Consider the following 108,929-nt stretch of genomic DNA (forward strand, 5'->3'; position numbering starts at 1 on the left):
CGGCTCTGTCAGAAAATAATGTCATCCTTACATGACTTCTCCAATTATCGACCTGTCAATGGCTGAAAATCGAAGAATGAGTGAGTAAACAAGAGAAAATATTAATTTATAGTGGGAGTGATTAACAAATGAGAGAGATACTTGTATTAGGTGGAACGCGCTTTTTTGGAAAAAGGCTGGTGGAACGTCTGGTGGAGGATTCCGAGAATAACGTTACGATCCTCACTAGAGGTCAAACAAGCGATTCGTTCGGTGAGCGCGTTCAACGGATTATTGCAGATCGTAACGATGCGGAAGCGTTGGCTGAGGCGGTAGGTGAGCAGGTTTGGGATGTTGTCTACGATAATATTTGCTTTTCTCCAGATGAAGCCAGAGAAGCGTGCCGCATTTTTGATGCTAAAGCCAAACGGTATATTCTGACCTCCAGCTTATCCGTCTACGATCCAAGTCCGGAAGTGCTGACCGAGAGTGTCTTCGACCCCCAGGCTTACCTGGTTCGCAAAGGCGGCAAGGACGATTTTACATATCAGGAGGCTAAACGGCAGGCAGAAGCGGTTTTCATGCAACAAGCTACGTTCCCGGTTGCCGCTGTTCGTTTTCCGATTGTATTAGGAACAGATGATTATACGAGAAGACTTCATTTTCATATTGAGCATGTTCGTGATGGAATAGAAATCGGCATACCGAATCCGGCAGCGCACATCTCGTTTATCCGTTCTGACGAAGCCGCAAATTTTCTGCTTTGGCTTGGTCACTCTCATTTGACAGGACCCGTAAATGCTTGCTCTGACGGTACTGTGAAGATTGGAGAACTCGTTTCCGCCATTGAACAGGTAACTGGAAAACAAGCCATGATTCAAGAAAAAACAGCCGACGAGCATATGTCTCCATTCGGTATTACACAATCCTGGTATATGGATACGACCAAAGCCCAGTCAAATGGGTACTCGTTCCTTAGCCTGACCGAATGGCTTCCCGACCTGATCACCAACCTGAACCGTTCCTATGAATCATAAAAGTAACTTGTAAATCACAAGTAACTGCCATAGAAACAAGGCAAAAAAAAGAGGACCCGAATCATCGGGTCCCAGCAACATATATTATTCAAAAGGGGGTCATGTCTGTATTGTACCCGTCCTGTGTTAGAGTTAGTTTGCAGTTATATTTCATCTCTGTAACAAAATATTCCACTGTCGTTTCTATGCATAATCCCCTTGGGTAATCGAGAACACCAATACACTCGGCACTTCTCCTGAATGATCATAGGCACTGATTGTGCGCAGTAGGCGCATCTTATTTTTGATCAGCACACGCACGGAAGCCTGATTATCCTCTTGGCAACGACCTTCGATCCGCTTGAGCTTTAAAGCACCAAAACCAAATCTCAGCATTTCTTCCACGACCTCTGTAGCCAGCCCTTGTCCCCAGAAAGGACGGTCCAAAATATAGCCTAGCTGCGCCTCACCCGCTTTTTCATTCCATTGCTGGAAAGAAGCAATACCGAGCAGCGGCGAGTGGCTGGATTCATTATGTTCATGGAGTTCGTTGAGTTGGCCGGGTTCGTTGTTTGCTGCTGTATTTTCCCCATGCCATTCCACCGCAAAATGCAGGGAATCCAGGGAATCCGCAGCTACTCTGATTTGCGCTACCAGACGCTTCATCCGCGCATCGACTGGCTTGCGAATCCGGTTCACATACCGGATAACCAATGGATCGGACAGCATCCGTTCCAGCGCGGGGTAATCCCTTGCTTGTAGCTGGCGCAACCGGACACGGTCGGTATAAAGCTCCGGTAGCCCTGACCCTGAACGAAGCATTTCTCTGGTCAGCACAATGATCCCTCCTGCGGATGGATTGGCTTTTTGCAGCGAATAGGTTGTACACTCAATCCAGGTCCTGAATTCCCCGGTAAATGCCTGTGCGCAACTCACGGATATAATATGGCAAAGAAGGTACGTCTGCTTCCTCAGCCTGTCTCACCGCCAGCTCAATATCATAAGGCACACGTACAAACTGGATGGAAAAAGGTGCAGGACTCTCTTCTCCCATGTTCCCCTCCAAAATGCAGTAGGAAGCCTGAGTTACATCCAGCGGATTGCCAACACTGCCGACATTAAAAAGCGTTTTGCCCTGAAAATGCTGTATAAAGGCATTATGCACATCTCCATACCCCAAGACATCCGGGGCAAAAACGACTTCTCCACTTTCCTCGGCCAACGGGTCGAACATGGCGAGTCTTTTCTCCGGCTCATCCCATGGCTGCACGCGATGATATACACTTTGCGGCGAAGCATGCACCAGACGGATACGACGTCCACTCATCCTGAAATCATGATGAAACGGTAGGTCTGCCAAATACTGTAGCCGTTCTGTGCCCAGGCGCTCGGCTTGCCAGCTAAAATTGAGATCATCCGTAATGCTAACCAGCTCATCCCAATTGCCACGCACGACCACCTCGCAATGTTGACGGACAGCCTCCAGAACCTCGCACGGGCTAGGCCCTTTGCCGATCAGATCGCCCAAACAAAACACACGACTAATCCCTCGGGAAGCAATATCCTCCAGCACCGCCTCGCAGGCAGGCCAATTGCCATGTATATCTGAAATGACAGCAATACGATCCATCTGAATATCACTCCTTTGTCCGAAACAGCTACATACTACACTAAACCCTTTTTTATGATTGAGGTGAACTTATAATAGCCTATTGGCCGGATTTCAGTGTAATGACACTCAGCTCCGGCCTGCACAGCACTCGAATCGGCAGCTTGGTCATACCAATGCCTCTGCTGACATACAGCGGCATTCTGTCGGTCCCTACATGAAATAATCCCTGAATGTACTTGCGTCCACCCGGAGGCGGCATCGGCGCTCCCATGACAGGCAAGCGCACCTGTCCTCCATGCGTATGCCCCGACAGCTGAAGATCAAAGGACATTCTCGCCGCCACATCCGCATAATCCGGCTCATGCATAAGCAGCAGCTTGCACATCTCATCAGGTAGTCCGTGGATGGCACGCCGTGGATTGGGTTTGCCCATAATGTCATCCTCTAAACCGACAATCGCCAGTCGCTGTCCTGCTCGCTCCACTATCACATGTTCATTTCTCAGCAACGTAAACCCGGTTTTCGGATATAGCTCCTGTACCCCGGCTGGTAAACCTCTATAATCGTGATTGCCGAGAATGGCGAATTTGCCGAGTGTGGCGTGCATAGAGGCCATGACCGGAACAGCAGCTTTCATAGATACGGCATAATCATCCACAATATCACCTGTAAAACAAAGCAAATCCGGCTCCAGTCCTGCAATCCGGTCCGCAAGCTCCCGCAGGTCACGCTCATCCATGTGAAAGCCCAAATGTACATCACTAAAATGCACCACCCTGATGCCGTCAAAAGCCAACGGCAGACGGGGCAAAGCTAGTGTGAAGCGTGTAATCTCCAAATGATTAGGCTCCCATAAGGAAGCGTATCCTCCAGTCAAAAGCGCGGTTCCGGCTGTCGCTAAAGCGGCTTTTTTCAAAAAACGGCGGCGCGAAGGATTGGTTGGCTCATTTGAAATAGAACGCCGCGAAGAACCGGGAGGGATCGCGGCCTCATCGTGTGAGCCATCCTGACTCTCGCGGCGGGTTTGCGGCGTCTTTTCCATATGCGTGCCCCCTTGCTATCTATTCAACTATTGTACAGTTCAGATATCTCATGATTCAAATGTTCAAATAGCTCACGCTTTTAGCCCTCTAGCGGTTGGTAGCTAACCATCGTTCTGCATAGTCTACCAAATCGCGCTGCCTCGCTAAAAAACAGGAGGCATCTCCAATGTTGACCCGTGTAAAGCACGCAGGGCAATCCCGTTCAAAATCAAGCCCAAGCTTATCAAAATCATCCGAGAATATATTAAAATCCTGAAAAGTGACCCAAGCCTTCTCCCCGTTCACCATCATCGGGGCCTGATGCTTGATTTTTTCACGTCCGCGATACGACGTTCGATATTCTGCCAAATGCAAAGACGTATTGCTGTCATGTCCACAGCCCAGCAGCAGCACGTAGGCATCTGCCTCGTACAGCTTCGCTAGTGGCGAAGGTTCACCCAGCCCGAAATCAAGCTCATGCCCCTCCAGCAAGCATGCAGCGGCAGGTCCACGGGCTGCAAACGAAACGTGCGGGTGTCCGCTGCGCAGTGTTCCCGGCAGGCCACGGAACGTTTCTACAATGACACCCATACCCCCAGTCAGCGTCCAGACCGGATCATAAGCGGGTATTTCCTGGCGTACAAGCTCCCACCATGCCTCATCCAGAGGCGGGTTCATCCATGTGGACGGATCGGTCAGATCATGGGATTGCGTCGGCGTGACCAGCGTACCTTCCGGGCCAATGGCTTCGGTTAATGCTGCAAGAATGGCAGAGGCACCGCCCGGAACAAAACTGCCGAAGCTGCGCATCGACGAGTGCACAAGCAGCGTCATGCCTTTTTGAACTCCCAGCTTCTTTAATCCCTTCAACACATCCGACCCAGTAACAGGCCGTCGCGTCATCGGTTGTACAGTCACCTGTCCAGCCTCCTTTTCTCCAAAAACGTATACACAATACCATAATTATACCATAACTGCTGCCCAACTCTCCTCCCTACACGATAACTCCGATCTGTCCTGAGCATACAAAACAGGCTTTCTCCCGTTCAGGGAAAAAGCCTGTTTTGTATAAAGCATTCACTGACGAGTGCTATACGGTCAACCAGCGCTTGAACATATGCTTGGTCGTTTGCTTGTTCATTTCCGCAATGGAGGTTGTCAACGGAATGCCCTTCGGGCAGGAACGTACGCAGTTTTGCGAGTTACCGCAGCCCTCCAGCCCGTCGTCCGTCATCAACGCATCCAGCCGCTCCTCCTGATTCATTTCCCCAGTCGGATGACTATTGAACAGACGAACCTGAGATATCGCCGCAGGTCCAATGAATGTCGTTTTCTCGTTCACATTCGGGCAAGCCTCCAGGCAGACACCGCAAGTCATGCACTTGGACAGCTCATACGCCCATTGACGCTTCTTCTCTGCCATTCTGGGGCCGGGGCCCAGATCGTAGGTACCGTCAATCGGAATCCATGCTTTGACCTTCTTGAGCGCGTTAAACATCCGGCTGCGGTCGATGACCAAATCCCGCACAACCGGAAACGTGCTCATCGGCGCGATGGTAATCGGCTGCTCCAGCTTATCCACAAGGGCGGCACAAGCCTGACGCGGCTTGCCGTTAATCACCATGGAGCAGGCTCCGCACACTTCCTCCAGGCAGTTCGACTCCCAGCATACCGGGGCTGTCTCTTTACCATGGCTATCCACCGGGTTACGCTGAATCTCCATCAACGCACTGATCACATTCATCCCCGGTCGATAAGCCAACTCAAATTCTTCCGTATATGGATTCGCATTAGGTTCATCCTGACGGGTCACAACGAACTTCACGGTTTTATCCGATTTCACTGCTTGCTCCGACATCTAATACACTCCCTTCTGTATCTTCCTTTTACTTGTTCTTGGAGTAATCCCGAATACGCGGCTTGATCAACGAAACATCTACCGCTTCATACGAGATTTGCGGTCCTTCCGGTGTCCAGTCCGCAATGGTCGTTTTCAGATAATCCTCATCGTTACGATCCGGGAAGTCAGGTTTGTAGTGGGCTCCACGACTTTCGTTACGCAGCAGCGCCCCTTTAGTCATCGCTTCGGCCAGCTCCATCATATTCCACAGCTGACGTGTGAACGCCGCACCCGCATTGTTCCAGCGCGAAGCATCATTGATGTTAATGTTGGAATAACGCTCCTTCAGCTCCTTGATCTTGTCGATCGTAGCTTCCAGCTTGTCATTATAACGAACCACAGTCATGTTGTTCGTCATCCACTCGCCCAGCTCTTTATGAAGGACATAGGCATTTTCTTTCCCATCCATATGCAAAATACGCTCATACTTCTCTGTCTGCTGGTTGACTGCCGCATCGAACACGGAGGAAGCTACATCCTGCGCGGATTTTTTCAAGCCTTTAATATATTCCACAGCCTTTGGTCCAGCCACCATTCCGCCGTATATAGCTGACAGCAGCGAGTTGGCACCCAAGCGGTTCGCTCCGTGATACTGGAATTCACATTCTCCGGCGGCAAACAGCCCCGGAATATTCGTCATCTGATTGTAATCGACCCACATGCCGCCCATCGAATAATGCACAGCCGGGAAGATTTTCATCGGTATTTTACGTGGATCGTCACCGACGAATTTTTCATAAATTTCAATAATACCGCCCAGCTTCACGTCCAGCTCTTTCGGGTCCTTATGGGACAGATCGAGATACACCATGTTCTCGCCATTAATGCCGAGCCCATCATCGACGCATACACTGAATATTTCACGTGTCGCAATATCACGAGGGACCAGATTTCCATAAGCCGGATATTTTTCTTCGAGGAAATACCACGGCTTGCCGTCCTTATACGTCCAAATACGGCCGCCCTCTCCCCGTGCCGACTCGGACATCAGACGAAGCTTGTCATCCCCCGGAATAGCCGTCGGATGAATCTGGATAAACTCGCCGTTGGCATAGCGTACGCCCTGCTGATATACCGCTCCGGCAGCTGTGCCGGTATTAATCACGGAATTCGTGGTTTTGCCGAAAATAATGCCAGGACCGCCCGATGCCAAAATAACCGCATCTGCTGCAAAGGTCTTCACTTCCATCGTCCGCAAATCCTGCGCACAGATGCCGCGACAGATACTCTCATCATCCAGTACAGCCTGTAAAAACTCCCAGTTTTCATACTTGGTCACCAAGCCCTCGGATTCCCAGCGCCGTACCTGCTCATCAAGTGCATACAGAAGCTGCTGCCCTGTCGTCGCTCCGGCAAAGGCGGTCCGATGATGCTGAGTGCCCCCGAAGCGGCGGAAATCCAGCAGTCCTTCCGGTGTCCGGTTAAACATGACACCCATACGGTCCATGAGATGGATAATCCCCGGAGCCGCTTCGCACATCGCTTTTACCGGAGGCTGGTTGGCGAGAAAGTCCCCGCCATAGACTGAATCGTCAAAGTGAATCCAGGGTGAGTCGCCTTCACCCTTCGTATTCACCGCGCCGTTGATGCCGCCTTGAGCACAAACGGAGTGGGACCTTTTGACCGGAACCAAAGAAAATAAATGAACGTGAACTCCTGCCTCTGCCGCCTTGATCGTAGCCATTAGACCCGCAAGACCGCCGCCCACGACAATAATGTTGGATGCTGCCATTTCTGCTCACTCCTCTTTTTCAGGATTTTAGCCAAATCCCCTTTTTACCATAAGAAATAGAATCTGCAAACGATGTATTGCAAACACGCATAGTGTACATTCATTTTTTACAGTAGCTGTTGAATAGCACTGCTTTGTATCCAGGCGGTTGCGGTTGCGGTTGCGGTTGCGGTTTCCTGAAATTCCGCGCTGCGGAATGCCAGCAAGGAAACGATGAAGCCGATGGATACAACTACGAACAAGGTCATGCAGATATAGGAGGACACTTTTTGTGCACGCGGTCCCACCGTAATCCCCCAACTGACCATAAAAGTCCATAGTCCGTTAGCAAAGTGAAAGGATGCCGAAACGACGCTGATTAAATAAAGAATAAAATAAACCGGATTCGTTACAATGCCATGCATCACGCCGCCTAGCTGCTCATGTGTTACATGACCCAGAGCCACCTGTAAACGTGTATCATATACGTGCCAGATAATGAATACGAACGTAATTACACCGGAAATGCGCTGAAACAGAAAGCGCCAGTTACGCGAATAGCCAAAATTTTTGACATTCGGATCAGCCTGATAAGCGATATACAAGCCATAGATTCCATGGAACAGCAATGGCAAGTAGATAAATAACGTTTCAAGCACAATAACAAGTGGCAGACCATTCAGGAAGGCCACGCTGCGATTGAATCCTTCCTTGCCGCCCTCCACCGCTGTGAAGTTGGTCACCAAATGCTCTACAAAAAATAGAGCCAGCGGAATGACACCAAGAAGCGAGTGCAGCTTTCTGGAATAAAATCCTCTCATCTAGGTAATGCTCCCTTCTCCTAATAATAGCGTTTTCAATAGTAATATAACATATAAAATGACAGTTTCCGACAGGAAATGTCCAACAAGGTGTTCCTTAAAGGGAAAATAAAAGTGTGAACATCTTGTGTCGCTTTCATGTTACTCCTTTTCGGCTTATAATGGAATTGCAATATACGTATTAATTGTTATGTCTTTTTTGCATATAGAGAGGAAGTGGATGATTTGTTTGAGGATTTGAACGCTTTTGCTGTCATAGTCGAGCAATCCAGCCTGAATAAAGCCTCCAAGCTGCTTAATCTGTCCCAGCCGGCCCTGTCCCGCAAAATCGCCAAGCTGGAGGAAGAGATGGGTGTGAACCTCTTTGATCGAAAGGGCAAACGACTCGAAATTACGTCAACAGGCCGATTTGTATACACCTTCGCGCTGGAGCAACGACAACGACAGCTCCGATTTTTGCAAAAGCTGTCCCAGCACAAAAACGAAGCCCAGAGCATGCTCACACTGGGCGCGAGTTTGACGACACTCCAAACGACGCTGCCTACCCTCGTTGAAGCTTTCATGAGCAAGCATCCCCAAACGGAGCTGAAACTACTCACAGGAAAAACCCATGAAATCGTCGCTTTTGTACGCGACAAAAAAGCAGACGCCGGTATTGTCGGGTCTGCCATTCATGAGGCCGGACTGCGTTGCATTCCGCTGTTTGATGATCATTTGGAGCTAGTCGTTCCGATCGGACATGAATTAACGATAAAGACGGGAACGGCCTCGATGAAAGACCTGCAAGGACTGCCAATGATTATTTTTTCCAAGGGAACCTGGTATCGCAGTCTTACAGATGACCTGTTCCAGCGCAGTGGCATCATGCCAGATATCCGTATGGAAATCGACTCGTTCGAGGCGATTGTGCGCCTGCTGCCGACCTGTAAGGCTTCCGCATTGCTGCCCAAATCCTACTTGCGTAGCGAGCTGCTGCGGGATAATGGGCTAACCGCGCTGTACTTGCCCGATCTGAAGGAGACACGACGCACCACCTCCCTTATCTACTCGGAGACGACCGATCTGGGGCCGACAGCACGACGCTGGATCAGCGAGACACGTGCATCGTTTGCAGGCTATCGTATGGTGTAGCGGAGATCAGCTTTCTAGTTAACGTTAACGACCTCGTCCTCGAAGCGACCGATATTATCATTGGAGCCGATGATGACCATAATATCGTCCGCTTTTAGCCGATCCATCGCTGTGGGTGCAATCAGGATACCGTTCGCCGTATGAAGCGCCACGATGCTGCAACCAAAGCGGGTGCGGGTATTCAGCTCAGATAGCGTTTTGCCATGCAGACATACAGGAACGTTGAGTTCTACAATACTGTATTCCTTGGACAGCTCCAAATAATCAAGCAAATTAGGCGTGACCAGTTGATGCGCGACCCGTATCCCCATATCCCGCTCGGGATAAATGACCCGGTCCACACCGAGCTTTTCCAACGCCCGTCCGTGCAGAACAGAAATCGCTTTGGCAACGACTTTGCTCACACCCAGCTCCTTTAGCAAAATGGCAGCCAGAATGCTGACCTGAATATCAGCACCAATCGCAACAATGCCACAATCGAAATTGCGGATGCCCAGTGATCGTAGTGAATCCTCATCTGTAGCGTCCGCCACGACGGTATGCGTCAACAGCTCACTCATACTGTCTACAACATCCTCATTCCGGTCGATGCCAAGCACCTCGCACCCCATATCTACCAATTGCAAAGCCAGGCTTGAGCCAAATCGTCCCAAACCAATAACTACAAACTGCTGCGTTTTCATATCTACTCGAAAACTCCCTTATCTGAATCAATTTCATAAATGATTGATTCATCCTATAATCATTTTTCCTTCCGGATGACGATATAATTCCTTACCCTTTTTGGGTCCTAGTGCGTACGCCAGTGTAAGTGGGCCGAGTCTACCTGCAAACATCGTCAGGGTAATGACCAGCTTGCCTATAACTGTCAGGTCAGGTGTAAGCCCCATGGACAATCCCACCGTCCCAAATGCAGACACCGTCTCGAACAATATCATCAGAAAATGATGATCCTCGGTTGCCGACAAAATCATCGTCACGCCAATCACAAACAGCAGCCCCAGCAGTGTAATGGTCAAAGCCTTGTAAATTCGCCCCTGCGCAAGCCGGTATTTGAACAGTACAATATCCTCCCGACCCCGCAGCATCGAAATCACGGCTCCAATGAGCAGCGCAAACGTTGTCGTCTTAATCCCGCCTCCAGTAGAGCCAGGAGAAGCACCAATAAACATCAATATAACGATAAAAAACTGCGTGGCCTGTCGCAAGCCAGCGATATCTAACGTATTGGCACCTGCGGTACGTGGTGTTATGGACTGAAATAAAGATCCCAGCAGCTTTCCACCCCAATCCAGCGAGCCCAATGTCTTCGGATTGGTAAACTCGAATACAAAGATGACAAGCGTGCCGACTACGATCAGGGCAGCCGTCATACTGAGTACCACCTTGGTATGCAAGGAAAGTCTCCCGCGCTTGCGGTATTCTACCAGGTCCGACATAACCACAAAGCCGATGCCACCCGAAATAATCAGAAACATAGCTGTAAAATTAACAATAGGATCATACACATAACCTGTCAGGCTGCGAAATTGACCGAACAAATCAAAGCCTGCATTGTTAAACATGGAAATCGCATGCCAGATTCCAAAATAAATCGCCCTGCCTACGGGCATATCAAAGGACCAGCGAATCGCGAATATCGTGGCGCACACGCCCTCAATAATTAGCGAGTACAGCAACACCCTACGAATCAATCCGACAATTCCCTCAACAGAAGTCTGATTCATCGCTTCCTGCAAAATCAGGCGCTCCCGCAAGGAAATGCGGCGCTTGAACACCAGCGCAATCAAGGTAGCCATCGTCATAAAGCCAAGACCACCAATCTGGATCAGCGCAGCGATAACCACCTGACCAAAGGTGGTAAAGAAGGTGCCCGTATCCTTAACGACAAGACCTGTTACACAGGTTGCGGAGGCAGCTGTAAACAAAGCATCTATAAATGCAAGCGGCTTTCCCGTTGTAATGGAAATCGGCAGCATTAACAACAAGCTGCCTATAAGAATGATAATGGCAAAGCCCACAACGAATATCTGCGGTGGAGAAAGCCGAAGCCATCTTGCATTGGGATTCATCTATTTATCACGGCTCCTACTTGGTGAATGATGAGCACGGAGATCGCTACGGGTGCAGATTGTTCTGTTCTTCCGATTGCTGTTACCCCCGGATTTTTTTCTGATTTTATAAGCCCTTTAATGGTTAAAATCCGGTGGTAGCTTATGCTTACGATGCGAGCTTTCCTATGGAAAGCTTTCAGGCAAACGCTGTCGCTTCTTCAGAACAATTCTGCCCCCTCCGCTACTGCCAGCTCATAAAATCACCAATCTCTTTTCAGTTTCTTTAGTCCGTTTTTTTTAGAGAAAACAGAAAAGTATCCGCGAAGCGGGATACTTTTGCCTTTCATTACTCACTACACTCATACCTCACTACCTCATGAAACGTTGGATGACTTTAAGGCGGGCAGCAGCGCAGCGGTCCATTTGAATCTGGAGAAGCGCTAGCGCTCGCCTTTGTCTCTGAATTTTAACCTTATCAGGGTTTATCTAATCCAATAAAATTCAGAGACAACAGCGATCGGAAGATCAAATGGAGCGCGAAGCGGACTTAACTCAGCTACGTTTTAATTGCACAAAAAAAAGACACCGGAAAACCGAGTGCCTGACTTGGTTCCTGCTCACAGCCTACGAGGTTAGCTGACGGATTCGGGCAGCACAGTATGCCCTATTCACACTTCCGGTCCGGGACCGGCTGTGAAATTCACCCCAGTAACATGGTTCCCCCGTTTTCTTATGGAAATTCGGCTCAAAATGTATAACGTTACCTAATGTATTTCATATCCATTGCCTCAAAATTATAATCTTTATGTATGCAGAGTACAAAACCGATTTCGTCGAAATAACGTTAAATTAGCGGTAATTGGAGAATAGGCCACCTTTAATCGCAGCTTATCTTATTTTATTGAAACTTTAAAGTGCTTTCACTCCATTTTCATGAATATCGTAGGTCTGTTGGCGGGAACCTGTGCAGTATGATATCTTTAATGGATGTTCTTATTTACAGATTAAGGAGGAAACTCATGAATCCTATCGGGAAACCGGTCGTGCTCACGGCCAACTTCAAAAGATTAGGCTTGCTGGGCGCGATTGGCCTGATTTGCTTTTTTGTCTTTCAATTGCTTATTCCCTCGTTAAGTAATCCGAATCCGGAGGCACTGGCGGATGCCAAGGTCATCAGCAAGCAGGAAGCAGTCATACACGCGCTGGACTTCGCCCGCTCCGAGCTGAGCTATACCGAATTACGGTCTAAGGAGCCTCTGGTGACCTATCAGGCCGAAACGGACCTGTACGGTTATTTATCCAGAGAAAAGCTGCTTCAACAGTATGACCGTACTTGGAAAAAAAGTTATCCCTACGAAACCTTCCGGGTCGATTTACCGGAACCTTCTTCGAAGAGCAAGTTGCAAATTCATGTGGATTTGTCCACTGGCAAAGTCGTTAGCTTTAAACGAAAGACCTCTAGCACCAGTTACACACAAGCAGATATTTCTACGGATGAGCAAGCACGTAGCAGGCTTATACGTGCAGCCGAGGGAGACATGACGCTGGAAGCGAAGGAGCAGGCAGCGGCAGCTTGGGTGAAACGCTTTGGCTTTAAGCCGTCGGACTTGAAGCTCGCGACAACCGAAGGCGAGGGTGGATTAAAGTATACCGTGAACGATAAGAAAATCGGTTCCTCGGTGCTTACACTGGCCTTTACTTTTGAAGACGGGGATGTTCGCTCGTTTACACAAAGCTTTTCGGCCCCATCGTCCTATACGGATTATGTCAAAAAACAAACGTACTGGGCAAACTGGATGACCTACGCGGGTTATGCCTTATTAAGCATGGTCTTGGGCATACTTGCTATCGTATACGCCTCACTCACACGACGCCACACTTCCTTTGTACGCGGCATTGTTCTGTCCATTGTATATTTTGCTGCCAGTATGGCAGGGACATTTAACATGCTACCTATACTGCAAGCAGAAGCAGGCGGTCGGGGAGCGCTTATATTTCTTATGATTTTGCAAGTTGTGGTTTCCTTCATAATGGCTGTAGCGATCTACTTCTCCTTGGTCGGCGGTGACGGGCTGATGCGCAAGGCTGGACTGAATGCATGGCCACGCGCCAAAGAGCCAGCCTATGGGCTGTATGTGCTTCGCAGTATGTATGTTGGCTACTTGTGGGCCTTTATTTTACTTGGGGTGCAATCCATTTTGTTCTTTGTACTGGAGCGCACGCTTCATACGTTCTCCACAACAGATGCCACACAGTCTCCTTACAACATGGCTTATCCATGGCTACTGCCGATTATGGCTTGGATGGCAGGTATTGGAGAGGAAGCCGTATACCGTCTGTTTGGTATTCCAATGGTGAAAAAATTAGTGAGAAGTACTTTTGTTGCCTGTCTGATCACCACATTGATTTGGGCACTGGGGCACACACTGTATCCGATCTATCCGGTCATTTCCAGACCGATTGAGCTGACCTTCCTTGGATTGCTGTTCAGTTTTGTGTTCCTGCGCTACGGCTTTATTGCCGCCATGTTCAGCCACGTTATTTTTGACAGTATTCTGATGGGACTGAGTGTGATGACGCTGGGAGACAGTGTGAACCTGTTCGCAGGTATATTCTGGATCGTGCTTCCTGCCATTGTGGCCTATATCATGTACTGGTTTAGTCCAAAGAAACCAAATCGAGTCATGTTTGAGCCCATAAAAAAAGAAGAGCCGTATTCTACGACTCCTCCTGAAGGGCAGCTATAATCTGACCCGCAAGCTTATCACCAATAGAGAGAGGCCGGAAGTCTTCGACGCTGGCCTCTCTTATTTTTTTAAGTGAGCCAAAATGCTTAAGCAGCAGCTTACGCCGCTTCTCTCCAATTCCCGGAATCGAGTCCAAACGAGAGGTTACCATGGATTTGCCCCGTTGCTCACGATGGAATGTAATGGCGAATCGGTGAACCTCGTCCTGAATGCGTTGCAGCAGGTAAAATTCTTCACTGTTGCGGGCCAGTGTCACGGCCTCTGGAGAATCCCCCACCAGTAGTTGAGAGGTTCTATGCTTGGCATCCTTCACCAGACCACACACAGGAATGAACAAACCCAGTTCATTCTCCAGCACATCCACAGCGGCCTTAATCTGTCCGCGTCCACCATCGACGACGATCAAATTCGGACGCTCCAGATTTTCCTTGAGCACACGTTCATATCGACGCCGAATAACCTCACGCATCGTTTCATAATCATCTGGCCCCTGCACTGAACGGATTTTATATTTACGGTACTCCTTCTTGGCAGGCTTCCCATCAATGAACACAATCATGGCCGAGACTGGATCGGACCCCTGTATGTTGGAGTTATCAAACGCCTCGACGCGGTGCAGGCTATCCAGCCCAATCGCACGCCCCAAATTGCTTGCAGCCTTGGATGTCCGTTCCTCGTCCCGTTCAATCAGCTTAAACTTCTCATCCAAAGCGACCCGTGCATTTTCCGTAGCCATCCCTGTCATTTGCTTTTTCAGTCCACGCTGAGGCACCAGTACCTTTACATCCAGCCATTCAGCCAGAGCGAGTGCCGCCGTAGCTGGTTCCTCCAGCCCGCCGGACAGTTGGGCTTCTGTCTGGTCCTGCTCCGTTGCTTCTCCATAAGAAGCACGCTCTTCGGCCACCAGCAGTGCATCCGCGGAACGCTCGAACGGCTGCTCTTCATTTGGCACATCCGATACTGTTCCTGCTTCTTGTGCAGCATCGTTACTGGTCTGTGCGGTTCCCTCGGTTGTTGCAGTGTGAGGAACAACTTCCGCCTGCTTCATCAGCTTCGGTGTATCTGGCAGCAATATTTCCTGCGGCACCGCCGGGTTATCACTATAATATTGCGTTACATAGGACATGAAATCGCTGTAAGCCTCTCCGTAAAAAGGAAACGTAGACACATGCCTTTCGATCATTTTACCTTTGCGAACATATAGGATCTGTACACACATCCAGCCCTTATCCACCGAAAATCCGAATACATCGCGATCCTTCGCGTCGGCTGTCGTGATTTTCTGCTTTTCCATCATCGCGTCAATGCTGATAATCTGGTCGCGCAGCTCCTTGGCACGCTCAAAGTACAGTTCCTCTGCGGCCTCCTGCATTTTACGTTGAAGATCCTTTTTAATTTCCTCATGTCCACCGCTCAAAAAAGAACTTATCTCCTGACCAATCTGGTCATACGTTTCCTGCTCAACCTCTTTCACACAAGGCCCCAGACATTGATGCATATGATAATAAAGGCACACTTCCTTCGGCATCACACCGCACTTGCGTAACGGGTACATCCGGTCCAGCAGCTTCTTCGTCTGATGTGCAGCATAAGAATTAGGATAAGGGCCAAAATATTTTGCTTTATCTTTCAGAACGCGCCGGGTCACCTCCAGCTTGGGGTGCTTCTCGTTCGTAATTTTCAAATACGGAAAGGTTTTGTCATCCTTCAACAGCACGTTATAGCGCGGCTGATGCTTTTTAATCAGGTTGCACTCCAGAATGAGCGCCTCCATATTACTGCCCGTAACGATATATTCAAAATCTCGGATATCGGAAACCAGTCGCTGCGTCTTGCCGTTATGGCTGCCTGTAAAATAGGAACGGACCCGGTTTTTCAGCACTTTGGCCTTGCCGACATAAATGATGGTGCCCTCGCTGTTCTTCATCAAGTAACAGCCCGATGCATCCGGCAGCAATGCTAATTTGTGCCGGATGTTCTCCAGCGCCTTCTCCTGATTCCGCAAGTCCTCCGCATAAGATTCCATTCGCCCGTTTCCTCCTTCCATTCTTAAATGACTTCAACTACTATATAATATGCAGGATTAATACACAAAAACGCCCCCGGTATTTACAACCGGAGGCATTGACCGTTCATGGTTGCTCTCCAAGCCCCCGCAGGAGCATGGGTCACATGCAATGATTACTGGTGTTTGGTAAGCATGCTTTTCAGCGCTTCTTTGGAGTTCAGGCCTACCACTTTATCAACGGGCTGCCCGTCTTTGAAGACGATCAGGGTAGGAATGCTCATAACGCCGAAACGGGAAGCAGACTCTGGATTTTCATCCACGTTCACTTTCGCGATTTTGACGCTGTCGCCAACTTCTGTGGACAGATCCTCCAGAATAGGAGCGATCATTTTGCAAGGACCGCACCATGGCGCCCAAAAATCAACTAAAACGGTTCCTGTACCTTCGACTTCTGCGTTGAAGGATTGGTCGGACACGTTAACAATTGCCATTGTATGTTCCTCCTTTATAGAAAAGTCAGGATTATTATAACCTGTAATTTCTTTTTTGACACCTTTTAATTATATCACAATAGTTTTTTAATTGTAAGATATCAAAATATCAAGTTGATTTACGATGATCCTCGCTGATTTTTTCCTTTGACAGTAATGACGTCTACAAAAGGACGAATCCGGTCCATCAAGCGCTGCCCCTTGTACAATTCCTCACCGTCCTTGCTCGTAAAGCTCAGATGCTTCTCCAGCCCCTGCAACGAATAATTCGAAGTATAAAAGGTAGGTTTGCGGTTCATTCGGTAATTTAAAATCGAGCCCATCACATGATCCCGTACCCATGGACTCAAATTTTCGGCTCCAATGTCGTCAAATACGAGCAGATCACAATTTTTAAGCATTTCGGTCGTTTCCTTCAGCTTTTGTCCTTCCTGAATCATGGACTTTAAGTCCTCCACAAAATCAGGCATATACACGATCACACCGTTCAGCCCAGACAGGGCCAGCTCGTGCAGCAGATATCCCATTAAAAAGGTCTTCCCCGTACCAAACGTACCTTCCAGGTAGAGTCCTTTTTTGGATAAGCCCTGGCTTTTCGTTTCTTCGATGTAACGGAATAGCTGTGTGACTGCGGGCATGCGTTGTGAGTCCTTACGTGCAATCTCAAGGGCATTATAGCCTTCCAAAAGCGCACGCTCATCCACATAAAAGCTTTTAATCCGCTGACGCACCCGCTGTTCGTGCTGTGAAGCTACCAGCTTGGCGCAAGGGGTACGGATGTCCACCATTTCGGCTGTGCCATTCGGATATTCCACGCCCAGCTTGCAAAAATGTCCCTGAAAATCGTTAGGACACTGTTCGAGCCCCGGACAGTTGTCGCAATTCCGACGGTCCCGGGTATATTGAAAAAGCATGCTCATGTTTAATCGCAGTTGTGCTTCGTCAATATCGGGATGCGCAGCGCAAAATTCCTGCACCAGCGGATCATTGAGAACCTGATCGGCCACATTGCGCGTGCGCTGGCGAAACGAAGGGTTCTGCATCTGCTGTAGCAAATCGCCCAGTGATTCCAAGAACGCTCCTCCTTTCTAAAATGTGCAGAGTTATGGGGGAGAGACGCTTCGCGTGCAGATTGTTCTTCCGATTGCTGTTATCCCCGGATTTTTCCTATTGAAATAAGGATTTAAAGGTTAAAATCTGGGGATAAAGGCAAACGCTTCGCTTCTTCAGAACAATTCTGCCCACTCCGCTGCCGACCGCCATAAAGTCGACACATATTTGAATTGGCTTCGCTTAATATTTTCACACCTTTTTCTGTTTACCAGATTGCATGCGTTCCGCTAGGCGCAGCAATTCATCCAGTTCTTCCTCGGATACGGATTCCTCGGAAGGATGATCCTGTACGATGGGAATGGATGGCTTGGATGGGCCGTTGTTTTTGGCATACGAACGCGAACGGCCGCCGGAAGAAGAAGCAGCGGACTGCTTTCCTTTTACCTTGGCTTGATCACGTATATATTGAACGGCCTTTTCGTAGGTGCTCACTTGCTTTAACAGCATATTGGAAGCGACGGCCTCGACAAAGTTTCGGTTGATCCGCTGATCGCTCCCTGACACCAGCAGGGACATCAAATAATGGATAAGTACGTTGATGACTTCACCGGGCAGCTTGTAGCTGATATCAATCTTTTCGAATATATCCAGCAGGTTACCGGGAACCGTGCCGGGGAAAAAGGTTTGAAGCAAACGTCGATAGGGCTCATTGCGCAGCATCATATTATATTGGTGAATGTCGCACTTGGCTGTGAACTGTGGTGGAACCTCCACATAAAATTCCATCTCCACGGCTTGCTCCGCAGGCGGCTCTTCTGGATTGGCAGCTTCTCTCTGGCGCAAGGCAACCACTTTGGCGGCCTGCACCTGCTGTTCCTCCTGACGCTTCCGATCCTGTCTGGAATGCTGGCTGGCTCGGAGCTGAAGCTCGTCTAGCAGCAAATCGCCCGCTTCTGTAAAAATACCATCCTCATCCAGCAAGCGGCTGATGTCCTGTACAGATAAGTCAAATTTGCGAACAACGTAATTGACCATGCCTAACTGCTCGTGTTCAAAACGCAGACGCTCTACATGCTTGCGATTAACGGATTCACGCGGAAAACGGAGAATGATGTCTGCATAATTCAGCCCTTCCTCCGACTCTGCGGCCAAAGCACCATTGTGACGGCCCGAAGACACCTCGGACAGCGCCTGCTCCAACTCGTAATCAATGACATGGGTGTTCAGCTCAAATAACTCGTAAAACGGAATAGATATATTCTCTTTATTATAGGAAAATTGCGACCATTCCGCAGATTCGCTGCTCCACAGCGATTCTCGCAGAGAAAGCACTGCAAACTTGCCGATTTTGTCTCTCAACAAAAGAGTAAGATGCTGCGTCCTGAAAAAATCGGCAGGTGCAAGCGGTGGCTGCATCTCATATTCATACATATAGTCGTCCGTTTCCGGTGCATACAGCCTGGACGTCTGCAACAGACCGACAGCCTCCAGCTTCGAGGTCTGTTCAATGAGATACTTGCGTCCCTTCTCACTCGGCTCCAGCCCTAGTGTCAGAAAAAGACGACGCTGCTGCTCCAGCGGCGAATAACCGATCTGTCCGACTGGCACATGCTGGAACAATAGCCGATACAGGCTGACCGCAAATGCGCCTACCATCGGCTGATAGACGCTTCCCAGCATCAATTCATCCAGTGCGCTCAAGCCGAATTCCCGATAAACGCAGTAGCGGTGGTTCTCAGTATAGTGCAGCAGGTTTTTCATCCGCATTCCAACATTCTTCCTTTCCTGACATAACGGTCTCCAAGATGTTTTACTATTCTATCATACTTGACCCCAACTGAGACCAGCAAAATAAGTCCAATTGTCCTCCTTTTTGGCAGTCTCATTCGTCCGTGTTCCCCTTTTTTCGAGAATACTAACTATTTTACGACTTGTGACCTGCATCACGGAAAAAATAATATTCTTCACATTTCTTTCATTGGTGAAAATCCTTAATTTGGGCTACAATATAATAGTTAAGCATCACCATTCCTCATTCGCAGGACATACTTACAACGCACATGTTTCGGCCATGCCGATGATTATTTACAGATTTGAAAAAAGGAGTGACCATTGTGAACCAACATCAACCTCAACACCCCCCATCAACACCAAATGAAGTAGCATCCACGCTGGAAGGCTGGTATGCACTTCACGATTTCCGATCCATCAACTGGACGGCATGGAAATCAGCAGACGATGAAGAACGCGCCGGGGCGCTGGACGAGCTTCAAGAGTTTATGAAGGAATGGAGCGTTACCGAGGAAGCGGGTCAGGGCAGCTCTGCCGTATATACAGTAATCGGACAAAAGGCTGATTTTGTGATGTTGCATCTACGCGAAACGCTGGAGGACCTCAACAAACTCGAAAATGATTTTAACAAAACAACCTTTGCCAAATATACGACTAAAACCTACTCTTACGTGAGTGTGGTCGAGCTGAGCAACTATTTGAGCAAAGAAGAAGATCCGATGCAAAATCCGCAAATTGTTGCACGTCTGAAGCCTGTTTTGAACAAGGCTCGATATATTTGCTTCTATCCGATGAACAAAAAACGCGATCTGGATGACAACTGGTACATGCTTTCGATGGATGAGCGTCGCACTCTGATGCGCAGCCACGGTTTGATCGGACGCAGCTACGCTGGCAGAGTGAAGCAAATCATTTCCGGTTCTATCGGCTTCGACGATTGGGAATGGGGTGTCACGCTGTTCGCCGACGATGCACTTCAATTTAAAAAGCTGATCTACGAAATGCGTTTTGACGAAGTCAGCGCCCGTTACGGCGAGTTCGGCTCCTTCTATGTCGGCAGCGTCCTGAACGAAGAAACATTTGAAGACATGTTAAAGCTATAAAACGACCAAGGATTTCGTGAGCTCCCGCTTTAGGGACTGCGGAATCCTTTTTTACGTGCTTCAAAGCCACACAAGATGAGAAAAGGCCCCCTCACGGGCGCCTGAAAAATCATATTCTTATATATTAGTGTAACACAGGTTCAACCACTACAGCTGCATCCTCGCTTTTTGCCAGCTTTCTTTTCTCCAGAGCAATCAGAATAAAGATCAGAAGCAACAAAGCACTTAACAGGATCAAAAATCCTCCAACCTCAGGAATGAAATACTTCAAGCTTCCGCCCTTGAATCCCACCCCTCTCAAAAACTTGAAATGCCAGGTTAATGGAAGAATGTTACTTACATACTGCAACGATGGAGGTAGCATAGCTACCGGCAATTGAGCACCACTCAGCATAAACGAAGGCAATATAAGCAGCATGAGACGCGGGGAAGCTTTTCCCGGATTAGCCGCACTCCATCCCAGAACCATTGCAAACAAACCCAAAGTAATCGTGTACATTAGAAACGGAATACTCATTTGCCATACATTGGCTTCAAAACGGAGTCCGCCGATCTGCTTGAGCAAACCAATGGATAGAAAAAAGGATACACATCCAACTACCGCATACGGTATCACCCTCAGAATCAGACCGTATGAATGCTGCAGCTCATCTTTTAATCGTCCTTCCTCCCTTAAGCGAGGAACAATCGTCAGCGCAGCAGCACCCATCAGCGAAATCATGACCGTATTCATGAACCCCATAACCGAGGTCATCAGCGTGACGTTGGTGGGATTATACAGCAGACGCTGCTGGAGCAGCATATTGGAGGTAAGCCCTGTAACCTGGCTGTCACTCATTCCCATGCCCCTTAGTCCACCACCAGCCAGCATCGCATTTTCCGTGGCAATGATCTCCGTCACCGCCGACCGCAGATTCCCTGTAGCCAGCCCGACCGTGTTATCTACATAAAAGCCGATGTTGCTCTGGACTCCCTTAACTCTATTCTCCTCCAGACCTACCGGAAGATAAATCACTGCAAAAAATTTTTCATTATATAAGAGTAAATTCGGATCGGTTTCATTCTCTTGCACATAACGTACATCAATATACTGAGATGCATTTAATTTATTAATAAGCTGTCGGCTATAATGGCTATGATCTAAATCGACTACAGCGACAGAGGCATCATTCAGCTGATTGTTTTTAAAAACAAACCCTAAAGATGCCGATACGACAATCGGGACGAGCAGCATAACGAATACCAGCTTGCCGCTGATCAATAGCTTCCATTCCTCTATAAACGCCTTCATTTCGTCACAACCTCTATCGTCATGCCAGGTAATAATTCAGGTGTTCGCTGAACATCTACCCTTACCTGGAAGGAGCTTATATCCGACAAACCTTTATCCCGACTCATTCTCATATTGGTATACTGCGGAGCAGAGGTAACGTATCTCACCTTGCCCTGGATATTTTTGTCTATAGCGACGACATGTGAAGCCACATTTTCCCCTGCTTTAAACTGTGAGATGGAATCCTCATCCACATAAATATCATAGTATAGCTGGTTGGTTTCAATAACGACGCCTGTTGCCCCCGTAGCAACGATTTCTCCCATCTTGGGAACAATGCGGGACACTTTACCATCTGTAGATGCCTTCAGCACCGTACGTCCGCGCTGCAATTGCAAGGTTTTGAGCTGAACGGATAATGCCTGTTTTTGTTGAGCCAGAAGATCCAGGTTGTATTCACTATTTTTAACATCTTTACGTGTTTGGGAGGTCTGGGTTAGTGCTTCCTTGGCCTTTTCTGTTTTGATGCGGGCCTGTTCGCGTTCCTCTGCGGTTGCGCCTGCCTCCATTTTTTCCAGAGCGGTTTGCTGCTGGGCGATACTATTTTTAGCAATGTCGGATTGTTTGCCGGCGGAAGTAATCTGATTATTAGCAATCTCCACCTGATCCCGGGCTGTATCCAGCGCAATTTGGGCAGAATCCAGTTGGTTTTTGACGTTATCCAGCTCCGCCTTGGTTCCAGCCCCGGCATCGTACAAAGCTTTGATACGGTTGTAATTGACTTTAGCCAGCTCATGCGCCTGTTGTCTGGAGGTCACTGTCTTTTGCGCGATCTCTGCATTTCTTTTGGCTGTCTCCACTCCTGTCAGAGATGCGTCCAACGACTGCTGCGCTGCTTCAATAGCCAGCCTTTGCTTTTGGATATCCTCCACTCGTGTGCCTTGGTTCAACAGGGATTCTCCCGCTTGCGCAGCCTGAATATCGAGTTGCCCCTGTTTTTCTGAAGTCGAAATTTTCTCTGACTGGTTTTGCAGTCCGTCTTTAGCCTGCTTTATTTTTACATCAGCCTGCGCGATATCCGTTTTTAATTTCTCAATTTGCAGGTCGAGGTCCACAGGATCAAGGGTCATGAGCACCTCCCCTTTTTTCACCTGTTGTTCCTCCTTCACCTCAATGGTGTTCACTCTTCCCCCAACGCCCTGAAAAGCGACATTTACGGTATCTGCCGTAAGCAGCGTGTTTTTTTGTGTGGCAGCCATACTCACAGCATCCTTGCCGCTCATAGCCATCAGCGTACCTCCAGTACCTAATGCGGCAACAAGTATAACGTACACAATGATCTTTTTATTCATTGCAATGAACTCTCCTTCATGATGATTTAGCCAATAATAAGCGAAAAATAATTGTTTAAAAAACAAGTACGCAATCTAATAGTACGACGTCTAACTATTGATGCTGGGAAAAGTAATTATTCCCGTTTTATTTCCTCCAGACCTGTGGAAAGCTTCTGTAGCATCCCAGCGAAGTGGACATGATCTTCCTTCGTAAATTCCTTCAATAAATCCGAAAAAAGCTGAATGAACATCGGAATTCTTTCCGTCATTAACTGTCTTCCTTCCTCCGTCAAGGAGATCGCAGTCATCCGGCGATCCGCCAGCGTACTTCTTCGGATGATACCGTCACGTTCCAACTTGTCGATTACACTGGTTACGGTTGAACGAGTAACTCCTGAATATTCGGCCAGTTCAGATGGAGTCAACGCACGTTCATGCAGATACAGCGGGATTAAGATTTTCAGACTTCCAATCGATAGTCCATATTCGGACAGTCTGGAGCACACACCATTGTATACTTCATGAGCCGTCTGCATGAAAAGCACTAGCGTACTCAACGATTGGGGGTCCACATGGGGAATTTTTTCTGCCAATAAATTTATCTTTTTGGGATCACCCTTGAAGTTAAAATCAAAATACAACGTAAACCCCCTCCTCTGTAATTAATATCCACACTATACGTCGTCGTATAGTTATGTGTCAATACTCTTTTTAGAGGTACATTAATAAAAAAGGTTTCCAAGCTCCCTGGCCAGGGGTCATGGAAACCTTCTCAATGACGGGATTTTTTTGATGTCATGCTCAAGCTTAGAAAAACCGTCCCTTTTTCAGCACCAACGGAATCCCGCCAATGATGAACAAATAGCGGATATCCACAATTTTCTTCAGCTGCGCGGCTATCCAGCCCTTTATTTTGCGATTGCCCACAACCGCGACAGCCTCCCCTTTTCCAAGAGAAGCAACCGTGCCTTTGTTGGAAAATACAAACTTGTGCAGCTCCTTTTTACGAAGCGTGGCTGCCAGATTCTTCGCGCAGAGTACCCCTTGCTGCATCGCAATTTGGGCGGTCGGCGGATACGGGCGTCCTTCGGGATTAAACATTAAAGAACTGTCCCCAATAATAAAAATGTCGTCATGGCCCGGTGCGCGTAGAAAATCGTCGATCTTCACCCGTCCGCGCATCACTTCAAATCCGGCTTTCTCGATCAGACCGTTACCACGAATACCTCCAGTCCACACGACCGTGCAGGCTTCGATTTTCTCACCCTCACCGACAATGACGCCATCCTCAAGACATTCCTTAATGGGAACACCGATGCGGAAGGTAACGCCCTTGCGCTTAAGGACATCCATCGCGTATTCTACCAGCTCCGGATCGAAGCCTGGCAATGCCGTAGGAGCCGCCTCGACGTTAATGATTTGAATCCGGTTAAAGTCAATATCATAGGCTCTCGCCAATTGTGGCAGACGATCCGCCAGCTCCGCTATGAATTCAATGCCGCTAAAGCCCGCGCCTCCGACTACAAAATTTAGCCGTCCGGGGTTTCCGTCATTTTTATACAAAGCAAGCTGGTATTCGATATGCTCACGGATCAAGCGGACCGAGTTAATGCTTCGAATCGTAAGCGCGAACTTATCCATCCCCTGAATACCGAAGGTTTCCGGTTCTCCGCCCAGCCCGATTACTAGATAATCGTAGGATAACGATCCATCCTCCAGCACGATTTTTTTCTCCTTCGGTATGATATCCTTAACCGTCCCTTTGATTAGATCCACCTTGAACTCATCGATCAGCTGCGAAATCGGAATACGTGAATGCTCAATCGTATCCGTACCCGCTGCGGGCATGTGGAGATGCGTTGTTATATAGTGGTAATCATGGCGGTTAATCAGCGTGACATCCGCCTCGTTGTGCTTGAGCTCCTTTTGCAATTGCTGAGCCGTCAAAATACCCCCATACCCGGCACCCACAATGACAATTTTGGGAATACTGCTCATGCTTCTACCCCTTCCGGTTTACGTAATCAGTGATTATTCACAGCTTTGCTCTCAAAATGGCTTATTTATACACGCCGGATAACCTTCATCAAATAATAATTCGCTTAAACTTTGCAAGCGGAACCCGGCAGTTTATAATGATAGACAGTGAATCATACGTTCGATGGCTTTTTTTAACCTCTATGCGGCTGATTCAACATTCAATATCCATTATCCATACTATCCCTTTCGGAGGTGTTTTTAGAGTGACAGCTCAATCCACAGGTGCGGAGCTCCGCGATCTGATTATCATCGGAGGCGGTCCAGCCGGTATTTTCGCTGCTTTCTACGGGGGAATGCGCCAGGCATCCGTCACCTTAATTGAAAGTATGCCCCAACTCGGGGGCCAGCTTGCAGCCCTTTATCCTGAAAAATATATTTATGACGTCGCTGGCTTTCCTAAAGTGACTGCACAGGAACTGGTCAACAATCTGGTTCAGCAGATGAACCACTTTAATCCAGAAGTACAGTTAGAAGAGAAAGTCGTATCATTAGAGAAAAAGGAAGAACGCCACTTCATCGTAAAAACAGATAAAGGCAGCGAGTATCACGGTAAAGCGGTCATTATCACCGCTGGCGTGGGTGCTTTCGAGCCGCGCAGACTGGAGCTGCCGAGCGCAGATCGTTTTGAAAAAACGAACCTGCATTACTTTGTTAGTGACCTGAGCAAATTTGCAGGCCGGAAAGTGCTGATCAGCGGCGGCGGCGACTCTGCGGTAGACTGGGCGCTCATGCTGGAACCGATTGCAGAACAGGTTACATTGATTCATCGGCGCGACAAGTTCCGTGCGCATGAACACAGTGTAGAAAACCTCCTCGCTTCCAAAGTAAACGTTGTTACACCGACTGAAATTACAGAGTTGCACGGAGAAGACTCGATTACGAAGGTTACCCTTGCTCATGTAAAAACCAAAGAAACTCAGGAAATCGAAGTGGACGATGTGATCGTTAACTTTGGATTTGTATCCACTCTCGGCCCGATTGCCGAATGGGGAATCGAAATCGAAAGTAACTCCATCGTGGTCGATTCCCGTCAGGAAACGAATATTCCCGGCATTTTCGCCGCTGGGGACATCACGACCTATCCAGGCAAGCTCAAGCTGATTGCTGTCGGCTTCGGTGAAGCGCCTACAGCCGTCAACAACGCCAAGGTTTATGTTGATCCGGACGCCAAGCTGTCCCCGGGTCACAGTAGTAACATGAAGCTGTAGTCTATTCTAGACTATGACAAAAAAGGGTGTTTTACTCCAAATTTGAATTATTGGAGTGAAATACCCTTTTCTACGGTGTGCCTATTCGTTGCAATGATTGTCCGTAAAGCCATTCGAACCCTGAATGACTTCACAGTCGCAGTACGAGAGCTTGTCCGGTCTAATGAAGGACTACGGCTGTATTCATCTCTAAGTTTCTTTTGTGAATCTCAGCCAGCAACAGTGCAATGAAGTCACATTCAAGTTTAAGCTCGATTGCCATCTGATAGGAATCCAAAAGCATTTCATCCGTCAGCATAGCCATCCTCGACACAACCTTTCCTTTTATTTCAAAATCTATTCTATCAAAATACCAAAAACGGAACAAGCGTTCTGTTATCCACAGCACGTTGTGGAAATCCTGTGTATAAATTGTTGGTAAGTGTCGTAAAGCCTTATATGTGACAGGGGATAATGTGGACAATACTTATACACAGGATTTTAACGCTTGTAAATAAAAAAAATATTTTTATAGTTTACACATATAGATTATATTTACAATCCACTAAATTGAATTTTATGGGAGTTAATTTAAGAAATCAAGGATTATTGGGGTCTTGTGTTTACCTCCAAAATCCATATCCGTCCATTCGGATCAAGTCCATAATCAAATCCCAATTGTCCAATCCCCGGAAATCTTTTCTCCAGTACAGGAATACATCGTTGTGTAAGATTAACGATTTCACGACGCTTTTGGATAGCCACCCGACGGGGATAAATCTTCCGAAGTGCATCCATTCCCTTTATCAGAATTCCCCCTTTGCACAGGTTCGTAATGACCAGTCCGGGACGGGCATGACGTGCAACCACCGACCGGAAAACCCATTTCTGGCCCACTTTCACTACTTTTACCCGATAGTCAACAGGTCTGCCCTGAATCGTAGCCAACAAAATACCCTGCTGAATCAAATACGGACGCTGGAGCCGGAGCTTTCCGATTCCGACAGCAAGCTCTCCAAAGCTGCTGAACCGGTATGTGCGTTCCATGCGCGTGCAGGTGTATTCTCTGCGCTCCCTAGCCACACGCATGACTCCGATTCCACCGCCGCCCTTCACAGGCTTTATGAACACAAAAGCTTGCCGCCGCAGCATCATTCGCAGTTGATCTTCGCTATACAGACACGTTTCCGGTATATAAACGGCGGTATACGGATGGCGGAGCAGCACCTTCGTCTTTAACCACTTGCTTGCAAGTTGTCTCATGAATCCTCTCTCCTTTCGCCGTCACACTACACTTATACATACTCAACATGGATGCTCTATTCTTGGATGATTGCCCGAGGCACATATCCATTTCGACAAGATCATGCTAACGGTAGCAAGCACAGGACATCACTGGTACAATGACAATAATCTACTTATATTTGCACGGAGCAGCGGGTTTGCCGGCAAATTGTTTTTTCGACAAGGAGGTCAACTCATGAACAGCAAAATCGGCATCATGGACATTGGCTCCAACTCCATACGTCTAGTGATCTATGAAATAACAGAGTCAGGAGCCTACAGAATTGTCCAGGAATGCAAAGAGGCTGCCCGACTAAGTGAAAAGGTTGGAACCAACGGCCGCATGGAGCGGGAAGCGATTCGAAGCATCGCTCCATTACTGCGCCAATTTATAACGGTATGCCGTATGCACGAGGTTGTTCGTATGCGTGCAGCAGCGACGGCCGCTATCCGTAATGCGGCGAATTCGGATGAGATTGTTCAATGGATTGCCGAGGAAACAGGCTTAACGCTGGAAATATTGAGCGGGGAGCAGGAAGGCTATGCCGGTTTTCTGGGCGTCGTCAATACCATGAATGTAAACGACGGCATTATTATTGACATCGGGGGCGGCAGTACCGAAATTACGCTGTTCCGCGAGCGACAGCGGCTTCATACCGTCTCGTTTCCTTTTGGCGCGGTCAACACGAATTCGCGCTTTGGCCGGGAAGTCAGGAATGGTGAATGGTCCCCTCAGCAGCTTGAGGAGATGGAGAGCTTCGTCCGTTCTTCCCTGCAAGACCATGATTGGATCTTTTCCAATCCGGGCCTGCCGTTCATCGGTTTGGGGGGTACCTTGCGTACCTTGGCCAAAATCAATCAGAAGCGGCAGGATTACTCGTTGCCCGTGACGCACCATTACGAAATGACGACAGAAGATGTCGATTATTTTTATGTCAGTCTGCCCCATCTTCCCTATGAAAAACGCAAAAAAACAGCCGGCCTGTCCAAAGACAGAGCCGACATTATTATTCCGGGGCTAGTTATATTGAAAACGATATTCGAGGCCGCTCATGGCTCCACCTATTTGGTCAGCGGAGCGGGCTTGCGTGACGGTTTGTTTCATAAACTGGTCAATGCCGAAAAGCCTGTGGTCGACAATCCGCTCATCGCGTCGATCCGCAATATACTTTCATTCGCTGTACCGGTTAGCGAAGAGCACGTCAAGCGGGTTAACGAGTACGCTGTGCGGCTGTATGACGAACTCGTTGGCGTATGGACTGACGTATCATCCTCAGCGATGGACAAACGTCTGTTGCTGACCGCTGCAACGCTGTACAAAACCGGAGCAGCCTTAAATTACTATCATTTCCGACAGCATTCTGTGTTCTGGATCCTGCACGCGGGCATCGGAGGTTTATCCCATCAGGAAACGGTGCTGGCTGCGCTGATCGCAGACTATCATCCCAAGAATCGGACGCCCCGACTGCTGCGCACACATGCCGATATTCTGGAGCCTTCCGACGAAGAACGTGTACATCGGTTAGGCTCCCTGCTCCAGCTTGCGATCGGCATGGATCGGAGCGAATCCGGCATCATCACCAGCATCAATCCCACCACAGGTGACGATGCGCTACATCTTCGTCTGGAAAGCACGGGTGAACCGATTCTGGAACAGCGGGAGCTGGAGGCTGTCGCCAAAGATTTTCAAAAAGCATGGAACCTTACGTTGTCGTGGTCCATTCTTCCTTCTTCCAATTTCTAACCTTCATGGCTTCGGATTGGCTCCGCATAGGGGCCTCTTCGTCGTTTCTTGCCACAAACTGATAGCTGCCATTAGACAGAAGCTGCCGCGCCTTCACATTATCTCTCAAGGACAAACGCAAAATATCCGACAGCATTCCCTTGATCCGGTCATCATAAATCGGGCACATTAGCTCAATCCGACGTGTCAGGTTGCGAGTCATCCAGTCCGCGCTGGACAGGAACAACTCAGAAGCCCCTGCATTTTCAAAATAAAACAGCCTGGAATGCTCCAGAAAGCGATCCACAATACTGATGACGCTGATATTCTCGCTGAAGCCTTCCACACCGGGACGCAAGCAGCAGACCCCTCTAATGATCAGATCAATCTTCACACCCGCCTGAGAAGCTGCATATAGTTCATCAATCATCTCCTGACTGGATAAGGAGTTGATTTTGGCGATAATCCGGGCGGGCTTGCCTGCCAAAGCTTGCTCTGCTTCCCTACGGATCAGCTCGAACAGCTTGTTTTTCATTCCCGTCGGAGCCACCGTAAAAGCTTGCAGCGTCTTGAGTGCGGAGAAGCCCGTGATTTCATTAAACAGCTCGGAGGCATCCTCGCCCAAGACCGGGTCTGACGTGAATAACCCGATATCCGTATATACGCGGGCCGTGCTTTCATTGTAGTTGCCAGTCCCCACATGCACGTAGCGCTTAAGTGCGTTACGCTCGTGGCGTACCACGAGAATAATTTTAGCATGGGTCTTCAAGCCGACCAGCCCGTACACCACATGGCAGCCTGCTTTTTCAAGCTTGCGTGCCCAGGCAATATTACGCTCCTCGTCAAAGCGGGCTTTCAGCTCTACCACCACCGTAACCTGCTTGCCCGATTCAGCCGCACGAGCTAATGCCGGAATCAGCCTCGATTCTCCATTGACCCGGTACAAGGTCATTTTGATCGCCATCACATCCGGGTCCTCGGACGCTTCAATGATAAAATCCGTTACCGCATCGAACGACTCATACGGATGATATACCAGCACGTCCCGTTTGCGGAGTACATTGAAAATATCCTCCTGCGGGGGCAGCTCTTCCGGGTACAACGGCTTGATCGACGGAAACTTCAAATGCGAATACCCTTCCAATTGATCGGCAAAGGACGACAGAAACGTCAAATCCAGCGGCCCGTCCATCTCAAACACATGATCGAACAGCTTGAATTCGCGCTGAAGCTCCATCAGAGCAAAGGGATGAATCCCTTTTTCCACTTCCAGCCTGACTGGCGCACCGCGTCTTCTGCGACGCAGCTCTTTTTCAATCTCTTCGAGCAAATCTTCGATCTCTTCTTCATTAATGGACAAATCGGAATTGCGTGTGACACGGAAGGCTTGAACTGATTCCGGCACATAACCTGTGAACAGCGTTTGAATATGATGCTTAATTAACTCTTCAATTAAAATGAATGATTTCTTCTTGCTATTGGAGCGTAGCGGCACAGAAACGACACGCGGAATATTGGAAGGCACCTGTACAATGGCAAAAAACGGCTTATCCTCCTCCGTATCCCCTTGACGTCTCAGTACAACTGCCAAATATACGTATTTATTGTGAACTAGTGGAAATGGACGGCTCTGATCAACCGCCATCGGCGTCAGCACAGGAAATATAATTTCATGAAAGTACGTATCCAGAGACTTGCGCTGTGTCGCATTCAAGCCCTCATATTCAAGCAGCAAAATCCCCTTTTTCGTCAACAGGCGGGAAATTTCGCGATAGGCTCGATACTGCTCCGATACCATTGAGACCGTGCGCTTGATCAGCCGTTTGTACAAACCGGAGGGAGTATATCCGGTAAAATCCTTTTGCATAAACCCGGCCTTAATCTTCTCTCGCGTCTCTGCCACCCGAACAGCCATAAATTCATCCAGATTGCTGGACACAATCGCCAAAAATTTGGCTCTTTCCAGCAACGGTGTGTCTGTATCCTGAGCTTCCTGAAGCACACGTCGGTTAAATTCAATCCAGCTCAAATCCCGATTAAAGTAGCGTTCTGACCCGGCTTTATCTTTATCTTTATCCTTATTCTGACTCTCTATCAACATATGGCCTCCATCAATCATGCAGTATAGTTATGTTTTATTGTACTATTAGATGAAACGCACTAGCATCACGACTGTGTAAACACAATGTAAAATGTGTGTAAAATGCAGCCTGATGTTGAAAAGGTCAATCGGATACTTTACAAAAATAGTATTAAAGGGTACAGTGTTTACGTCTGTTTCATTGAGATAGATTGTCGAATCGTAGTTTTCATCGCTTTTTATGTTATCACTCTGTTACTTGTCACATACCAGCCACGTTCAACTGCTTCATTTTCAAATGGCATCATATAGGAGGATTTACGTTATGGAACCCAAGAAAACGCCACGCGTACTGCAAAAAAACATCGAATTTTTCACCGCGGCGCTGTCTCAGCATCTCGTTTCAGTCTGGCAGGAGGACCCGACGGGCGTATACTGCGAGATTGGCTGCGGATATATCGAATTGTTCAGCAGCGAGATGATTCGGGTGCGCAATCAGGATGGGACCCAAAGCCATTATGACCGCAATATCACGATGTTTCAGTTGATCACCAAGGATCAGCCGATATAATTATTATATGCTATGTCTGTACTGTTCTTCCAGATTAGAAATGCTTTTTTTTCTTGAATATAACTGCCATCTAACTGTTAACTTATAGGCTAAACGTTATTCTTTAAGGCAGCTATGCTGCTGGCTTTCGGTTTGTTAACATATTACAGGTTTATCCAAAAGGCGCCACAGAGCGCTTTTTTTTGTCGTTATTTTTTGAACATCGTTTCAAAAAGCAGTATGATAAAGTAACATATGATCTAAATCTAAAGGGGACTCAACCAATGGAGCATACAACATCAGACAGACGCATCCTGATCATGACCGCGGTTGAAGACGAACGGGAAGCCGTGCTGCGCGGGCTGAACGGCGACACCCGCTTTGCAGTTGAACTGGCTGGTGTGGGCGCTCCGTCCGCAGCAGCTTCGACCGCGTTGGCACTGGCTGGCGGTGGCTACCGCCTGGTCATCAGCGCCGGAATCGGCGGCGGCTTCGTGGATGTCGCCGCACTGGAGAGCGTCGTCGTCGCTGACGCGATCATCGCCGCCGACCTCGGGGCCGAGACGGCGGAAGGCTTCAGCAGCGTGGACGAGCTGGGCTTCGGCTCCAGCCGAATCGCCGTGAATAGCGCAACCACACAGCGGCTCGTTCAGGCGCTACGCGCCGCCGGACAGACAGCTGTGGCTGGGCCGATCCTGACCGTCACGACGGCCACAGGTACAGCGGCTACGGCAGAACGGCTGGGGCTGCGCGTTCCCGGAGCCGCTGCCGAAGCGATGGAAGGCTATGGGGTAGCCGTAGCAGCGAACAGGCTGGGGCTGCCTGTGATGGAAATCCGCACGATTTCCAATGCAGTAGGCCCACGTGACCGCGCAGCCTGGCGGATCAAAGAGGCTTTGCAGGCGTTGGAAGCCGCATTTTCTACAATAACGGAGGTTATATAGATGCAAATTGCTTTTTCACCTTGTCCCAACGACACCTTTGTCTTCCATGCCTTGGCGCACGGGTTGATTCCGGGCGCACCCGCGCTGGACATTACATTTGCCGATATCGACATCACTAACAATCTGGCGGTAACGCCAAACGGGCTGGATGTCATGAAAATCTCTTATGCTGCACTCCCTTGGGTGCTGGACGAATACGCCCTGCTGCCTTGCGGCGGCGCGCTGGGTCGGGGCTGCGGTCCGCTCGTGCTGACCAAGGAAGGCACCACGGCGGAAGGACCGGAAGCCCTGTCCGGCAAGCGCGTAGCTGTGCCGAGCGAACGCTCCACAGCCTATCTGCTATTCCGCCTGTGGGCCGCCAAGCATGTGCCGGGAGGGGTCGGTGAAATTGTCGTGATGCCGTTCGACCAGATCATGCCTGCTGTCCGTGACGGACATATGGATGCCGGGCTGGTCATTCACGAGGCACGTTTCACGTATCCATCCTACGGTCTCAGCAAGCAAGTGGATCTGGGCAACTGGTGGGAAGAAGATACGGGTCTCCCGATTCCGCTTGGAGCCATTATTGCCCGCCGTTCTCTGGACCTCGAAGCCATTGCAGGCTGGATCCACGCCTCTGTCGAGTACGCTTGGAAGCATCCCGAGGCTTCGCGCGAATATGTATTGTCCCATGCACAGGAGCTGTCACCGGATGTAGCCCAATCGCATATCGACCTGTACGTGAACGACTTTACCGCCAATCTGGGCGACAGCGGCTATGCAGCCATCGAAGCACTGCTCGGACGCGCCGCCCATGAAGGGCTTGTGCCTTCGTTTGATTTAGCCAAGCTGCGCCTTGCATCCAGAACCCGCTAATGAACCACCATTGCATGATTTCCTGCTGATTAAAGCAGCCTTAAACATATAAAACCTCCCGAACGAGCACATTGCCTAGCCATGCGCCCCATTCGGGAGGTTTTATGATTTCATATTGCGAATCCCCAATTCAGATTCGCCTGATCCTTATCCTTAATTCTGTTCCTGCTCCACGACCTCGGTCTTAAACACGTTATCCAATTTGGTACCCAATCTTTTGACCAGTGGCACCTTGATATCCCGGCTCAGCTCCTTGAAAAAAGCGTCCATGTCACAATTAATCTTATCCAACACGACCTTCACCGTGCCCTCTGCCAAGATCTGCTCATTCAGATCCTCCGGTACAGTAACCGAGATATCATACTTCTTGCTTAACGTTTTAATGTAGCGGGTAAAGATTTCGATAAGCTCCTCATTGTTGAACTTCTCGACTGCAACTTGCCCTTTGTTCGTAAATTTCAAATTTACTCTCACGTTAGCATTTCCCCTTTTCCTTTTGACCATTTATTTTGGATAAACGTTGAACCTTACGAGGCTCTTCAAAGAAAGGGCCTTACCGGTCGTTTTAGACTCTTGTCCTTTGATATTCTAAGTATAACACATTAAGTACGATTTCATTTCCCAACCTGTCGTTTTATGATAAAAAATGATACAATTCGCGCATTTTCAGCATTAATTCTTTCTTTTCATGCCAATCATTAGGAAGATTTTATGCACAAATACATAAAAAAACGCCTACCTCGCAAAAGAAAGACGTTTCTGTATAGATGCTTATGCCGTATGGATTTACACAGGTTTTGTACATTCCCATCCATGTGAACGATACTCACGCACCGCATCCCGTACATCCTCGATATCATCGGTATGCAGCAGAACGGCAGGTAAAATGACCCAATATTCGTTCTCTGTCAGATCAATAAACACGTCCTCAACATCATAATATTGCATATCGCCAAAAGCCGTATCCCTGATTTTCTGTCCAACCAATGGGGTAAAATGCGAATCCAATGTTTTAATGACCTTCGTATATTCCTTCACGCCCGTTGCTGTAATCTGCTGTGAAATAATGACGCTCAATGCTGTCTACCTCCCTGGCTGATAATGCTCATTATAACCTCTTATCAGGCCTTCCACAAAACCTTGTGCTCCAAAAATAATAAAAATCAACAACCCGATGCCGATCCCAATGGAGCTTAAAACGATAATAAGGATGCCCTGTGTATCTCGTTGCTCTATCCGTTTCGTCAAAATGCCGAAGACTAAACCCAGAATAGCCGACAGATTACCAATGACTAAAATACTTAATAGTAGCCCTAATCCTGCAAAAATCCAGCCAAACAAAGCTAGCACCCAGCCCTGCGGCTGTGGCTCACTCCGTCTCATTTGCCAGCGTTCCCTCGCTGTAGGCGTGTACCTATCCATTCTTTAGCTCCCCCGCTCTTTAAGCAATCCTCAAGAAAGAAATTCGTTCGCCTTCTCCCGGTGGGCAGGCTTGATATGCATGTCCAGCACTTTTAAGGCCGCCAGCACGACACCCGCATCGTCCGTGAAGCCCAGCATCGGAATAACATCCGATATGGCATCCAATGGAGAAATAAAATAGGCCAAGGCCCCGAAGGCCACCCCTTTGGCATAAAGAGGCGTTTCAGGATCTAACGCACAATAGTACATGGCCAGCGCATCCTTCACAAAGGGAACCTTCCCGGCCGTGGATTTCACCTTTTTGAAAAATCCCTTTTTCACCTTTTCTTCCTGCTTCGGATCATACTTGGCTTTAGTTACATCAAAATCCTTCATAAGGCTCCTCCTATTGCTGACTGGCAAGCTTGAAAATTCCACCTTCCCGCTTTCCAAGCGGATAATTGTGGACCGTCATTTCCACCGTCGTCTTCTTCTTATCCCATACCGGAAGCTTGTCCGATGTACCATACTCTTTCATAGCGATGTTTATGACTTCCTCCGCCTTCTTTGTCAAAGTAGAAGAAGCCATATTATATTTACCATAACCTTGATAAGCGCCACCCAAACCAAGATTCGGTTGATTGTTCACATTTAAAAGCACACCCTTCAACGTACCATTCTCTGCTACATCAAAGGTCACTTTTTCCAATACAAAATCATCAGTAACGACAGAAGTCTGCTCCAATGCATGCGATATGGACGACAGGTTGGCTGCTAATCTAACCTGTTGCAGCAGCGTCTCTGTATCGTTTTGTTGCTTCGTTAATGCTTGTGTTGTCTTGTTGAGTGAAGCATTTGCTGTCGTCAAAGTATTTACCCTCGTATTCAGATTATAATTCCATACCGCCAAGGCTATACATCCTAGTACCGCTACTCCTGAAATGACCGTGGCTACAACTGCGAGCTTGCGAACAGCCTGTGATTGAGGCTCCACAGACTGAGTATGACTACCTAATTCCCCCATAACAAACTTCCTCTCTATTTATATAGTCATATTTTACTATGACCCCTTTTTATAATCTAGTATATTCTTCCTGCTTTCTCATTCTCTATTCATGGGTGCTGGTACTCGTTTCATTGGCCCTTGAGCTTCGGTTGCCTCGTTTTCCCGGGGAGCAGTTTTTCGTAAATCGGTAAAGCTACAAACCATGTAAAAAAAGCTTCCCTGCTCCCAAACTCGGCCCAGCGCTTTTTAGTCGTTTCGGATTACGAACTTTCGTCAGGCCGAGCAGGCCGGGTTGGCGACTTATTTCCTAAAATGACGCATTCCCGTCCGTTCGCCTCTCTTGTTACTGGGCCGTTAAAATCAGTGGTCCGTCCGGCGTGACTGCGATCGTATGCTCATATTGCGCCGACAACTTGCCGTCGGCCGTTCTCGCCGTCCACTGATCGTCGTCGATCATGATACGGAACGTACCTTCGTTGATCATGGGTTCAATCGTAAATACCATGCCTTCCTTTAACCGAATGCCTTTGCCGGCTGTGCCGATATGCTCGTAGCTCGGCTCTTCGTGCAGGCTCCGCCCAATCCCGTGCGCCAGCAGATCGCGTACGACGGAATACCCATTCGCCTCCGCATGCTGTTGAATTGCTGACGTGATGTCACCAAGCCGGCCCCTGGGGAGCGCTCGGGCGATCCCCAGATCCAGACATTCCTTCGTCACCTTCATTAATTGTTGCGCCTCAGGTCGGATATTGCCCACCGCATAGCTCATGCACGAATCGCCGAACCATCCGCCGTATTCCGCGACGATGTCGAGCTTCAACAAGTCCCCGTCCATAAGCACCCGATTGGAAGGAATGCCGTGAGCCACGACATCGTTGATCGAAATACAGGTTTCGGCGGGGAAACCATTGTATCCTTTCGTAAACTGCTTGCCGCCCAGCTTGGTGATGTGTCTGGCAACAAAGTCATTGATTTCCTGGGTGGTAATCCCAGGCTCGATCAGTTTGGCCACCTTACGGTAGCAATCCGCAACGATTTGGCTCGCCGGCTTCATCTCTTCGATTTCCCTAGGTGATTTTAAAATGATCATCTTTGTTTATTCGCTCCTTATCCATTCTATAATTTTAAAAGCCCGGCGATATCCCTGGCCTCCTCGTGCAGCTTTCCGCGGCGAAGCGATAGTGAGGCGCAGCCGACCAAGGCGGCCAGCAGCATTTCCGCGCGCTGTAGCCGATCCGGCGGCTCCGCTGCGTTTCTGCCGGAAGCGGCAGCCCCGTCCGCCGCACGCCCAGTTTCCAGCAGCGCGGCAAGCGGCGCGAGCACCTCCCGGCGAAAGGCGGCCGAGAGCGGAGCCGACCGTGCTTCAGGCAGCGAGGCAAAGCCCTCACCGGCCAGCTTATGCAGCAGGTACAGAGCGTGGTCCTCCGCCCAAAGCTGTAACAGTCGGACCCCAGCGGCGGCGACGGGGCCAAGCTCTGCGGCAGCGGCCGTTTCGCGACTTCCGCTTCGGGAATCCGCGGCAGCCGCGTTCCCGGTGTCCGCCGCAGCAGCCAAGCCGAAATGTCCGCCCTCCGGCGCCTCCCCCGAAGCCGAAGCCGAAGCGCACGGGACCTCCAGCGGGGCCTCTAGCGTGTCCTTCTGCCATCCCCCGGCCCGCTCCAACGCGTCCCATAGCAGATCGTGGAGCAAATCGCCCTTATTGCTGTAATAATGGTATACCGTGCCATAGCCGAGTCCCGCCTGCGCGGCCACATCGCGCATTTCCAGTAAAGGCCCTTTATTCAAAAACACATCGGCAGCGGCTTTCCGGATTTGCGCCAAACGCCGCAGCCGGATCTCTTCGTTTTGTTCCTTCGTGCGTGGAGACATCTCGTCCGTTCACCTCTTTTATTTTCGACCTACTCTTATGTCAATATAAAACATCGGCTTGCGAATAACAAGGAATAAGCTGGAGAATTTACGGCTTATTGAAATCGTTATATAAGGGGTGTCTATTCAGATGCAGGAAAATCAAATAATTGAACATGAAGAGAAGCTTCGTAAAGCTATGCTGTCCAGTGATATAAAGGTCCTCGATGAACTGATTCATGATGATCTTATATTTGTAAATCACTTTGGACAGATGCTGAACAAAGAAGCGGATCTGGAGGCGCATCGTTCAGGTGTTTTACATTTTACGGATATTCAAGTTCTGGATCAAAGGGTGATTCTACTGGAAGGTTAAAACAGATGTAGAAGTCGCTTGGCACTTGGCTGAATGTTATACCGCGGTGATTTAAAGCCGCACCGTGCATGGGATGAAGCCCACACGGAGCTTCATAATGTGACCAGACAGCATGAATTTATAACATCATTATATGTGCAGGCAAAGCTAAATACTCGGCTATCTCACTCGACTAGAAAGTGGATTAACGATAGTGTGGAGTTGAGACATAGCGCTGAAGCAAAAAGCCAAGTAAGCCGAAGCATCTCTCAACATACCGTTTTAGAAGGAATGATCACCTTATGACTTGCTTTTCAGTTTGATAGGATTAGCAGTTAGCAGTTCCAAAGCATTTATGCATTAATTCCACTGGTATATTATTCTAGTGCAGCGGGGTAACCTATATACTAAATATCTACAATTTTTAAACAAGGAGGTTTTTGCTTGGACCATCTCGTTATTTTGATCAGGAGTTTTTCTGCATTCTTTATCCTCATGATAATTGGGAGAATATTGGGGAAGCAAACCCTTTCCAATATGAACTTTCACGAATTCGTGACGGCAGTCATATTAGCAGCTATAGCAGCCAACTTTGCATTTAACGAAAAAATAGAAGTTGTCCACCTTTTAATAGCCCTGTCCGTTTTTACAATTACTTCTTATGTTTTATCCAAGCTTTTTTTGAAATTCAGAAACTTTAAGATGTGGACAGAGGGAGCACCCTCCGTTCTCATAGAAGGAGGGTTCATTCTCGAAGATAACTTAAAAAAAAATAATATGACATTGGATTCTTTAAACCAACAGCTTCGCCAGAAAGAAATTTTTAATATAGAAGAAGTGGAGTACGCCCTCCTTGAGATTAACGGAAAACTATCTGTTCAAAAGAAGAAGGAACTGCAAGCCGTGACATTAAAAGACCTGCATTTGAATACAGGTAATGCCATTCAGTTCCCAATTGAGCTTGTAATCGACGGACAGCTTTTGCATGGTAATTTAAACTCCAACCATATTCCCGAATCATGGCTGCTGTCCCAACTGAAGGCACGCGACAAAAAGTTAGAGGACATATTCTATGCCGTTAAAGGCAGCAACGGCCAACTCTATGTTGATGAGTATAAGGATAAAATCCAGCATCCAATTGATGTGGAGTAGTATTGACTTTCGGTCAATAGTTACCTGAGATTCAACGTAATCAGATAATTGTATTTGGCAGCATGCTTAAGCTCATCCAATATGATACCGTACACTGTGTCCTTATAAATGCCAGCAGGCAAACCAAACCAGATGTTGCGGTATCGTTCCACCGCACCCAACTCTCCCATCAAGGCGCGCTGTAGACCTTCTGTATAGGATTGCACCCTATCATATTGTTCACTACTGATGCTTGCGATTTCCTGTCCTGTAAAAGTCCGATACATCTCTCTGAACATTTTATTGTGGCCACGTTCATCGTTACGGATGCTTTCAACAATAGCTACCTGCTCTTGTGAGGGAGCCAAATTGATCAATTCATCGTAGAACAGCTCATCGTTACGCTCCCCTTGTACCGCTTCCTTTATCATTTGTACTGCTTTCGGAAATCCTGTGCTCCAGATGGGTACAAAATCAACCCGCATATAGTATGAATTTCCCCAGTAAGAAGGTACTTGATACAAGTTTGTCTCCTCCCGACATTAGTATATAGAAAGTATATGCGCATCTGCCCATGTCGGTTCCCAACATTAGGAAAAATGAATGCCGTTCCGCACGCTCCCAGTCGCCCTTCTCTTGTGAAGTAATGCTGACGGCTATTTGACTTACCAACATACTGGGTTGATTATATTGATGATAGCTAACACCGGGGAAGAACTCACTATAAGCTACTGAGTAATAAACGAGGGACTCGTTGACAAACATTAGCTGGTTTTCTTGTCTTAATTATGATGCTTAAAAAATAAAAGGAGCTTTCCATAAACGGAAAACTCCTTCGCACGTTAAGCTATTTACTGCTATAGCTTATTCAATGACGGACCAAACCTCCAGCCAAATCATCCCAGCGCCAGGAAACCTCATGTCCGTGAAGATGCAGCCCCCCAAACCACTCGTCGATCCCTTGAACTGCAATACGATCCGCTGATCCATGTAGTACCTCATTACCCAACTCAGTCAGAATTACCGGGCGGTTCAGAAACTCCGGGATTTGCCTGAAATCCAAGCCGTCCTCAGCCCCGTCCATAATCAGTAAAGGATGCTCACCTTCCACCAAAGAACGAATAACTTTCCAATATTCGAGATCGCCCATGCCGAGCACATGCAGGACGTCAGTTACCTGACGGAACATTTCCAAAGGCGTATCCACTCCGTTGCGAACGGCCTGAAGCGTGGTCTGTTCCACAATACCAAGACCATTCCGTTCCGAGGGCAACCGTTTGAGATGCGCTGTGAAGGCCTCATAGGCAAAAGGCAGACCGGATGCTGCCAATGTTGCCTTCTTGTCTTCCAGAACCCGGGCCCGCAGTGACCGTTCTTCAGCCCCTGCTGGATTTGCAAATATCGGCCCTGATGGATAAACCTCTCTCCATACAAGCACATCACCCTGTACAACGCCCTGCTTCAACATCTCACCTACAACATCACCGTTAACAATATGTAGCATGTTTTGCCCTCCCTCATACAAATGATGGAACACGGAGACGAGATCGGCCACCGGGAGCGTACCTTTCAACTTTCGGCGGGCATCGTGCAGCCGCTTCTTAAGCGTCGGGACCGGAGTGCCCAGATAATCGGAAATTTCCTGAAGAGAGTAGCCGTAAAAATAAAATAGCCGCAGAGGCACGCGCAGCTTGGCAGACAGTGCCTTCACCGATTGCTGCAAAACTTGACTCTCCTCCCTACGCTCCGAAATTTCTGCCAAATCCGGTACTTCTCCCGATACCTGCACCGCTTCATCCAAAGGAAGCACAGAATGATGCTTGCGCCGCAGCGTCCGCTGGGACTGTCTTACGACAATGGTCTTGAACCAGCCGGGAAAAGCGGCCGGGTTCTGTAGCTTCTCCAGATTCTGATAAGCCTCTATGAACGCATCCTGCACGGCATCTTCCGCGAGATGGACATCCTTCAGCATGTCATAGGACACCGCAAAGGCCATCCCACGAAAATGCAGCATCAGCTGCCCAAACGCTTCCGCATCCCCTAGCCGCGCCTTTTCAACCCACTCCCTCATACGTCCCTAGCCTCGTTTCTTTCGTGTTCTTAATCTTAAGTGCCAACTCAATGGGGGAAGGTTACAAATTATATTGATGGAAAAATGAAATGATTGATACATAGCGTCACCGAACACTGCAACAATATGAACAGATTCTTTCTCATAGAAGCATACTGTAGTTACAGGTTTCCAACCGAAATAAATCACCCTTTATTTTTCACGAGGTTAAGTTCAATGTGACTTCTACCATGTAGCCATAGCAGTTCATCCAGTAAAAATGCTAATCCATCCTTACTGCGCAAACGCTCGATCAGTTCTGTGACGACCTCCATAATCTCACGTTGCACATTCTCCGCTAGTTGCAGCCCCCCGCTTTCCCCGTCCACATAAAGATACGGATGATCCGGTTGTTCTACCTTTCGTACATATCGCAGACACAATATTCCATGTTCAAGATAAAAAAAATAGCTACGATCATACAGGACTCCCTCAAATAATTCATACATATGAGGATCATCATCAAGTCCATATACCATGGCAACTCTTTTCAATTCAACAGATTCGCTCATAAATAATTCCCCCTACCTTATAATATTACTGATTTATTTATGTATTGATATCCAGCATAAGCATGGTTACTGTATGAATGATCTGGAAAACATAAACGACACGCCCCTTCACTCCCTAAATCATTGTTATAAGAAATTTTTTATCAATACTTAAATTCAGTATCCAGTACCGTTCTACTTTAGAACCAAGTACCAAGTGATCAAATTAACAATGTTGAGAGAAAATAAATTTAATACTCATATTCGTATATTCGTTTATTAGTATAATATATACGACTTTTAGTATAGAGTCAACATCAATTTTACGGATATTCGTATATTGGATATAATGGGCTAGAGGATGGTGTACATATGAGAACGATTCGGCTTAAATTGAACGAGGTTATGACACAACGGGGACTTACGCAAACTCAACTTTCTGAACTATCTGGTGTTCGTCAGGCGGCTATATCAGAAATGTCACGGAACATTCGTGAACAAATAAATCTAAAAACACTTATCAAAATCGCGGATGCACTTGAAATTGATGATATATCTGAACTCATAGCAATTGAAAATTCTGAAAAGGATCGCCTATAAAAACGGTCCTATTTTCGTTAAGTACTTTTCGTCTGCACTGGCTAAACTTAAATAATGTACAAGAAAAACGGAGAAGACGGATTGGTGCTGTACAAGCCAAGCGGTCGCTTCGGAAGCACCATCCGTCTGCGAAGTGGCAGTTCCATTTATATATTCGATCTTTTGATCAGTTCCTCCACGGCTTTATAAGTCATGTCAAGGTAATCACTTTATATAGTGTAGTGATTATGATCATTTAACACATTCAAAAAGGCCTCCATAGCAATATAGTATTATACGACTATACCGCTATAGAGGCCTTCATTTATAGTTAGATCATTTCTTTGCTTTCGTCTGATCCTATTTAAAAATCACTTCGATTGCTTTGTGGCTTCGTACAAACGCTGTAAAATGGTAACCGCTTCAGCCCGTGTGACTAGCGCTTTGGGGTGAAGGTATCCATCATTGGCGGTAAGGACGCCCATATTAGTCAGGGTGTAAAATGCTTCTCCTTTTTGATCTTGGGAATCTCCATCATAATAGGGCTCCTCTTGAGTCGTGTCGATGTATATTACTGGATAGTTGATCATGAAATTGTCATTGTAATTCGCCTGACGAATTTTTATATCCTTATACTGCGCAGCTGCAGAGATTACTTCCTTGATCTCAGGATGAAGAGTCTGATTCGTATAATCCGTCCGAACGGAAGCAATCATCATAACATCCCAGCGGGTCAGCGGTTTGTCGGGATTGATATAGAATTGATAGTTTGGATATTTGCCCCCTACTCTTTCAGTGAAGCCCCAAACATAATCCCCATTGAATAATGCTGCAAAATCTTTATTCGCCCAGTGCTTACGCGCATCAACAAATTCTGAAGCTTTTCCGGACGAATGATTGATCTCTGGAAAAAGCTTGTGAAACATATTTACAAATTCCGCTTTCGTTATGGTTTTTCCTGGCTTGAAGGTCCCATCCGCATAGCCCTTGACAACGCCTTTGTCGACCATCGAACGAATAGATTCAGCAGCCCACTCATATTTTGTCCCGTTCACATCAGTAAACGTATTTGCCGCGAATGCGGATTGACTAAAAAACAGTGCCACCACAACCAGCGGAGTGATAAGCCATTTCTTTTTCAACATCTCTTTCCACTTCCTTAAAGTAAAATTTATGTAGAAACTAGTTCTCCGAAACTCCATGTTATATCGGCATTTCAAAAGCAAATGATGATAATAATCAGAAAAAACAACACAAAAACGACCTCGCAACGAGTAATTCCCGTCACAAAGGCCGTTATCCGCATTCCCTAACAAACCTGATATTTAGGCTTCTATAATTCAGACCACCACTCGAAAAACACTAATTAACATGGCTCCTCGTTCGGCTTCCCTGCATCCGTAGCTGTACGGAAGCTTGAACCGCAACCACAGGTAGCGATTGCATTCGGATTATGAATCGTAAAACCGCCTGACATACCCGACTCTTCAAAGTCGATTTCCAGACCGTCCAGGTAGCGGATGCTTTCCTTTTCCACTACAATCTTCATATCGTGTACGTTCATATATATATCCTGATCCGTCTCGTTGTCGTCAAAGCCCATGGCATACGAGAATCCGGTGCAACCGCCCGGCGTAACACCCAGACGCAAAAACATATTCGGCGTTTCCTGCTGCTCCAGCATATCTTTCAATCGCTCGGCAGCGGAATCGGTGATGTTAATCATGGCTCCATCCTCCTCTTTTACTTCATGTTCTCCTTCAGTATACTCCACTATTTGCAGGTGCTCAAGTCATGGAATGTCCTTCCCTTACGGGCTAAAAGACCTGTTTTTCTGTTCGTTTGTATTGAACACCTGTGAGGTGAGGTTTATAATAGGTGAAGAGTGAGTAAAAGAAACTGTCGGAAATTTGTCATTTCATAGGCAATGATCTGAGACATTCATCATTGTAGCTTGGTATTGTAACATTTTTCACATATCATATATTATATATCCGCGCTGCCGGATTCGTACCGACGGAACGGGACATCCTGTGTGCATCAAGCGCTTGTGCCGCTTATAGGGCGGACAGCCTCGCACAGAGCAACTTGAAGGAGGAATATAGGCATGTCCACATTAGTTACACCCTTTACAGACCGCAGAATGGCAGAGATTGTAGAAAAGGTACAGAACGGCATTCGTTTGAACCTTGAAGATGGTATATATTTGTACGAAACTGAGGATATTCTCACACTGGGTCAGTTAGCTAACGAAGCGAATTTACGCAAGAACGGAAAAAAGGTATATTTTATTGAAAATATGAGCCTGTACTTCACCAATGTATGCGAAGCTCGCTGCGCGTTCTGTAATTTCCGCAAGGATCAGGGGGAAGACGGCTCTTATACGTTGTCCGGGCAGGAAATGATTGATTATGTTGAGCAGCATATCCATCCGGGGGTCAGAGAATTCCATATCGTCGGCGGTCATAATAATCATGTACCTTTCCAATACTATGTAGACTCATTGAAGGCGTTAAATGAAAAGTACCCCAACGTTACACTTAAAGCTTATACTGCGGCGGAAATTGACTTTTTCACACGTATTAGTGGCTTGAGTATCAAAGAAGTGCTTCAGGAGCTGCAAAAGGCAGGGCTTCAAACCTTGACCGGCGGTGGCGCAGAGATTTTATCAGATGAGTATCGCCAAAAAATGCGTGTCACCAAAGCGAATGTAGATCGCTATCTTGAGGTTCATCGCACGGCTCACAATCTCGGCATGAGAACCCATACGACAATGCTGTACGGTTCGGTTGAATCCTACGAGGATCGTATTGAACATATGCTGCAAATCCGTGCATTGCAGGACGAAACGAACGGATTTATGGTATTTATTCCACTGTCCATGCAGCCGAAAAGCAAAAATGCCAACATCATGCGCCGCAACTCTGCTTACGAGGATCTCAAAACCATTGCGATCAGCCGCCTGATGCTGGACAATATCGACCATGTCAAAGCTTACTTCATTAATATTGGCCCGCAATTGACGCAGGTTGCTCTGACCTTTGGCGCATCGGACGTCCATGGCACGATTGTGCGCGAGCAAATTAGCCATGCCGCAGGTGCACTGACCCCGGCCGGATTGACCCGTAAAGAGCTGATCTGGCTGGTCAAAGGTGCCGGACGCATCCCGGTTGAACGGGACACCTTCTATAACGAAATCGAAGTTTTCGAATAAAAGCCATATCGGATTCGTATTTTCCCGCGTGCATTTCATCCCCATACCTCACATCATGCAGCATCAAGCTGCCTCGGAATTCTCTGGTCTGCCTGTTGGCGGGCCGGGAACCCGGGTTTTATAACAACAAAAAACTTGTGTCTGATCGGAAACATTGAATTTGCATGTCGCCGGGATAAGACATAATTTGAAGGCGAACAAGGTTTCCTGATGAGGCACCAGACCATTTGCCGGGGACACGGCAGCGAAAGGACGGCGGGTTTTGATGAAAAATTTCGTTATTCTGGGAGGCGGCTACGGTGGCCTTACCATTGCCAAGGAATTACTGAATAAACATATTCCCGACAATATTCAAGTCATTTTAGTGGATCGAATGCCCTTTCAGGGATTGAAAACAGAATACTACGCCCTCGCAGCGGGTACGGTATCTGATTTTGATTTACGTGTGCATTTTCCCGATGAACAACGACTCATTCGCAAATACGGAGAAGTCACCTCGATGGATTTGGAAAATAAAATCGTACATTTTCAGGACGACGAGCCTTTGCCGTATGAACAGCTTGTGATTGCACTGGGCTGTACCGACCGTTTTCATAATACACCGGGAGCTGAAGAGCATAGCTGTACCATCCAGTCCTTTAACAATACACGTCAAACGTATCTGCGCTTGAATGAAATCAAGCCTTACGGACATGTGCATATTGTAGGTGGCGGTCTGAGCGGTGTGGAGATTGCGGCGGAATTACGCGAAAGCCGCACAGATTTGAATATTACCATTATGGACCGGGGTGAGCGGGTGCTGTCGGCATTCCCGCAGCGTTTGTCTGCCTATGTACATGCCTGGTTTAAGGAGCATCAAGTCGATGCATTGAATCATGTTGGGGTTTCCCGCATTGAGCCGGGCGCTATTTACAATCATGATGAAGAAATTGTGACGGATGCGGTTGTATGGACTGCCGGGATTCAGCCTGTGAAAATCGTGCAGGATTTAGCTGTGCCCAAAGACCCTCAGGGCCGCATTGTGCTAAATGAATATTACCAAATTCCAGATCATACCGAGGTATATGTAGTTGGAGACTGTGCCAGCCTCCCCTACTCCCCAAGTGCTCAGGCAGCGGAGGTGCAAGGTGAGCAGATTGCACACATTGTACACGACCTGTGGAAAGGTCACACGCCTCACCCGCATCCTTTGAAGCTGCGTGGCACATTGGGTGCCCTTGGCAAGAAGGCAGGATTCGGCTATGGCTTCATGGGCAGCACCTCGCTGCGTGGTCGTGTACCCCGCCTGCTCAAAAGCGGCGTGCTCTGGAAATCCAAACGCCATTTTGGATAATCTGTCGGTACAACACACAAAGAAGACCTGCTCTGGGAAGCGGGTCTTCTTTGTTTTGAGTATTGTATTCACCGTGCGTATATCCAATACAGAAAGAAGCTGGCTGACGAATGATTATACCTCAGTCATACCTCAGTCGAGATCAAGGTTATCCCACGCCTCGGCTTCTTTGATTTTGTTCATAATCACTTCGTACAGCAGCTCTGCTGAATCGGCAGATACAATCTCACCGTTGACCATCGCATACGGTTCTGCGTTACACTGACCACAATTGCTGAGACAGCCATATTCAATGACGTCGTAATCTGGATTTTGCTCCAGTCTGGACATCAACTCATCGGTGCCAAAATGCATATTGCTAGTGCAAAATTCAATGATGGGTCTTAACATTTTTTCACCTGCTTTGGTCGACGGGCATTTTAATTTGGCCCGCTTTGTAATATAATAAATAAGGTATAGGAAAGGAGTTGAATTCTAATGAGCGAAACACAAAGCATTCCAATGTATGATGAAGTATCCGAAGTATTGGATAAGCTTCGTCCGTTCCTGCAACGCGATGGTGGCGACGTTGAGTTGGTTGATGTAGAAGACGGCATCGTTAAGCTGAAGCTGGTAGGCGCTTGCGGCAGTTGCCCAAGTTCCACAATCACGCTGAAAGCAGGGATTGAACGCGCTCTTCTCGAAGAAGTCGACGGCGTCCAAGAAGTGGTACAAGTATTCTAATGCTTGATGCATAATGATCATGAGAGTCTTGACTTCGATACCGAAGCTCAAGACTCTTTTTTGTGTGACAGGGACTATACTGGATCTTTATCCCTTATATGATTGGCCGAATCGGGTCCAGCCCTCCTGACACATCCATAATGTTGCCTGTGATAAAATCCGAATCCTCATCACATAAATAAGCAATCACACGGGCGATATCCTCTCCACTCCCCGGACGTCCGCGCGGTGTCTCTTTATCCTGCAAGCCGATGACGTCGGCAATTGACTTTTCCTTGTTCGCACCCCGAATATCCCCGGGACAAATCATATTGACCGTGATACCATAAGGAGCTTCCTCCACAGCCAGTGACTTCGTAAAGGACACCAGCCCCACCTTGGCGGCTGCGTACACAGCACGATGTGGCCAAGCCCGTGCTTCTCCAGCATGACCGAAGCCAAAATGAATAATACGTCCCCATTGCCGGTTCCGCATATGAGGTAATACCAGATGATCCAGCAGCATCGTACCCACCAGATTCCCCTGAATCATGGCATGGATCTCAGCTACACTGTAATCCGCAAACAAGCGACGTTCCCGGATGAATGGTCCGGCGTTATTCACCATAATATCTACGCCGCCCAGCCGATCCTGTACTTCGCCGATCAGCCTTGTAATATCTTCCTGAACCGAAATATCTCCTTGCAAAGACAGACAGCGTACTCCCTTGGCTTCAATCACCTGTCTAAGCTCTTCGGCTTCCGTTTGGCTATGCACATAGTTTAGTACAATGTCACAGCCTTCATCAGCCAGACGCAGAGCGGTCATTTTACCTAATCCTTTGGCACTGCCCGTTATAAGCGCGACTTTGTGTCTCAACAGTTTTCCTCCTCTTCACAGAGAACGGTCACCCCCAAGTATAAAATATTTAGGCTTCGCCTACAACTCCAAGCCAAAAGAAACCCCAAATCCTCTTGTCCAAGAGAATTCGGGGTTGGGGCTCTAAGCGTTTTTGGTTCCAGCTTAAAATGCCGGGATAATCGCGCCTTGGTATTTGTCTTCGATGAATTTTTTAGTTTCCGGGGATTGCAGCGCTTTGATCAGCTTTTGAATCGCTTCGGAATCTTTATTATCAGGACGTGCTACCAGAACGTTAGCATATGGAGAATCTTTATCTTCCAATGCCAGTGCATCCTTCGTCGGGTTTAGCTTCGCTTCCAGAGCATAGTTCGTGTTGATCAGAGCAATGTCCACTTCAGGCAACTGACGTGGCAGCATAGCCGCTTCCAGCTCCTTGAATTTCAGGTTTTTTGGGTTTTCTGTAATATCTTTTACTGTAGCTTCAATGTTGCTTGCATCTTTCAGCTTGATCAGACCTTGTTTCTCCAGCAACAGCAATGCACGTCCTCCATTGGTTGCATCGTTAGGAATGGCAACTGTTGCACCATCCGGAATTTCATCAAGCTTTTTATATTTTTGCGAGTAGATACCGAATGGCTCCAGATGAACCGCGCCTACAGATACCAGGTCCATTTTGCGCTCTTTGTTCATAACATCCAGGTATGGTACATGTTGATAGAAGTTAGCATCCAGTTGCTTGTCGAACAATTGTACGTTCGGTTGTACGTAGTCGTTAAACTGAACGACTTGAAGACGAATGCCCTCTTTTTCCAACTGTGGCTTGATCGCTTCCAAAATTTCTGCATGCGGCACAGGAGAAGCGCCAACTTTCAGTTCGACTTCACGTGGTGACCCACCCGTATTTTGGGTCGCATTGTTTGTATCAGATGTCGTGCTTTTCGTGCCGCAAGCAGCCAATACCGCAATTAATGTCAAGCTTAATACGGCCAATATCCATTTTTTCATGTGATTACCCTCCAATGAATTGTGATGTTCAGGATTTAGACACCCTGATCAATAAGGATTTTATATGGTTTCCCTATTTTCGAGTATAATGCCGCACCAGACGGTCTCCCGCCATTTGCAGCAATTGCACCAGTACGATCATCAGTATGACCGCAACGATCATGACAGCCGTTTCATAACGGTAGTATCCGTAGTTGATAGCTAATGTACCCAAACCACCGCCCCCGATCATACCGGACATTGCTGTATAGGATACGAGCGTAACGACGGTAATCGTTAATGCGGCGAGCAGACCCGGCAGGGCCTCACGCAACAGCACCCGCCTAATAATCTGACCTGTAGAGGCGCCCATGGCTTGTGCAGCCTCGATGACACCCTTGTCCACTTCGCGCAATGACGTCTCTACGAGACGGGCAAAGAATGGCGCAGCGCCAATGACCAGCGGTGGAATCGTACCCAGCACCCCGGTAGAGGTGCCAACCAACGACCGCGTAAAAGGAATGAGTGCAACAATCAAAATAATAAACGGTACGGACCGCAAAATGTTTACGATAAAGGAAAGTACAACGTATATCACCTTCATCAGACTCCATGAAGAGCGGCTTGCCAGAAATAATAAAATCCCGAGCGGTAAACCAATAATAAGGGTGAACAACGCAGATGCACCAAGCATCTGGAGTGTCTCTAATGTAGAGTTACCCAGTTCTTCCCAACTCACTTGCGAAAAATCAAGTTCACTCATCGTCCGATCACCTCCACATCAAGTCCCTGACCGGACACTTCGCGCAGCGTGTGCTCAATAGCCTCCTGATTCCCTTCAAAACGGACGATAAGCTGTCCATAGGGTACGTTTTTAATCGTGGAGATGGTTCCCTGCAAGATCGCAAAATCAACCCCAGTGCTACGGACTGTACGTGACAAAATCGCATCATATGTCTTGCTGCCCAAAAATGAAATCCGTACAACATGCGCCGATTCGCCGCCTCCTGCTGCTGCTATGGCTGCTTGCAGCTCCTCGGGATGCTCAGACTCCCGCTGGATAAAGTCCTTGGTTACTTGATGCTGTGGCTTGAGGAATATTTCTGCCACCGGACCTTGCTCCACGATGTCCCCCTGATGAATGACGCCGACACGATCACAGATGCTTTGAATGACATGCATTTCATGCGTAATCAGTACGATGGTCAAATTAAAACGCTGGTTAATGTCTAACAGCAATTTCAGGATGGACCCTGTCGTCTGCGGATCAAGTGCCGAGGTCGCCTCGTCGCACAGCAGTACATGAGGATCACTGGCAAGCGCCCGTGCAATACCAACCCGCTGCTTCTGCCCACCCGAAAGCTGTGACGGATATTTAGCGCTGTGTTCTTCCAGACCGACCAACTCCAGCAACTCACGAACCTTGTGGTCCAGCTTCTGCTTGGGCGTGTTCACCAGACGCAACGGAAAGGCAATATTGTCATATACCGTCGCTGAGGATAATAAATTAAAATGCTGAAAGATCATTCCGATTTTACGACGCTGTTTCTGTAATTGGGATTGGCTTACCATGGCGAGATTCACACCATCTACCCATACCTCGCCCGAGGTCGGACGTTCCAATACATTAATACAGCGGATCAGCGTACTTTTGCCCGCTCCGGAATGACCGATGACTCCAAATATTTCACCACGCTCTATGGAAAGATTCAAACCGGATAGCGCACTGACGCGTCGGCTGCCTTTGCCATAATGCTTGGTTAATTGCTTAAGCTCTATCAACGTGCTGCGACCCCCTTCAATCTTCCTTACCCTTTTAAGCGACGTTCATCTCTATGATGGTACAAAAAGAGCCCCTTTCACAGAATGAAAAGGGCCCCGCTATGCGAACCTTTTCTCATCTGCCAAAATCGCTATAACTCTAGCGGTTTTGTAGGAATTAGCACCATCATGTCCCCTCCCGGTGCGTTACACCGGGAAAGAACGGGTTGCCGGGCTTCATCGGGCCAGTCCCTCCACCTCTCTGGATAAGAAAAATATGTTAAACTCCAGCTTTAGCTGTCCGTTAAGTTTATATTTAAAATCATAATTCAAGCGTTTTCTGAAACTAGATTTCAGTATAGATAGTTTACATAGCTTTGTCAAAGGATATTTTCTCACATAATTATGGGCGAGCTTCCCGGTTCTCCCATTGTTTCACCGTATAACGAAAGGCAGTTGCCAAGGAACGGATCACCATCTCCAGACCTTGCTTTAAATCCTCCAGATGATGATCCAAATCCTCCAGTTGTATCTTGCCATACAAAGCACGATGCCGTTGCCAGAGATCATCCTGCATTTCCGTATTCATATAGTGTATTTCCGTGTTACGCCGCTTGCGCAGCCGATTAATGGCACTGGTATATGAATCCTTAATATCATTCAGATTGTCGGTCATTATAGGATGCATTTTCAAATACCTGAATTGCCGCAGCACGGTAAAATAAGAATAATGCGGCTTATACTCGCCTGTTTTCAGATCATACAGATCATTAAGCCAATTCCCGAGCTTATCCAAAATGGAAAATACCCTCACAAACCCATCCTTATAAAAGAATACGTACAGCGCGTAATCCGATTTTTCATCAACGCTCATATCCTCGGCATATCCGGCCTTCACTTTCGTTCGGAAAAAGGCGGCAGCATGATGGCTCTGCTCCAGCTCATCCAAAGATGACATCAGGCCGCGTGTCAAAATATCCGCCTTGCGAAAATCATGAGTCGGATCTCCGCTGGCCTGAATATGCCGCTCCAGCACTTTTAGCATGTCTGACATGCTGTTCATTGCATCCAGCAGGATGCCCTTATCCACACGCGGCGGCTCGCCTAGCAGCTTGCGTATCATGCTCACGCCTCCTTTTATGAATGTAAAATCCGGTTGTTGGGTTGGTTAGAGGGCGTCAAGCGAAATAACTCGTCCACCGTTGGTCTACAAGCTTAACAATATCCTCGCGCGGCAGCACTTCATCCGGGTAGCCCGGCTTCATGCGTGCATCCACCACAATCGGCAGCTTGTAGTTCAGATGATGCAAACGCACCTCGCTGTCTGCATACATATCCGTAGCCGGGTTAAATCGCGTAAACACCGTCCACAGGAATGATGCTTGTGAGCGAACGACTTCCTTGGCATCATCTACAATAAAGACAAGCGGCCATTCCTGCTCACCCGCAGCCAAACGCTCCAGCACCCGCGCAGCCAGCTCAGGCTCCTGCTCAAAGGACGCACCGGATACGACGAGACAGCCTCCGCAATACGGCTCAATCTCGCGAATACTCGGCAGGTCGCCTCCTTCATAGGCGCGGGGCAGCTCACGTATAGGCTCACCTACACCCATCAGGATCGCTTTACTGCCATGATTCAGCTTACGGCCCGTGTAATCAAGTGTATCGTGAGACGTATGATTGAAAATAAACAAATCTGTCGCTGGATTAAATCTCTCCAGAATGGTTTCCAGCAGCAGGTTAAAGTCGGATAAATCAATCACCCGATCCGTGAGCATCAGAAATTTGGTTAACGACAATTGGCCCTGTCCCAAAATGGTAAAGCCTGAGACCAGCGCTTCACGGGAATAGCTTTCACGCACAACTGCCGCTGCCAATGCATGTACGCCCGTTTCTGCGTATGCCCACAGCGACTTGACGGAAGGCATCACAAGCGGATAGGCAGGTGACAGCAGACGTTGTAAAAATTCTCCGAGATAGTAATCCTCCTGCCGTGGTTTACCTACAATGGTCGCTGGATAAATGGCATCCTTGCGGTGGTGCATATGCTTGACATGAAATACAGGGAAATCATGCTGCAAGGAGTAGTAGCCAAAATGATCGCCAAACGGCCCTTCCGGGCGACGTTCGTGAGGTGGCACATAGCCACTGATCGCAAATTCGGCCTCTGCCGGAATCCGGTGACCGCCGAGCGGGTCCTCCGTCATCGGCAGCTTGCCGCCCATAATGAGCGAGGCAAGCAGCAGCTCAGGCAGATTTTCCGGTGCCGGAGCAATCGCGGACGCAATCAGGGCTGGTGGCCCGCCGATAATAACGGTTGTCGGCAACGGCTCATTACGCAGCTCAGCTTCATGATAATGAAAGCCGCCGCCCTTATGAATTTGCCAGTGAATCCCGGTCGTCTGATCATCATAAATCTGGATACGATACATGCCCAAATTATGATCCTTGGACTGACCCGGCTTCTCGGTATATACGAGCGGAAGCGTGATAAACGGCCCCCCGTCGTCCTGCCAGCTCGTCACTCTTGGGAGTGGAGCCAGCGGAGCATCCGTACGGCGAACTCCCAATATAGGAGCCTCGCTATGAGATACCGTTTTCAGCCCTACTTTTAGCATGTCCTTAATCAGCCCACGTTCATTCCACAAAGCCTTGGGTGTGGGTGGAAGCAAAGTTTTGGTCGCCCCTACAATCGCATCCATCAATTGCTCCGGGCGAGGGCCAAAGGCCATGTCCACACGACGGTTTGTGCCAAACAGATTGCTGGCTACAGGGAACGGGGTACCTTTTACATTGGTGAACAGCAATGCCGGTCCCTCTTCCTCAATAACTCTCCGATGAATCTCGGCCAGCTCCAAATAAGGATCGACGGGTGCTTCTATAATTTGAAGATTATTTTCTTTACGCAGCGCTTCAATAAATTGACGCAAATTCTGGTAGATCAACTGGACGATTCCTCCTAAGCAAATCAAGCCCTCGAGTAACTCGCGGGCCAGGTTTGTTTCTTATACCGGATTTTGCAAAATCCTTATATGCTATTATACGTGCTTAAGCGCCTCTTGGGCAAAATATCCGTTGCATTCATCACAGCTTCGTTCATCACAAACGAATTGCTTAGGTACGCTGTGTGTGTGTCCGAACGATGTTGCGGTCCGGTGACAATTGCCACACACGGTAGCTCATGTAGCACAAGATGGAGAACAGCGTTGCAATGGCCAGCATGTGTGCCAGTACCACAAACATGTAAATTTCCGGTCTGGTGACGTACAACAGGCTAATGCCAATAACGACCTGAAGCATAATCAATGCCACCGCAACGACACCCAGTACACGAATATCCCGATGATTAGGGTGATAGCGATAAGAATAGTGCCCCACGGCCAAAATGACCACAAACAGCAATCCAGATGTAAGCTGGTGAAGCAACAACGGAGATATGATACCGCCGAGATTTACAACTTTTTGAATGACCGAGTGACTGAGCAGTGCGCCCGAGTATACCGCAATATACGTATAGATCGTCGACAACCATATAAAATTACGATAGCCCCGGTTGACAGGCACGGTGGGCAAACGCGGGTTGAAGCGCGAATCCGCATGCTCCTTCCAGGCTCCCAATGTCATCATAGTCGCGCTGGCAAAGGCGATCAGGGCAAAGCCAAAATGCAGCGCCATGACCGGAGCGGATTGGGAAAAGACCACAGCTAAAGCCCCCATCGCTCCTTGTATAATGACAAATAGTAGCGTCAACAACGAGAACAGCTGCAAATCCTTCCGATGCTTCATATACAGCAGAAAGCCAACAAAAGAGGCGATAGAAAGCAGCCCGGCCATCGTGCTGACGGAGCGGTGAGTAAACTCAATAATGGATGCGACCGTATGTGCCGGAACCAGCTTACCATTACAAAGCGGGAACTCCCGACCGCAACCCAGTCCCGAATCGGTCCGCGTCACGACACCTCCGCCAAAGGTAGCCAAAAACATGACAATACATGTTACGAGTGCAAGCCACTTTAATATTCTAATTTTGTTGTTCAACGAGCTCACCATATCCTTCCAGATAAAATATTTATTATCGTTATATGTTGTGAAATGATCACTTAAAATAATTATAACTGATATATCGTTCCTTGACATACGCGCTTTGTTGACAAAATGTGAACGTGTCCCGTTAGAGAGCCGCCCCCTTTGGAAGGAAGCGGCTCTCTGAAATGCCCTTATGAATACAATTCCCCTCGAAACCCTTATGCCATGCAGAACATCAATTATTTAGCCAAGCTGGCGTGTACTTCCACAGCCCGGTCCAAAAACTGCTCAATTTCCTCACGGGATTTACGCAATCTGTTCACCAGACGCACCAGCTCGCGGCCTTCACTGTAAGCGATAAAGCTGGGAATACCCAGTACATTTTGCTCCTGGCTAACGCTCTCCGCCTGCTCTACATCAATCTCAATGAATGTAAGCTTGTCTGCATATTCCTGTTCCACATCAGGCATGAACGGATCAATGAAATGACAATCCCCACACCAGTCCGCCTTAAACACAGCCACCGTTACGCCAGAAGCGGATATTGCCTTATTAAAGTCTTCATGAGAGACGATCTTTTGCATGGATAATTCCTCCTTGAATTCTGTTTGTATACAAGAGTTTGTGCTCCCTATTGTAACGCCAAGCGGCGCTTTTGCACACTCCCCTATTATTCCCGTATCACCGATTGGAAGCCCTGCCATCGAGACATACTAATCATATAACTTAAGAACACACTTAGAGCATCCCCGTATACTTAACGGGTACGGAGTGTTCTCATCATTGAAAGGAGGTTATCAAGTATGTCTCTCACCGAATGGTTCCATGTGGCATCACGTCAGCTTCATGGTGGGCTAAAGCTGCTCGGTTCCGTACCACGTGCTGCGGAGGAAGCATGGGAAGGCACGCGGGCGGCCTGGACCGAGTCCCGCAAGCTGCGCTATCCGCTACGTGAGCTACCGTGGGATTACCATACTGCACAGGCCGCCATGGATGAAGCCGAGGCGCTGATGCTGGTGAATGGACCTGCATCCCGTCCCTCTTCTCTGAATATGCCCTTATGTGAAACGGACTGCGAGCTGGTCGAGCGGATCAAGAACGATACGGCACAGGAAAATCGTAGCAACATCACCCGTACAGCCGCTTACCTGGAGTGCTATCATGGCTATCCCGAGTTACATTGGGCGCTGCTGGCTCACCTGGTTTCTCGCAATGGTGGCTATAACATGACCGATTTGAAGGGGGGGCTGATCGACAGTCTGTTCGGCGAACAGGAAAAGGAATGGTTATATCGGCTGCTGGAGCGCTGCAATGCCCTTATTTTTCAGGACGCCTACCCGCAGCTGCAACTATACATGCACAGCCGTCATCTGGGCCGAAGCTGCTTCCATTTGCTGCCCCATTTCCATGTATCACCATTCATGAGACCCTTCTGGGAACGTTTCTGGGCTTGGCGGGACAGCTCTCTCTTAAGCGTAGCCCTGATCATCAATGAACAAAACTATATTGAAGGCCGGGTGGTGAAAGATCCGTATTTCCAAAAATTTGTGACGCACAAGCGGGGCTTTTATTTGCACGATTGGCTCCAGTTGAATCAGATCATATTTCCACTCGGACTAAACGGGGGGCTCGCCGGACTTGTAATGGAGCGCTTTGGCCATCTGGATGAACGGATTGGCTTTGGTAAAAGCCTGTATGCCACGCTGTTCGGACACCAGCAGGTACTGGACCAAGTAACAGCATTCGCTACCAGCGTGCCCCACACTGGCTCACGCAGAGACTATTGGCCGGGACTGTTCACTCTGGACAAACAAAAAGCGCTGCGCTCCCCTGAAGAGAGTGCAGCGCTCCTGGCGCATGAATGGCTGCCACAAGGACAACGCCTGTACAGCCCCGAGCTGAACGCCGTCTGGTCGGATACCGCTTATGATCCGATCCCCCGTTACGACTGGTTTCAGGGCGGATCCACGCTTGGGCATCTCAGCGAACCCAAGCGACCGCTGTTATTTGCCATGCGGCATGAGCACCGCCATGGCATCCAAAAAACAGCGATGGCCCATGACGTTCATGCCAGCCTGCGGCCTTTTCACTAAAAAAGCTGGAGGGCTGCCTATACTTCTTTTAGCCTCGTTGCCCTGTAGACTCACGCTGGAGACGCATCAGTGGACGCAGTACCTTTTGCAGCACACGCGGGTAGTTACCCAACTCGTCCCGACGCAGTACGCGTAGTAGGACCAACAGCACCAGATAGCATACCAGTACAGCCGCCCCGGCAATACAACATGCGATGAAGAAGGCCACACGTGCAGGCATGATATGAACCAGCAGAATACAAGCCTCATTCACACCATATCCAATGACTCCCGAGAGCACGACTGCGGTCAGAAAGCCTGCCCAGCGACGGCCCATGATGGAGAAGGATACGATGCCTTTAAGCACACGCAAATTCAGTAGCGTAATCACGAGGAAACATAATCCGGTTGCGGCAATGATGCCGTAAATTCCAAGCCAGCCAGCCAACAGCCAGCTCGCCACAAGCTTAACCACGATACCGACTATAACATTAACCATTGAAATACGTGGTTTGCCCATACCGATCAATATGGAGTTGGAGGTCATCATCGTGATCTGGAATATCGTTCCAAGTGTCAGAACAGCGATAATCCCGCTGCCTCCAAGCGAGCTAAACAGTAAACCATTGATGGAATAGGCGGTTACACACAAGGCCAGCACAATCGGCATTCCGGTCAAAATAGAGATCCGCAAGGCCAGCGTCATCTGATTTTGCAAATGCTGTTCATCCTTGCGGGCAAAGGCCGCCGAAATGATCGGAATGAGCGATTGACTGAGCGCGATAGCCAAAATCGGCGGAATCCCCGCCACACTCTGAGCACGTGCTCCCAAATAACCCAACTGGGTGGTCGCCTGTTCCAAGCCGATTTGGACGGACAGCAGTCTAACCACAATCGACGTATCAATAAAGTTAACGGCCGGAACCGTCAAAGAAGACAATACAATTGGAATAGACAGCGTAAAAATGTCTTTGTAAATGCGCATCATCGGCAGTGCGGAGCTTTCCTCCTGGAATTGCTCTTGTCGATCCTGGCGACGCATTTTCACCGTGTAATACAGCATGACTGCCAGTGCGCCAAAGCTTCCCATGACCCCCCCGAAGGATGCCCCGGCCGCAACCTCGCGATCTCCATAACCGAGCTTCAAAATAATAAAAGCGAGTAAAATTGCAGTAGCCACCCGTGCGACTTGCTCCACAATTTGTGAAATACCGCCCGCGGTCATGTTACCGCGCCCTTGGAAGTACCCACGCATCATGGCAATGGCAGGAAACAGCAGCAAGGCTGGTGCCAATGCCTGAATAGCCAAAGCCGACTGCGGAACCCCTGCCACTTTCTCGGCAAAATAAGGCGCACCAAAATATAGCACCACCGTAATGATAATGCCCGCCGCCGCGGCAAACAGCAACGCCGCATGGTACACACGTCGTGCTTCCGAAGGCCGATTCAGCGCGTAGCGTTCTGAGACCATTTTGCTCAACGTGCTTGGAATACCTGCTGTAGCCACCGTGAGCAACATCAAATAAGCATTGTTCGCAATCGTAAACGAGGCGTTCCCCACAGAACCGAGCAGATGCTCTAACGGAACACGTTGCACCAGACCCAGCACTCTCGCCACCAGCGCAGCAGCGGCCAAAATAAGCGTGCCTCTTAGAAATGTTTCTTTATTGGACAAAATGCGTTCCCTTCTTTCTTGCTGTTGACACGCATGCAAAAGCTCCGCAAAGCAGTCATGGCCTGAGCCATCACCGGTGCGGAGCCGCATGTCGATTCTGTCTCTGCAAATCACAAACATAGGATGTTAAGCTAGAACACCCAAATCAAGAATACAAGAATCATGACAAGCTGTAAAATTACTTTCATCACGGTGCTGGTAAACAGCCCTAATACAGAACCAAAGCCCACTTTAATCGCTCGATCCAGCGGGGCCTTGCTCATTAGTTCACCCAGCACAGCGCCAATAAACGGCCCTAAAATCAGACCAAATGCCGGAATCACAAAAGGGCCGATAATAATGCCGATGGTACTAAGGATCGTGGACAGACGCGAGCCGCCAAATCGTTTGACCCCCCACGCAGTGACGGCATAATCTGCAACAAATAGTGCAACTACTATTAGTGTCTGTATGATCCAAAACCATACATTATATGGAGCAAACGAGAAAAACCAGCCGTACACAAAAAATGCAAAATAGATGGCGAGCGCCCCTGGCAATACGGGGTATACCGCCCCGGCCATGCCAACAATGAACAGCGCAACGATAATAATCCAGCCTACAATGTCCATTGGCTCCCTCCTTCTCGTCCAATAATTATCCCATATGCTTCATCATTCGTTCTCTTAGACAAGTACATAATCGCGGATAACTTCAACGATGCCATCTTCATTGTTCGAAGCTACGACCAGATCAGCCGCTTCTTTTACCGTATCCTGTGCATTACCCATCGCAACACCCAGTCCAACCGCTTGAATCACAGCCAAATCATTCAAACTATCACCCACAGCGACTACCTGTTCCATTGTAATTCCAAGCAAATCGCATACTTCAGCAATCCCACTGGCCTTCGATATACCAGCCGGGTTGATTTCCAAGTTCGTCATGGATGAATTGGAAATTTCAAGTCCACCCATGTCCTGAAGCTTGAGCAAAATTTGATGACGAATTTCGTCATTTTCCGTATTATAACCGAATTTAAGCCATTCCTGTGTATCCAATGTATCTGGCCAACGATCTCTGTTAAATAATTCCTCAGTGGAGTATGCCCAGAACCAGGACCCGGTTTCTACAGCAATCCGGTGCATTTCCCGAACTAGCTCCTTATCAAGCAAATAACGGCGCCACAGTTCATGCGGGGATTTCCATACCTCGCTGCCGTTTACCGTTACCATAGGCGTATCCAGACCGAGCTGTTGCCCGTAAGGCAAAGCATGCATCGCCGCCCGTCCGGTAGACAAGCACACGTGAATCCCCTCTTGAATCGCCTTGTTAATCCAGTTGATCGTTTCCAGCGTAATTTCATGATTGTCGTTCAATAAAGTTCCATCCATGTCGAGCGCAAGCAGCTTGTATTTATATTGGTTTTCTCCCATGGGTTCTCTTCCTCCTGTATGTCCCTTATGTCCAACGACATTTTACCATGAAAAAGAGAAGCCCACAAAAGAATCAAGTCCTCACTTCGCTGCCTGTGGCTTTTTTGGTGTACCATCCAACCCGTAAACCTCGTCATAAGCGTCAAATATTTTACGTGCCACAGGTCCAGCGCTCGTCGAGCCAAAGCCCCCTTCAGGAATAATGACTGCTACGGCCAGCTTCGGATTTTGACGCGGAGCAAAAGCAATAAACACCCCGTTATCTTTAACCGCACGTCCCACCACCTGCTGGGAAGTCCCCGTTTTACGGGCATAATCATACGGAAACCCGTTAAATGCTTTAACATCCGTAGCCATACCGCGAATCACTGTATTCCAGTACGTATCTGAAAAAGCGACCTCATTCAGCACCTTGGGCTTGAACTCACGCACGAGGTTGCCCTGATCATCTACAATTTTACTGGCCAAATGCGGCTGCATACGCTTGCCCTTCGTTGCCAGCACGGTTGTATACTGGGCAAGCTGCATCGCCGTGTATTTCCCCTGTTGACCAAAGGAAGCCTGTACCAAGCGTGTCAGCGCACTTTCATACTTGCTCGTATACTCAAGCCTGCCTGCCCACTCGCCTGGCAGATCGACTTCAGTCGGTACGCCTAATCCAAATGCCTTCATATACTTGTCCCATACATCAATCCCCTGATGCATCCCTGCATTACTTCCGTATTTGTCATACAGCGGCTTGCCGATCATATCCACCATGAAAGTATTCGACGAAAACTCGATTGCCTTGCTAGGTGTCAGAGGACCATATACATGTCCACTCGAATTACCGACCCGACTGGATCGATTTTTACCATAGTATGCGCTCCCCGTATCGAGATAAGTTTGTCCCGGAGAAAATAAGTGTTCCTTCAACCCGATCAGCACGGTTAGGGGTTTAATGGTTGAACCCAGCAGCACCGAAGATTCTGGATGCGGACCCGCTTTTCCACTAGGTACGGATTTAATCGTTCCGTTCCCCATTTTATGCTGAATTTCGTCATATACCGAAGGCGATGTACTTCCCGTTTTCCATACATTGGAGTCATAGTCCGGCATACTGGCCATCGCTACGACATTCCCTGTCTCGACCTCCATCGCTACAGCGAAGCCGGTAGTGGCATCGCCGTGGAGCTTACCCGATACCGGATGGGTATGAAGCCAACGAAGCTGATCAACAATCGCTTGTTCCGTTTTTTGCTGAATTTCCTTGTTAATGGTGGAATACAGATGGTATCCTTTTTTCGGAGGAGTAATGGATTCTATGCCTTCCGGCATGCTGCGCGGATTTACCTCTACCGTTTTATAGCCGTTTTTTCCTCTCAGCTCATCCTGATACTGAAGCTCCAAGCCATCATATCCGACGGTCTCACTTTCCGAGTAAACCTGTTCGGGTCTTTGGACCTCCGAATTGGCTTCATATTGCTCCTTGTACTTTGGCCGATTGGTTCGCGCTCCTTTGAACTTGTACATATATCCAATCGTTTGCACCCCCACCCGATCCGGGTCATAATGGCGCACACTTTCTTCAACAACCTCAATCCCGGGGAACTCCTGCCGATGCTCCAAAAAATATGCGATTTCCTCCCGATTCAAGTCAGATTTGACCAGGCGCGGAGTAAAGCCCCTGTATTGAGTGTAGTCCTTGTCCAGCCGTTCCTTAATTTTCTCTACATCAAGTTGCTCGCCCTCTGTACTTCCTAACTCATTCAGCTTGACAGCAAGCTTTTCAGCAAAAGCATTAAACTCGGGGAGCAGCTTTTTTCCCGGCTTACGGTCTTTTTCTGCTCGTTTGCTATAATCCTTGGGTAAGGTCACATACAGCGACTGTACCGGAGTAGAATACGCCAGCTTGACGAGACCCGAAGAGTCATAAATCGTGCCGCGTCTCGGGGCTAACGGGACATTTTTCGTATTTACGGATTGCTGCTGCTCCTTCAGTTCTGCCGATTGCACAAACTGTAAGACCGCTAGTCTGGTAAAGATAATGGCAAATAACACAAAAACACTGAAAAAAAGAAGATTAGTCCGAAAAACCGTCCGCTTTTTTTGTGCCTCTTCATTTTCTTCATGGCTTTTCTTTTTGAATGAAAACTTCTTATCCAAACTGCCTCTGTCCATATTAGCAGGTCATTACTCCTTTCACCGGGTTATCATATCCCTGATCCTACCATAATAGCGGGAAATAATGATGAATTTGGTGGTTACAATTTTGTAAGAAAACGGATAAAGATCATAAAAAAAGCTCCTCTTAGCACAAAGGCCGAGAGAAGCTTTAATGAATTGTTACGTAGTACTATATTATGGCTGTTTGACTGCATTGGGATCAGATGCTGTAGCATCCTTTTTCTTCGGTACACCGTCCAGACCGTACACTTCGTCGTAGGCATCGAAAATTTTACGCGCCACAGGTCCAGCGCTCGTCGCGCCAAAACCTCCTTCGGGAATAATGACTGCTACAGCCAGCTTGGGATTCTTTCGTGGTGCAAAGGCAATGAATACCCCGTTATCCTTCAGTGTTCCGCCTACGCTTTGCTGAGATGTACCTGTTTTGCGGGCGAAGTCATACGGGAAACCCTTAAATGCACTGACATCTGTAGCCATCCCGCGTATGACTTCATTCCAGTAAGCATCCGGGAATTTCACTTCATTCAGCACCTTCGGCTTAATCGTTTGGACTACATTTCCATTGGTATCTTTAATTTGACTGACCAAATGTGGCTCCATTCGTTTGCCCTTGGTAGCCAACACGGCTGTATATTGTGCAAGCTGGAGCGTTGTATATTTCCCTTGCTGACCAAAAGAAGCATACGCCAACTTGGACAGTGACGACTCCTTGCTTCTAGGTCCATACTCTCTTAACCCAGGATATTCCATTGGCAAATCTACCCCCGTTGACACACCTAGTCCAAACTCCTTCATGTAACGGTCCCATACATTCACACCTTGATCTTCCTTGGCATTATTAATGTATTTGTTGTATAGTCTTTTGCCTACCATATCGACCATGAATGCATTCGAGGAATGTCGAATAGCAGATGCCGGGTCCAGTCCGCCATACACATGACCCGAAGAGTTACGTACCCGAGACGAATTGTTACGTCCAAAATAAGCAGCACCCGTATCCTGATAATAGGACGATGTACTGAATAGACCTTCCTCTAAGCCCACCAACACAGATAGCGGTTTGATCGTGGAACCGAGCAATACAACCGACTCTGGATGTTGACCCGATTGACCGGAGCCGAAGGAGCGTATAGTACCATTCAAATATACATTTTGAATTTTCTTGTAGTTATCTGATGATATATTTCCGGTTTGCCAATAGTTCGCATCATAATCCGGCATACTGGCCATCGCTACCACATTACCAGTATCCACTTCCATGGCTACAGCAAAGCCTGTTTTGGCATAAGGATGAGTCTTGCCAGATACAGCATGGGAATGCAACCATCTTAATTGATCCATAATGGCGGTTTCTGTTTTAACCTGAATCTCTTTGTTAATGGTGGAATAAATGTTGTTTCCCTTCTGCGGAGGAGTAACGGAATCTACACCCTCCGGCATATTACGCGGATCAATCGGGACCGTTTTGTAGCCATTTTTCCCTCGTAACTGTTCCTGATATTGAAATTCCAATCCGTCAAAGCCAACGGATTCGTTATCCATATAAATGAGACCCGGGTCATTTTCAGCTGACATGGATTTTTGAATATTCTTATATTTATCCAACGTTTCACGGGCACTTTTATAGCTTTTAATGTAGCCCACTGTTTGGACAGCCACCGTATCAGGATCATAATGGCGTACAGTTTCCTCAACAACATCTAACCCTGGAAACTCGCTTTTATGCTGCATGAAATAGGCAACTTCATCTTTATTAAGATTGGTTTTAATCAGGCGGGGCGTAAAACCGCTAAACCGTTGATAGTTTCGGTCCATAGCATCCATAATTTGCGCTGCCGTCATTTTGGGCTCGTTTTTATCGCCATATTTGGCAAACCGATTCGCCAGCTTTTGCGTCATCTTCTCCAGCTCAGGCAACAGCTTTTTATCATTATCCCGCAATTTTTCCATACTATCACTGTAGTTCTTGGAAAGCGTGATATACAGCGATTGTACCGGTGTAGAATATGCCAGCCTGTTCTGCCCGGTTGAATCGTAAATCGTTCCGCGAATCGGCGTAAGCGGTACATTTTTGGTAACATTACTGGCCTCCTGCTGCTTAAGCTGAGGGCCCTCCACAAATTGAAGTATCGCCAGTCTTACGATAATGACCGTAAATATAATGAACGAGCTGAAAAAGAACAGATTGATCCGGAAGCTGAATCTTTTTCGGTCGGACGTCTCGTTGTCTTTTCCTTGCTCGTTGTCCATCTTTCTCATGTGCCCTTTTCCACTCCTTTTTTAAATCACTTTATCCTTGATATGTGTTTGGGCAAAACCAGGCGGATTAAACCAGTCTCCATTCTGTGCCCAGGTCGGGTCTAACGGTACCCACTGATGCTGCCCACTCAAGTACACTTCATTCCAGGCATGTGAACCGTAGCCTCCCTGCCCGTTGTAACCAAGCCCAGTCACCACCTTGACCTGAAGCCCCTGAGAACGGGCCATCACCGCATAGAGGCGGGCATAGTCAATACAGACACCCTTGCGTGTATCAAACGTATCTCTGGGAGTCTGCTCATGCCAGTCACCACGCTGCTCATAGGCGTCCACCTTGCCGTAATCATAGCTAATACGCGTGCCTACCCACTGATACAACGCTCTGGCTTTTTGCTCATCGCCGCTTGCCCCCTCTGTAATCTTGGTCGCGGCCTGCTCAATATCGTTCGGTATATCCCGGTCGATCATTTCATATTTACGCTGCAAAATGCCGTTCAATTCCTTGGTGACAGCCTGCGTAAATACGGGCAGCTTATCCTTAATCAGCGTGCCGGACAAAGGTTCAATAACCGATTGCGCTCCTTGTTTATAAATCGGTGAAGCTTGGACATAGCTGCTAAATCCACTGTCTGGGTATAAGCTTACACCTATAAACAGCAAGGCTATGACCATCACTGCGCGCGCTCCGCCGATGAGGGTACCAATCCCGGCCCCCGCCAGCCTGCTGAAAAGGCCCGATTTGTTTTCATGCTCACGTAGAGAGTTATCCGATCTGCCACCCACTACCATCACATAAATCGCACGCAGCACAAATTGCGCGACAGCATAGCTGAGCATGAACAATACGGCAAAACGCAGCAGCGGAAAGCCCTCAAGCCCTGCTACAAGCGTATAATAAAATTGCTTAATTCCGCTCAGTCCCCGTTGTGGCAAATGCTCCATATAAGCGGCCAGCCATTGCTGCACCTTCGGTGAAAGCCACATAGCCAGCCCTAATGAGCACAAAATTCCGGCAACGGTCAGTATGCCATCCACAATGAGACCGAATAGAGCACCTACAGATCTGGAAGCTCCCCGCCGCCAGCCCTGTATTAACGACACAAGAACGATAGCGATCAACAACACCGTCACGCCATTCCAATGAAGGACAGGCTCCAGCCAGGATGGTTTCATCATGCTCCCCCTGTCTTTACGGCGACTGTTGTGTTACAGTCGAGCCTTTCGCACTTTCGATATATTTCTTGACGGTGTCGCTCATGCTCCACTCGCCCAGCGGCATGCCTTGAAACCACACCTTGACCTTATCACCATCGAACGGGCCTTTTACCTCCAAGTTGGAGCTGGTTACCGAAAAGGTACCGTCTCCGTTAGAGCTGTATTTCGCATCCCGTCCTTCCTTGATCATCATGCTCAAGGCCTCGCTCTGAAACTTGTTAATCGCATCATCCTTCGCCTGGGTAACTACCTTGCCAACCTGATCAAAGGAAATACCGCTGTAGATTAGCAAGCCCACAACCACCACAATGACAAGCAGCCATTTAACAAGGGTTCTCACAATCTTCAATATGACAAGCATTAGGACAAGCCCAATTAATATATAGAGCCAGTTATCCTGAACGATCTGCCAATTATGTTTTAAAAATTCTGTCCAGACACTCTTATCCATTTCACTACACTCCCGTTTTCAACTGCATCTTTCGAATTGTAAAATCGTCTCTGTAATTATACATGATTACATAACGCCCTGTCAGCTTAGCTCTTTTCCGCCCCTTGTCCGCACAAAAAGGGTCTATGTTCGTCCACTCCAGCGTACAACTTAGAATGAGCTCATGCCACATAGCAGCATAGAAAGTCTATTTAGGGAAAGGGGGTCGTCCACTTGAAAACAGCCCTCTGGCTGTATCTGTTTTTATTTATCGCTTTTTTTGATCTGCACGCGCAATATCCTATTCTCACACCATTCGCCATCTCTCTGGGCGCTGCGCCCACCTTTATCGGCTGGATGTTGGGCATATACTCCCTGACCCATCTGCCCGGTAATTTAATGGCGGGGCCAAGGGTAGATAAGCACGGTAGCCGCCGATATATTATGTTCAGTCTGACAGCCGCAGGGCTCATCCTGATTATTCAGGCGTACATTCATACGCCGTGGGAGCTGCTTTTTCTTCGTGCAGTCAGCGGCTTTGTGCTGGCTTTTTTGTCCCCGGCCTGCATGACTATGCTCGCCCAGCTATCCGATCATCCGGTTACGCAGGGCAAATATATGTCGGGACATGGCGTAGTTCACACGTTAGCCTCTGTCCTGTCTCCAGCGGCAGGCGCGTTCATTGTAGCCAGCTTTGGCTTTAGCGAGACATTCCGTTCCCTCGGCATCATTCTCGTGGTCACAGGACTGATGGCTTATTTTACTTTGCCTAAAAAGGCACCTGCTCTCCAGGCTCAATTGTCTGATGGGCAAGTAGCACCCGCCCCATTGACCGGAGCGCAGCCGCTTTTACCATTCAATTGGCGCTACCTGCTTGTGCCTTTTGTTTTGGCGTGCGCACAAGGCATTTTATTTTATGAAATCCCGTTACGCAACAATGGCACTGCGTCCATGATGTCCACGGGACTGCTCTTTTCCATTATCAGTCTGGGAGCGCTTTGCACACTCAGTCTGCTTTTTCTGAACAAGTATTCACCGATGATCCGGCTGATTTGCGGCATCATACTGATGTCTCTGAGCTTCTATGCCCTTGCTACCTTACCCGAATCTGTGATTGGAGTCGTACTCTTTATACTCGGAACAGCCAAAGGCATTACGTTTCCAGCCTTGGCCTCACTCTTTATACGGCTTGGAGGAGAAAGGTTGGGCAAAACCTTTGCACTGCAATCCATTGCCACGTCTATCGGCTCCTTTGCCGGACCAGTGCTTGCCGGGCAGCTCCCCGTTCATTTTTCACCTTTTTTTATCGCTTTTCTGATTTTAATGACCGGCTTGCTGTTCATTCCCATTCAGCGGTTATTCCCGACACCGCCGCTGTCTGCCCCAGGACCGTATCATTCCTAGATCGCTTGAGATGCTCCCCCTTTAACGCCCAAAGTACCTTACAAGAAGGCGAATGCACAGTACCTAAAGCCCTCATCAACATAGACTGGTTTGACTGAACATTTATGTATGAAGGGAGGTGCATTCCGTGAGCCACTGTCATCCTGTGAGCCCTATTTCTTGTGGTGGATTTGGGACTTCGACCGGCACCATTCTCGTTCTTTATATCCTGCTCGTCATTATTCTCCGTACTTGCTGGATTTAATTTAATGTCTGAATTGCCCTAACATGCCACCCTGTACCCATGCCTGCCACTCTCGGCAGGCTGTTTTGTTGTTTTTTTTGCATGAGAACCCTGTTTGGAGCTACACTATAGACATATTCTTTCATTTCCCGGGGAATTTCGAGCACAGGCTTTAAGCAGGGGGTGAGCAAGATGACGATTACCGTTATCGTTGAAGGGAAAAATGACCGCAGTAAACTTCGTCGTTTACTTGATCCCGAGGTTCATCTCTTATGCACCTTCGGCACGCTAAACTCAGTAAAACTGGAGTCCCTCCGCAAGCAGGCCAAGCATGACGAAATATACTTATTTATGGACAATGACAGCTCAGGCAAAAAAATACGTGGTGTGCTTGCCGACTCTTTTCCAGATGCGCATCATATGTATACCCGCAAAGGATACGCAGGAGTAGAAGGCACACCAGATGAATATGTGATCGCCCAATTGGAAAAGGCAGGACTGGAAGAGTATATTTTATACCCGCCAGTTCCGTAGTTATGACCACCCTAGTCATGAAGACTATTCACAAAAAAAGCTGTCCGCCAGGCCGCTTTTAAGCCTGATGGACAGCTAAATGTTACACAGCAATAAAATTTTTAAAAATATCTTCTCTTAGAACTTGTGAACCGTATCCACGATCATCAGCAGAAAGCTGAGTGTCAGATGGTTAATGGAAAAGAAAAATACTTTTTTAGCCCAGGAATCCGTCTCTTCTTCTTTAATGGTAAAACCTTTAAAGGCATAAAAGGCCCAGAGCACGGACAGCAATACGGAAACGATCATGAAAATCATTCCAGCATATCCATAAGCATACATCAGGATCGGAACCGGAATCAGCAACACGATATATGGAATCATTTGAATTTTAGTACGGTGAATACCTTTCACGACAGGCAACAACGGAAATCCTGCTGCACGGTATTCTTCGACCCTGCGGATTGCAAGTGCCCAAAAATGAGGCGGCTGCCATAGGAACAAAAGGGCGAATAAGAGCCATGCGCCCATGTCAATACGACCCGAAGCGGCCACATAGCCGATCACAGGAGGCATTGCGCCCGAAATACCGCCAATGGATGTACTCCATGTGGATGATCGTTTCAGCCAAAGTGTGTAAATACCGACGTATACGAACATACCGAGTACACCGAGCAATCCTGCCTTGACACCAGAGAAAAAGAACAGTATAGCCAGCCCGACAACACCTAAAGTAATAGCGTATGACAATACCGTTGTGGGAGTCAAACGCCCTGTTGGCAGTGAGCGATTGCGTGTACGCTCCATTTTCAAATCCAGTTCACGATCAAAATAGTTGTTAAAAACACAAGAAGACGCCATAACCAGCATGGTACCTAGCAACGTCAGAATCAGCTTTATATAGTCAACGTCCCATTGTGAGGCCAACCAAAAACCGCCAAATGCCGCAACCAGATTAGTGCGGAGAATGCCTGGCTTGGTGACTGTTATAAAATCTTTCCATGTCCCCGCCTTACCGGGTGGTTTGGATTTAACCGAATAGGTAGCGGTATCTGAAGTAGCCTTATAACTAATATTGTCCATAGTGAGTAACTCCCCCTTTGAGATGTATGAATTCGGGAGTAAGTTGAACTCCGATATAAATTTTATCATATAGTCTCCATAAAAAGTTTGACAGAAAACGCACAAAACGTTCACAATTTCGATAACGAATCAAGCTTGCTGATCGTTTACAGTAAATTGGGGTAGTAATAAGTACAGGATACAATACAAAAAGGAGCGACAGATATGGATACAGCCACACACTTTGTCATGGGGATCGGGTTGGCCGGGCTGGCCTACACTGATCCAGCCGTCGCCGCAGATCCTAAGCTGGCGGGAGTCATACTGCTCGCCACGGTCGTAGGGTCACAGGCACCAGACTTTGACACCTTGCTGCGATTAAAAAACAATGCAGCCTACATCCGCAATCATCGTGGACTGTCGCACTCCATCCCTTTCTGGTTGGTATGGATCTTGTCTATAACGGGATTAATTGCTCTTATTTTCAGGGATGTATCTATCGAACATGTCGCCTTGTGGGTCACGATTGCTGTCTGCCTGCATGTGTTTGTAGATTTGTTCAATACTTACGGGACACAGGCATTTCGACCGTTTACACCTAAATGGATATCATGGAATATTATTCACATCTTTGATCCCTTCATATTCGGCACCCATGTTGCTGCTATTCTACTGTGGATCACTGGACTGGTTTCACCAGCTCCCTTATTTATTACGTTGTACATCATTACAGGCCTGTACTATATTTGGCGCACCTGGAGTCATTTCCGTACCAGAAATGCGGTAGGTGATATGGACACCAAGCGTCAGCCGGACGATATCTATTATATCATTCCCACGGTTTCTTGGAACCGGTGGCATGTGGTAAAAGCTCATCAGAATGGAAGTTATGACATTGGTGGACTGAACGGAAAGCATCTGTTTTGGACAAAACATGCGGTTCCGTCCACACATCCGGCCGTAGAAGCATCCAAATCCTACCGTGACGTGCAGGCATTTCGCTATTTTTCTTCCTTTGCTGTTGCGGAGGTGGAAGAGCTGGAATGGGGCTACATTGTACGCTGGGCGGATGTTCGGTATCGGCATCGAAGGCAATATCCCTTCGTGGCTGTGGTCGCTATGGATAAGCAGTTTGGACTGATCAACAGCTACATCGGCTGGCTCAGCCATGAAAAGATGCAGAAACGTCTCTCCCTGCATACGAATTAAAAAAGCATATCAACAAGCAACGCGAATGACAAAAGAACAGCAAGTCTCCCCTGATCCTGGAGCTTGCTGTTCTTTTGCCGTTCACCGAAAAAACCATCCCTCCATAAAGAGCTGATGAAAGCGCCCTCTTGACGAAGCGGACTTGTGTGATTCACAATGGTCATAAGCCATGCTCGCAAAAAAATCCGGAGCATGATTGCTCCGGATTTCCTTCATCACAGTTGCTCATAATACAGCTTCCAAGATGGAGTGTTTATGTGTATTACTGCATACGGCCACTGCCCGACAAGGATTGCTCTGCTTGTTGGACCAGCTTTTTCGTGATGTATCCCCCGAGAGAGCCTGTTTCGCGGGAAACGACGTTACCGTAGTAACCATCCTGAGGGATTGTGATGCCGAGTTCTTGAGCGGCCTCATATTTTAATTGTTGTAAAGCGGCGTTGGCCTGCGGTACTTGCAGGTTGTTTGAACGACGTCTGCTCATATTTGAATCTCCTTTCAGTTCTTGTGTGAGTGAGGTTCATTGCAAGCTTGCAAGATTATTATGGCTCGCTTACACCTGCTTATTCCTAAAATTCAACATTCGAAAGCTGGAGGTTTTTTCCATGAGCAAAGGTCTATCACTGTGGTTCGCCGTATCATCCATTGTCCTACTGACGGCAGCCGCCATATCCATCAGTTATTCCGCTTGGCTTGCCATTTTACTGGGCCTTCTCTCTGTCGGCAACATCGGCTGGGGCTTTGTTATCAAGGCCAGACAACGTCGCTCCTGAGACATTCACATTCCTGTCAAACGCCTGATTGCGTTGGTCTGCGGTTTGTCTTAGCGCTTGCGGGGCAAAAACCCCATACGTTCTTTGACCGCAGCCAGCGTGATTTCAGCCGCTTCTTGCGCCCGCTCTGCGGACTGGGCCAAAATGCGTCCAATCTCACCGGATTCCCGGATATCACGATAACGCTGTTGAATAGGCTCCAGGGTGGCTACAACCGCCTCTGCCAGCTCTTTTTTGAACGTACCGTACATTTGACCTTCATAGCGATTCTGTACTTCCTGAAGCGACAGGCCCGTACACTGGCTGTAAATTCCCATCAGATTGCTGATCTCAGGTTTGCTTGCCGGGTCATATTTAACCTCACTACCGGAATCAGTGGTAGCGCGACTGATTTTCTTGCGAATGACCTTCGGTTCATCCAGTAGAGCGATATAGCTGCCCGCATTCGGATTGCTTTTGCTCATTTTTTTGGAGGCATCATCCAATGACATAATTCGTGCGCCCACCTCAGGGATATACGGCTCTGGAACAGTGAAATAATCTCCGTAGCGGTGATTGAAACGACCAGCCAAATCGCGTGTAAGCTCCAGATGCTGCTTTTGATCTTCACCTACCGGAACCAAATCCGCATTGTAAAGCAAAATATCTGCTGCCATTAGCGCTGGGTATACGAACAAGCCCGCACCTACCGAGTCCTTACCCGCCGATTTGTCCTTGAACTGGGTCATGCGTTCCAGCTCGCCCATATGGGTCAGGGTTGTCATCAACCATCCCAGCTCCGCATGCTGAGGTACATGGGATTGTAAAAAGACGTTGGATTGCTCGGGGTTAATACCTGCTGCAATAAATAATGCCGCCACAGCCTCCGACTGTTCACGCAATTGAGCTGGGTCCTGGGACACCGTAATAGCATGAAGGTCTACGACCATAAAGTAACAGCGATGATCCTCTTGCAGCTTGACAAAGTTTTTCATTGCACCGATATAATTGCCCAAAGTAAGCTTCCCGCTGGGCTGAATGCCTGAAAGTACAGTCTTCATATTCATCATTCCTCCTGAAATTTATTGAAACAATTGAACGCAAAAAGGCCCCGCATCCTCAAGGGACGCGAGACCGTGGTACCACCCTTATTCATTGTCTTCAGCCTGTTACTTGTCGGAGTCATGCCCCGTGGCTGCTTGCAATCTTATAGCTCCGTTAACGGGGAGCAAGCGGCCGTCATACTGAGGAAGAATGCTTCCTGTTCTGTATGGCACTCCAAGGTCCATTCAGCAGTGCAGGCTCACCGGTTCGCATCTACCACCGGCTTTCTGAAGAGCGTATGCGAAGGCTTACTTGTCCTCATCATCGCGTTATCCATGTCATTACATTGTAAACTACATTTATGATAATTCCGCATCCTGTAATTGTCAAATGACGATTGTACCCTGCGAGCAAAAATCTGTTATCATAATGACACGAAGCTTCAACCGATTATAGTGGACAAAGGAGCATGGATATGAAACAAGTGACCAAAGAACATTGGAATGGTTACGACACGTATGTTTTACATAGCCCTGAGCTGGAAGTTACGATGATCCCCCGTCTCGGGAATAATATTATCTCAGTGCGTGATCTGAAGCTGGATCGGGATATCGTACGGCGTCCTGGCGAGGAAGAACTGGCCTTTTATTTGCAAAAGCCGTATCATTTTGGCTTGCCGATTCTGATCCCTCCCGGCCGAATCCGCAAAGGACAATTCGAGTTTGACGGTGTTCCCTATCAGTTTGATCGGAATACGGCCAACGACAATCATATACACGGGCTGCATCGTAATCAATCCTGGCGTTGCAGTGATATTGAAGAAGATGAGGAAGGTTGCAGCGTGACCACCGAGCTGTTGACGGAAAGTGATCCGCACTGGATGGAGCAGTTTCCTATTCCCCTACGGCTGGAGATGACTTACCGCTTGCAGGGACCTGTATTGAGTCAAACGCTGCGTGTAACGAATCTGGGTGACAAAGCAGCCCCGTTCGGCTTGGGATACCACACCTGGTTTATGGTGGACGGAGAGCCTGAGCGCTGGCGCCTGAAGCTGCCTGTGAACGGCGTATATGAGCAAGACGCTGAACAGCTTCCAACAGGTACAATCACCCCTTTAAATGACTTGGAGACGCTCTCTACGGGACTTTCCCTGAAAGGAACGAATCTGGATACGCTGCTGCGAGCATCGGAGGGACCTGCTGAGGCCCTGTTGACCCGTGATGACGGTTATCAGATTCGGTACACAGCAGATGAGCAATACTTTAAGTATTGGGTGTTGTATACCAAGGGTGAATGCGATCAGTATTTTTGCATCGAGCCTTATACTTTGTTGCCTAATGCACCCAATATGCACGATCCTGTAGGAACGAGCGGACTGATTCGACTGGAGCCTCAGCAGTCCATTAACCTGAAAACTCAGGTTCATATGATATATCCGTAATTTCCCTCTATTCATTTTCCTTCCTTCGGCGCATATTTTCATAACTCTGTCGCATAATAACCTCATCACAGCCGAAGGAGGTGACTACACATGTATGAAGCTAATCAAGGCAGAGGACGCCGTAGCAACAACCTGGTTGTACCTCAAGCCAACAATGCACTGCAACAATTGAAATACGAAGCTGCACAAGAGCTGGGCATTACCATTCCGGCAGACGGTTATTATGGTGACATGCCATCCCGTGAGGCTGGTTCTCTGGGGGGTTATATCACTAAACGCTTGGTACAGCTGGCCGAACAGCAATTATCAGGTCGTTCAGGTCAATAAGCGTCATTATTCCACATGAAGCATTCCGTTTACGCATTTAACTAAAATGCGATAAGGCGGGCATATAACAAAGGCGGTCTTCCCCAGGAAGGCCGCCCTTTCTTTACCCTTTTCTATGGATGATTATTCCGAATTAGCCGCTCGGTATGTAGGCTTGTTATAACGGATCATGAGATTCGCCATGTTATAATTCGATTCCAGCGTAGCATCCACCAGAATGGTTCCCTGTCTGACGGCAAAATCGAAAGCAATTTCACCATGAGTCCAACTCCGCTTGTGATTTAGTGTATCCAGCGCCATACGACGGAAGTCCGCCCGATGATCTACAGACAGCCCTGGCTCCACCGCACCAAAGGTACCTCCCTTACCTGCAATCGGATTATGACGAATACCAAATTTACCAACCACGTTGTTACGTATTTGTACAAATACAGTTCCTGACGACAAACCTGCCAATTCATCATCCAGCTCTTTAAAAATGATATCCATCTGCCTTGCTAACGACAATTTACCTACTTCATCCATTACAAAAATCCCCCTATATACCTGTTTCAAAACCGTTAATAGGTCTTATGACTCAATTATATGCGAAGCTTTTTAACGTTACAATCATAAACAACATAAATGGGCATTTATAACTAATTTCTAAGTATATCCATCAATTTAAATTTCGCCAACAGGTAATACGAACTCTAATTCGACATATTACGACATTATCCCTCATATTATGCAAGAATCACAAAAAAGGCCCCCCTTACGGGAGACCTGTTTGGAGTGTATAACCGTTATTCCGTCATTTGCAAAAATTGCTCAACATCCTGAACTGTGACTTGAGCGGCATTACGCCAGAAGTCAGCCTGTGTTAAATCAGTGCCCAAATGCTTGGAGGCCAATTCTTCCACGGTCATGCGACCCGTATCACGCAGCAAGGCATCATATTGATCGGCAAAGCCATCTGAATTTTTCTTCGCAAAGGCGTAAATCCCGGCACTGAACATGTATCCAAACGTATATGGGAAGTTGTAAAATGGAGTGTTCGTAATATAGAAATGCAGCTTGGAGGCCCAAAAATGAGGATGAGCCTCATCCAAAACACCACTGAACGCTTCACGCTGTGCTTGCTCCATTAATTCTCCCAATTGTTGCGCTCCTACGACCCCTTTTTTTCGCAGCTCGTAAAAACGGGTTTCAAACAAAAAGCGGGCATGGATATTCATGAAAAAGGCTACGCCACGCTGAATTTTATCCTCCAGCAAAGCCACCTTTTCCTGCCCCTCCGCAGCCTCCAGCAAAGCATCCGATACAATCAGCTCTGCCAACGTCGAAGCCGTCTCGGCCACATTCATTGCATAATTCTGATTCAATGGATGCATTTCATTCATCACATGCTGATGATAACCGTGTCCAAGCTCATGGGCCAGTGTCGAAACGTTGGAAGGCGATCCGGCGTAGGTCATGAAAATACGGGTCTCTTTACTAAGACGAAGGGAAGTACAGAATCCGCCAGGACGTTTGCCCGGACGATCTTCTGCTTCAATCCAGCTTTTCTCAAAAGCCATTTGGGCAAAATCAGCCATTCTTGGACTGAATTTACCGAATTGCTCAACAATCGTTCCAGCTGCATCGTCGTATGAAATTTTAGTAGTGGACGTTCCCAGTGGGGCCTCAACGTCATGCCACGACAGTTTCTCCAGGCCCAGCAGCTTCGCCTTCCGCTCCAGATATTTAACCAGTACAGGCTTCGTTTCATTAATGACCTGCCACATGGTATCCAGCGTCTGTGCCGACATGCGGCTGATTTCCAGCGGCTCCTTGAGCACGTCCGTCCAGCCCCGATTTTCATACAGCTTGAGGCGGAAGCCTGCCAGATGATTAAGCGTATCCGCACAATAGTCCTCCACCTTGGTCCATGCTTCTTCCCAACGTGTGAACACTTCTTGACGTACACTACGATCCGGTTCATCCAGCTTGTTGGCAGCCTGCCCTACAGACAGATTTACGATTTCCCCATTCTCTGGAACAGGGATCGTCATATTTTTGACAATCGTGTCATAAAAATCACCCCAACCGTGGTAGCCGTCCACAGCCAAATCCAATGCCAGACTTTCCAGCTCAGGTGCCATTTTCTCACGAGCCTCGTTCCGGTATTCATTCAGGACAAAAGAGATCGGTTTAATCGCTTCCCGTTCCATCCACTTCTGCCAAATGTCCTCACTCGTTTGTGCCAGCAAGTTCTGGAATGAAACCAAAGCACTTTTCCCCTGTGCATATAGCGTATTGATGCGTGCGCCCAGTTCCACAGCCTGCTTGTCATGTTGGTTCTGAGCAGTCAGACAGGAAACAAAAGAACCTGCTTGCGATGCTCCGTTAAACAGCTCTTGCATAGCACTCAGCACACTATCCAGACGCTCGGTATCCAATACCGTTTGCGGTACTTTGGCTGATTTAAGCTGGGACTGCAATTGCTGAACCTTACTCTCCAGTTCCTCCAAAAATGCTTTAAATGAGGAAGAGGAAGACCCCCCACTAAATATGGATTCCAAATCCCATGTTTGCTTCAATGGTGTTTTCATAGCAGTTCCACCTTTCTTTTTTGCGAATCATGTGGTTTCATATACAATAAAGCTACATCGTGATGGTAAAATCACTACAATTGGGAGGAATACAGGATGAGACCTTTACAAATTTCGCCGGAAACGGCTGTGAAATTATCCGAAAAGCTCGGCATTCCGCTGGAACATCTCATGCATACACCCCAGCATATTCTGATGCAAAAGCTGGCCGAACTGGCCAAAGAAGAAACCGCTGACCCGAACGGCGGTGAATCGGACAAATCATGATTCCTTTTCACAAAACCTGGCCTTATGACATTGTCATGGGAGACGTTTATGTACAATATTGTCCGTTTTGCGACCATGAGAACGTCCTGCTACCCCTAAAGCCCAAAGAGCTTGAGCTCATACATGAAGGTATGAAAAAGCTGCTTGTGTTTCCATGCTGCCACAACAGAATTACTTTGGTGGATTGTGACAACGATTATCTGCTGTCAGATACCACCCTACGCCATCAATAATTCATGAGCAGTATTAAAAAGAATAACCTTTTTTTGTAAACAAGGTGTGAACCATGAGCCTGAACCGGCCATAGTGCACACCTTTTTTATCAGGAGGAGCTTGCGTCCTGCATTTCCTCCGGCAGTTGAATATCCTTAGCCAGCATTTGTTCTCTCAATACAGCCCATTGTTCACGGGAAGCCCGGATCATAGCCGCGTCCATAATCTTCTTGTCATTAATGACACGTGAAAACCAGCGAACCGCTTCGTTAAAGTTGCCTGTACGTCGATGCAATTCTCCAATCAGATAGAGAAGCTTGGCATTATTCGCCCCGACACCTTCCAGCTCATAGACTCGAATATAGGAGTCCAGACTAAACTTTAGAAACCGAAGCTCCTGCTCCTCGTTTCCCTGGTATCGGTACATCCACGCGATATGCTGTAACAAGCTTGCTATCACCCGTTCCTTTTCCCCAATGACCTGCGCACACAGTAAACCCAGCTTGTACGTTTCCAGCGCCTCTTCCCAGTTGCGATGTCCGCCATACTCACGAGATTGCCATCGATTACCAATTTTTTCCTTAAACAGCTTGTTCTGCTGATCGCTTAACTGAACAGTAGAATGCTCTGTTGAGGTAAATCCGCAATGAGGACAAACCCGTACGACATAAAAATCGGGATTTTCATTCTTGTAATACGCGCAGAAGTCTGAATCCGTACGAATTGCCTTCTTTAGGCTCGGTCTGACACGAGATGTCTGAAATTCTTCTTCACAAAGAGGACAAGAGATTTTAATCTGATATAACGGTTCAATTTCCAATGTTTTTACAACCCTCTCCAAAATTCGGCAATCCCCGCAAGCTCACGGGGTATTTACAAAATGATGCGCAGGACCGGACAATCGGTTAAGTATAAATGAACGAAGCGGCTCCTCAATGCCTGTATCCGTTAACGCACCCGCCATACAGGACAACCACGCCTCTGCTCGCTCCTCCGTTACGGGAAACTTCATATGTCTGGCGCGTAACATCGGGTGACCATAAGCATCTGAAAACAGGGACGGTCCGCCAAAAAACTGGCTCAGGAACATATACTGTCTTTCCTTGACCGACTCTATGTCTTCAGGAAACAACGGACTTAACAACGGATCTTTATAAACTCTCGGGTAGAAGGCCTCAATAATAGCACGAACACCTTCCGCACCCCCAAGATTGTCATAAATGCTCAGGCTAGGATTCACTTTTCCCCCAACTTTCTGTGCTATGGTAATAAATATACACCCGTATTATAACAAAAAACAAAAAATGACGCTAAGAATAAGCGTCATCTTATCATTTCACATATACAGACAGGCTTGCACGACTTACAAACAGGTCAGCCATTCTACAAACACAGCTAATAACTTCGCCAATCCTCTTCACCGGGATGGACGAGAGAGGCACGAATAACATACACAAAAGCACATACGAGCAGACCAGCAACGATACTCATCCTGATCACTCCATCCTTAAGGTTATGGATCGTTGTTTTTTTAATTTTAACATAATCTTTACAAAAATATAGTATTTCTCGCAAACGCTTTCTTGACTATTTAGTACTCTTTGTCCATCCTCGTCCATAGAAATAGTGGTAGAACTCCAAAGGAGGGGCCTCTATGACGCTATACCGCCGTTACTCACTCCCTTTGCTCATTCTTATGCTGCTAATCCTATTTATACTTATGGCGGCGCACCCGCAATCTTCTCTGAATGCCGGACTTCGTGGTCTAGCCATTTGGTGGGACGTGCTGTTTCCGTCTTTATTCCCGTTTTTCGTTATTTCCGAGCTGCTGCTTGGTTTTGGCATCGTTCATTTTATAGGTACACTGCTGGACCCGCTCATGCAGCCTTTGTTCCGTGTACCCGGTTGCGGAGGCTTTGTCGCCGCTGTTAGTTGTGCATCCGGCTACCCAATTGGAGCCAAATTAACGGCCAAGCTGTGGGAGCAAAAATGGATCACCCGTATCGAAGGAGAACGGCTGGTCGCCTTTACAACTTCCTCAGATCCGATATTCCTGATCGGTGCCGTTTCCGTCGGCTTCTTCCATCAACCTGAAATTGCAGTCGTACTGGGCGCTGCCCATTATGGTGGCGTGCTGATCATCGGCCTGCTCATGCGCTTTCACGGTTCCCGCTCGGGGGACGCTGATACTCATGGCAACCGTCCCCAGTCTGCTGCAACCACAGCAGACCACACCGTGCAGCCTACACCAACATCCCTCCCTGTCGCTCCAAATGCCAAGTTAGATGCGTCTTCTGCGCAACGACACGGACGACTGCGTCAAGCGTTACTTGCTATGCATACAGCACGCTTGGAAGATGGTCGTCCGTTTGGGGACCTGCTCCGTCAAGCCATTGCTTCCTCCCTCCGTCTTATTATTGTCGTAGGAGGACTGGTTGTATTCTTCTGCGCCATTCTGGAAGCTTTGACGAACTCTGGTTTAATGAGTGGGCTTCGTCTGCTTACAGCAAGCTTGTTGTCCGCCTGCGACCTTCCTCCTACATTAACAGATTCCATTGTAGGTGGTATTTTCGAAGTCACTTTAGGGTCACAAGCCGCTGGTGAAGCCACAGGAGCAGCTTTGCCGTTCAAGGTAGCCGCAGCAGCCTTTGTGCTCTCCTGGGGCGGACTATCGGTTCATGCACAGGTCGCGAGTATTTTGAATACGACAAATCTCCGGTACCTGCCGTTTTTGCTGGCTCGGGCTGCGCATGGCATCATCTCTGCTCTGCTGGCTCTCATGCTATGGCGTCCGCTCATGGGTCAGGGAAGCTCGCCGGTCTTTTCTCCGATATACGTTATCACCTGGTCTCCCGGCTTCTCATCTACTATGCTGTGGCATAGCCTGCTATTCCTTACCTGCCTGCTGATAGCTATGCTCTGTCTCTCTTGGTTGAGTGCAGGCACAAGCCGCTTATTGGCACGTCTAAGGGGAGCGCCCAGGGAATGAACGATTGTGTTCTTGCTCATAATTGATTATGATCGGTATATACCCATGACAAAGGAGCTTTTCATCTTGAGATATTATGTTCTGGATCGCGGGGATCAGCACTCCATGGACTTGAGTCAGCAGTTTCACCGTCTTGCCCAAGAAAAGAATTTCAAGCTGGATGCCGAATCGCCGGAAATCGTCGTGTCTATTGGAGGCGACGGTACTATGCTTCATGCGTTTCATACCTTCATTGACCGACTTTCGGATATAGCCTTTGTTGGTGTACATACCGGTCATTTGGGCTTTTATGCCGATTGGCGTGCGGACGAGCTGGAGGAGCTAATCCACCTGATGAGCCAAGGCGGATCTGAGGGGCCGCTTAAACCGAGAATCGTCAAGTATCCATTGATCGAACTGGAGATTCACAAGAAGTCGGGAAATGCTTCTTTTATTGCGTTGAATGAATTTACGTTAAAAGGGGTCGATGGCACTGTCGTTGCACAAGTGGATATTAACGATGTCACTTTCGAAATGTTCCGTGGAGACGGAATATGCGTTTCTACCCCTTCAGGTACGACTGCCTATAACAAAGCACTCGGCGGAGCTATGGTTCACCCCACCATTGAAGCGTTGCAGTTAACTGAGATTGCTTCGATTAATAACCGGGTGTATCGGACACTTGGTTCGCCATTGTTGCTACCCAAGCACCATCATTGTGATATTTTTTCAAGAAAAGATCAGCGTCTTCTGTTGACGGTAGATCATCTGAACTTCCCTGTGGATGATTTGATTTCTGTTCGTTGTCAGGTCTCTAGTCACAAAGTCAGCTTCGCTCGTTATCGTCCCTTTCCATTTTGGGATCGGGTACGCATTGCCTTTCTTAATTAGGCAAGCTGCTTTCGAATACACATAGAACTGAAAAACCAGTACAAGTAAAAAGAGCCAACTCAATCCATAGTTGAACTTTTTACCAGTAAACAAAAACGGCTCCTGAAATTCAGGAACCGTTTTGTTGTGGAACTGTGAATGTTTTATTCTTTTTGCTTCCCTCAGCTCTTTCGGCTTTGGCAGCAGGCTGCGCCTGACGCTGACCTCCAGAATCACGTGAGACGCGGACTTGCCGTCCCTCCCGGTTTTCCTTCGGTTGACGCTCATAGCGTGGGCCACGGGATTCCTTCTTCTCAAAATTCCCTTGCTGATTACGCTGTTTCCGTGGTTCCCGGGCTTGCTGCCCTTCACCGGAAAGTCGTCCATCCTTCGTCTCACGCGGTTCTCTCGGCTGACGCGAATCACGTACTTCTCGTGGCTCACGCTGTCGATTCCCTTCACGTCCTTCTCTGGACGGACGACTTTCACGGAATTCCCGTGGCTGTCGCTCACGCGGTTCATGGACTTCCCTTGGTTCCCGCTGTTGCAACTCCCCTGAGTCCCGAATATCCTGAGCTTCACGCGGCTGCTCCACTCGCAGCTTCTCGGTTTCCCTGAACTCGCGACTTGGCTCCGGCCATTCACGTTCTTCTCCGACTGCGCGTTGCAGCATTTCTTGCGGCTCTCCGGCTCCAACCGTTTCCATTGGTTCCGCTTGAGGTTCTGCCAGCTGTTGATGATCCGGGGAAACGGATTCATCATTGTTTTCATTCTTGCCGAGCACTTCGCGGCTCTTAAGCAGCACAAAATAAGCACAACCGAAATTACAATATTCATTAATGTAATCGTCCAGTACTGCTATGGATGTATCTTTGTTGGCCTTGGGATGCCCGTCACGGTAAAAACCCTTTAGACGTAGCTGATTGTAACCCCAATCACCAATAATATAATCATAGCGCTCCAGCACTTCACTATACCGATCACGAAAAGCTTCGGGATTCCACCCGTTCTTGTGATCCTGCAACACTTCATAGTTTTTACCACCGATATGAAACAAACTAATCTGACCGCCTTTCCCGGATCAAGCCTGCGAAAGGGCGCCTTCTTCCTTATGCTGAGCGGCAGACTTCACCTGCTCATGCGCTTGGTAGGAGCTGCGGACCAACGGACCTGATTCGACGTGGCTGAACCCCCGTTGTAATCCCTCTTCCTTTAACTTCGCAAAATCTTCCGGTGGGTAATATTTTTGCACATACAAATGTTTCTCGGATGGCTGCAAATATTGTCCAATTGTCATAATATCACAATCGACTTTACGCAGATCATCCATGGTTTGTAAGATCTCGTCCCACTCTTCTCCGACACCCAGCATGATACTGGATTTGGTAGGGATGGACGGGTTTAATTGCTTTGCACGTTGAAGAAGCTCTAGGGAGCGATGGTATTTGGCCTTGGCCCGAACTTTATCGGACGTCCGCTCCACCGTTTCAATATTATGATTCAAAATATCTGGCTTGGCATCCATGACTATACGCAGTGATTCGATATCGCCCATAAAATCGGGAATCAACACTTCTACGCTGCAAAAAGGCAAACGGCGGCGAATCGCCCGCACCGTTTCTGCAAATATAGTAGCTCCCCCATCCTTCAAATCATCGCGGGCCACACTGGTTACGACACAGTGTTTCAAGTTCATGTTTTCAGCCGCTTCCGCGACGCGTTCAGGCTCCTGCAAGTCCAGTTCCGTAGGCATTCCCGTATTCACTGCGCAAAAACGGCACGCACGCGTACAAATATCACCCAAAATCATAAATGTAGCTGTCCTGTTGGCCCAGCATTCATATATATTAGGGCATCGCGCCTCCTCACATACGGTATGTAATGTCTTGGAACGCATCATGCTCTTGATTTCCTGATAGTTATCGCCTGTCGTGAGTTTAATACGAATCCAGTCGGGCTTGGCTTCCTTCACTTTTCTAGACAATGGCATAGACCTTCTTTCTGATAAGCTTGGGCTGTCATTGCCATACATTATAACATGAAAGCCATGGAAAAACCTCCATTCATTGTTCCCTTTTTGATATGACTTTGATGCCGAAAAAGTAAAATCCTTATATGGATAAAAGCGACGGATATGGCTCAATCTAAACCAAAGCGCCCGTATCGTTGCCGTTGGATGCGGGCCTGTAATCTACGGGGGCTGTCAAGCTCTCTTATAAGGAGGTTGGTTCACGTGCCTTACCCTAAACGTACAGTCCGCGCTGTTCGCCTGTTGCCGCTGCTGTTATGCGCTACTACATTGACAATGGCCTGTCCGCTTCCTGCTCAGGCCTTGGCCAAACCTTTACAACCATCATCCCAGAGCATTCAGCAAGCACATGTTGCTACTCCAAATTCCCAGTCATCATTGTATACGTTCAGGCTTGCTCTATATCGTTCTGTCGAAGCCTTGACAGGGATTCCGTGGTATAGGCTGGCCGCTATCGACCAGTATGAACGCACGCTTACGATTGCGCATCCCAAGGATCGCAAGCATGCGGAGCGAGTCACAGGTATCTTTGTCACCAGCCCCGTCTGGTCCGGTCTGATGAACCCTAATCCCGAGGATCGGCATCCACGTTCCATTTCTTTTTTTTCCGGGTTGGGGCAGGACGGTTCGGGTGACGGAATTGCTAACCGTGATGATGACAGGGACTTGCTGTTCAGCATCGCCTCTTATCTCGGTAAATATGGAAGCACAGAGGATGAGTTTTCCATTGCGGTATGGGAATATTACCACAACAGCCGCGCCGTTCAAAGGGTACAGCAGTTCGCCAAACTGTATCGAACATATGGAAAGCTGGAGCTTGGCAAACAAGCCTTCCCGCTTCCCTTGGGCAGCATTTATAGCTATCGCAGCACTTGGGGCAGTCGTCGGAGCTGGGGCGGTTACCGCATTCATGAAGGAACAGACCTATTCGCTGGCTATGGCGTTCCGGTTCGCAGTACCTGCTACGGCGTAGTGGAAATGAAAGGCTGGAATCCGTTCGGTGGATGGCGAATCGGGATTCGGGATCTCAGCAACCGCTATCACTACTATGCGCACCTCTCTGGCTTTGACAAGACCGTTCACAACGGGGACATTGTCAAGCCAGGTCAGATTGTCGGCTGGGTCGGAAGCTCGGGTTACGGCAAGCCCGGTACTCAGGGTAAATTCCCGCCACATCTGCACTACGGCATATACCGGGACAACGGTTGGATGGACTGGTCCTTTGATCCATATCCGTTATTAAGACAATGGGAGCAAACGGAGCGCAAAGCGCTCAAAACCAGTAAAGCAAAAGGGACCTCCACATAAGGTCCCTTTTGCTTTTCATATACAACAATCAAGTCCTCTCACCCCTTGCCTTCGTTTATGGCGTTGGAGATGAAGTGGTGGGTTCGTCTTGCTGCATCTGAGGTACATTCTCTATGCCGGAATCCGCAGCACCGCCTGTCTCTATCGAATGTGGCGGCAACGCCAAATTCGGGGCGATGGCTCCATTTTTACCAACAGGCTTACCCTGATTATCATAGTAGTACATCGGGACATTGCCTACCACGAGCAAATAAGACACCGGAATTTCCGTCTCCACAATCTGAGGCTGCATTTCAAAAGGAATCACGACGGACACCTCCGTCGTAATCCGAATATACACTTCCACCAAAATCATGTTGATGCCCGCATCCTGCTGGCGTGTATTTAAATCTACCTTGATCGCTCCATGCGGCTCCACCTTGAGTGGAACCTTCGGACCATAGGCTGCCAACAGCGGACTGCCCAATGCCTGACCGATTGGAACCCTCTCATCAAAATGGCTCATGCTGTCCATCGTTGCCTTGACTGCCTTGAGCGTATTCGAAGTAATTCTCATATGCTCCGCATAATTCAGAACAAAGCCGGAGGTTTTCCCTTGCGCATCCGTTCTCCATTCAACCAGTTTATCTGCGGTCTCCCCCTGCTCCACCTGCGCAGTAATCGCTGAATTAATGGCCTCCGTCGCCATTTGCTTCACCCGCACTTTTGCCAAATGCATCATAGGCGGCTTCAAATGCTGCTCCACATAAGAGGCAATCTGTACGATTCCTACCAGCAGTATCAGCCCCACAATGAGCCATACTCTGCGTCCACCGTGTCCTCTTCTGTTGGGTCTGCTATACCAATGCGGTCTTCTCTTCATCCCGATCCCCCCGCAGCGATGAGCTTACCCTACAAGGATATGCGAGGGGTACACGAAAAAGAAGCTGCCCGTCCGGCAGTTCCTTTTGGTGGCTAATATATAATCTCCGATGTGACTCTTAAGTCAGGATTTTGCAAAATCCTGAATTATGAATTTTAAAAAAATCATTTAAAAATACGGTCAATCTTTTCAATATCCGCCTGGCTCAGTTGAACATCCAGCGTTTTCAGATTCGCCAGCACCTGCTCCGGCCCCTTCGCTCCTGGAATGAGGGCATCAATCGAATCGCGGGTCAAATACCATGCGAGCACAACATGAGCGACCTCTGCATTTAACGCATTAGCAATCTGCCGTACCTGCTCCACTTTGTCCAAATGACGAGCAAATGCCTCTCCCTGGAACAATGGACTTTTCGCTCTGTTGTCTGTGAAGGTTGTGTCTTTCGTATACTTACCGCCCAGCAATCCAGAAGCCAGCGGGAAATAAGGTACAAACGAAATGCCATTGGCCTTGGTATAAGGCAGCAGTTCCTTTTCCGCTTCACGTTGGAGCAAATTATATTCAGATTGAAGCACATCTACATAGCCGTCCTTATTCGCATCCTTAAGTTGTTCAATGGAAAAGTTAGATACGCCAATGGCCTTGATTTTGCCTTCGTCCTTGAGCTTCTTCAATTCTCCGACAGCCTCTGCCTTTGGCGTAGCTTCATCCGGGAAATGGATATAGAACAGATCAATATAATCGGTTTGCAATCTTTTCAGACTGGAATCAACAGATTCACGTAAAAAAGCAGGGGAGTTGTCAACAACAACCTCTCCGTTCACAAATTTGTGTGCCCCCTTGGTCGCAATGACAGCTTCATCACGCTTACCACGCTCCTTCAGCACCTCACCGATCAACCGCTCTGAGTGCTCGGGTCCATAAATAAAAGCCGTATCCAGAAAATTGATGCCGTTGTCCAAAGCGGTACGAACGACTTCTTTGCCCGTTTCATCGTTCAAGCCGGAAAAAAGATTATGTCCTCCCACCTTATTTGCACCCAAACCGATTGGTTTTACATATAGATCTGTTTTGCCAATACGCACTTGCTCTGCCAATTCACGTCATCTCCTTTTCGAAAGTTACTTCCATTTTAATATTGGATTCCAAAAAAAGCAAAGCTAATGTTCACTTTCAGCGGTTTCAAGGTAGAGACGCCAATCGCCCTTGGCAATATCCTGAGCCAGCTTACGTAGTACCGGCAGACGTACGCCCAGCACATTATCAATATTCGGAATCAATGCCGCCGTAAATTTCTGAAAATCTGAATCGACATATGATAGTATTTGTTCTCTGATTGTCATTTCCACAGTCCCCACTCCCTGATCCTTAACGAAATGAAATACTCCATAAATAAATAGAGGCCACCGAACCATAAGGCGAATAGACTCGGCGGTACTCCTCAAATTGCTTCTTGGTGAGTGTATCCAGATTATACAGCCTCTTCATTCCCCGTCGAATAGCTATATCGCCCCAACTGACGACATCCGGGCGCTCCATGGAATTAATCAGCATCATTTCAGCCGTCCACGGGCCGATCCCATGCAACGAGGACAGTTTTTGAATCACTTCTGTATCGGTGAGCTCATATAATTCCTGCAAATCCAACAAGCCCTGCTCTATCGTTTGGGCTATATTCAGGATACAAGCCGCCTTTTTCATCGTTATACCACAGCTTTGAATAGCTTCAACCGACTGGGTCGCTATATTTTCCGAATTCATCGCACCCAGCTTCTCCTGCATTCTTGCCCATATGGTTTGAACCGCCTTGGCAGAAATAAGCTGTCCCACAATCGCATGAACAAGCGCAGCGAACAGATCGGGAATAATCACTCGCTCGACCTTGCCCATTTGCGTCATCGCTGTACCGAGTACGGTATCCACGCTTTTCAGATAATTGATTTCCTTTTCTCCATAGTTAAAATTTTTCGTGATTACGGTTTGCACACTCAGCTTCCCCCTCTGCACCCAATCAGGGCTCAAATCCTTCACGGCTCACATAAAGAAGTTCCCCCACGCCGTCTCCCCTAAAATAATCATCAATACAGATACGGTTGACCAGTGGCAAAAGCTTGTCCGCAAAATGTTCGCTGCTTGGAAGCAGCGGAGCGATTGTGGCTTGCGTTGGTACTCCTGCCTCTTTTAACAGTTGCAGCGTCTTGAAACGGGCCTGAATAGGGGGCGCATCCGGCGTAAAATGCATGCGTATATCTTCGAGGTCTGTTTCTACCGTCATGCTCACCCGTACGCGATCCTATAGTTGGAGCAACAGGTCGATTTTTAACGAGTGCGTATACCCCGACAAGAAACCTGTTCCTTTATTCAGAAGGGTCTTGGGGGATTTGTATATATGATGTGCTTTTATGGTTAACCTCTTTCAAGCTGCAAAAGCTTTACATTCATGTCCAAACCGCACGCTATCCGGCTAAAGCACCATTTTTGCCGATGACTCGATGGCATGGGACGGTGACCAGAATCGGGTTAGCACCGATAGCAGCCCCTACCGCCCGAACAACAGCGCGTTCCAGACCACTATCTGAAACACAGTCCCCCGAAAGTCAAAAGTAGTTCTGTGGCATAGGGCTGCAAGACCTCATCATCTTCAACCAATGGACTGCCAGGAAATCGGCTTCCTGCCCACAAAGTCAATTCCTCTAAAGGTTTATCGGGTGAACCTACGTAACATACTCCATCCGGTATAGCTGCAATATATAAATTCCAATCCTCGTGGGTTAACATGATGTATACCTCCATTTTGTAATTGTTCTGATTTAAGGTGGCGATATTGCAAAGGCGTGTAGCCTGTATTCACCTCTCATTTGCGATGCAGCCTCCACATATCAATGTTTAAATTATAAACCAAACAGTGAACATATGTACCCCTCTTGGAATGTAGAGGCAAGATAACGAAAAAAGATGACTCCATCGGAGCCACCTTGATCTTACACATCACCTAGTCCTCCTCTGGAATGTCTCCTTTACGCGTGCCAGCCAGCGGATACGTCATGATGTTTTATCGTTTTTCAGCATAAAACAGCCGCCTCTTCGGTTATAGGTTCGTATCCTACTAATCCCGAAAAGAGCGGCTTGTTCAACTCACAAATCACTTATTCTGGTTATTCAACAGACGTATTCAGGCAATTCCCTCTTACTCATTTGTACCTCCGAACAATTTCAACAGCGGGGCCTGCTCCGTTACCTGCCCTTGAGGGATTGGAAAAATTTCAGTATATTCGGAAGAATTCGTAATGATAACTGGCGTAATTGTAGGATACCCCTCTGCCCTGATTTGCTCAACATCAAACTCGAGCAGCAGATCCCCTGCTTTTACCTGATCGCCTTCTTTGATATGGGAAGTAAAATGTTTACCGTCCAGCTTAACCGTATCTACTCCGACGTGAACCAGAACTTCTGCACCATGGTGCGAAACAATCGCAAGCGCATGCTTTTTCTTGAACGCCACAGTTATGGTTCCGTCGAACGGGGCTACAACTCTGCCCGTTGTCGGTTGGATGGCGATACCTTTACCCATAGCTTCCGAAGCAAATGCAGGATCGGGAACCTCCGACAGAGCAACCACAGTTCCTTCAATCGGGCTAAGTACTTCTTCATTAGAAACAGCAGCTTTAGGAGTGGATTCTTTAGCCGAATTGTCAGTGGTTTCCTCCTCTTCTATCGGATCTTCAAATCCTAAAATATAGGTCAAAATGGCCGAAACCAGAAACGATACCGAAATTCCTAAAATCAGTCCCGGGAAGCCTTGTCCGCCGGGGCCGTAGAAGATGGGCAATGTCAGCAGTCCCGGCGCGCCGGAAGCGAATGCTTGCGTTCCCGCTTGGCCGATAATTGCACCACCGATAGCACCGCCGATAATACCTGCAATAAACGGACGTTTCAGCGGAAGTGTGACTCCATAGACGGCTGGTTCTGTGATACCGAACAATGCGGTAAGCGTAGCGGAACCCGCCAAGGTCTTCAACTTTTTATTTTTTGTTTTCAGCATGACACCAAACGCAGCACCGGTTTGGGCGAAGATGGAGGCCGCAGCGGAAGGCTTGATTCCGTCTCTTCCGTTCACAGCAATGTTATTAATGAATACAGGTACGAGACCCCAATGGACGCCGAAAATAACGAGAATTTGCCAGCAAGCCCCCATGATTGCGCCAGCCAACAACGGGCTGAAGCCGAACGCGGCAATGAGTCCAGTTGCGATGCCGTTGCCCACGTAGACCCCGAATGGACCAAACACGATCAATGTCAGAGGAAGCATAATCACGAGCAGGATCAATGGCGTAATAAAATTTTTGACGCTTTCATGGATCAACCGGTTACACCATTTTTCCAGCTTGCTCATGACAATGATAGCAATAATAATGGGAATAACCGTAGACGAATAACTCATCATGACAATGGGAATACCGAAAAAGTCAGTAGGTGTACCTTCCGTTTTCAACGTGACGATGGACGGGTAAAGCAATCCTCCGGCAATCGTCAGGGCAACGAAGATGTTACCTTCAAATTTCCGGGCCGTTGTAACCGCTAACAGGAGGGGCAGAAAATAAAACAGACTATCCGCGGCAGCCAGCAGAATAATGTAGGTAGTGTCCTTTGGTGTCAGCCATCCAGCGTTGCTGGCAATAAGCAGCAGGCCCTTCAGAATACCGGCTCCCGCCATGACTCCGAGTAGCGGTGCAAAAATGCTGGAAACAACGTCTATAATGGCACCGAAGCCTTTGTTGGCTTTAGCAGGTTTTTCATCTTTTTTGGACTCGTCCAAAATGTTGGATACCTTGCTGATAGCACTGTATACTTCTGGTACTTTGTTACCGACTACGACCTGAAACTGACCACCGCTCTGCTTAACCGTGATGATTCCATCAGTTTTCTCCAGTTTTTCTTTGTCCGCTTTCGCCTCGTCCTTTAGCACAAAACGCAAGCGGGTGGCACAGTGTACGAGGGATACCACATTTTTTTCACCACCTACCAGGTCAACAATTTCCTTAGCCAATTTTTCATAACTCATGCTAGACACCTCCATGTTCTAATGGGCATTTTACGTATTTAGGCGCACAAAAAACCTAAGCCTTGAAAAATGGTGGGCGCTTTTTGTCCCGCAATTTTTCATGACTTAGGTTTTGCCTGCATAACCAGTAACAATCCCAGTTAAAATTTATTTAATTCCTGTTGTTCTCATAATATAATTAATCAACCTTATCTGTCAATAAAAATATTTAGTCATATATTTCTATATCCTGTTTGCAGGAAAAGTCCAGCTTATCTGTTGACCACCCGCTCAATATGCACGGTCAGATACAGCTTTTCTTCGTTCGTCAATTCGTGGTTGTATTCTTTTTCCACAAAAGCTCCGATTTTCTCCGTGCAAGCAGCCGCGTCTCTGTGCTTTTCCTTGATCATGTCATACAAATGATCGTAGTTGTTTTCGTAGTGGTTCCCCTTAAACACACGCTGGGCGAAAAATTTCAGATGCGTAATAAAGCGGAAATAACTCAGAGAGTCCTCGTCAAAATCGACCTTAAAATGATATTTTGCAATATTGATAATTTGCTGCATAAATTTTGTAATACTCATAGTGGTGATAACTTCCTCGTTCATTTCGGCATTCACGATGTGAATCGCAATAAAAGCCGCTTCGTCCACAGGCAATTCAATATCGAGCTTTTGTTTAATTTGTTCCAGCGTTTTCAGACCGATCGCAAATTCTTCTTTGTACAGCTGCTTGACTTCCCACAATAACGCGTTTTTGATCTCCAATCCTTCCTGGTATCTTTCAACGGCGAAATTGATGTGGTCAGTCAAGGAAACATAAATATTTTCGTTCAGCTTTTTATTCAAATTGTGCTTGGCGTCATTGATAATCTCTTCCACAATCACAATCAGTTCTAGCGGAACCTCACGCAGCAGCATTTTGAAGTTGTCGGACGTTTGCTTGTTTTTCAGGGCAAATACTTTCTGAATTCTGGTTTCGTCTACTTTATCTCCAGGCTTTTTCTTAAAAGCAACCCCTCGACCCATCACCACGAGTTCTGTACCGTCTGTCTGGTAGACACTGATTACATTGTTGTTGATGACCTTTGCTATTTTCATCTAAATCCCCCCATATGCCAGCAAGAGCCACTCCTGTTCCATCCTGTTTCTGGCAAACAAAAAAAACCGAAGCTCAACAAATAAACAAGACTGTAAAATCCGCTTATTGATGGCTTAGGTTTTGCCTGCCTTTGCAGTAACAATCCTAAAAATGATGGAATTGCGTCAAGTATAGCCCGAAGACGGGAGATTGTCAACGCTTTCACCCAAGAAACGAAGACCGGAAATCCCCATTATTTTCGGGATGTCCGATCTATTTTCTTGTGGGACGTTACTCTCCCAGATTCTCGCCATCGGAATGAATTACGTTTTTGTACCAGTGGAAGCTTTTCTTTTTAATCCGGTTCAGCGAGCCGTTGCCTTCGTTGTCCCGGTCCACATAAATATAGCCGTAGCGTTTTTTCATCTCTCCCGAGGAAGCGCTGACGATGTCAATAGGGCCCCAACTCGTATAACCGATAATCTCAACCCCATCCTGAAGAGCCTCGCCCATTTCCGCAATATGCCGCTTCAAATAGTCGATCCGGTAATCGTCATTGACTTCTCCTTCAGGAGAGACCACGTCGTTGGCACCAAAGCCGTTTTCCACCACAAACAGGGGCTTTTGGTAGCGGTCATGCAATTGGTTTGCCGTGATACGGAACCCCTTCGGATCAATCGTCCAGCCCCAATCGGACTTGTCCAGATACGGGTTGGATACGGAGCCAAACACATTGCCGCTCGTCATGTTTTTGACAACTTCCGGGTCTGTGCTGGTCGTCCGGCTGGAATAATAACTGAATCCGATATAGTCAACGGTATGATGCTTCAAAATATCCGAGTCGTCTGGTTCCATCTCGATGGAGAGTCCATGATCCTTGAAGAAGCGCTTCGCATAACCAGGATATTCCCCGCGTGACTGCACGTCAATGAAGAAGTAGGACTCGCGGTCTTTTTCCATTCCTTGATAAACATCTTCGGGATTACACGTATACGGATAAAAGCTGCCGGCAGCCAGCATACAGCCAATCTTGGCGTCTGGAATGATCTCGTGGCACGCTTTTACAGCCAATGCACTTGCAACAAGCTGGTGATGTGCAACCTGGTACTGAATTTGTTTGACGTTTTCACCTTCTTGAAATACAAGCCCGGCACCAATAAACGGCAAATGGAGCAGCATGTTAATTTCGTTGAACGTCATCCAATATTTCACTTTATCTTTGTAACGGGCGAATACTGTTTTGGCATATGTTTCAAACAAAGCAACCAGTTTTCGGCTTCGCCAGCTTCCGTATTTATCAATCAGATTGACCGGTACGTCAAAGTGAGCGAGAGTAACCACTGGCTGGATGCCATGTTTAAGCAATTCGTCGAACAGGTCATCGTAAAATTGTAGCCCGGCTTCATTCGGCGTGGCGTCTTCTCCCGTTGGGAAAATACGGGCCCATGCAATGGAAACACGCAGCGCCTTGAAACCCATTTCCGCAAATAACGCAATATCCTCACGATAGCGATGGTAAAAATCAATCGCTTCGTGGGAAGGATAGAATTCGCCTTCGAGCGGAGTGAGCAAGGGAACATTCCCCTGCATGATACTTCTTCTCTTCTCTCCAGTCGGCAACAGATCCACCAGACTCAATCCTTTGCCGTCTTCCAGATAAGCACCCTCGGCCTGATTGGCAGCAAGAGCGCCACCCCATAAAAAGTCTTTCGGAAAAACAAAGCTGGACATAAACGTTCTCCTTCCAAATGTGTGATGGGGGAAAGCCGAAAGGGTTTGGAGAAATAAAAAAACCCAAACTAGCCCAGATACACGTGTAGTGTAGACAAGCCGGTTCAGGTTATGCCCTAACGGTAACATCCCATGAAAAGATTATACGTATTTGATTGAAACTCTAACAAAGATTTGGAAGCCTGTCAAATTCATTTGATGCTACAATCGACAAATATTTAGTTATTTCCACTAGCTTCGCTGTCTCATCGCCTCAAAAAGCAGCACCGTAGAAGCCATCGCCGCGTTCAGCGATTCCGCCTGTCCCTGCATCGGAATGAACACCGATTCATCCACCATACGTGCGGTGGATGCGGAAATACCCTGCCCCTCGTTGCCAATAACAAGCCAAGCGGAAACACGCAAATCAACGGCATAACACGACAGGCTTGCGTCCAGCGAGGTGCTGATCAGTCGGGCACCTTTGCTTTTGGCCTGTGGCAAAAGCTCCTCCAGACTGCCCTCAATCACGGGCAGGTGAAAAAGCGATCCCATCGTAGAGCGGATCGTCTTCGGGTTGTACAGGTCGGCGCAGCCGTGACCCAGAATGACGCCTGCGGCTCCTGCGGCGTCCGCACTACGGATGATGGTGCCTACATTGCCGGGGTCCTGTACCCCGTCCAGCACCATCACCAGCGCATTCGGTTGCTCCAGCAACACCGGGAATGCGCCGCGCTCCTCCTTGCGCACGATAGCAAAGACGGACTGCGGTGTCTTCGTATCGGTGCATTTGGCAATGACCGCCGCCGACACGGGAACCCATTCCACCGGCTGGTCTGCTTGGTCTAGGCCATTCAGCTCGGCAGGAATGCCCTTGTCCAAATCATAGGCAACGCTTTCCACAGCCACGCTAGAACGCAACGCTTCCTGCACCAGATGAATGCCCTCGACGATATATTTATGCTGCCGGGTGCGATGTTTTTTTTCCAGCAGCTGTGCCCATTCCTTTACACGTGTATTGTTCGGTGAAATGATTTCCATTCGTTATCCGTCCGTTCCTTAATAAATAAATGATGTATCATTACATTGCAAAAGCCAGCTCTAGCTTGGTTAAATCATCCTTGTGGCCTACAATAACAAGCACATCCCCCGTCTCCAGCCGATCTTCAGCATAAGGGGAGATATTCATTTCCTGATCTCGGCGAATCGCCATCACGTTACAGCCAAAACGAGCGCGTATATCAAGTTCCTTCAAATTTTTTCCTATCATGGAATCTGCGGCTTTTATCTCCAGAATACTATAATCCTTGGACAGCTCAATATAATCCAGAATATTCGGGGACGTCAAATGATGGGCTACTCGTAACCCCATGTCCCGCTCGGGATAAACCACCTTATCCGCGCCTATCTTTTGCAGCACTTTCCCGTGCAATTCATTTTGCGCTTTTACGATCAGAGCTGGCACTCCCATATCCTTGAGGATTAATGTCGTCAATATACTTGCCTGTATATCTTCGCCAATCGCCACCACGATGACATCAAAATTACGGATACCAAGTGCTCGTAACGCTTCTTCATCCGTCGAATCGGCAGATACCGCATGTGTCACAATATTCGACATTTCCTGTGTGCGCTGTTCGTCCGAATCAATCGCCAGCACGTCAAAGCCCATTTCGCTCAATGCAGTGGCAACACTGGAGCCAAAACGACCCATGCCGATTACCGCATACTGCTTCTTAGCCATTCCTTCCTTACCTCCCGATCACCATACTGTCCGTCATAGTATAGCATAACGCGCCAAAAACATAAATTTGACATGCTTATGCCAAATGCTTCTTCATGTATACCGGGCAGCAGCCCAAGCCATAATACACCCGACAACAATTACAAACATACGGGAGGTACACATGCCCATTACACTGGATTTACGACAAGCCATTGTTCACAAAGTTCACGGCAAATCAGAAGCTGATCTTACCGATATGATTATCGGGTCAGTGGATGGACCAGAGGCCGCTTTGCCCGGATTGGGTGTCATTCTTGAGGTGGCATGGAAGCACATGAACCAGACTCAGCAACAAGAGTTTGTCCACCTAGCACATGAGCAGCTTGATAAAATCAAGCCCGTCCCGCTAACCTGAGTCCTATCTTCAAGCTTTTGTTCAATCCTGCTTCATCCTACTGACCGTATACGAGAATAGTCCACTCGCCGTAACACCGAGTGGACTATTCGTTGTACAGATCAAATAACAGCTTTCATTCCTGTCCTGCTTCTCAAATCCAAATCTTATGGAGCCATCTCCAAAAACTTGGCTGTAGGATTTTTCTCTATAGCTGTCCGCATTGCATACTCATTTTCGAACAAGGCAACATAATTGCCCTTCTTGTCCTTCACCAGCGTAGAGTTAATACGGAATTTGCTTGGATCAATCTGATCATCCACAATCCAGCGTGCAAACTGGAATGGCATACGCTGAAGATGTACATCAACTCCATATTCACCCTTCATGCGGTACTCAAATACTTCAAATTGCAATTGACCAACAACGCCCAGCAGCGTATCGTCAAAGCTTACCGTACGGAACACCTGAATCATACCTTCCTCGGTCAACTGGTCAATACCCTTCAGATACTGCTTGTGCTTCAAGGCATTTTTCACCGTTACCTTGGCAAAAATCTCAGGTGAGAAGGTCGGCAACTCATCAAATACAACCTCTCCACCTTGACTGAGTGAATCCCCAATACGGAAAATACCCGGATCAAACAAGCCGATAATATCGCCCGGGAAAGCTTCCTCGACAATATCGCGGTCCTGCGCGAGAAACTGCTGTGGTTGGGACAACTTAATCTCCTTGCCCATCCGTACATGCTTAACACTCATCCCCCGTTGGAACTTACCAGACACAATACGCAGGAATGCGATGCGGTCACGGTGAGCCGGGTTCATATTGGCTTGGATTTTAAATACATAGCCGGTAAATTTCTCGTTCGTCGGCTCGATTTCCCCCGCTGTACTGTGACGCGGCTCCGGCTTGGGAGCAAGCTGAAGAAAGTTTTCCAAAAACGTTTGAACTCCAAAGTTATTAATCGCACTACCGAAGAATACAGGCGTTAATTCCCCGCGCTGTACTTTCTCCATGTCAAAAGGGTCACCCGCAACATCAAGCAACTCCAGATCCTGACACAATTGGTCATGCAAATACTCACCCGCCATTTCGCGAATGATTGGATCATTGTAATCCTCCACTTTTTGTACCCTGATCGTGGAATGGTCGTCTCCCTGAAACAGCTCGACCTGATTTTTGACACGGTCATAGACACCACACAGCTCACGTCCTGTACCAATTGGCCAGTTCATAGGCACTGAACGGATGCCGAGCACCTGCTCCAGCTCCTCCATCAGATCAAAAGGACTGCGTCCCTCACGGTCCAGCTTGTTAATGAAGGTGAAAATCGGAATGCCACGCTTGGCACAAACCTGAAACAGCTTAATCGTTTGCGCTTCCACACCCTTCGCTACATCAATCAGCATGACTGCGCTATCCGCTGCTGTTAATGTACGATAAGTGTCTTCACTAAAATCCTGGTGACCTGGGGTGTCCAGAATGTTAATGCGATGTCCATTATAATCAAATTGCATAACTGAGGATGTGACCGAAATTCCCCGCTGCTTTTCAATTTCCATCCAGTCACTCGTGGCGTGCTTGCTTGCCTTACGCGCTTTAACTGAACCGGCAAGACGAATCGCGCCCCCGAACAGCAGCAGCTTCTCCGTCAGTGTCGTTTTCCCCGCATCCGGGTGAGAAATAATCGCAAACGTGCGTCGTTTGTCGACTTCCTGTTGAAGTATATCCAGTGTTTTACTCATTTCACATATCCCTTCATGATCAAATCCATTGCGTTCCTGCTCAAGCTATTCATAAAAAGGCCATGATGCACGCCTGTTATCGTAAATTCATTGGTGCTATTGGTTTCTTTACCGTTAGATCCAGTATTCGGCGTACTCCGTTACCATATTCATTATAAATTCGATCTATTTACATGTTTTAGCCTGCCTTTAACGTATAATCAGTTGCAAACCGAAAACCTGAGACTAAGTTATTATAGCACACTCCGAACGCAAAGCATCCCCTTACATCCTGAACAGGACGTAGGGGGATGCTGAACAATTATCTGGATTACTGAGTGCCGCCTACCCGCCAGATGACATTATCTTCATCCTGGCCGCTGACCGGCCACCATTTGAAGCCATCTTGCTCCAGCAGCTTATGAGCTCCTTCCGGTCCCCATGAGCCTGCAGCATAAGTTTCCAGCGTATCAGGGGCTTGTTGCCATGCTTTGGCGATCCGATCCACGAATCTCCATGCTGTCGCAACCTCATCCCAACGCGTAAAGTACGTAGAGTCCCCTTCAATCGCGTCCATCAACAACCGTTCATAAGCCTCAGGTGAGTTGATGCCGACCATACAGCTTTGGCAGAAATCCATAGCCAGCGGTTCAATATCCGATTCCGAACCCGGCTTCTTGGCATTAATCTTGATGTAAATGCCCTCCATCGGATTCACCCGGATCACGAGTAAGTTCGGTTCCAGCTTATGCTTTTGACCAAGATATACGTTCGTAGGCATGCTCTTAAATTCCACAACGATTTCGGTTGTCTTTACAGGAAGACGTTTGCCGGTACGAATGTAGAAAGGAACCCCTGCCCAACGGAAATTATCCACAAATACGCGTGAAGCAAAATAAGTCTCTGTGCTCGACTGTGGATCAACCTTGTCCTCTTCACGATACCCCGGCAACTGCTGACCGCGATAGCTTCCTTCCGTGTATTGACCACGTACCACATTAGTCAACACATCCTCTGCGGATTCAAAAGGACGCAGCGAACGCAGCACTTTCACCTTTTCATCACGGATATCCTCAGGGAGCAAACGACTCGGTGGCTCCATTGCAATCATCGTCAGCATTTGCAGCATATGGTTCTGTCCCATATCCCGCAGAGCGCCGGAATGATCGTAATAACCCCCGCGTTCCTCTACGCCCACGGTTTCACTAAGCGTAATTTGCACATTGGAAATATGCTTATTATTCCACAATGGTTCAAAGAAGGCGTTTGCGAAGCGGATCACTTCGATATTTTGCACCATTTCCTTACCAAGATAGTGATCAATCCGATAAACTTCTTCCTCTTCAAATACTTCGCGTATTTCAACATTCAGTTCTTGCGCAGATTCCAGATTATAACCAAACGGCTTCTCAATGACAAGACGATTCCAGCCCTTGCCATCCATCATACCGCCTTCTTTGAGGCTCTTCGATACGCTTCCAAACAGTTCAGGGGCCAAGGCCAAATAAAACAAGCGGTTCCCCGGAATGCTGAATTTCTTCTCTATGGTCTCTGTCTGCTGTTTCAGTTCATGAAACCCTTCGACATTGTTGATATCCAGTGATTTATATTCAAAATGCTCGGCAAATGCCTGCCATTCTTGATCGTTTTCTGCCTTGTAACGGCTAAACTCCTGTATCGAAGCGTACAGGTCATTACGGAATTCTTCCTCTGTGCGAGGGCGTCTCGCTACGCCAATAACGGCAAAATCCTCACTCAGCTTCCCTTCGCGGTACAAGCTGTAGATCGCAGGAAAAAGCTTGCGGCGGGCCAAATCGCCCGTAGCACCAAAAATAAATAACACAGCGCCTTGCATCACAACAGATTCATTATTAGGTATGTCAGCCATGAAGTACCTCATTCTTCCCATGACAAGATTCCGCTTCCACAGCCCTCGAAATCCGCATGTAGTATTGTGTATACTTATTCAAGATCATACTTGATTTTCGACAAACATGGAACTGAAGATTTGATGACATTTTAGCATATTCGGCATGGATAAGCTATCCGATGAATCATAAATTTACCTTATAAGTCAGTATTCTATCGTAATCAGCGGAAAACCGATCGTAATACGAGTATCCTGATGCTCCTCATCTTCATGCACAGCCATCTGCATATGCACCTGATGCTCACCACTTTGAACTGCCAGAGGTAGCTTCGGTGCTTCATAGGATACAGCCACCGTCGTCGCATCTGTATATCTTTCTTTTGCCTTTATGGACAAGCTTCCTGCTAAACGTGTCTCTGTCAGCTTCATCAGTTGGTCCACGGGCTCATTTGATTTCAGCGAATGCTGAATGGATGTATTCCATACTGCTTGTACTCCCACAGCCGCCAATTGTTCAGCACAAAGCTTATGCAGCCGGATTAACTGCTCACGTCCTGCATGGCTACTCTCCAGCTGAACGACCGTATACCATTGACCAGCTAGCTGCTCCATCACGTTTAAGCGGATTTTCAGTTCTCCACTTCTGCCAACAGATCGATACACCGTGTGTCCATTTTCCTCAACCTTGCTTACGGCGGGAATATTCAGTTGATCGGCTATCCGGTCCGCCATGGCTGCCGGATCATCACCGTAAGAAGTCCAATTACCTTGCCATTTCACAACCAGCTTATCCAGTGTACCAGGAGCCTGATCCGAGACGGTCAATACAGAGCGCAAGTCCGTTTCTGCCTTAAGGGAATCATATCCGGTAGCCTGAAACGTCCCGTAACGCCAGCCTACCAGTAACAGCAACATTCCGAACACCGCGATAGCGACAAGCCCTTTTTGGATGACCTCTGCTTTTAACATCATGGTTCCTCCCGCTCCACTAGCATCCGATTCCTGGAGGCACATTCTGGGTGTTTTTTTCGGCTGGCTTGGATTCTATTAATCTATCAATAGCTTTCCCGTTGCAAGAGGTTTTATACACGCAAGAAGCAAAAGCACATCTTTTAAAAATATTCGTTCACCTGCTGGGTGTTTGACCATACATTATAGGCACCATGAGAATAGACTATGATCACAACGTACCTTATTCAGAAAGAGGTGAAATCATGTTTCCCATATATCCTGTAAATGAAGCCAAGGTGGCACCTCACGGTGGACGTCTGGTCTGTGCTGTTCTGCATGACGGTACACGACATATTGGCATTCTCAGCGGGTGTAGCAAAGGTAAGCTGATGCTGAACGGATATCCATCCTCCTTTTCTAATAGTCTCTATGCCGGAAACTATATTAACAAGGGAAAACAAGAAGCCAAGAAGATATGCTCCAAAAAGAAAAAAAGAAATCCTAAAAACAAAGCAAATTCCTCTGCCAAAATAAGCAGCTTAATCAATCCCCCCAGGGAGCCGCTGAGTCCATCCCCTCCCTATGGTGGATATCGTGGATATGGATACGGAGCCGGACTTGCGCTGGATTTGGCCTTAATCGCCTTTCTGTTCTTACTTATTTAAATACCGTTTTAAGGTTCGAAAAAAACCGGAGAGCTGCCGCAGTCTCCGGTTCGTTGTATTCACCTATTTAATTTGGAACCTGTTCAGCAGCGTAAAATGGCTCCATTCTTTGGTATTTCATAGTATCAGTCCGTTCTACACGTTACTCCGCTAATCCGTTTTTGTAGGCATAGATTGCCGCCTGTGTGCGGTCCTCTACCCCCAGCTTGGCCAGAAGGTTCGTGACATGAAATTTCACTGTCTTGATCCCGATGATCAGCTCATCTGCAATATCCTGATTGGATTTACCCTGTGCCAACAGCCGGAGCACTTCCATTTCACGATCCGTCAGTTCCGCATGCGCAGGCGCTTCAGCCTGCGGCTGGCGAAATCGGTTCATCATCTTGGAAGCCACCTGTGATTCCAGCACAGACTGTCCGCGTGCCGCTGCACGGATCGCATCCGCAACCTCGGATGCACGGGAGGTTTTGAGCAGATAGCTGAACGCGCCTGCTTCAATAACAGGATACATTTTCTCATCGTCCAAATAACTCGTCAGTACGATGACCTTCGTCTCTGGAAGCAGGCGTGTCACTTGGCGAGTCGTCTCAATTCCATCCATGCCGTCCATAACCAGATCCATTAAAATCACATCCGGCTTGTATTCCGTAGCCAGTCGTATGCCTTCTTCCCCGCTTCCGGCCTCGCCTACCACTTCAATGCCTTCTTCCGTGCCCAACACCGCCGCCAGACCAATCCGCACCATTTCATGGTCGTCTACCAGCAGTACGCTAATCGGCAATTCCGTTTCCATGATCATCGTTCCTTCCGCTTTCATCATTTATAACCGGCACCGATACCTCAATTCGTGTTCCTTTCCCCGGAGCCGTTATATACTGGATAGCTCCCCCAATCTCGCTGACCCGCTCCTGCATCGTGGACAATCCATACGAAGTCTGCTTTTTATCATCCAGCTCGAATCCAATTCCGTTATCCCTAATCGTTAACCGAACGGAATCCGGGCGTTGCACGATACGAATCTCCATGCGGCTTGCTTTGGCATGACGCAACGTATTAGACATAGCTTCCTGAACGATGCGAAACAAATGGTTCTCAATACCTTTAACCAACTGCACTCCGCTCTCCATCTCAAAATCAATCTCCATGGGAACCTTGGCCTGCAATTCCTGTATCAAATCACGCAATCCTTGTTCCAGCTGCTTGCCCTCCAAATAAACAGGTCGTAAATGAAGCAGTAACGCCCTCATTTCGGATTGCGCCACCGAGGACATTTCTTCAATCAATGCAACCTGACGCTGCGCCTTGTCAAAATCCTTATCCAGCGTCCTGCCTACAGCCGTCGCCGTCATCGAAATGGCGAACAATTGCTGCGACACTGCATCATGTAGCTCCCTCGCCAATCGCTGCCTTTCCTCGACAATCGCGGTCACTCTGGCCTGCTCTGCCAGCTGTGCATTGTTGGTGGACAGGCGTTGCAAAGAAGTAACCTGCTCTTGCCATTTGTGCCCGATTCGCTCCAGTTGCTCACCCAGCCTGCCCAACTCATCATGACCCAGTGGCGGCAGCTCCCGGGCAGGGGTCCCCTTTTCCCACATCAGCAGCGTCTCCCGCAGCTTTTCCAGCCTGCTTTTGAAGCGATAGCTCTCATAAAAACCGTATATTGCCCCGGTGCCAATCAGTACCATGACGACGGCTCCCACAAATTTCAATATCATTCCCCAGGTTGGGAACGACTTCACATATCCATATGTATACAGCATATAAAAAACAACTACGCCCACAACAACACACAGGAGGATACCTTCACCCATACTGCGGGTTACCATGTTGGACGTTTTTTTATGATTCATCCCGGCTCCTCCTGATCAATAAAATCGGACACGCACATCGCCCGCCAAATACGAAATGACAAACTTCACTTTATATTCACTCTGCGCATAATTGGGTGACTTCCAAACCAGACGATTGAGCATACCCGCCTCATGATCACGGTCAAATTGAATCTGCCCGAACAACACGAACATTTCCACCTCTACACCGTAATTATCCGGTAGCGTGATGTCAATATCACCGAAGATCCCCTGCAAAAATATAACGGACTCACGTTCTTCCGGAAGTGCCAACGTCAAATCAGCATCCACATCCCCAACTACATGCCATATACTTGTGCTGCGCAAGCTCCACGGCACTTCGTCCCATTTATGATTGGATATAAAATTGTGCTTGAATATCGAGCTTTGACCCTTATGCAGCTTTCTTGAACGTGAATAAAATACAGCTAGCGACCCTATAGTTACTAGCACAAAAAGGAATAGATGATCCAGTACGAGTAGCCCTGCCCCGATTGCGAGCATTCTATAGCCCTTTTTGATTTTGGAATTACGAATCTTATATATTCCTGCCAACATCAGGATCAGTGCAATCACGGAGAGGAAGCCAATCCACTGACCGAATAAAATGATAATCCCGATTGCGATACCTGCCAGTGCCAAGACTGATTTCCTTTTCTCCATGCTGCACCCCCTTTATATACAGGAAGGAAAAGCCATAGTGGCGCGACAAGCCGCCAAATGGCTTTTCCGAGCCATACAGATTGAGCACTATAATTGACCAGTGTCCATTCCATAAAGCATATCATAATGTCTTATTTTCGAGTAGTCAGTCCTTCTTTATATCTACTGGTTTAGCACCCGTTTGAATTTTGGATTTGAGCTGTTGAAGCTGCTCATCCACTTTAAACTGTTTTTCAGCCTCTGCCGGATTGACATACGCTTCTCCCGGAGCTTGACGGTAAGGGGCACGCAGTACGTCAGCTTCTGCTTCCATTTGCATGATTTTTTCTTCCATGCGGTGAAAGCCCAGCGAAGCAGATCCGCTTTCAATCGTGTGCAGACTGTTGATTTGCGACATTTGTTTTTTGGCTTTTGCCATTTGAGCGCGAGATACCAGCTCATTGCGCTTGTTGCGCATTTTGTAGAACTCATCCTTCATGTCGTGAAGCTGCTGCACCAATTCTTTGGCTTGAAGCTCGGCTTGCGAGTGCAGGTCGCGGTATTCATCTTGTTTTTGTGTAAAATAGATCTTTTCGCCTAGCAGCTTGCGTGCTACTTCCTCCTGGCCGTTCCGCAATGCGGATTCTGCTTGTTGTTCACGCTCATTAGATACTCTTACTGCTTCCTCCAAGCGCTGTTTCATGCGACTTTCATTTGCCATTTGCTTGGCAACCGTTACTTCTGCCTCGTGAATTTCCGCCTCCATATCACGCAGATATTGGTTTAGCATAATAATCGGGTCTTCCACTTTATCCAGCACTTCATTCACCGATGCTCTTGTCATATCCTTCATTCTTTTAAAGATTCCCATTATTTACGATCTCCCTTCTCGAATTGCTCTAATTTTTTGCGTAACTCTGCCAACTCTTTTTTCATTGCTTTTTTCTCGATATCTTCCATCATGGAATCTAGATCACTGTTAGGACCTGTGTTAAATTTGGATGAATGACGGGCATCTTGACCAAAAGATTGGTTCGGATTACCGTATGCTCCGCCCTGATTGTAACCAGTTCCCGGTCCATACTGTGAACCGGTGCTGTTCCCGCCATAATAGCGTGAATCCTGTTGATTGTAAGGCCCGCTGTTGGGACCAAATCCTCCATCATAAGGGGATCTCGGCTCCTTGGAGATAACCAGCGCCGCAATCACATAAATCATAAACGTGGTTCCTGCTGTAATAAAGAAACTGATCACAACCAGAATACGAATCCAAGTTGAGTCCATCCCTGTTGCATCAGAAAGACCGCCGCATACACCTGTTAATACTCTATCCCGGTTTGATCGGTAAATTCGGGTCATAATCAACTTACTCCTTCCCGCTGTTGTTCAGCTTGCTCTTCAGTCTCGCCCACTCTTGTTCGAGCAGCGATTCGCCGCCATGGGCATCCTGCGTGTGACCGCCTTCTCCCCGCCGCAAATCACGCAAGCTCAGCGTTTCTGCTTCCATATCGGCTACCCGATCTTCCAAGCGGTTGAACATTCGGGGAACATTTCGTCCACCGTATGTACCTGCCCGTTCGTTCATCTGCTGCTGGAGTCTCAACGTTTGTACACGTGCCGCATAATACTGGCGTTTACTGTTTACCGTTTGATATTCCGTTTTTAAGGTATTTAGCTGATGCTCCAATTCACGTAGCGATTCACGGCTCTGCTCCCACAGTTCTCCATACTGCTCTTCTTTTTCTGCGTACAGCATTTTTTCCTGAAGGGCCAGCTTTGCAATGTGTTCTTCATCTGCCTTTAAAGCCAGCAGCGCCTGTTCCTCCCGTTTAATCTGCATGGACACTGCGTGATCCAGTTGTTGCTTCATCTGTCTTGTGTGCACTGCGTATTGCTGATGAAGCTTTTCCGCTTCGGCAATATCCTCGCGGGTGTTATATAAGAACTGGTCAATCAGTTGTATCGGATCTTGGCTTTGTTCCAAATGCTCATTGAAGGTCGCTACGGTAATATCACGCATTCTACGAAACACACTCATTTGCGTCTTCTCCTTTCACATTTCGTATTTTCATATCTTCATACTTCGTTTCTGTAATTCACATTACCCGTGAATCCATCAATCTCAGTAACGTCTTCTGCGGTCACTCAGCAGTGAAACACCGAATATGATTAACCCAATTGCCAGCAGTGGCCCCAGAAGCCATGACAGCTTGCCTAGTAAAACCAGTACCCCGATTACAAGCACAATCCATCCGAAGACCACATTTCCTCTTTTCACACCGTAGTAACCTAGCATGATCATCACTATCGGGATTAAGTAACCGATCAAGTGTCCTACAAAGTAACCGAAAAATGGAGTAAACTTACCGAGCAGCATAATCGAACCCAATACAATCAGTACAATAGCCAACCCATTGCCTTTGTTAACTCTCATCATCTCTCACCGCCTTTCACTGTGTCTTGCTTATGTCCTTATTGTACGCTGATCCGCAGTTCGCCAAAACGGACCCCAGACGGTTTTTGAACCTAGACCTAAGTCGGGGGTGCATACAGACCTGCGGCTATCACCCTCTATGTTGTTCTGACGCACGGGCTGCTGGGTGTTGCTCACCCGCTTGCTTAGAGCGTAGTGAAAGGACGAGACAAGCCAGTAACGCTATAGCTGCAACCATATAAGGCAGGTTAATATGAACATCGAACAGCAATCCTGCAATCAGTGGTCCGATCACATTACCCAAACTTGTATAAGATGAGTTCATTCCAGCCACGAACCCCTGCTCATCCCCTGCCTGCCGTGATAAGGATGTGCTTACGGCTGGACGAAGAATGTCCATGGCCAGAAAAATGATAAAAGTCGTCAACATAATCATGGCGTACTGCTCGGCAAACAGTGTCAAAAAAATGAATAATCCCGCAACAGCCAGACAGATATGAATGATCTTTTTCTCGCCAAAACGATTAATAATCCAGCCAAATATAGTCGCTTGGACAACTGCACCCAGAATGGAACCTGTGGTTATAATGATGGCAATATCCACTGGCGTAAAACCATATTTATGATCTACAAACAATCCGAACACCGTTTCAAAGTTAGCCAGCCCAAAAGCAACCACAAACACAATGACCAATCCCATGAAATAAGGAGAACGATACGACTTGGCAAATTGCTGCAAAAGGTTTTCCTTTTGCCGTGGAAGCTCTGTATTATACCGTTGCTTTTCCTTGCTTAAGGATTCGGGCAGCACTAGCAAAGACAAGATAGCGGCTATCCCCGCAGCTCCCGCGGCTGCAAAAAAGGGAATACGTATTCCGTAAGTGGCCAGCAAACCACCAATGCCTGGTCCGATAATAAACCCAGTGTTAATCGCTGCGTTAATCATCCCCATTCCCCGGCCTCTTTCCTCGAATGAGGTCACGTCAGCGACATACGCCATAATAGAAGGAGTAAGCAGTGCGGCCCCCGCTCCGCCCATGATTCGAGCTACAAACAAGGTAGGTACCGAACTAGCCAGTCCAAAAACAAGCTCGGACAACATAAAAATAAACATACCCGAAACGATCAATTTTTTACGTCCATAACGATCAGACCACTTGCCCGCCAATGGTGATAACAAAAGTTGCGTCAGGGCAAAAGACGCGACCATCAGTCCCATCGAGGAACCATTCATTCCCAGCTCGCTTATAAATTTAGGTAATACGGGAACAACCAATCCAATCCCCATGAATGCCAAAAAGATGTTAAGCATCAGTAACAGCATAGCTCCTCGATTTCGTGTCAGCATAGACATGTTTCAATCCTTCCTTTTCCTGTGTATCTTTTTATTATTTATCATTTCTTAAACTTGCTTACCTTATCTTTCGGAAACAATAAAACTTAAATAGTTTTATCAGTTTTCTTATAAAAAAATAACCTCTTCAAATATGTAACATATTGTTGAGGCTATTTTCTATTTTTTGACCAGTCCAAATAACAAAATATCTACAATAGAATAAATAGCCTCCTCTACTGTCACACTGTTATCCAGAAAAAATCGCTGATCAAGCGTTAAATTTATAGAATCAATAATAAGTCTCATGATGAGAGCCTCGTTTTTATTTACAATAATCCCTTCCTGGATGCCCTGCTGGATTAATGCTCTGATCTGGGGCCAATCATTCAAATCGGTATGCACCCTTTTCCAATGCTCAGGATAATATTTTTTCATTTGATCCAGGATTCGTAAATCATAAAAATCATTGTATTGCGGTATGACCCTGATCGACTGCTTAATCTTCTCTAGCAAGGTTAATTGATCGTTTTCGACAATTTGCTTGGTTTTTCGAATCATATCATCATTCGTACGCTCTATAAGCGTTTCTAAAATGAGTGTTTTGGACGAAAAATGCTCATATAAGGTACGCTTACTAATAGCGAGTCTTTTTGCAAGATCATCCATGGTAAATTTCAATCCACTTTCATGCGTCTCCTCCACAAAAGCTTCTAGAATCCTTTCCTTCATATTCATCCCCCATCCTTTATACCAAATTAAACTATAAACGTTTTTTCAGTACCAATATCCTACTACACAATTAAAGTACCGGTCAAATTTACATTTCTATAAAAATATAAATATAACCATCACCTCGTAGTTAAGCGTATGATAAGACCTTGTTAAAGTACCACTGATCTTCGCTACTCAGATCAGCGGCTTTAAGATTCATATTTTTTCCTTTTCAATCTAAAATGCTCAGTGTGGTATTAATAATACCCGATAACTTCTCTTGATTGGTTGCTGTTTTGACCAACGTACGTAACCCTAACCAAGCATTCATGAAGTAATGAGAAAGGGCTTCAGGGTCAAGCTGAGCTTCGAATTCACCTGTTTGTTGACCAATAAGAATGAGATTATATAACAACTTCTCCGTTTTTGAATAGCTATCTTCAACTAAGGAGGCAACTTCTGGATCTAATAATCCCAACTCCACACCCGAATTAACGATGAAACACCCTTGGGGGTCTCCTTTTTTCTGTAGAGTGGTCTCAAAAAATTGTCGAATTAATTCCTTAACCGGTTCTTGCTTGTCAACCAATAATCTCATTTTGTTGTTTTGAATAGCCTCGTATCGTTTGAGTGCATTTATAAACAAAGCATGCTTATCCCCAAAAGTATCATAGATGCTTTTTCTGTGAATTCCCATAAAGTCGACTAATTCTTGCATCGAGGTTTTCTCGTACCCTTGCATCCAAAAGAGTTGTATCGCTTTATCTAATACTTCATTAACTTCAAATTCTTTATATCTTGCCATTTCCATCACCTCATGCATTCATTATACATTTAAGTAGATGATCAGCAAACTTGAGGGTAAAACGCAAAAAAATCAAAGCGTGTGCTTTTGAAGCCTTGAAGCATATTAGAACAACCGAAAAACAGTTCGATTTATCAACTTTATATGTTTTGACCCACGCCTGTTGAATAACCAA

Annotated in this window: 107 protein-coding genes, 4 pseudogenes and 2 riboswitches; of the genes and pseudogenes, 30 read left to right on the forward strand and 81 right to left on the reverse strand. The window is 47.7% G+C overall.

The window, feature by feature from the left end:
* The first annotated feature begins 128 nt into the window (after positions 1-128).
* A complete protein-coding gene (locus ACIFQM_RS21955) occupies positions 129-1,016 on the forward strand; it encodes an NAD(P)H-binding protein (RefSeq protein ID WP_430066122.1) in 888 nt (295 codons plus the stop codon).
* A gap of 183 nt (positions 1,017-1,199) precedes the next feature.
* Here ACIFQM_RS21955 and ACIFQM_RS21960 read toward each other — a convergent pair whose 3' ends face one another.
* The 7 genes from ACIFQM_RS21960 to ACIFQM_RS21990 form a co-directional block, all read right to left on the reverse strand.
* On the reverse strand, positions 1,200-1,832 hold the full coding sequence (locus ACIFQM_RS21960) for a GNAT family N-acetyltransferase (RefSeq protein ID WP_430038237.1): 633 nt from the start codon (positions 1,830-1,832) through the stop codon (positions 1,200-1,202).
* Positions 1,833-1,884: 52 nt separating this feature from the next.
* A complete protein-coding gene (locus ACIFQM_RS21965; RefSeq protein WP_430038235.1) occupies positions 1,885-2,625 on the reverse strand; it encodes a metallophosphoesterase family protein in 741 nt (246 codons plus the stop codon).
* Between the two features lie 79 nt (positions 2,626-2,704).
* A complete protein-coding gene (locus tag ACIFQM_RS21970; protein WP_430038233.1) occupies positions 2,705-3,649 on the reverse strand; it encodes a metallophosphoesterase in 945 nt (314 codons plus the stop codon).
* An 88-nt stretch (positions 3,650-3,737) separates the two neighbouring features.
* Entirely contained in the window at positions 3,738-4,547 is an 810-nt protein-coding gene (locus ACIFQM_RS21975) for an aminoglycoside N(3)-acetyltransferase (RefSeq protein ID WP_430045662.1), read from the reverse strand.
* 172 nt (positions 4,548-4,719) lie between these two features.
* Positions 4,720-5,487, reverse strand: a complete 768-nt coding sequence (gene sdhB / locus ACIFQM_RS21980; protein WP_014277823.1) for a succinate dehydrogenase iron-sulfur subunit — start codon at positions 5,485-5,487, stop codon at positions 4,720-4,722.
* Positions 5,488-5,515: 28 nt separating this feature from the next.
* A complete protein-coding gene (gene sdhA / locus ACIFQM_RS21985; RefSeq protein ID WP_430066124.1) occupies positions 5,516-7,261 on the reverse strand; it encodes a succinate dehydrogenase flavoprotein subunit in 1,746 nt (581 codons plus the stop codon).
* Positions 7,262-7,368: 107 nt separating this feature from the next.
* Positions 7,369-8,061, reverse strand: a complete 693-nt coding sequence (locus ACIFQM_RS21990) for a succinate dehydrogenase cytochrome b558 subunit (protein ID WP_430066126.1) — start codon at positions 8,059-8,061, stop codon at positions 7,369-7,371.
* A 225-nt stretch (positions 8,062-8,286) separates the two neighbouring features.
* Between ACIFQM_RS21990 and ACIFQM_RS21995 the strand changes: the two genes are divergently transcribed.
* Positions 8,287-9,192 carry a LysR family transcriptional regulator gene (locus ACIFQM_RS21995; RefSeq protein ID WP_430038249.1) on the forward strand — a complete coding sequence of 302 codons (906 nt, stop codon included), beginning with the start codon at positions 8,287-8,289 and terminating at the stop codon, positions 9,190-9,192.
* A 14-nt stretch (positions 9,193-9,206) separates the two neighbouring features.
* Here ACIFQM_RS21995 and ACIFQM_RS22000 read toward each other — a convergent pair whose 3' ends face one another.
* The gene (locus tag ACIFQM_RS22000; RefSeq protein ID WP_430038223.1) at positions 9,207-9,875 is read right to left on the reverse strand and encodes a potassium channel family protein; all 669 of its coding nucleotides are present in this window, start codon (positions 9,873-9,875) and stop codon (positions 9,207-9,209) included.
* A 48-nt stretch (positions 9,876-9,923) separates the two neighbouring features.
* Positions 9,924-11,264, reverse strand: coding sequence for a TrkH family potassium uptake protein (locus ACIFQM_RS22005; protein WP_430045660.1), 1,341 nt, complete (start codon positions 11,262-11,264; stop codon positions 9,924-9,926).
* Between the two features lie 588 nt (positions 11,265-11,852).
* Positions 11,853-12,002, reverse strand: a riboswitch (cyclic di-AMP (ydaO/yuaA leader).
* Between the two features lie 263 nt (positions 12,003-12,265).
* Here ACIFQM_RS22005 and ACIFQM_RS22010 point away from each other — a divergent pair.
* Positions 12,266-13,993: a CPBP family intramembrane glutamic endopeptidase gene (locus tag ACIFQM_RS22010; RefSeq protein WP_430038219.1), complete on the forward strand. Its 1,728-nt coding sequence runs from the start codon at positions 12,266-12,268 to the stop codon at positions 13,991-13,993.
* Here the strand turns inward: ACIFQM_RS22010 and uvrC are convergent.
* The 4 genes from uvrC to ACIFQM_RS22030 all read right to left on the reverse strand — a co-directional run bounded on the left by uvrC (position 13,965) and on the right by ACIFQM_RS22030 (position 19,312).
* Positions 13,965-16,019, reverse strand: a complete 2,055-nt coding sequence (gene uvrC / locus ACIFQM_RS22015; RefSeq protein WP_430038217.1) for an excinuclease ABC subunit UvrC — start codon at positions 16,017-16,019, stop codon at positions 13,965-13,967. The genes ACIFQM_RS22010 and uvrC overlap by 29 nt on opposite strands.
* A gap of 155 nt (positions 16,020-16,174) precedes the next feature.
* Complete coding sequence (gene trxA, locus ACIFQM_RS22020; RefSeq protein WP_010347861.1) at positions 16,175-16,492, reverse strand: thioredoxin; 318 nt, start codon at positions 16,490-16,492, stop codon at positions 16,175-16,177.
* A 119-nt stretch (positions 16,493-16,611) separates the two neighbouring features.
* Entirely contained in the window at positions 16,612-17,565 is a 954-nt protein-coding gene (gene dnaI, locus ACIFQM_RS22025; RefSeq protein ID WP_430038215.1) for a primosomal protein DnaI, read from the reverse strand.
* Positions 17,566-17,794: 229 nt separating this feature from the next.
* Entirely contained in the window at positions 17,795-19,312 is a 1,518-nt protein-coding gene (locus ACIFQM_RS22030; RefSeq protein ID WP_430038213.1) for a helicase DnaB, read from the reverse strand.
* A 347-nt stretch (positions 19,313-19,659) separates the two neighbouring features.
* Between ACIFQM_RS22030 and hemQ the strand changes: the two genes are divergently transcribed.
* Positions 19,660-20,439 (forward strand): hydrogen peroxide-dependent heme synthase, encoded by a 780-nt coding sequence (hemQ, locus tag ACIFQM_RS22035; protein WP_430038211.1) that lies wholly within the window; start codon positions 19,660-19,662, stop codon positions 20,437-20,439.
* Positions 20,440-20,563: 124 nt separating this feature from the next.
* Here the strand turns inward: hemQ and ACIFQM_RS22040 are convergent, their stop codons facing one another.
* The 4 genes from ACIFQM_RS22040 to ACIFQM_RS22055 form a co-directional block, all read right to left on the reverse strand.
* Positions 20,564-21,730, reverse strand: coding sequence for an ABC transporter permease (locus ACIFQM_RS22040; RefSeq protein WP_430066128.1), 1,167 nt, complete (start codon positions 21,728-21,730; stop codon positions 20,564-20,566).
* Positions 21,727-23,064, reverse strand: a complete 1,338-nt coding sequence (locus ACIFQM_RS22045; RefSeq protein ID WP_430038207.1) for an HlyD family secretion protein — start codon at positions 23,062-23,064, stop codon at positions 21,727-21,729. Before ACIFQM_RS22045 ends, ACIFQM_RS22040 begins: the two co-directional genes overlap by 4 nt.
* A 116-nt stretch (positions 23,065-23,180) precedes the next feature.
* Positions 23,181-23,687, reverse strand: a complete 507-nt coding sequence (locus ACIFQM_RS22050) for a MarR family winged helix-turn-helix transcriptional regulator (RefSeq protein WP_430038205.1) — start codon at positions 23,685-23,687, stop codon at positions 23,181-23,183.
* A 166-nt stretch (positions 23,688-23,853) separates the two neighbouring features.
* Positions 23,854-25,044 (reverse strand): NAD(P)/FAD-dependent oxidoreductase, encoded by a 1,191-nt coding sequence (locus tag ACIFQM_RS22055; RefSeq protein WP_430038203.1) that lies wholly within the window; start codon positions 25,042-25,044, stop codon positions 23,854-23,856.
* A 245-nt stretch (positions 25,045-25,289) separates the two neighbouring features.
* On the opposite strand from ACIFQM_RS22055, the gene ACIFQM_RS22060 reads away from it, so the two are divergent.
* Complete coding sequence (locus tag ACIFQM_RS22060; protein WP_430038201.1) at positions 25,290-26,294, forward strand: NAD(P)/FAD-dependent oxidoreductase; 1,005 nt, start codon at positions 25,290-25,292, stop codon at positions 26,292-26,294.
* Between the two features lie 160 nt (positions 26,295-26,454).
* Here ACIFQM_RS22060 and ACIFQM_RS22065 read toward each other — a convergent pair whose 3' ends face one another.
* Entirely contained in the window at positions 26,455-26,598 is a 144-nt protein-coding gene (locus ACIFQM_RS22065; RefSeq protein WP_007431918.1) for a sporulation histidine kinase inhibitor Sda, read from the reverse strand.
* Between the two features lie 281 nt (positions 26,599-26,879).
* A complete protein-coding gene (locus ACIFQM_RS22070; RefSeq protein WP_430038199.1) occupies positions 26,880-27,536 on the reverse strand; it encodes a YheC/YheD family protein in 657 nt (218 codons plus the stop codon).
* A 217-nt stretch (positions 27,537-27,753) separates the two neighbouring features.
* Between ACIFQM_RS22070 and ACIFQM_RS22075 the strand changes: the two genes are divergently transcribed.
* A complete protein-coding gene (locus ACIFQM_RS22075) occupies positions 27,754-29,301 on the forward strand; it encodes a Ppx/GppA family phosphatase (protein WP_430038197.1) in 1,548 nt (515 codons plus the stop codon).
* On the opposite strand, the gene ppk1 is transcribed toward ACIFQM_RS22075, so the two are convergent.
* The gene (gene ppk1 / locus ACIFQM_RS22080; protein ID WP_430038195.1) at positions 29,261-31,381 is read right to left on the reverse strand and encodes a polyphosphate kinase 1; all 2,121 of its coding nucleotides are present in this window, start codon (positions 31,379-31,381) and stop codon (positions 29,261-29,263) included. The two genes, ACIFQM_RS22075 and ppk1, sit on opposite strands and share 41 nt — an antisense overlap.
* A 304-nt stretch (positions 31,382-31,685) precedes the next feature.
* On the opposite strand from ppk1, the gene ACIFQM_RS22085 reads away from it, so the two are divergent.
* The 3 genes from ACIFQM_RS22085 (at position 31,686) to ACIFQM_RS22095 (ending at position 33,709) form a co-directional block, all read left to right on the forward strand.
* Positions 31,686-31,931, forward strand: coding sequence for a hypothetical protein (locus ACIFQM_RS22085; RefSeq protein WP_430038193.1), 246 nt, complete (start codon positions 31,686-31,688; stop codon positions 31,929-31,931).
* A 263-nt stretch (positions 31,932-32,194) separates the two neighbouring features.
* A complete protein-coding gene (locus tag ACIFQM_RS22090) occupies positions 32,195-32,854 on the forward strand; it encodes a futalosine hydrolase (protein ID WP_430038247.1) in 660 nt (219 codons plus the stop codon).
* The gene (locus ACIFQM_RS22095) at positions 32,855-33,709 is read left to right on the forward strand and encodes a 1,4-dihydroxy-6-naphthoate synthase (protein WP_430038190.1); all 855 of its coding nucleotides are present in this window, start codon (positions 32,855-32,857) and stop codon (positions 33,707-33,709) included.
* Between the two features lie 153 nt (positions 33,710-33,862).
* Here the strand turns inward: ACIFQM_RS22095 and ACIFQM_RS22100 are convergent, their stop codons facing one another.
* From ACIFQM_RS22100 to ACIFQM_RS22130, 7 genes are all read right to left on the reverse strand, one after another.
* Positions 33,863-34,183 carry a hypothetical protein gene (locus ACIFQM_RS22100; RefSeq protein WP_014277849.1) on the reverse strand — a complete coding sequence of 107 codons (321 nt, stop codon included), beginning with the start codon at positions 34,181-34,183 and terminating at the stop codon, positions 33,863-33,865.
* A gap of 312 nt (positions 34,184-34,495) precedes the next feature.
* Positions 34,496-34,786: a hypothetical protein gene (locus tag ACIFQM_RS22105; protein ID WP_430038186.1), complete on the reverse strand. Its 291-nt coding sequence runs from the start codon at positions 34,784-34,786 to the stop codon at positions 34,496-34,498.
* A 6-nt stretch (positions 34,787-34,792) separates the two neighbouring features.
* Complete coding sequence (locus ACIFQM_RS22110; protein ID WP_430045646.1) at positions 34,793-35,131, reverse strand: hypothetical protein; 339 nt, start codon at positions 35,129-35,131, stop codon at positions 34,793-34,795.
* A 30-nt stretch (positions 35,132-35,161) separates the two neighbouring features.
* Complete coding sequence (locus ACIFQM_RS22115) at positions 35,162-35,506, reverse strand: YkvA family protein (RefSeq protein WP_430038179.1); 345 nt, start codon at positions 35,504-35,506, stop codon at positions 35,162-35,164.
* 10 nt (positions 35,507-35,516) lie between these two features.
* Positions 35,517-36,134 (reverse strand): hypothetical protein, encoded by a 618-nt coding sequence (locus ACIFQM_RS22120; protein ID WP_430038176.1) that lies wholly within the window; start codon positions 36,132-36,134, stop codon positions 35,517-35,519.
* A 325-nt stretch (positions 36,135-36,459) separates the two neighbouring features.
* On the reverse strand, positions 36,460-37,206 hold the full coding sequence (gene map / locus ACIFQM_RS22125; protein WP_430066130.1) for a type I methionyl aminopeptidase: 747 nt from the start codon (positions 37,204-37,206) through the stop codon (positions 36,460-36,462).
* A 26-nt stretch (positions 37,207-37,232) separates the two neighbouring features.
* Positions 37,233-37,985 (reverse strand): TetR/AcrR family transcriptional regulator, encoded by a 753-nt coding sequence (locus ACIFQM_RS22130; protein WP_430038171.1) that lies wholly within the window; start codon positions 37,983-37,985, stop codon positions 37,233-37,235.
* A gap of 130 nt (positions 37,986-38,115) precedes the next feature.
* Here ACIFQM_RS22130 and ACIFQM_RS22135 point away from each other — a divergent pair, with 130 nt between their 5' ends.
* Positions 38,116-38,340, forward strand: a complete 225-nt coding sequence (locus ACIFQM_RS22135) for a nuclear transport factor 2 family protein (RefSeq protein WP_430066132.1) — start codon at positions 38,116-38,118, stop codon at positions 38,338-38,340.
* 423 nt (positions 38,341-38,763) lie between these two features.
* Complete coding sequence (locus ACIFQM_RS22140) at positions 38,764-39,471, forward strand: DUF421 domain-containing protein (RefSeq protein ID WP_430066134.1); 708 nt, start codon at positions 38,764-38,766, stop codon at positions 39,469-39,471.
* Positions 39,472-39,491: 20 nt separating this feature from the next.
* Here ACIFQM_RS22140 and ACIFQM_RS22145 read toward each other — a convergent pair whose 3' ends face one another.
* From ACIFQM_RS22145 to ACIFQM_RS22155, 3 genes are all read right to left on the reverse strand, one after another.
* The gene (locus ACIFQM_RS22145; RefSeq protein ID WP_430066142.1) at positions 39,492-39,935 is read right to left on the reverse strand and encodes a ferritin-like domain-containing protein; all 444 of its coding nucleotides are present in this window, start codon (positions 39,933-39,935) and stop codon (positions 39,492-39,494) included.
* 383 nt (positions 39,936-40,318) lie between these two features.
* Entirely contained in the window at positions 40,319-41,521 is a 1,203-nt protein-coding gene (locus ACIFQM_RS22150) for an RNA polymerase sigma factor (protein ID WP_430066136.1), read from the reverse strand.
* A gap of 185 nt (positions 41,522-41,706) precedes the next feature.
* The gene (locus tag ACIFQM_RS22155) at positions 41,707-42,072 is read right to left on the reverse strand and encodes a hypothetical protein (RefSeq protein WP_283653183.1); all 366 of its coding nucleotides are present in this window, start codon (positions 42,070-42,072) and stop codon (positions 41,707-41,709) included.
* 351 nt (positions 42,073-42,423) lie between these two features.
* Between ACIFQM_RS22155 and ACIFQM_RS22160 the strand changes: the two genes are divergently transcribed.
* Positions 42,424-42,651: a helix-turn-helix domain-containing protein gene (locus tag ACIFQM_RS22160; protein ID WP_283653184.1), complete on the forward strand. Its 228-nt coding sequence runs from the start codon at positions 42,424-42,426 to the stop codon at positions 42,649-42,651.
* Between the two features lie 350 nt (positions 42,652-43,001).
* Here the strand turns inward: ACIFQM_RS22160 and ACIFQM_RS22165 are convergent, their stop codons facing one another.
* Positions 43,002-43,775 (reverse strand): S-layer homology domain-containing protein, encoded by a 774-nt coding sequence (locus ACIFQM_RS22165; RefSeq protein ID WP_430038164.1) that lies wholly within the window; start codon positions 43,773-43,775, stop codon positions 43,002-43,004.
* Between the two features lie 221 nt (positions 43,776-43,996).
* The gene (locus tag ACIFQM_RS22170) at positions 43,997-44,356 is read right to left on the reverse strand and encodes a HesB/IscA family protein (protein WP_430038161.1); all 360 of its coding nucleotides are present in this window, start codon (positions 44,354-44,356) and stop codon (positions 43,997-43,999) included.
* A 381-nt stretch (positions 44,357-44,737) separates the two neighbouring features.
* On the opposite strand from ACIFQM_RS22170, the gene mqnE reads away from it, so the two are divergent.
* Positions 44,738-45,844 (forward strand): aminofutalosine synthase MqnE, encoded by a 1,107-nt coding sequence (gene mqnE / locus ACIFQM_RS22175; RefSeq protein WP_430038158.1) that lies wholly within the window; start codon positions 44,738-44,740, stop codon positions 45,842-45,844.
* A gap of 265 nt (positions 45,845-46,109) precedes the next feature.
* On the forward strand, positions 46,110-47,177 hold the full coding sequence (locus ACIFQM_RS22180) for an NAD(P)/FAD-dependent oxidoreductase (RefSeq protein ID WP_430038155.1): 1,068 nt from the start codon (positions 46,110-46,112) through the stop codon (positions 47,175-47,177).
* A 132-nt stretch (positions 47,178-47,309) separates the two neighbouring features.
* Here ACIFQM_RS22180 and ACIFQM_RS22185 read toward each other — a convergent pair whose 3' ends face one another.
* Positions 47,310-47,567: a YuzB family protein gene (locus ACIFQM_RS22185; protein ID WP_044645448.1), complete on the reverse strand. Its 258-nt coding sequence runs from the start codon at positions 47,565-47,567 to the stop codon at positions 47,310-47,312.
* An 87-nt stretch (positions 47,568-47,654) separates the two neighbouring features.
* Here ACIFQM_RS22185 and ACIFQM_RS22190 point away from each other — a divergent pair, with 87 nt between their 5' ends.
* On the forward strand, positions 47,655-47,900 hold the full coding sequence (locus tag ACIFQM_RS22190) for a NifU family protein (RefSeq protein ID WP_025684715.1): 246 nt from the start codon (positions 47,655-47,657) through the stop codon (positions 47,898-47,900).
* A gap of 94 nt (positions 47,901-47,994) precedes the next feature.
* On the opposite strand, the gene ACIFQM_RS22195 is transcribed toward ACIFQM_RS22190, so the two are convergent.
* The 8 genes from ACIFQM_RS22195 to ACIFQM_RS22230 all read right to left on the reverse strand — a co-directional run bounded on the left by ACIFQM_RS22195 (position 47,995) and on the right by ACIFQM_RS22230 (position 56,096).
* On the reverse strand, positions 47,995-48,759 hold the full coding sequence (locus tag ACIFQM_RS22195) for an SDR family oxidoreductase (RefSeq protein ID WP_430038152.1): 765 nt from the start codon (positions 48,757-48,759) through the stop codon (positions 47,995-47,997).
* Between the two features lie 144 nt (positions 48,760-48,903).
* Positions 48,904-49,746 (reverse strand): MetQ/NlpA family ABC transporter substrate-binding protein, encoded by an 843-nt coding sequence (locus tag ACIFQM_RS22200; protein WP_430038149.1) that lies wholly within the window; start codon positions 49,744-49,746, stop codon positions 48,904-48,906.
* A gap of 73 nt (positions 49,747-49,819) precedes the next feature.
* The gene (locus ACIFQM_RS22205) at positions 49,820-50,488 is read right to left on the reverse strand and encodes a methionine ABC transporter permease (protein ID WP_430038146.1); all 669 of its coding nucleotides are present in this window, start codon (positions 50,486-50,488) and stop codon (positions 49,820-49,822) included.
* Entirely contained in the window at positions 50,485-51,507 is a 1,023-nt protein-coding gene (locus tag ACIFQM_RS22210) for a methionine ABC transporter ATP-binding protein (protein WP_430045644.1), read from the reverse strand. Before ACIFQM_RS22210 ends, ACIFQM_RS22205 begins: the two co-directional genes overlap by 4 nt.
* 112 nt (positions 51,508-51,619) lie before the next feature.
* Positions 51,620-51,759, reverse strand: a riboswitch (SAM riboswitch).
* 130 nt (positions 51,760-51,889) lie between these two features.
* Complete coding sequence (locus ACIFQM_RS22215) at positions 51,890-52,609, reverse strand: Cthe_2314 family HEPN domain-containing protein (RefSeq protein WP_430038139.1); 720 nt, start codon at positions 52,607-52,609, stop codon at positions 51,890-51,892.
* Positions 52,610-52,664: 55 nt separating this feature from the next.
* Positions 52,665-54,431 carry a UbiD family decarboxylase gene (locus ACIFQM_RS22220; RefSeq protein WP_430038137.1) on the reverse strand — a complete coding sequence of 589 codons (1,767 nt, stop codon included), beginning with the start codon at positions 54,429-54,431 and terminating at the stop codon, positions 52,665-52,667.
* A gap of 169 nt (positions 54,432-54,600) precedes the next feature.
* On the reverse strand, positions 54,601-55,533 hold the full coding sequence (locus ACIFQM_RS22225; protein WP_430038245.1) for a COX15/CtaA family protein: 933 nt from the start codon (positions 55,531-55,533) through the stop codon (positions 54,601-54,603).
* Positions 55,534-55,751: 218 nt separating this feature from the next.
* Positions 55,752-56,096, reverse strand: a complete 345-nt coding sequence (locus ACIFQM_RS22230; RefSeq protein WP_430038134.1) for a thioredoxin family protein — start codon at positions 56,094-56,096, stop codon at positions 55,752-55,754.
* Between the two features lie 219 nt (positions 56,097-56,315).
* On the opposite strand from ACIFQM_RS22230, the gene ACIFQM_RS22235 reads away from it, so the two are divergent.
* Positions 56,316-57,605 carry a DUF2515 family protein gene (locus ACIFQM_RS22235; protein ID WP_430066138.1) on the forward strand — a complete coding sequence of 430 codons (1,290 nt, stop codon included), beginning with the start codon at positions 56,316-56,318 and terminating at the stop codon, positions 57,603-57,605.
* Between the two features lie 28 nt (positions 57,606-57,633).
* Here the strand turns inward: ACIFQM_RS22235 and ACIFQM_RS22240 are convergent, their stop codons facing one another.
* The 7 genes from ACIFQM_RS22240 to ACIFQM_RS22270 form a co-directional block, all read right to left on the reverse strand.
* Complete coding sequence (locus ACIFQM_RS22240) at positions 57,634-59,259, reverse strand: putative polysaccharide biosynthesis protein (protein ID WP_430038130.1); 1,626 nt, start codon at positions 59,257-59,259, stop codon at positions 57,634-57,636.
* A 131-nt stretch (positions 59,260-59,390) separates the two neighbouring features.
* Positions 59,391-59,870: a DUF456 domain-containing protein gene (locus tag ACIFQM_RS22245; protein WP_430038128.1), complete on the reverse strand. Its 480-nt coding sequence runs from the start codon at positions 59,868-59,870 to the stop codon at positions 59,391-59,393.
* A gap of 54 nt (positions 59,871-59,924) precedes the next feature.
* Entirely contained in the window at positions 59,925-60,674 is a 750-nt protein-coding gene (locus ACIFQM_RS22250) for a Cof-type HAD-IIB family hydrolase (protein WP_404519533.1), read from the reverse strand.
* An 81-nt stretch (positions 60,675-60,755) separates the two neighbouring features.
* A complete protein-coding gene (locus tag ACIFQM_RS22255; RefSeq protein WP_430038125.1) occupies positions 60,756-62,834 on the reverse strand; it encodes a peptidoglycan D,D-transpeptidase FtsI family protein in 2,079 nt (692 codons plus the stop codon).
* A gap of 180 nt (positions 62,835-63,014) precedes the next feature.
* Positions 63,015-65,099: a peptidoglycan D,D-transpeptidase FtsI family protein gene (locus tag ACIFQM_RS22260; RefSeq protein WP_430038122.1), complete on the reverse strand. Its 2,085-nt coding sequence runs from the start codon at positions 65,097-65,099 to the stop codon at positions 63,015-63,017.
* A gap of 21 nt (positions 65,100-65,120) precedes the next feature.
* Positions 65,121-66,272, reverse strand: coding sequence for a transglutaminase domain-containing protein (locus ACIFQM_RS22265; protein WP_430066144.1), 1,152 nt, complete (start codon positions 66,270-66,272; stop codon positions 65,121-65,123).
* 16 nt (positions 66,273-66,288) lie between these two features.
* The gene (locus tag ACIFQM_RS22270; RefSeq protein ID WP_430038117.1) at positions 66,289-66,765 is read right to left on the reverse strand and encodes a hypothetical protein; all 477 of its coding nucleotides are present in this window, start codon (positions 66,763-66,765) and stop codon (positions 66,289-66,291) included.
* A 213-nt stretch (positions 66,766-66,978) separates the two neighbouring features.
* Here ACIFQM_RS22270 and ACIFQM_RS22275 point away from each other — a divergent pair, with 213 nt between their 5' ends.
* From ACIFQM_RS22275 to ACIFQM_RS22285, 3 genes are all read left to right on the forward strand, one after another.
* Positions 66,979-68,148, forward strand: coding sequence for an MFS transporter (locus tag ACIFQM_RS22275; RefSeq protein WP_430038114.1), 1,170 nt, complete (start codon positions 66,979-66,981; stop codon positions 68,146-68,148).
* Positions 68,149-68,302: 154 nt separating this feature from the next.
* Entirely contained in the window at positions 68,303-68,392 is a 90-nt protein-coding gene (locus ACIFQM_RS22280; RefSeq protein ID WP_430038243.1) for a YjcZ family sporulation protein, read from the forward strand.
* 171 nt (positions 68,393-68,563) lie between these two features.
* On the forward strand, positions 68,564-68,905 hold the full coding sequence (locus tag ACIFQM_RS22285; RefSeq protein WP_430038111.1) for a toprim domain-containing protein: 342 nt from the start codon (positions 68,564-68,566) through the stop codon (positions 68,903-68,905).
* A gap of 117 nt (positions 68,906-69,022) precedes the next feature.
* Here the strand turns inward: ACIFQM_RS22285 and cyoE are convergent, their stop codons facing one another.
* Positions 69,023-69,967, reverse strand: coding sequence for a heme o synthase (cyoE, locus tag ACIFQM_RS22290; RefSeq protein ID WP_430038108.1), 945 nt, complete (start codon positions 69,965-69,967; stop codon positions 69,023-69,025).
* Between the two features lie 204 nt (positions 69,968-70,171).
* On the opposite strand from cyoE, the gene ACIFQM_RS22295 reads away from it, so the two are divergent.
* Complete coding sequence (locus ACIFQM_RS22295; protein WP_430038105.1) at positions 70,172-71,155, forward strand: metal-dependent hydrolase; 984 nt, start codon at positions 70,172-70,174, stop codon at positions 71,153-71,155.
* Positions 71,156-71,417: 262 nt separating this feature from the next.
* Here ACIFQM_RS22295 and ACIFQM_RS22300 read toward each other — a convergent pair whose 3' ends face one another.
* On the reverse strand, positions 71,418-71,639 hold the full coding sequence (locus tag ACIFQM_RS22300; protein WP_025686385.1) for an alpha/beta-type small acid-soluble spore protein: 222 nt from the start codon (positions 71,637-71,639) through the stop codon (positions 71,418-71,420).
* A gap of 121 nt (positions 71,640-71,760) precedes the next feature.
* On the opposite strand from ACIFQM_RS22300, the gene ACIFQM_RS22305 reads away from it, so the two are divergent.
* Positions 71,761-71,928, forward strand: coding sequence for a hypothetical protein (locus tag ACIFQM_RS22305; RefSeq protein ID WP_016324694.1), 168 nt, complete (start codon positions 71,761-71,763; stop codon positions 71,926-71,928).
* Between the two features lie 50 nt (positions 71,929-71,978).
* On the opposite strand, the gene trpS is transcribed toward ACIFQM_RS22305, so the two are convergent.
* The gene (gene trpS, locus ACIFQM_RS22310; protein ID WP_430038102.1) at positions 71,979-72,968 is read right to left on the reverse strand and encodes a tryptophan--tRNA ligase; all 990 of its coding nucleotides are present in this window, start codon (positions 72,966-72,968) and stop codon (positions 71,979-71,981) included.
* 458 nt (positions 72,969-73,426) lie between these two features.
* Between trpS and ACIFQM_RS22315 the strand changes: the two genes are divergently transcribed.
* A complete protein-coding gene (locus ACIFQM_RS22315; protein ID WP_430038099.1) occupies positions 73,427-74,392 on the forward strand; it encodes an aldose 1-epimerase in 966 nt (321 codons plus the stop codon).
* A gap of 90 nt (positions 74,393-74,482) precedes the next feature.
* Positions 74,483-74,719, forward strand: coding sequence for an alpha/beta-type small acid-soluble spore protein (locus ACIFQM_RS22320; RefSeq protein ID WP_137060162.1), 237 nt, complete (start codon positions 74,483-74,485; stop codon positions 74,717-74,719).
* Positions 74,720-74,842: 123 nt separating this feature from the next.
* Here the strand turns inward: ACIFQM_RS22320 and ACIFQM_RS22325 are convergent, their stop codons facing one another.
* Complete coding sequence (locus ACIFQM_RS22325) at positions 74,843-75,244, reverse strand: O-methyltransferase (protein WP_430038096.1); 402 nt, start codon at positions 75,242-75,244, stop codon at positions 74,843-74,845.
* A 260-nt stretch (positions 75,245-75,504) separates the two neighbouring features.
* Positions 75,505-77,292 carry a M3 family oligoendopeptidase gene (locus ACIFQM_RS22330; protein WP_430038093.1) on the reverse strand — a complete coding sequence of 596 codons (1,788 nt, stop codon included), beginning with the start codon at positions 77,290-77,292 and terminating at the stop codon, positions 75,505-75,507.
* A gap of 96 nt (positions 77,293-77,388) precedes the next feature.
* On the opposite strand from ACIFQM_RS22330, the gene ACIFQM_RS22335 reads away from it, so the two are divergent.
* Both ACIFQM_RS22335 and ACIFQM_RS22340 read left to right on the forward strand, forming a co-directional pair.
* Complete coding sequence (locus ACIFQM_RS22335; RefSeq protein ID WP_014277894.1) at positions 77,389-77,559, forward strand: YycC family protein; 171 nt, start codon at positions 77,389-77,391, stop codon at positions 77,557-77,559.
* On the forward strand, positions 77,556-77,792 hold the full coding sequence (locus ACIFQM_RS22340) for a hypothetical protein (protein WP_430038090.1): 237 nt from the start codon (positions 77,556-77,558) through the stop codon (positions 77,790-77,792). Before ACIFQM_RS22335 ends, ACIFQM_RS22340 begins: the two co-directional genes overlap by 4 nt.
* An 89-nt stretch (positions 77,793-77,881) precedes the next feature.
* On the opposite strand, the gene ACIFQM_RS22345 is transcribed toward ACIFQM_RS22340, so the two are convergent.
* Both ACIFQM_RS22345 and ACIFQM_RS22350 read right to left on the reverse strand, forming a co-directional pair.
* The gene (locus ACIFQM_RS22345) at positions 77,882-78,592 is read right to left on the reverse strand and encodes a DUF2225 domain-containing protein (protein WP_430045639.1); all 711 of its coding nucleotides are present in this window, start codon (positions 78,590-78,592) and stop codon (positions 77,882-77,884) included.
* Positions 78,593-78,634: 42 nt separating this feature from the next.
* Positions 78,635-79,012, reverse strand: a complete 378-nt coding sequence (locus tag ACIFQM_RS22350; RefSeq protein ID WP_044645421.1) for a globin — start codon at positions 79,010-79,012, stop codon at positions 78,635-78,637.
* 414 nt (positions 79,013-79,426) lie between these two features.
* Here ACIFQM_RS22350 and ylbJ point away from each other — a divergent pair, with 414 nt between their 5' ends.
* Together ylbJ and ACIFQM_RS22360 are read left to right on the forward strand one after the other, a co-directional pair.
* Positions 79,427-80,761: a sporulation integral membrane protein YlbJ gene (gene ylbJ, locus ACIFQM_RS22355; protein WP_430038083.1), complete on the forward strand. Its 1,335-nt coding sequence runs from the start codon at positions 79,427-79,429 to the stop codon at positions 80,759-80,761.
* A 66-nt stretch (positions 80,762-80,827) separates the two neighbouring features.
* On the forward strand, positions 80,828-81,631 hold the full coding sequence (locus ACIFQM_RS22360) for an NAD kinase (RefSeq protein ID WP_430038080.1): 804 nt from the start codon (positions 80,828-80,830) through the stop codon (positions 81,629-81,631).
* Positions 81,632-81,740: 109 nt separating this feature from the next.
* Here the strand turns inward: ACIFQM_RS22360 and ACIFQM_RS22365 are convergent, their stop codons facing one another.
* Together ACIFQM_RS22365 and lipA are read right to left on the reverse strand one after the other, a co-directional pair.
* The gene (locus ACIFQM_RS22365; protein WP_430038077.1) at positions 81,741-82,667 is read right to left on the reverse strand and encodes a YutD-like domain-containing protein; all 927 of its coding nucleotides are present in this window, start codon (positions 82,665-82,667) and stop codon (positions 81,741-81,743) included.
* Between the two features lie 24 nt (positions 82,668-82,691).
* On the reverse strand, positions 82,692-83,594 hold the full coding sequence (gene lipA, locus ACIFQM_RS22370) for a lipoyl synthase (protein ID WP_430038074.1): 903 nt from the start codon (positions 83,592-83,594) through the stop codon (positions 82,692-82,694).
* Positions 83,595-83,843: 249 nt separating this feature from the next.
* Between lipA and ACIFQM_RS22375 the strand changes: the two genes are divergently transcribed.
* Positions 83,844-84,947, forward strand: a complete 1,104-nt coding sequence (locus ACIFQM_RS22375; protein ID WP_430038071.1) for a M23 family metallopeptidase — start codon at positions 83,844-83,846, stop codon at positions 84,945-84,947.
* A 55-nt stretch (positions 84,948-85,002) separates the two neighbouring features.
* Here the strand turns inward: ACIFQM_RS22375 and yunB are convergent, their stop codons facing one another.
* From yunB to ACIFQM_RS22430, 11 genes and pseudogenes are all read right to left on the reverse strand, one after another.
* Positions 85,003-85,809 carry a sporulation protein YunB gene (yunB, locus tag ACIFQM_RS22380; RefSeq protein WP_430038068.1) on the reverse strand — a complete coding sequence of 269 codons (807 nt, stop codon included), beginning with the start codon at positions 85,807-85,809 and terminating at the stop codon, positions 85,003-85,005.
* A 164-nt stretch (positions 85,810-85,973) separates the two neighbouring features.
* The gene (locus tag ACIFQM_RS22385; RefSeq protein WP_430038065.1) at positions 85,974-86,906 is read right to left on the reverse strand and encodes an aldo/keto reductase; all 933 of its coding nucleotides are present in this window, start codon (positions 86,904-86,906) and stop codon (positions 85,974-85,976) included.
* Positions 86,907-86,972: 66 nt separating this feature from the next.
* Positions 86,973-87,158 (reverse strand): annotated as a pseudogene (locus ACIFQM_RS22390) (DNA alkylation repair protein); the annotation flags it as partial.
* 19 nt (positions 87,159-87,177) lie between these two features.
* Complete coding sequence (locus ACIFQM_RS22395) at positions 87,178-87,795, reverse strand: DNA-3-methyladenine glycosylase family protein (protein ID WP_430038062.1); 618 nt, start codon at positions 87,793-87,795, stop codon at positions 87,178-87,180.
* 25 nt (positions 87,796-87,820) lie between these two features.
* A pseudogene (locus ACIFQM_RS22400) lies at positions 87,821-88,102 on the reverse strand (radical SAM protein); the annotation flags it as partial.
* Positions 88,103-88,215: 113 nt separating this feature from the next.
* Positions 88,216-88,602 (reverse strand): annotated as a pseudogene (locus tag ACIFQM_RS22405) (methylated-DNA--[protein]-cysteine S-methyltransferase).
* 394 nt (positions 88,603-88,996) lie between these two features.
* On the reverse strand, positions 88,997-90,871 hold the full coding sequence (locus ACIFQM_RS22410; RefSeq protein WP_430038059.1) for a beta-glucoside-specific PTS transporter subunit IIABC: 1,875 nt from the start codon (positions 90,869-90,871) through the stop codon (positions 88,997-88,999).
* Between the two features lie 251 nt (positions 90,872-91,122).
* On the reverse strand, positions 91,123-91,953 hold the full coding sequence (licT, locus tag ACIFQM_RS22415) for a BglG family transcription antiterminator LicT (RefSeq protein ID WP_149094648.1): 831 nt from the start codon (positions 91,951-91,953) through the stop codon (positions 91,123-91,125).
* Positions 91,954-92,224: 271 nt separating this feature from the next.
* On the reverse strand, positions 92,225-93,664 hold the full coding sequence (locus ACIFQM_RS22420) for a 6-phospho-beta-glucosidase (RefSeq protein ID WP_430066140.1): 1,440 nt from the start codon (positions 93,662-93,664) through the stop codon (positions 92,225-92,227).
* A gap of 231 nt (positions 93,665-93,895) precedes the next feature.
* Entirely contained in the window at positions 93,896-94,684 is a 789-nt protein-coding gene (locus ACIFQM_RS22425) for a TrmH family RNA methyltransferase (protein ID WP_430038052.1), read from the reverse strand.
* Between the two features lie 40 nt (positions 94,685-94,724).
* Positions 94,725-95,390 (reverse strand): annotated as a pseudogene (locus ACIFQM_RS22430) (potassium channel family protein); the annotation flags it as partial.
* Between the two features lie 160 nt (positions 95,391-95,550).
* Between ACIFQM_RS22430 and ACIFQM_RS22435 the strand changes: the two are divergent.
* Entirely contained in the window at positions 95,551-95,784 is a 234-nt protein-coding gene (locus ACIFQM_RS22435; RefSeq protein ID WP_044648543.1) for a small acid-soluble spore protein SspI, read from the forward strand.
* Positions 95,785-95,930: 146 nt separating this feature from the next.
* Here the strand turns inward: ACIFQM_RS22435 and ACIFQM_RS22440 are convergent, their stop codons facing one another.
* From ACIFQM_RS22440 to ACIFQM_RS22450, 3 genes are all read right to left on the reverse strand, one after another.
* The gene (locus ACIFQM_RS22440; protein ID WP_430038050.1) at positions 95,931-97,511 is read right to left on the reverse strand and encodes a peptide chain release factor 3; all 1,581 of its coding nucleotides are present in this window, start codon (positions 97,509-97,511) and stop codon (positions 95,931-95,933) included.
* Positions 97,512-97,821: 310 nt separating this feature from the next.
* Positions 97,822-99,378 carry a glucose-6-phosphate dehydrogenase gene (zwf, locus tag ACIFQM_RS22445; protein WP_430038047.1) on the reverse strand — a complete coding sequence of 519 codons (1,557 nt, stop codon included), beginning with the start codon at positions 99,376-99,378 and terminating at the stop codon, positions 97,822-97,824.
* Positions 99,379-99,564: 186 nt separating this feature from the next.
* Positions 99,565-100,329, reverse strand: a complete 765-nt coding sequence (locus tag ACIFQM_RS22450; RefSeq protein WP_430038044.1) for a YwmB family TATA-box binding protein — start codon at positions 100,327-100,329, stop codon at positions 99,565-99,567.
* A gap of 245 nt (positions 100,330-100,574) precedes the next feature.
* Here ACIFQM_RS22450 and ACIFQM_RS22455 point away from each other — a divergent pair, with 245 nt between their 5' ends.
* Complete coding sequence (locus ACIFQM_RS22455; protein ID WP_430038041.1) at positions 100,575-100,976, forward strand: hypothetical protein; 402 nt, start codon at positions 100,575-100,577, stop codon at positions 100,974-100,976.
* 142 nt (positions 100,977-101,118) lie between these two features.
* On the opposite strand, the gene ACIFQM_RS22460 is transcribed toward ACIFQM_RS22455, so the two are convergent.
* The 10 genes from ACIFQM_RS22460 to ACIFQM_RS22505 form a co-directional block, all read right to left on the reverse strand.
* Positions 101,119-101,769 carry a response regulator gene (locus ACIFQM_RS22460; RefSeq protein WP_044648538.1) on the reverse strand — a complete coding sequence of 217 codons (651 nt, stop codon included), beginning with the start codon at positions 101,767-101,769 and terminating at the stop codon, positions 101,119-101,121.
* Positions 101,747-102,826: a histidine kinase gene (locus tag ACIFQM_RS22465; RefSeq protein WP_430038038.1), complete on the reverse strand. Its 1,080-nt coding sequence runs from the start codon at positions 102,824-102,826 to the stop codon at positions 101,747-101,749. The genes ACIFQM_RS22460 and ACIFQM_RS22465 overlap by 23 nt, the downstream gene beginning before the upstream one ends.
* A 15-nt stretch (positions 102,827-102,841) precedes the next feature.
* The gene (liaF, locus tag ACIFQM_RS22470) at positions 102,842-103,489 is read right to left on the reverse strand and encodes a cell wall-active antibiotics response protein LiaF (protein WP_430038035.1); all 648 of its coding nucleotides are present in this window, start codon (positions 103,487-103,489) and stop codon (positions 102,842-102,844) included.
* Between the two features lie 145 nt (positions 103,490-103,634).
* Positions 103,635-104,339, reverse strand: coding sequence for a PspA/IM30 family protein (locus tag ACIFQM_RS22475; protein ID WP_430038032.1), 705 nt, complete (start codon positions 104,337-104,339; stop codon positions 103,635-103,637).
* Positions 104,339-104,827 carry a PspC domain-containing protein gene (locus ACIFQM_RS22480; protein ID WP_430038029.1) on the reverse strand — a complete coding sequence of 163 codons (489 nt, stop codon included), beginning with the start codon at positions 104,825-104,827 and terminating at the stop codon, positions 104,339-104,341. Before ACIFQM_RS22480 ends, ACIFQM_RS22475 begins: the two co-directional genes overlap by 1 nt.
* A gap of 7 nt (positions 104,828-104,834) precedes the next feature.
* A complete protein-coding gene (locus ACIFQM_RS22485; protein WP_430038026.1) occupies positions 104,835-105,506 on the reverse strand; it encodes a PspA/IM30 family protein in 672 nt (223 codons plus the stop codon).
* Positions 105,507-105,590: 84 nt separating this feature from the next.
* Positions 105,591-105,902: a LiaF transmembrane domain-containing protein gene (locus ACIFQM_RS22490; RefSeq protein ID WP_430038023.1), complete on the reverse strand. Its 312-nt coding sequence runs from the start codon at positions 105,900-105,902 to the stop codon at positions 105,591-105,593.
* A 130-nt stretch (positions 105,903-106,032) separates the two neighbouring features.
* On the reverse strand, positions 106,033-107,256 hold the full coding sequence (locus ACIFQM_RS22495) for an MFS transporter (protein WP_430038020.1): 1,224 nt from the start codon (positions 107,254-107,256) through the stop codon (positions 106,033-106,035).
* Between the two features lie 159 nt (positions 107,257-107,415).
* A complete protein-coding gene (locus tag ACIFQM_RS22500) occupies positions 107,416-107,967 on the reverse strand; it encodes a TetR/AcrR family transcriptional regulator (protein WP_430038241.1) in 552 nt (183 codons plus the stop codon).
* Positions 107,968-108,181: 214 nt separating this feature from the next.
* On the reverse strand, positions 108,182-108,754 hold the full coding sequence (locus tag ACIFQM_RS22505; protein ID WP_430038017.1) for a TetR/AcrR family transcriptional regulator: 573 nt from the start codon (positions 108,752-108,754) through the stop codon (positions 108,182-108,184).
* Positions 108,755-108,929 lie beyond the last annotated feature (175 nt).

Origin of the sequence: Paenibacillus sp. NRS-1782 (assembly GCF_050467685.1) — a bacterium.
In the GTDB taxonomy this organism is placed as follows: Bacteria; Bacillota; Bacilli; order Paenibacillales; family Paenibacillaceae; genus Paenibacillus; species Paenibacillus terrae_A.

Excerpts from the sequence above, each read along its gene's own strand:
- ACIFQM_RS22460 (WP_044648538.1), bottom strand. The coding sequence starts at position 101,769 with ATGGAAACGGAATTGCCGATTAGCGTACTGCTGGTAGACGACCATGAA.
- ACIFQM_RS22475 (WP_430038032.1), bottom strand. The coding sequence starts at position 104,339 with ATGGGAATCTTTAAAAGAATGAAGGATATGACAAGAGCATCGGTGAAT.
- liaF (WP_430038035.1), bottom strand. The coding sequence starts at position 103,489 with ATGGAGAAAAGGAAATCAGTCTTGGCACTGGCAGGTATCGCAATCGGG.
- ACIFQM_RS22130 (WP_430038171.1), bottom strand. The coding sequence starts at position 37,985 with ATGTCTCCACGCACGAAGGAACAAAACGAAGAGATCCGGCTGCGGCGT.
- trpS (WP_430038102.1), bottom strand. The coding sequence starts at position 72,968 with ATGAAGACTGTACTTTCAGGCATTCAGCCCAGCGGGAAGCTTACTTTG.
- ACIFQM_RS22205 (WP_430038146.1), bottom strand. The coding sequence starts at position 50,488 with ATGAGTGAACTTGATTTTTCGCAAGTGAGTTGGGAAGAACTGGGTAAC.
- trxA (WP_010347861.1), bottom strand. The coding sequence starts at position 16,492 with ATGGCAATTGTTAACGTGTCCGACCAATCCTTCAACGCAGAAGTCGAA.
- ACIFQM_RS22250 (WP_404519533.1), bottom strand. The coding sequence starts at position 60,674 with ATGGGAGAAAACCAATATAAATACAAGCTGCTTGCGCTCGACATGGAT.
- ACIFQM_RS22245 (WP_430038128.1), bottom strand. The coding sequence starts at position 59,870 with ATGGACATTGTAGGCTGGATTATTATCGTTGCGCTGTTCATTGTTGGC.
- ACIFQM_RS22435 (WP_044648543.1), top strand. The coding sequence starts at position 95,551 with ATGCCCATTACACTGGATTTACGACAAGCCATTGTTCACAAAGTTCAC.
- zwf (WP_430038047.1), bottom strand. The coding sequence starts at position 99,378 with ATGGCTGACATACCTAATAATGAATCTGTTGTGATGCAAGGCGCTGTG.
- ACIFQM_RS22070 (WP_430038199.1), bottom strand. The coding sequence starts at position 27,536 with ATGAGACAACTTGCAAGCAAGTGGTTAAAGACGAAGGTGCTGCTCCGC.
- ACIFQM_RS22255 (WP_430038125.1), bottom strand. The coding sequence starts at position 62,834 with ATGGACAGAGGCAGTTTGGATAAGAAGTTTTCATTCAAAAAGAAAAGC.
- ACIFQM_RS22160 (WP_283653184.1), top strand. The coding sequence starts at position 42,424 with ATGAGAACGATTCGGCTTAAATTGAACGAGGTTATGACACAACGGGGA.
- ACIFQM_RS22340 (WP_430038090.1), top strand. The coding sequence starts at position 77,556 with ATGATTCCTTTTCACAAAACCTGGCCTTATGACATTGTCATGGGAGAC.
- ACIFQM_RS22485 (WP_430038026.1), bottom strand. The coding sequence starts at position 105,506 with ATGAGTGTGTTTCGTAGAATGCGTGATATTACCGTAGCGACCTTCAAT.
- ACIFQM_RS22055 (WP_430038203.1), bottom strand. The coding sequence starts at position 25,044 with ATGAGCAGTATTCCCAAAATTGTCATTGTGGGTGCCGGGTATGGGGGT.
- ACIFQM_RS21965 (WP_430038235.1), bottom strand. The coding sequence starts at position 2,625 with ATGGATCGTATTGCTGTCATTTCAGATATACATGGCAATTGGCCTGCC.
- ACIFQM_RS22085 (WP_430038193.1), top strand. The coding sequence starts at position 31,686 with ATGGAACCCAAGAAAACGCCACGCGTACTGCAAAAAAACATCGAATTT.
- ACIFQM_RS22040 (WP_430066128.1), bottom strand. The coding sequence starts at position 21,730 with ATGAAGGCGTTTATAGAGGAATGGAAGCTATTGATCAGCGGCAAGCTG.
- ACIFQM_RS22320 (WP_137060162.1), top strand. The coding sequence starts at position 74,483 with ATGTATGAAGCTAATCAAGGCAGAGGACGCCGTAGCAACAACCTGGTT.
- ACIFQM_RS22315 (WP_430038099.1), top strand. The coding sequence starts at position 73,427 with ATGAAACAAGTGACCAAAGAACATTGGAATGGTTACGACACGTATGTT.
- ACIFQM_RS22425 (WP_430038052.1), bottom strand. The coding sequence starts at position 94,684 with ATGGAAATCATTTCACCGAACAATACACGTGTAAAGGAATGGGCACAG.
- ACIFQM_RS22235 (WP_430066138.1), top strand. The coding sequence starts at position 56,316 with ATGTCTCTCACCGAATGGTTCCATGTGGCATCACGTCAGCTTCATGGT.
- ACIFQM_RS22325 (WP_430038096.1), bottom strand. The coding sequence starts at position 75,244 with ATGGATGAAGTAGGTAAATTGTCGTTAGCAAGGCAGATGGATATCATT.
- licT (WP_149094648.1), bottom strand. The coding sequence starts at position 91,953 with ATGAAAATAGCAAAGGTCATCAACAACAATGTAATCAGTGTCTACCAG.
- cyoE (WP_430038108.1), bottom strand. The coding sequence starts at position 69,967 with ATGGACAATATTAGTTATAAGGCTACTTCAGATACCGCTACCTATTCG.
- ACIFQM_RS21990 (WP_430066126.1), bottom strand. The coding sequence starts at position 8,061 with ATGAGAGGATTTTATTCCAGAAAGCTGCACTCGCTTCTTGGTGTCATT.
- ACIFQM_RS22410 (WP_430038059.1), bottom strand. The coding sequence starts at position 90,871 with ATGAGTTATGAAAAATTGGCTAAGGAAATTGTTGACCTGGTAGGTGGT.
- ACIFQM_RS22185 (WP_044645448.1), bottom strand. The coding sequence starts at position 47,567 with ATGTTAAGACCCATCATTGAATTTTGCACTAGCAATATGCATTTTGGC.
- ACIFQM_RS22095 (WP_430038190.1), top strand. The coding sequence starts at position 32,855 with ATGCAAATTGCTTTTTCACCTTGTCCCAACGACACCTTTGTCTTCCAT.
- ACIFQM_RS22480 (WP_430038029.1), bottom strand. The coding sequence starts at position 104,827 with ATGACCCGAATTTACCGATCAAACCGGGATAGAGTATTAACAGGTGTA.
- ACIFQM_RS22420 (WP_430066140.1), bottom strand. The coding sequence starts at position 93,664 with ATGTCCAGCTTTGTTTTTCCGAAAGACTTTTTATGGGGTGGCGCTCTT.
- ACIFQM_RS22455 (WP_430038041.1), top strand. The coding sequence starts at position 100,575 with ATGTTTCCCATATATCCTGTAAATGAAGCCAAGGTGGCACCTCACGGT.
- ACIFQM_RS22335 (WP_014277894.1), top strand. The coding sequence starts at position 77,389 with ATGAGACCTTTACAAATTTCGCCGGAAACGGCTGTGAAATTATCCGAA.
- ACIFQM_RS22490 (WP_430038023.1), bottom strand. The coding sequence starts at position 105,902 with ATGAGAGTTAACAAAGGCAATGGGTTGGCTATTGTACTGATTGTATTG.
- ACIFQM_RS21955 (WP_430066122.1), top strand. The coding sequence starts at position 129 with ATGAGAGAGATACTTGTATTAGGTGGAACGCGCTTTTTTGGAAAAAGG.
- ACIFQM_RS22300 (WP_025686385.1), bottom strand. The coding sequence starts at position 71,639 with ATGAGCAGACGTCGTTCAAACAACCTGCAAGTACCGCAGGCCAACGCC.
- ACIFQM_RS22440 (WP_430038050.1), bottom strand. The coding sequence starts at position 97,511 with ATGAGTAAAACACTGGATATACTTCAACAGGAAGTCGACAAACGACGC.
- ACIFQM_RS22045 (WP_430038207.1), bottom strand. The coding sequence starts at position 23,064 with ATGAATAAAAAGATCATTGTGTACGTTATACTTGTTGCCGCATTAGGT.
- ACIFQM_RS22330 (WP_430038093.1), bottom strand. The coding sequence starts at position 77,292 with ATGAAAACACCATTGAAGCAAACATGGGATTTGGAATCCATATTTAGT.
- ppk1 (WP_430038195.1), bottom strand. The coding sequence starts at position 31,381 with ATGTTGATAGAGAGTCAGAATAAGGATAAAGATAAAGATAAAGCCGGG.
- map (WP_430066130.1), bottom strand. The coding sequence starts at position 37,206 with ATGATCATTTTAAAATCACCTAGGGAAATCGAAGAGATGAAGCCGGCG.
- sdhA (WP_430066124.1), bottom strand. The coding sequence starts at position 7,261 with ATGGCAGCATCCAACATTATTGTCGTGGGCGGCGGTCTTGCGGGTCTA.
- ACIFQM_RS22295 (WP_430038105.1), top strand. The coding sequence starts at position 70,172 with ATGGATACAGCCACACACTTTGTCATGGGGATCGGGTTGGCCGGGCTG.
- ACIFQM_RS22270 (WP_430038117.1), bottom strand. The coding sequence starts at position 66,765 with ATGGATAAGAGTGTCTGGACAGAATTTTTAAAACATAATTGGCAGATC.
- ACIFQM_RS22505 (WP_430038017.1), bottom strand. The coding sequence starts at position 108,754 with ATGGCAAGATATAAAGAATTTGAAGTTAATGAAGTATTAGATAAAGCG.
- ACIFQM_RS22170 (WP_430038161.1), bottom strand. The coding sequence starts at position 44,356 with ATGATTAACATCACCGATTCCGCTGCCGAGCGATTGAAAGATATGCTG.
- ACIFQM_RS22305 (WP_016324694.1), top strand. The coding sequence starts at position 71,761 with ATGAGCAAAGGTCTATCACTGTGGTTCGCCGTATCATCCATTGTCCTA.
- ACIFQM_RS22465 (WP_430038038.1), bottom strand. The coding sequence starts at position 102,826 with ATGAATCATAAAAAAACGTCCAACATGGTAACCCGCAGTATGGGTGAA.
- ACIFQM_RS22135 (WP_430066132.1), top strand. The coding sequence starts at position 38,116 with ATGCAGGAAAATCAAATAATTGAACATGAAGAGAAGCTTCGTAAAGCT.
- ACIFQM_RS22030 (WP_430038213.1), bottom strand. The coding sequence starts at position 19,312 with ATGCGGATGAAAAACCTGCTGCACTATACTGAGAACCACCGCTACTGC.
- ACIFQM_RS22150 (WP_430066136.1), bottom strand. The coding sequence starts at position 41,521 with ATGAGGGAGTGGGTTGAAAAGGCGCGGCTAGGGGATGCGGAAGCGTTT.
- uvrC (WP_430038217.1), bottom strand. The coding sequence starts at position 16,019 with ATGGAATCTTATGCGGAGGACTTGCGGAATCAGGAGAAGGCGCTGGAG.
- ACIFQM_RS22110 (WP_430045646.1), bottom strand. The coding sequence starts at position 35,131 with ATGGATAGGTACACGCCTACAGCGAGGGAACGCTGGCAAATGAGACGG.
- ACIFQM_RS22115 (WP_430038179.1), bottom strand. The coding sequence starts at position 35,506 with ATGAAGGATTTTGATGTAACTAAAGCCAAGTATGATCCGAAGCAGGAA.
- ACIFQM_RS22065 (WP_007431918.1), bottom strand. The coding sequence starts at position 26,598 with ATGGCTATGCTGACGGATGAAATGCTTTTGGATTCCTATCAGATGGCA.
- ACIFQM_RS22450 (WP_430038044.1), bottom strand. The coding sequence starts at position 100,329 with ATGTTAAAAGCAGAGGTCATCCAAAAAGGGCTTGTCGCTATCGCGGTG.
- ACIFQM_RS22190 (WP_025684715.1), top strand. The coding sequence starts at position 47,655 with ATGAGCGAAACACAAAGCATTCCAATGTATGATGAAGTATCCGAAGTA.
- ACIFQM_RS22500 (WP_430038241.1), bottom strand. The coding sequence starts at position 107,967 with ATGAAGGAAAGGATTCTAGAAGCTTTTGTGGAGGAGACGCATGAAAGT.
- ACIFQM_RS22260 (WP_430038122.1), bottom strand. The coding sequence starts at position 65,099 with ATGAGAAAGATGGACAACGAGCAAGGAAAAGACAACGAGACGTCCGAC.
- ACIFQM_RS22215 (WP_430038139.1), bottom strand. The coding sequence starts at position 52,609 with ATGATACGCAAGCTGCTAGGCGAGCCGCCGCGTGTGGATAAGGGCATC.
- ACIFQM_RS22090 (WP_430038247.1), top strand. The coding sequence starts at position 32,195 with ATGGAGCATACAACATCAGACAGACGCATCCTGATCATGACCGCGGTT.
- ACIFQM_RS22000 (WP_430038223.1), bottom strand. The coding sequence starts at position 9,875 with ATGAAAACGCAGCAGTTTGTAGTTATTGGTTTGGGACGATTTGGCTCA.
- ACIFQM_RS22285 (WP_430038111.1), top strand. The coding sequence starts at position 68,564 with ATGACGATTACCGTTATCGTTGAAGGGAAAAATGACCGCAGTAAACTT.
- ACIFQM_RS22230 (WP_430038134.1), bottom strand. The coding sequence starts at position 56,096 with ATGCAAAAGATCGTCTCTCATGAAGACTTTAATAAGGCAATATCCGCT.
- ACIFQM_RS22075 (WP_430038197.1), top strand. The coding sequence starts at position 27,754 with ATGAACAGCAAAATCGGCATCATGGACATTGGCTCCAACTCCATACGT.
- ACIFQM_RS22010 (WP_430038219.1), top strand. The coding sequence starts at position 12,266 with ATGAATCCTATCGGGAAACCGGTCGTGCTCACGGCCAACTTCAAAAGA.
- mqnE (WP_430038158.1), top strand. The coding sequence starts at position 44,738 with ATGTCCACATTAGTTACACCCTTTACAGACCGCAGAATGGCAGAGATT.
- ACIFQM_RS22165 (WP_430038164.1), bottom strand. The coding sequence starts at position 43,775 with ATGTTGAAAAAGAAATGGCTTATCACTCCGCTGGTTGTGGTGGCACTG.
- ACIFQM_RS22155 (WP_283653183.1), bottom strand. The coding sequence starts at position 42,072 with ATGAGCGAATCTGTTGAATTGAAAAGAGTTGCCATGGTATATGGACTT.
- ACIFQM_RS22145 (WP_430066142.1), bottom strand. The coding sequence starts at position 39,935 with ATGCGGGTTGATTTTGTACCCATCTGGAGCACAGGATTTCCGAAAGCA.
- sdhB (WP_014277823.1), bottom strand. The coding sequence starts at position 5,487 with ATGTCGGAGCAAGCAGTGAAATCGGATAAAACCGTGAAGTTCGTTGTG.
- ACIFQM_RS22495 (WP_430038020.1), bottom strand. The coding sequence starts at position 107,256 with ATGTCTATGCTGACACGAAATCGAGGAGCTATGCTGTTACTGATGCTT.
- yunB (WP_430038068.1), bottom strand. The coding sequence starts at position 85,809 with ATGAAGAGAAGACCGCATTGGTATAGCAGACCCAACAGAAGAGGACAC.
- ACIFQM_RS22120 (WP_430038176.1), bottom strand. The coding sequence starts at position 36,134 with ATGGGGGAATTAGGTAGTCATACTCAGTCTGTGGAGCCTCAATCACAG.
- ACIFQM_RS22200 (WP_430038149.1), bottom strand. The coding sequence starts at position 49,746 with ATGAAAAAATGGATATTGGCCGTATTAAGCTTGACATTAATTGCGGTA.
- ACIFQM_RS22005 (WP_430045660.1), bottom strand. The coding sequence starts at position 11,264 with ATGAATCCCAATGCAAGATGGCTTCGGCTTTCTCCACCGCAGATATTC.
- ACIFQM_RS21970 (WP_430038233.1), bottom strand. The coding sequence starts at position 3,649 with ATGGAAAAGACGCCGCAAACCCGCCGCGAGAGTCAGGATGGCTCACAC.
- ACIFQM_RS22265 (WP_430066144.1), bottom strand. The coding sequence starts at position 66,272 with ATGAAACCATCCTGGCTGGAGCCTGTCCTTCATTGGAATGGCGTGACG.
- ylbJ (WP_430038083.1), top strand. The coding sequence starts at position 79,427 with ATGACGCTATACCGCCGTTACTCACTCCCTTTGCTCATTCTTATGCTG.
- ACIFQM_RS22180 (WP_430038155.1), top strand. The coding sequence starts at position 46,110 with ATGAAAAATTTCGTTATTCTGGGAGGCGGCTACGGTGGCCTTACCATT.